113 protein-coding genes (2 of these 113 running past the window's edge) are annotated in these 115343 nt (G+C 46.0%); 1 reads left to right on the forward strand and 112 read right to left on the reverse strand.

What is annotated here, in order from left to right; genetic code table 11:
* The 92 genes from rny to MKX30_RS11715 all read right to left on the reverse strand — a co-directional run.
* Positions 1 to 1366, reverse strand: the 5' portion of a protein-coding gene (gene rny / locus MKX30_RS11260) for a ribonuclease Y (RefSeq protein ID WP_013309958.1). 179 nt of this gene lie to the left of the window's left edge; 1366 of the gene's 1545 nt are visible here — the first part of the coding sequence; it begins with the start codon at positions 1364 to 1366; its stop codon lies beyond the left edge, outside the window.
* Between the two features lie 373 nt (positions 1367 to 1739).
* A complete protein-coding gene (locus tag MKX30_RS11265) occupies positions 1740 to 2489 on the reverse strand; it encodes a regulatory protein RecX (protein ID WP_034095016.1) in 750 nt (249 codons plus the stop codon).
* Positions 2490 to 2685: 196 nt separating this feature from the next.
* Positions 2686 to 3747, reverse strand: a complete 1062-nt coding sequence (recA, locus tag MKX30_RS11270; protein WP_053326557.1) for a recombinase RecA — start codon at positions 3745 to 3747, stop codon at positions 2686 to 2688.
* A gap of 242 nt (positions 3748 to 3989) precedes the next feature.
* Positions 3990 to 5258, reverse strand: a complete 1269-nt coding sequence (locus MKX30_RS11275) for a competence/damage-inducible protein A (RefSeq protein ID WP_339201900.1) — start codon at positions 5256 to 5258, stop codon at positions 3990 to 3992.
* Positions 5259 to 5353: 95 nt separating this feature from the next.
* Positions 5354 to 5941, reverse strand: coding sequence for a CDP-diacylglycerol--glycerol-3-phosphate 3-phosphatidyltransferase (gene pgsA / locus MKX30_RS11280; RefSeq protein ID WP_013309954.1), 588 nt, complete (start codon positions 5939 to 5941; stop codon positions 5354 to 5356).
* Between the two features lie 210 nt (positions 5942 to 6151).
* A complete protein-coding gene (locus MKX30_RS11285; protein WP_053325272.1) occupies positions 6152 to 6643 on the reverse strand; it encodes a YajQ family cyclic di-GMP-binding protein in 492 nt (163 codons plus the stop codon).
* Positions 6644 to 6787: 144 nt separating this feature from the next.
* Positions 6788 to 6952, reverse strand: coding sequence for a hypothetical protein (locus tag MKX30_RS11290; protein ID WP_023988236.1), 165 nt, complete (start codon positions 6950 to 6952; stop codon positions 6788 to 6790).
* Positions 6953 to 7036: 84 nt separating this feature from the next.
* Positions 7037 to 8113 (reverse strand): helix-turn-helix domain-containing protein, encoded by a 1077-nt coding sequence (locus MKX30_RS11295; protein ID WP_028542704.1) that lies wholly within the window; start codon positions 8111 to 8113, stop codon positions 7037 to 7039.
* A 30-nt stretch (positions 8114 to 8143) separates the two neighbouring features.
* A complete protein-coding gene (locus tag MKX30_RS11300) occupies positions 8144 to 8917 on the reverse strand; it encodes a DUF3388 domain-containing protein (protein ID WP_013370747.1) in 774 nt (257 codons plus the stop codon).
* Positions 8918 to 9144: 227 nt separating this feature from the next.
* Positions 9145 to 9399: a DUF3243 domain-containing protein gene (locus MKX30_RS11305; RefSeq protein WP_013309950.1), complete on the reverse strand. Its 255-nt coding sequence runs from the start codon at positions 9397 to 9399 to the stop codon at positions 9145 to 9147.
* 102 nt (positions 9400 to 9501) lie between these two features.
* Complete coding sequence (gene ymfI, locus MKX30_RS11310) at positions 9502 to 10269, reverse strand: elongation factor P 5-aminopentanone reductase (RefSeq protein ID WP_053325271.1); 768 nt, start codon at positions 10267 to 10269, stop codon at positions 9502 to 9504.
* 20 nt (positions 10270 to 10289) lie between these two features.
* Positions 10290 to 11570, reverse strand: coding sequence for an EF-P 5-aminopentanol modification-associated protein YfmH (gene yfmH, locus MKX30_RS11315; protein WP_023988233.1), 1281 nt, complete (start codon positions 11568 to 11570; stop codon positions 10290 to 10292).
* Positions 11571 to 11572: 2 nt separating this feature from the next.
* Positions 11573 to 12853 (reverse strand): EF-P 5-aminopentanol modification-associated protein YfmF, encoded by a 1281-nt coding sequence (gene yfmF, locus MKX30_RS11320; RefSeq protein ID WP_023988232.1) that lies wholly within the window; start codon positions 12851 to 12853, stop codon positions 11573 to 11575.
* Between the two features lie 160 nt (positions 12854 to 13013).
* Positions 13014 to 13865, reverse strand: coding sequence for a spore cortex-lytic enzyme (sleB, locus tag MKX30_RS11325; RefSeq protein WP_023988231.1), 852 nt, complete (start codon positions 13863 to 13865; stop codon positions 13014 to 13016).
* Positions 13866 to 14091: 226 nt separating this feature from the next.
* Entirely contained in the window at positions 14092 to 16758 is a 2667-nt protein-coding gene (locus MKX30_RS11330; RefSeq protein WP_053325270.1) for an FtsK/SpoIIIE family DNA translocase, read from the reverse strand.
* A 103-nt stretch (positions 16759 to 16861) separates the two neighbouring features.
* Positions 16862 to 17074 (reverse strand): YlzJ-like family protein, encoded by a 213-nt coding sequence (locus tag MKX30_RS11335; protein ID WP_023988229.1) that lies wholly within the window; start codon positions 17072 to 17074, stop codon positions 16862 to 16864.
* Positions 17071 to 17919 carry a ClpP family protease gene (locus tag MKX30_RS11340; RefSeq protein WP_341062835.1) on the reverse strand — a complete coding sequence of 283 codons (849 nt, stop codon included), beginning with the start codon at positions 17917 to 17919 and terminating at the stop codon, positions 17071 to 17073. The genes MKX30_RS11335 and MKX30_RS11340 overlap by 4 nt, the downstream gene beginning before the upstream one ends.
* Before the next feature lie 229 nt (positions 17920 to 18148).
* Positions 18149 to 19828 carry a ribonuclease J gene (locus tag MKX30_RS11345; protein WP_013309942.1) on the reverse strand — a complete coding sequence of 560 codons (1680 nt, stop codon included), beginning with the start codon at positions 19826 to 19828 and terminating at the stop codon, positions 18149 to 18151.
* Between the two features lie 350 nt (positions 19829 to 20178).
* Positions 20179 to 21060, reverse strand: a complete 882-nt coding sequence (dapA, locus tag MKX30_RS11350; RefSeq protein WP_028542708.1) for a 4-hydroxy-tetrahydrodipicolinate synthase — start codon at positions 21058 to 21060, stop codon at positions 20179 to 20181.
* Positions 21061 to 21099: 39 nt separating this feature from the next.
* On the reverse strand, positions 21100 to 22317 hold the full coding sequence (dapG, locus tag MKX30_RS11355) for an aspartate kinase (RefSeq protein ID WP_013309940.1): 1218 nt from the start codon (positions 22315 to 22317) through the stop codon (positions 21100 to 21102).
* A 23-nt stretch (positions 22318 to 22340) separates the two neighbouring features.
* Entirely contained in the window at positions 22341 to 23378 is a 1038-nt protein-coding gene (locus MKX30_RS11360) for an aspartate-semialdehyde dehydrogenase (protein WP_013309939.1), read from the reverse strand.
* A gap of 134 nt (positions 23379 to 23512) precedes the next feature.
* Entirely contained in the window at positions 23513 to 24106 is a 594-nt protein-coding gene (locus tag MKX30_RS11365) for a dipicolinate synthase subunit B (RefSeq protein ID WP_023988226.1), read from the reverse strand.
* On the reverse strand, positions 24103 to 25002 hold the full coding sequence (gene dpsA / locus MKX30_RS11370) for a dipicolinate synthase subunit DpsA (protein WP_028542709.1): 900 nt from the start codon (positions 25000 to 25002) through the stop codon (positions 24103 to 24105). Before dpsA ends, MKX30_RS11365 begins: the two co-directional genes overlap by 4 nt.
* Before the next feature lie 185 nt (positions 25003 to 25187).
* Positions 25188 to 25634 (reverse strand): dUTP diphosphatase, encoded by a 447-nt coding sequence (gene dut / locus MKX30_RS11375; protein WP_013309936.1) that lies wholly within the window; start codon positions 25632 to 25634, stop codon positions 25188 to 25190.
* Complete coding sequence (locus tag MKX30_RS11380) at positions 25612 to 26877, reverse strand: M16 family metallopeptidase (RefSeq protein WP_053325269.1); 1266 nt, start codon at positions 26875 to 26877, stop codon at positions 25612 to 25614. Before MKX30_RS11380 ends, dut begins: the two co-directional genes overlap by 23 nt.
* 66 nt (positions 26878 to 26943) lie before the next feature.
* Positions 26944 to 27948, reverse strand: coding sequence for a polysaccharide deacetylase family protein (locus MKX30_RS11385; protein ID WP_176716879.1), 1005 nt, complete (start codon positions 27946 to 27948; stop codon positions 26944 to 26946).
* 230 nt (positions 27949 to 28178) lie between these two features.
* On the reverse strand, positions 28179 to 30281 hold the full coding sequence (pnp, locus tag MKX30_RS11390; RefSeq protein ID WP_023988221.1) for a polyribonucleotide nucleotidyltransferase: 2103 nt from the start codon (positions 30279 to 30281) through the stop codon (positions 28179 to 28181).
* Between the two features lie 214 nt (positions 30282 to 30495).
* Complete coding sequence (rpsO, locus tag MKX30_RS11395) at positions 30496 to 30765, reverse strand: 30S ribosomal protein S15 (protein WP_007430074.1); 270 nt, start codon at positions 30763 to 30765, stop codon at positions 30496 to 30498.
* Between the two features lie 132 nt (positions 30766 to 30897).
* Positions 30898 to 31836: a bifunctional riboflavin kinase/FAD synthetase gene (locus tag MKX30_RS11400; protein ID WP_028542712.1), complete on the reverse strand. Its 939-nt coding sequence runs from the start codon at positions 31834 to 31836 to the stop codon at positions 30898 to 30900.
* 58 nt (positions 31837 to 31894) lie between these two features.
* The gene (gene truB, locus MKX30_RS11405) at positions 31895 to 32830 is read right to left on the reverse strand and encodes a tRNA pseudouridine(55) synthase TruB (protein ID WP_053325268.1); all 936 of its coding nucleotides are present in this window, start codon (positions 32828 to 32830) and stop codon (positions 31895 to 31897) included.
* A complete protein-coding gene (locus MKX30_RS11410; protein ID WP_023988218.1) occupies positions 32827 to 33804 on the reverse strand; it encodes a DHH family phosphoesterase in 978 nt (325 codons plus the stop codon). Before MKX30_RS11410 ends, truB begins: the two co-directional genes overlap by 4 nt.
* A gap of 51 nt (positions 33805 to 33855) precedes the next feature.
* On the reverse strand, positions 33856 to 34206 hold the full coding sequence (gene rbfA / locus MKX30_RS11415; RefSeq protein WP_010346342.1) for a 30S ribosome-binding factor RbfA: 351 nt from the start codon (positions 34204 to 34206) through the stop codon (positions 33856 to 33858).
* A gap of 20 nt (positions 34207 to 34226) precedes the next feature.
* A complete protein-coding gene (gene infB / locus MKX30_RS11420) occupies positions 34227 to 36782 on the reverse strand; it encodes a translation initiation factor IF-2 (RefSeq protein WP_028542714.1) in 2556 nt (851 codons plus the stop codon).
* Complete coding sequence (locus MKX30_RS11425) at positions 36775 to 37098, reverse strand: L7Ae/L30e/S12e/Gadd45 family ribosomal protein (protein ID WP_013309928.1); 324 nt, start codon at positions 37096 to 37098, stop codon at positions 36775 to 36777. Before MKX30_RS11425 ends, infB begins: the two co-directional genes overlap by 8 nt.
* On the reverse strand, positions 37091 to 37399 hold the full coding sequence (rnpM, locus tag MKX30_RS11430; RefSeq protein WP_007430067.1) for an RNase P modulator RnpM: 309 nt from the start codon (positions 37397 to 37399) through the stop codon (positions 37091 to 37093). The genes MKX30_RS11425 and rnpM overlap by 8 nt, the downstream gene beginning before the upstream one ends.
* Positions 37400 to 37422: 23 nt before the next feature.
* Positions 37423 to 38520, reverse strand: a complete 1098-nt coding sequence (gene nusA / locus MKX30_RS11435; RefSeq protein ID WP_013309927.1) for a transcription termination factor NusA — start codon at positions 38518 to 38520, stop codon at positions 37423 to 37425.
* Positions 38521 to 38620: 100 nt separating this feature from the next.
* A complete protein-coding gene (rimP, locus tag MKX30_RS11440; RefSeq protein WP_013309926.1) occupies positions 38621 to 39082 on the reverse strand; it encodes a ribosome maturation factor RimP in 462 nt (153 codons plus the stop codon).
* Positions 39083 to 39394: 312 nt separating this feature from the next.
* The gene (locus tag MKX30_RS11445) at positions 39395 to 43708 is read right to left on the reverse strand and encodes a PolC-type DNA polymerase III (RefSeq protein ID WP_339201895.1); all 4314 of its coding nucleotides are present in this window, start codon (positions 43706 to 43708) and stop codon (positions 39395 to 39397) included.
* Between the two features lie 202 nt (positions 43709 to 43910).
* The gene (gene proS / locus MKX30_RS11450) at positions 43911 to 45359 is read right to left on the reverse strand and encodes a proline--tRNA ligase (RefSeq protein WP_013309924.1); all 1449 of its coding nucleotides are present in this window, start codon (positions 45357 to 45359) and stop codon (positions 43911 to 43913) included.
* Between the two features lie 51 nt (positions 45360 to 45410).
* On the reverse strand, positions 45411 to 46682 hold the full coding sequence (gene rseP, locus MKX30_RS11455) for an RIP metalloprotease RseP (protein WP_023988213.1): 1272 nt from the start codon (positions 46680 to 46682) through the stop codon (positions 45411 to 45413).
* 107 nt (positions 46683 to 46789) lie between these two features.
* The gene (locus tag MKX30_RS11460) at positions 46790 to 47929 is read right to left on the reverse strand and encodes a 1-deoxy-D-xylulose-5-phosphate reductoisomerase (RefSeq protein WP_023988212.1); all 1140 of its coding nucleotides are present in this window, start codon (positions 47927 to 47929) and stop codon (positions 46790 to 46792) included.
* A 145-nt stretch (positions 47930 to 48074) separates the two neighbouring features.
* Positions 48075 to 48866 carry a phosphatidate cytidylyltransferase gene (locus tag MKX30_RS11465; protein ID WP_053325265.1) on the reverse strand — a complete coding sequence of 264 codons (792 nt, stop codon included), beginning with the start codon at positions 48864 to 48866 and terminating at the stop codon, positions 48075 to 48077.
* 17 nt (positions 48867 to 48883) lie between these two features.
* Positions 48884 to 49651: an isoprenyl transferase gene (locus MKX30_RS11470; RefSeq protein WP_023988210.1), complete on the reverse strand. Its 768-nt coding sequence runs from the start codon at positions 49649 to 49651 to the stop codon at positions 48884 to 48886.
* Between the two features lie 84 nt (positions 49652 to 49735).
* Positions 49736 to 50290: a ribosome recycling factor gene (gene frr, locus MKX30_RS11475; RefSeq protein ID WP_023988209.1), complete on the reverse strand. Its 555-nt coding sequence runs from the start codon at positions 50288 to 50290 to the stop codon at positions 49736 to 49738.
* On the reverse strand, positions 50290 to 51018 hold the full coding sequence (pyrH, locus tag MKX30_RS11480) for a UMP kinase (RefSeq protein WP_013309918.1): 729 nt from the start codon (positions 51016 to 51018) through the stop codon (positions 50290 to 50292). Before pyrH ends, frr begins: the two co-directional genes overlap by 1 nt.
* 121 nt (positions 51019 to 51139) lie before the next feature.
* Positions 51140 to 51790, reverse strand: a complete 651-nt coding sequence (gene tsf, locus MKX30_RS11485; RefSeq protein WP_013309917.1) for a translation elongation factor Ts — start codon at positions 51788 to 51790, stop codon at positions 51140 to 51142.
* A 131-nt stretch (positions 51791 to 51921) separates the two neighbouring features.
* Positions 51922 to 52620: a 30S ribosomal protein S2 gene (rpsB, locus tag MKX30_RS11490; RefSeq protein WP_013309916.1), complete on the reverse strand. Its 699-nt coding sequence runs from the start codon at positions 52618 to 52620 to the stop codon at positions 51922 to 51924.
* 253 nt (positions 52621 to 52873) lie between these two features.
* Positions 52874 to 53521, reverse strand: coding sequence for an endolytic transglycosylase MltG (locus tag MKX30_RS11495; RefSeq protein ID WP_053325264.1), 648 nt, complete (start codon positions 53519 to 53521; stop codon positions 52874 to 52876).
* Positions 53518 to 54150 (reverse strand): hypothetical protein, encoded by a 633-nt coding sequence (locus tag MKX30_RS11500; RefSeq protein WP_053325263.1) that lies wholly within the window; start codon positions 54148 to 54150, stop codon positions 53518 to 53520. Before MKX30_RS11500 ends, MKX30_RS11495 begins: the two co-directional genes overlap by 4 nt.
* A 41-nt stretch (positions 54151 to 54191) precedes the next feature.
* Complete coding sequence (locus MKX30_RS11505) at positions 54192 to 54512, reverse strand: hypothetical protein (protein WP_023988206.1); 321 nt, start codon at positions 54510 to 54512, stop codon at positions 54192 to 54194.
* Between the two features lie 81 nt (positions 54513 to 54593).
* Positions 54594 to 56003, reverse strand: a complete 1410-nt coding sequence (locus MKX30_RS11510) for a DUF342 domain-containing protein (protein ID WP_023988205.1) — start codon at positions 56001 to 56003, stop codon at positions 54594 to 54596.
* 44 nt (positions 56004 to 56047) lie between these two features.
* Positions 56048 to 56836, reverse strand: coding sequence for a FliA/WhiG family RNA polymerase sigma factor (locus MKX30_RS11515; protein WP_013309911.1), 789 nt, complete (start codon positions 56834 to 56836; stop codon positions 56048 to 56050).
* A gap of 14 nt (positions 56837 to 56850) precedes the next feature.
* Positions 56851 to 57264 (reverse strand): hypothetical protein, encoded by a 414-nt coding sequence (locus MKX30_RS11520; protein WP_013309910.1) that lies wholly within the window; start codon positions 57262 to 57264, stop codon positions 56851 to 56853.
* A gap of 2 nt (positions 57265 to 57266) precedes the next feature.
* Positions 57267 to 57764, reverse strand: a complete 498-nt coding sequence (locus tag MKX30_RS11525; protein WP_010346358.1) for a chemotaxis protein CheD — start codon at positions 57762 to 57764, stop codon at positions 57267 to 57269.
* Positions 57757 to 58383: a chemotaxis protein CheC gene (locus MKX30_RS11530; RefSeq protein ID WP_023988204.1), complete on the reverse strand. Its 627-nt coding sequence runs from the start codon at positions 58381 to 58383 to the stop codon at positions 57757 to 57759. Before MKX30_RS11530 ends, MKX30_RS11525 begins: the two co-directional genes overlap by 8 nt.
* Positions 58384 to 58386: 3 nt before the next feature.
* Positions 58387 to 58848 (reverse strand): chemotaxis protein CheW, encoded by a 462-nt coding sequence (locus tag MKX30_RS11535; RefSeq protein WP_007430046.1) that lies wholly within the window; start codon positions 58846 to 58848, stop codon positions 58387 to 58389.
* 62 nt (positions 58849 to 58910) lie between these two features.
* Positions 58911 to 61007: a chemotaxis protein CheA gene (locus MKX30_RS11540; protein ID WP_023988203.1), complete on the reverse strand. Its 2097-nt coding sequence runs from the start codon at positions 61005 to 61007 to the stop codon at positions 58911 to 58913.
* A gap of 33 nt (positions 61008 to 61040) precedes the next feature.
* Positions 61041 to 62585, reverse strand: coding sequence for a chemotaxis protein CheB (locus MKX30_RS11545; RefSeq protein WP_264454843.1), 1545 nt, complete (start codon positions 62583 to 62585; stop codon positions 61041 to 61043).
* Positions 62586 to 62615: 30 nt separating this feature from the next.
* Positions 62616 to 63503 (reverse strand): MinD/ParA family protein, encoded by an 888-nt coding sequence (locus MKX30_RS11550; protein ID WP_023988201.1) that lies wholly within the window; start codon positions 63501 to 63503, stop codon positions 62616 to 62618.
* Entirely contained in the window at positions 63500 to 64942 is a 1443-nt protein-coding gene (flhF, locus tag MKX30_RS11555) for a flagellar biosynthesis protein FlhF (RefSeq protein ID WP_341062836.1), read from the reverse strand. Before flhF ends, MKX30_RS11550 begins: the two co-directional genes overlap by 4 nt.
* A complete protein-coding gene (gene flhA / locus MKX30_RS11560) occupies positions 64939 to 66972 on the reverse strand; it encodes a flagellar biosynthesis protein FlhA (RefSeq protein WP_016820963.1) in 2034 nt (677 codons plus the stop codon). Before flhA ends, flhF begins: the two co-directional genes overlap by 4 nt.
* A gap of 23 nt (positions 66973 to 66995) precedes the next feature.
* Entirely contained in the window at positions 66996 to 68108 is a 1113-nt protein-coding gene (gene flhB, locus MKX30_RS11565) for a flagellar biosynthesis protein FlhB (protein ID WP_069080945.1), read from the reverse strand.
* Positions 68108 to 68893, reverse strand: coding sequence for a flagellar biosynthetic protein FliR (gene fliR, locus MKX30_RS11570; RefSeq protein ID WP_023988198.1), 786 nt, complete (start codon positions 68891 to 68893; stop codon positions 68108 to 68110). Before fliR ends, flhB begins: the two co-directional genes overlap by 1 nt.
* A gap of 10 nt (positions 68894 to 68903) precedes the next feature.
* Entirely contained in the window at positions 68904 to 69173 is a 270-nt protein-coding gene (gene fliQ, locus MKX30_RS11575) for a flagellar biosynthesis protein FliQ (protein WP_007430038.1), read from the reverse strand.
* A gap of 37 nt (positions 69174 to 69210) precedes the next feature.
* Entirely contained in the window at positions 69211 to 69966 is a 756-nt protein-coding gene (fliP, locus tag MKX30_RS11580) for a flagellar type III secretion system pore protein FliP (protein WP_013309901.1), read from the reverse strand.
* Positions 69963 to 70496, reverse strand: coding sequence for a flagellar biosynthetic protein FliO (locus MKX30_RS11585; protein WP_023988197.1), 534 nt, complete (start codon positions 70494 to 70496; stop codon positions 69963 to 69965). Before MKX30_RS11585 ends, fliP begins: the two co-directional genes overlap by 4 nt.
* Before the next feature lie 12 nt (positions 70497 to 70508).
* The gene (locus MKX30_RS11590; protein ID WP_010346372.1) at positions 70509 to 70874 is read right to left on the reverse strand and encodes a response regulator; all 366 of its coding nucleotides are present in this window, start codon (positions 70872 to 70874) and stop codon (positions 70509 to 70511) included.
* Between the two features lie 29 nt (positions 70875 to 70903).
* Positions 70904 to 72214 (reverse strand): flagellar motor switch phosphatase FliY, encoded by a 1311-nt coding sequence (fliY, locus tag MKX30_RS11595; RefSeq protein ID WP_023988196.1) that lies wholly within the window; start codon positions 72212 to 72214, stop codon positions 70904 to 70906.
* Entirely contained in the window at positions 72204 to 73202 is a 999-nt protein-coding gene (gene fliM, locus MKX30_RS11600) for a flagellar motor switch protein FliM (RefSeq protein ID WP_023988195.1), read from the reverse strand. The genes fliY and fliM overlap by 11 nt, the downstream gene beginning before the upstream one ends.
* 43 nt (positions 73203 to 73245) lie before the next feature.
* On the reverse strand, positions 73246 to 73719 hold the full coding sequence (locus tag MKX30_RS11605) for a flagellar basal body-associated FliL family protein (RefSeq protein ID WP_023988194.1): 474 nt from the start codon (positions 73717 to 73719) through the stop codon (positions 73246 to 73248).
* Positions 73716 to 73940, reverse strand: a complete 225-nt coding sequence (locus MKX30_RS11610) for a flagellar FlbD family protein (RefSeq protein ID WP_013309896.1) — start codon at positions 73938 to 73940, stop codon at positions 73716 to 73718. The genes MKX30_RS11605 and MKX30_RS11610 overlap by 4 nt, the downstream gene beginning before the upstream one ends.
* Before the next feature lie 60 nt (positions 73941 to 74000).
* Positions 74001 to 74810: a flagellar basal-body rod protein FlgF gene (gene flgF, locus MKX30_RS11615; RefSeq protein WP_023988193.1), complete on the reverse strand. Its 810-nt coding sequence runs from the start codon at positions 74808 to 74810 to the stop codon at positions 74001 to 74003.
* Between the two features lie 104 nt (positions 74811 to 74914).
* On the reverse strand, positions 74915 to 75295 hold the full coding sequence (locus MKX30_RS11620; protein ID WP_023988192.1) for a TIGR02530 family flagellar biosynthesis protein: 381 nt from the start codon (positions 75293 to 75295) through the stop codon (positions 74915 to 74917).
* A complete protein-coding gene (locus MKX30_RS11625) occupies positions 75292 to 75825 on the reverse strand; it encodes a flagellar hook capping FlgD N-terminal domain-containing protein (RefSeq protein ID WP_068940652.1) in 534 nt (177 codons plus the stop codon). The genes MKX30_RS11620 and MKX30_RS11625 overlap by 4 nt, the downstream gene beginning before the upstream one ends.
* Positions 75826 to 75844: 19 nt before the next feature.
* Positions 75845 to 77302: a flagellar hook-length control protein FliK gene (locus MKX30_RS11630; RefSeq protein ID WP_341062837.1), complete on the reverse strand. Its 1458-nt coding sequence runs from the start codon at positions 77300 to 77302 to the stop codon at positions 75845 to 75847.
* Between the two features lie 26 nt (positions 77303 to 77328).
* Entirely contained in the window at positions 77329 to 78312 is a 984-nt protein-coding gene (locus MKX30_RS11635; protein WP_028542724.1) for a magnesium transporter MgtE N-terminal domain-containing protein, read from the reverse strand.
* Positions 78313 to 78359: 47 nt separating this feature from the next.
* Positions 78360 to 78803, reverse strand: a complete 444-nt coding sequence (gene fliJ, locus MKX30_RS11640; RefSeq protein WP_013309890.1) for a flagellar export protein FliJ — start codon at positions 78801 to 78803, stop codon at positions 78360 to 78362.
* Positions 78804 to 78813: 10 nt separating this feature from the next.
* Positions 78814 to 80133, reverse strand: a complete 1320-nt coding sequence (gene fliI, locus MKX30_RS11645) for a flagellar protein export ATPase FliI (protein WP_013309889.1) — start codon at positions 80131 to 80133, stop codon at positions 78814 to 78816.
* Positions 80120 to 80956, reverse strand: a complete 837-nt coding sequence (locus tag MKX30_RS11650; RefSeq protein ID WP_025723732.1) for a FliH/SctL family protein — start codon at positions 80954 to 80956, stop codon at positions 80120 to 80122. Before MKX30_RS11650 ends, fliI begins: the two co-directional genes overlap by 14 nt.
* Entirely contained in the window at positions 80949 to 81965 is a 1017-nt protein-coding gene (fliG, locus tag MKX30_RS11655; RefSeq protein WP_013370674.1) for a flagellar motor switch protein FliG, read from the reverse strand. The genes MKX30_RS11650 and fliG overlap by 8 nt, the downstream gene beginning before the upstream one ends.
* An 11-nt stretch (positions 81966 to 81976) precedes the next feature.
* On the reverse strand, positions 81977 to 83560 hold the full coding sequence (fliF, locus tag MKX30_RS11660; protein ID WP_023988187.1) for a flagellar basal-body MS-ring/collar protein FliF: 1584 nt from the start codon (positions 83558 to 83560) through the stop codon (positions 81977 to 81979).
* Between the two features lie 35 nt (positions 83561 to 83595).
* Entirely contained in the window at positions 83596 to 83910 is a 315-nt protein-coding gene (fliE, locus tag MKX30_RS11665; protein WP_341062838.1) for a flagellar hook-basal body complex protein FliE, read from the reverse strand.
* Positions 83911 to 83949: 39 nt separating this feature from the next.
* A complete protein-coding gene (flgC, locus tag MKX30_RS11670; RefSeq protein ID WP_013309884.1) occupies positions 83950 to 84402 on the reverse strand; it encodes a flagellar basal body rod protein FlgC in 453 nt (150 codons plus the stop codon).
* 6 nt (positions 84403 to 84408) lie between these two features.
* Positions 84409 to 84816 (reverse strand): flagellar basal body rod protein FlgB, encoded by a 408-nt coding sequence (gene flgB, locus MKX30_RS11675; protein WP_013309883.1) that lies wholly within the window; start codon positions 84814 to 84816, stop codon positions 84409 to 84411.
* A gap of 408 nt (positions 84817 to 85224) precedes the next feature.
* A complete protein-coding gene (hslU, locus tag MKX30_RS11680; RefSeq protein WP_075154071.1) occupies positions 85225 to 86625 on the reverse strand; it encodes an ATP-dependent protease ATPase subunit HslU in 1401 nt (466 codons plus the stop codon).
* A 36-nt stretch (positions 86626 to 86661) separates the two neighbouring features.
* Complete coding sequence (gene hslV, locus MKX30_RS11685) at positions 86662 to 87204, reverse strand: ATP-dependent protease subunit HslV (RefSeq protein WP_013309881.1); 543 nt, start codon at positions 87202 to 87204, stop codon at positions 86662 to 86664.
* A 26-nt stretch (positions 87205 to 87230) separates the two neighbouring features.
* Positions 87231 to 88571, reverse strand: a complete 1341-nt coding sequence (trmFO, locus tag MKX30_RS11690) for an FADH(2)-oxidizing methylenetetrahydrofolate--tRNA-(uracil(54)-C(5))-methyltransferase TrmFO (protein WP_023988185.1) — start codon at positions 88569 to 88571, stop codon at positions 87231 to 87233.
* Between the two features lie 27 nt (positions 88572 to 88598).
* Complete coding sequence (gene topA / locus MKX30_RS11695) at positions 88599 to 90701, reverse strand: type I DNA topoisomerase (protein ID WP_341062839.1); 2103 nt, start codon at positions 90699 to 90701, stop codon at positions 88599 to 88601.
* A 286-nt stretch (positions 90702 to 90987) separates the two neighbouring features.
* Complete coding sequence (dprA, locus tag MKX30_RS11700) at positions 90988 to 92106, reverse strand: DNA-processing protein DprA (protein ID WP_341062840.1); 1119 nt, start codon at positions 92104 to 92106, stop codon at positions 90988 to 90990.
* Positions 92107 to 92333: 227 nt separating this feature from the next.
* Positions 92334 to 93263 carry a succinate--CoA ligase subunit alpha gene (gene sucD / locus MKX30_RS11705; RefSeq protein ID WP_028542729.1) on the reverse strand — a complete coding sequence of 310 codons (930 nt, stop codon included), beginning with the start codon at positions 93261 to 93263 and terminating at the stop codon, positions 92334 to 92336.
* A gap of 49 nt (positions 93264 to 93312) precedes the next feature.
* Positions 93313 to 94473: an ADP-forming succinate--CoA ligase subunit beta gene (gene sucC, locus MKX30_RS11710; protein WP_053325253.1), complete on the reverse strand. Its 1161-nt coding sequence runs from the start codon at positions 94471 to 94473 to the stop codon at positions 93313 to 93315.
* A 329-nt stretch (positions 94474 to 94802) separates the two neighbouring features.
* Complete coding sequence (locus MKX30_RS11715; protein ID WP_023988180.1) at positions 94803 to 95273, reverse strand: MarR family winged helix-turn-helix transcriptional regulator; 471 nt, start codon at positions 95271 to 95273, stop codon at positions 94803 to 94805.
* Positions 95274 to 95420: 147 nt separating this feature from the next.
* On the opposite strand from MKX30_RS11715, the gene MKX30_RS11720 reads away from it, so the two are divergent.
* A complete protein-coding gene (locus MKX30_RS11720; protein WP_053325252.1) occupies positions 95421 to 95849 on the forward strand; it encodes an organic hydroperoxide resistance protein in 429 nt (142 codons plus the stop codon).
* Positions 95850 to 96222: 373 nt separating this feature from the next.
* Here the strand turns inward: MKX30_RS11720 and MKX30_RS11725 are convergent, their stop codons facing one another.
* From MKX30_RS11725 to fabF, 20 genes are all read right to left on the reverse strand, one after another.
* Entirely contained in the window at positions 96223 to 97842 is a 1620-nt protein-coding gene (locus MKX30_RS11725; protein WP_341062841.1) for a YifB family Mg chelatase-like AAA ATPase, read from the reverse strand.
* Positions 97843 to 98006: 164 nt separating this feature from the next.
* A complete protein-coding gene (locus tag MKX30_RS11730) occupies positions 98007 to 98558 on the reverse strand; it encodes a nitroreductase family protein (protein ID WP_025723284.1) in 552 nt (183 codons plus the stop codon).
* Positions 98559 to 98713: 155 nt separating this feature from the next.
* On the reverse strand, positions 98714 to 99097 hold the full coding sequence (locus tag MKX30_RS11735; protein ID WP_341062842.1) for a YraN family protein: 384 nt from the start codon (positions 99095 to 99097) through the stop codon (positions 98714 to 98716).
* Entirely contained in the window at positions 99097 to 99396 is a 300-nt protein-coding gene (locus MKX30_RS11740) for an EscU/YscU/HrcU family type III secretion system export apparatus switch protein (protein ID WP_023988176.1), read from the reverse strand. The genes MKX30_RS11735 and MKX30_RS11740 overlap by 1 nt, the downstream gene beginning before the upstream one ends.
* Positions 99393 to 101498 (reverse strand): DNA ligase, encoded by a 2106-nt coding sequence (locus MKX30_RS11745; RefSeq protein WP_341062843.1) that lies wholly within the window; start codon positions 101496 to 101498, stop codon positions 99393 to 99395. Before MKX30_RS11745 ends, MKX30_RS11740 begins: the two co-directional genes overlap by 4 nt.
* A 90-nt stretch (positions 101499 to 101588) precedes the next feature.
* The gene (locus MKX30_RS11750) at positions 101589 to 102236 is read right to left on the reverse strand and encodes a ribonuclease HII (RefSeq protein ID WP_080682994.1); all 648 of its coding nucleotides are present in this window, start codon (positions 102234 to 102236) and stop codon (positions 101589 to 101591) included.
* A gap of 210 nt (positions 102237 to 102446) precedes the next feature.
* Entirely contained in the window at positions 102447 to 103307 is an 861-nt protein-coding gene (ylqF, locus tag MKX30_RS11755) for a ribosome biogenesis GTPase YlqF (RefSeq protein WP_023988173.1), read from the reverse strand.
* Between the two features lie 86 nt (positions 103308 to 103393).
* The gene (gene lepB / locus MKX30_RS11760; RefSeq protein ID WP_023988172.1) at positions 103394 to 104020 is read right to left on the reverse strand and encodes a signal peptidase I; all 627 of its coding nucleotides are present in this window, start codon (positions 104018 to 104020) and stop codon (positions 103394 to 103396) included.
* Between the two features lie 101 nt (positions 104021 to 104121).
* The gene (gene rplS / locus MKX30_RS11765; RefSeq protein WP_010346403.1) at positions 104122 to 104466 is read right to left on the reverse strand and encodes a 50S ribosomal protein L19; all 345 of its coding nucleotides are present in this window, start codon (positions 104464 to 104466) and stop codon (positions 104122 to 104124) included.
* A gap of 224 nt (positions 104467 to 104690) precedes the next feature.
* Positions 104691 to 105509, reverse strand: coding sequence for a tRNA (guanosine(37)-N1)-methyltransferase TrmD (trmD, locus tag MKX30_RS11770; protein WP_023988171.1), 819 nt, complete (start codon positions 105507 to 105509; stop codon positions 104691 to 104693).
* Positions 105509 to 106024 carry a ribosome maturation factor RimM gene (gene rimM, locus MKX30_RS11775; RefSeq protein WP_013309864.1) on the reverse strand — a complete coding sequence of 172 codons (516 nt, stop codon included), beginning with the start codon at positions 106022 to 106024 and terminating at the stop codon, positions 105509 to 105511. The genes trmD and rimM overlap by 1 nt, the downstream gene beginning before the upstream one ends.
* A 97-nt stretch (positions 106025 to 106121) precedes the next feature.
* The gene (locus MKX30_RS11780; RefSeq protein ID WP_013309863.1) at positions 106122 to 106352 is read right to left on the reverse strand and encodes a KH domain-containing protein; all 231 of its coding nucleotides are present in this window, start codon (positions 106350 to 106352) and stop codon (positions 106122 to 106124) included.
* A gap of 23 nt (positions 106353 to 106375) precedes the next feature.
* Complete coding sequence (gene rpsP / locus MKX30_RS11785; RefSeq protein ID WP_013309862.1) at positions 106376 to 106648, reverse strand: 30S ribosomal protein S16; 273 nt, start codon at positions 106646 to 106648, stop codon at positions 106376 to 106378.
* A 67-nt stretch (positions 106649 to 106715) separates the two neighbouring features.
* Positions 106716 to 108092 carry a signal recognition particle protein gene (gene ffh, locus MKX30_RS11790; protein WP_013309861.1) on the reverse strand — a complete coding sequence of 459 codons (1377 nt, stop codon included), beginning with the start codon at positions 108090 to 108092 and terminating at the stop codon, positions 106716 to 106718.
* A 52-nt stretch (positions 108093 to 108144) separates the two neighbouring features.
* Positions 108145 to 108513, reverse strand: coding sequence for a putative DNA-binding protein (locus MKX30_RS11795; protein ID WP_023988169.1), 369 nt, complete (start codon positions 108511 to 108513; stop codon positions 108145 to 108147).
* Between the two features lie 166 nt (positions 108514 to 108679).
* Entirely contained in the window at positions 108680 to 109330 is a 651-nt protein-coding gene (gene trhA / locus MKX30_RS11800) for a PAQR family membrane homeostasis protein TrhA (RefSeq protein WP_023988168.1), read from the reverse strand.
* Positions 109331 to 109492: 162 nt separating this feature from the next.
* On the reverse strand, positions 109493 to 110509 hold the full coding sequence (gene ftsY / locus MKX30_RS11805; protein WP_023988167.1) for a signal recognition particle-docking protein FtsY: 1017 nt from the start codon (positions 110507 to 110509) through the stop codon (positions 109493 to 109495).
* A 38-nt stretch (positions 110510 to 110547) separates the two neighbouring features.
* Positions 110548 to 114117 carry a chromosome segregation protein SMC gene (smc, locus tag MKX30_RS11810; protein ID WP_341062844.1) on the reverse strand — a complete coding sequence of 1190 codons (3570 nt, stop codon included), beginning with the start codon at positions 114115 to 114117 and terminating at the stop codon, positions 110548 to 110550.
* Positions 114118 to 114373: 256 nt separating this feature from the next.
* A complete protein-coding gene (gene rnc / locus MKX30_RS11815) occupies positions 114374 to 115072 on the reverse strand; it encodes a ribonuclease III (protein ID WP_013309856.1) in 699 nt (232 codons plus the stop codon).
* A 12-nt stretch (positions 115073 to 115084) separates the two neighbouring features.
* Positions 115085 to 115343 carry the 3' end of a beta-ketoacyl-ACP synthase II gene (gene fabF / locus MKX30_RS11820; RefSeq protein ID WP_023988165.1) on the reverse strand. Its footprint extends 980 nt past the window's final position, so the window shows 259 of its 1239 coding nt (coding positions 981-1239); the start codon falls outside the window, past its right edge — the gene reads right to left on this strand; the stop codon is at positions 115085 to 115087.

Here is a 115343-nt window from a genome sequence, read left to right on the forward strand (position 1 = left end):
ATGATTTTTCAACGCCTTCAAAAGATTCGGAGATGCGTTCCAGCTTCTCAAGACGACGGATGTACGTCTCTAGCGTTTCACGCCGCGCTCCCGGTCTTGCTGCTGACAGGGCATCTGCCGCCCCAACCAGCATGGCGATCACTGAAGTCGCTTCGCAGTCACCGTGATGTGAGGCAATGCTGTTGATGACGACCGGGTGTTCCTTGTACTTCTTCGCCAGCTCCACGCCAATTTCAACGTGCGATCCTTCCACTTCATGATCCAGCGCCTTCCCGATGTCATGCAGCAATCCTGCCCGTCTTGCCAGTACAACGTCTTCGCCCAGTTCCCCGGCCATCAGACCTGTCAAGTATGCAACTTCCATCGAGTGCTTCAATACGTTCTGTCCGTAACTTGTACGGAACTTGAGACGTCCCAAGATCTTGATCAAATCTGGATGCAAGCTATGCACGCCCACCTCAAAGGTGGCCTGTTCACCATACTCACGGATTCGTTCGTCCACCTCTTTACGGGATTTTTCCACCATCTCTTCAATACGAGCCGGATGTATCCGTCCGTCCGCTACGAGCTTTTCAAGCGCAGTACGCGCAATCTCTCTACGAATCGGATCAAATCCAGACAAAATAACAGCTTCCGGCGTATCATCAATAATGAGGTCAATTCCTGTAAGGGTTTCAAGTGCACGGATATTACGGCCTTCGCGCCCGATGATCCGGCCTTTCATTTCTTCGTTCGGCAATGTGACAACAGAAACCGTCGTTTCTGCTACATGATCTGCCGCACAGCGTTGGATGGCCAGTGTGATGATTTCACGAGACTTTTTGTCCGCTTCTTCTTTGGCCTGCTGTTCAATTTCTTTAATCATCTGAGCTGTTTCATGACGAACTTCCTGCTCTACGTTGGTCAGAATAATACTTCTTGCATCCTCCATCGTCAGATTGGAAATACGTTCCAACTCAGTTACCTGACTCTTGTAAATCAAATCAATTTGCTGCTGGGTTTCATCGATTCGTTTCTCTTTGTTGGCCACTTGTTCTTCTTTGCGTTCCAGCGATTCCAATTTTTTATCCAGCGATTCTTCTTTTTGCAGCAATCTTCGTTCCTGTCGTTGAATTTCATTGCGACGTTCACGAGTTTCTTTTTCAGCTTCGGCACGGATGCGGTGGATTTCATCTTTCGCTTCCAATACCGTTTCCTTCTTCAGCGCTTCTGCCTCTTTTTTCGCGTTCTCCACGATTTGCGCGGCAGCTTCTTCCGCACTGGAGATCTTAGCTTCTGCAATAGATTTGCGAATAAAATAACCAATCCCGAACCCAAAGAATAACGCGGCTACAGCAACGAGAACGAACCAGATCGCAGTCATCATACTGTTCACCTCCCCGTTGGTTCCTCCAAGGCATTCCTTGGGACTTTTTGCAATTGTCACATTTACTTTGATCGTCAAACTAAGACAACGACACAAGGTCGTTTCATTTCATATGCACATGCTTTCACATGTACAATTCCGCCTGGCATAGCGGCATCACTTGTTATTTGGCGATGAGAACTCACCGTGGATTCCGCTTTTTTGGAAGGAAAAAGGGCGTTCCACAAGTATCGTTTCATATATATTTTATTATTTGACAAATGGCATTGTCAAGGGAATGCAAACATTAGTAGACTACCATGCAGCTTTCCATGTAATAACTAGCTCATCCTATCCGTTCATACTAGCCAAAGGTTCAGCAGCAGTTTGGCAACTATTCCTCCCACTGCAACAATTCCTCGTCATCTGAAGCAGCGTCATGCTCGGTCGCAGTGAGATGATTGACTACCCGGCGTGTCATATCCCCCGAATATCCGCGTCTCATGAGAAAAGGGTATGTTTTCCTTTTTTTCTCCATTATATCACCACGTACCTGATTCCATTTCTTACGTCCGACCGTCAAAGCGCTCTCCCACTCCTCATTATCGGTGATCTCACCTAACGCTTCGCCAATAGAGGCTTTAGAGATGCCCTTCTGACGAAGTTCTTGCCTAACCCACATCTTCCCCTTACGTTGGCTTGTTATGCGCTGCCTTGCCCATTGACGGGCGTATAAATCATCATCTACGAGTTGTTCCCTATGGAGTCGGACCATTACTTCGTCAATAACAGACTGATCCAGTTCCTTTTGCGCTAAACGCTGGGCAATTTCCTGACGTGTGCGAGGCTTTCGCCCCAAATAGCGAAGCGCAAGTACATAAGCCTGTTGCTTTTCATCTGCCAGAACGATATCTTCCAGTTCTTTTTTATCAAATGACGTTCCTTTGAACATATTGTACTTGATCATTACATCTTCTAATACAGACAGTGAATAAGGACCAAAATGTATGATATACCTTCCACGTTTGCGTCCCTGTCCCTGCTCTACCCTAGTAATCATCAATTCCTCATGATCCGGAAAAAGAGAAATCCCTTGTTGCTTATTTGCTTCCGAAGTGTATTCATCTTCATCGTCCAACTGCAATATATTTCCCTCACTTTGAAATTCACGAAAGCAGCCTTTGAACACCTGCTACGCAAAAGTTAGATTCCACTGACAAAGCAGACTCTAGTTGATGCAAAAATGCCCTGCACAACTGTGCAGGGCATCAGAATCATGCTATTCAAACGGACGGTGCCATAACCCTGGCCCCAGTTCACAAACCAGGATTCACCGAGCTTTATTCAAGCTCCAACAATTCCTGTTCTTCCTTCGCTTGCTGTGCCAACTCTTCTTCTGTAGGCGGAACAACCGTCGTAATCAGATTGCTGGCCACCCGAATTTTTTGTTCGATCGTACTAGCAATATTCGGATTTTCCTTCAAAAATTGCTTAGCATTCTCACGTCCCTGACCAAGGCGCTCACCTTCGTAGGAATACCAGGCTCCGCTCTTGTCGACAATGTCATGCTCCGTACCGATATCGATCAGGCTACCTTCTTTGGAAATGCCCTCACCGTACATAATATCTACCTCAGCCTGACGGAAAGGAGGGGCAACTTTGTTCTTCACGACTTTAATACGTGTGCGGTTACCCACAATGTCGTTACCCATTTTCAAACTTTCAATACGACGAACATCTAAACGTACCGTAGAGTAAAACTTCAAGGCACGTCCACCTGGTGTTGTTTCAGGGTTACCGAACATAACACCTACTTTTTCACGTAGCTGGTTAATAAAAATAGCAATGGTTTTCGACTTATTAATGGCTCCAGAAAGCTTACGCAATGCCTGAGACATCAAACGTGCTTGAAGACCAACGTGGGAATCTCCCATTTCGCCTTCAATCTCTGCCTTGGGCACAAGTGCCGCTACGGAGTCAACAACTACAATGTCTACTGCTCCACTACGTACAAGAGCTTCGGCAATCTCAAGCGCCTGCTCTCCTGTATCTGGTTGCGATAGTAACAACTCATCAATATTGACACCCAGCTTGCTTGCATACGACGGATCAAGCGCATGCTCGGCGTCGATAAAGGCGGCTTGTCCGCCTGTTTTTTGCACCTCTGCGATAGCGTGAAGAGCTACTGTCGTTTTACCGGATGATTCCGGTCCGTATATTTCAATAACCCGGCCTCTTGGAAAGCCGCCCGTTCCTAACGCAATATCCAAAGCAATCGAACCACTGGGGATCGTTTCCACTTGCATGTGGGTAGACTCACCCAACTTCATAATGGAACCTTTACCAAATTGCTTTTCTATTTGACGGAGCGCCATATCCAGCGCAGCACGACGATCTGACAATAAACTCACATCCTTCATTGTTTGTACTTTAATAATACCTTGTTTTGACACGCTTGCCAAGCATTTTTTCGAACATACATTCGTTTTTTTTGTTCACACAGCTCTCTTCTACAATTACACCTGTCTCTTAAAACAAAAAAAGAACCGCTGGCAAAAGGCTTTGCAACGGTTCTTCCGATAAGATGATTATATCATGAATATCTATCTAAAACAACTCTACGACCCACACTGTACATAGATGTTTAAGAGAGTTTCTCGTTCTCTACCAGCCTGCGCCACAATCTGTACAGGATTGCTTTGACTGATCGCAGTCGGATTGTTTCACGGTTACCACTCAGTCTCAGTTCATGTACTTCCGTTTCCTTGTCGCGTTCAGCAATGCCAATATACACCAAACCGACTGGCTTCCGTTCGGAATACCCAGGCCCGGCAACACCAGTAACTGAAAGTCCAAAATCGCTGTCCATGATCATTCTCGCCTGCTCTGCAAGCACAAGGGCTACTTCCTTACTCACTGCACCTGGCGCTTGATCCCCTTCCAAATAATCATAAGGCACGTTGAGTAATTTCATCTTCATTTCATTGGAATAGCACACGATGCCACCTTGAAACATAACAGCACTGCCAGGTATAGAAGTGATGTGTTCCATCAGCATTCCACCTGTACAGCTTTCTGCCGCACTCACAGTGAGCCCGCGTTTGGCCATTAGATCTACGATAACCTTCTCCAGCGTAACATCTTCACTTGCATACATATATTCCGAAAGACGCTGCTGAATTTCTACTTCCGTAGCCGTCAGCTTAATTAGTGCTTCACTTTCGCTGGCCGCCTTGGTGGATATACGGATCGTGACTTCCCCTTCCTTCGCATAAGGAGCAATCGTGGGGTCTGTCTGGGATTGGATCAGATCTAACAAATGGGTTTCAAGAGCTGACTCACCGATCCCTGCAAATTTTAGCATTTTTGAATAAATTGGCATTTCCTCACCGCTCAATGCCTGCTGAAGCAACCAAGGTTTCGCTTGGTTTGCAAACATGGGTTTGAGTTCCTTAGGCGGTCCAGGCAAAACTACATAAAATTTACCGTCCTGTGCAATTGCGTCGCCCACAGCTAGCCCTGTCTCATTTTCAAGCGGAGTAGCGCCTTCAATAGAAAGCGCCTGCCGGCGGTTATTCTCGGTCATTTCTACCCCACGGTTACGGAAAAACTGATCTAGCTTGTCCATTGCAAGACGATCTATGTGCAATTTTCGCCCCAATACAGACGCTATCGCATCTTTCGTCAAATCATCCTGAGTCGGTCCCAGACCACCGGAAAACAAAATAAAATCCGCACGCTTCTGAGCAATTCTTATCGCTTCCTGAAGCCGATCTATGTTATCGCCAACTACAGTCTGAAAATATACATCGATTCCGATTGTAGCCAACTCTTGTGACAAATATTGAGCATTTGTATTCACTATTTGTCCGAGCAATAACTCTGTACCTACTGCAATTATTTCAGCTTTCATCAATTCTTCCTCCTGTACTGCGAATATTATGGGAATTATGTAAAGAAACAGCAATAAGTTTAGTCCCTATTGCTGTTTCCATAAAATTTATCCTGTTAAACTTTGGAGGAGCTCAGCAAGTGGATATTTTTCACAAAATAATCAATACCCGAATAAATGGTGATCAACACCGCTGCCCATATCGCTATTAAATCAAACGGGATACCAAGAAAAACAAACGGGAAATTATTAATGAGCAACGCTACAATAGCAACGATCTGGATGATCGTCTTCAATTTGCCCCAATTACTTGCAGCAACCACAGAACCATCCAGTAAGGCAATCTGACGCAGACCCGTAACCGCAAACTCACGGCTAACAATCACAACGACAATCCACGAATCGATTTTTCCCATTTCTACCAAGGAAACCAAAATGGCGGTTACCAAAAGCTTATCAGCAAGGGGGTCCAACAGCTTGCCCAAATTGGTGACCATATTATTTTTACGTGCCAAATATCCGTCAAGACCATCCGTGCTGGCTGCTACAAGGAAAATGATAGCCGCAATCAGCTGATTATACGGCAGCTTGAAAGCTCCGATCTCAATCGGCGGCGGATAAAAATCAAAGTCCACCAGCAAAGCCAGCATCATCACCGGAATAAGGCAAATCCGCGTTATTGTAATTCTGTTGGGTAAATTCACAACACACTCTCCCCTGATTATCGTACTTGATTACAAATGGCAGTTTTCGGATTAAATTCAATCCTATGTAAATCGCTATCAACGAGCGCTATACACCTGAATTGTCTGCATTTTCGTTACAAGTATAATATGGCGCAAAACGCATGTCAAAATAACCTGCCGCACATCAAGCAACGTTTTTTCCTACAAAATGTATGAGGGAAAACAGCTTTATTTCATGTTTGTAAATTGAAGCTCCAATGGCAAATCAGCTTTACGCAGCAATTGAATGATCGCCTGTAAATCATCCCTGTTTTTTCCGGTCACTCGGATTTGATCACCTTGAATCTGACTTTTAACTTTTAGCTTGGAGTCCCGAATAAGAATGTTAATTTTCTTGGCATTCTCCTGATCAATTCCCTGCTTAAGCGAAAGACGCTGACGCACTGAACCTAAAGAGGCGGGTTCCAATTTGCCATACTCCACATTTTTAAGGGACAGACCTCGTTTGGCCATTTTAGATTGCAAAATATCAATCACCGCATTCAGCTTGTATTCGTCTTCCGATGCAATCGTAAGAGCTTCTTTCTCAAGCTTAAGGCTACTTTTGCTACCCTTGAAATCAAATCGTGTTTCAATTTCACGCTCCGTCTGATGAACCGCATTTGTTAACTCCTGCATATCCATTTTGGAGACGATATCAAATGAATTTTCTGAAGCCATCGTTTCACTTTCCTTTCCACAACAAAGTTCAATATCTAATTATAGGCTAGTCATTTACAAAAATCCAATAATCCGTTGACTAAAAAGGCGTTCTTGCCAGTTTTCCTGACAAAAACGCCTTTATTTCATTTACGGTCAAAATATCTAATTATGGCTTCGTGTTGGAGTTCGGAACATATCCAAAAGTCCAAGCACAATGTGAGCAAGACCAAAGCCCAGTATGCCATAGCCCCATGCATTCGGTGTCAGATAATAGCCCAGTAAACTGACAATTATACCGAGCCCAGTCACAATCCAGCTGACGGTCATAACGTATACACCTCACTTTGCGGAAAATGAAATGACTGCCTTTCCAGGAATTACAGTCATTAGTATTTCCTCGCACCAAGGCGTTTATTCACCATCAGTAGTTGTAGAATCTGTACTACTTTGTGCTGAATCCGTACTGCTACCTGTCGTAGAATCTGCAGGTGAACCCGTTACCCCTGCACTCGTTCCGGTCGAAGAAGCTTCTCCTTGCTGGATCAGTACACGAGTAGTCGATTTATTATCTGTTATCGGTTGACCTGCTACGGAAATATCTGTGGCAGAAGACCGTCCTGATTTGATATATAAACCTTCTGGACCAATATCGAAAGACATGGCATCTCCACTTTTAGTCATACCATAACTCAGCTTTTCTCCACGGGAATTTTCTCCCTTGTACACTTCAAGCCAGCTTTCGCCCGTCGCTTTAATATCAACCTTGACCGCGGCTCCCGTTGAACTGGAAACTTTAAAAATCGTCGTCTTGCCTTGCTTGCCGTCCTGTGCCACAGTTACACCTTGTTGTGGCGTAGTCGTATCCGGCTGCTGTCCAGTATCTGGAGTAGTAGCACCCGTACTCCCCGTACCACCTGGCTGAGTTTGGCCGGTTTGCCCCGCATCAGGAGTCTGCCCACCAGCACCATTTGGAGCCGTCGTTTGACCATTGTTCGGCTGTGTCGTAGTGGTATCAGGAGTAGACGTGCTTGGTGTGGTGCTTGGTGTTGTACTTGGTGTTGTAATCGGCGTTGTGTTTTCTGCTGTTTTTGGAGTTGAATGGTTGTTGCTCACCCAATAAGCATAAATAACCCCAACAATGAGAACTAGAAAAAGCCACATTAACGCTGTAGGCAACCATTTAAGATTACCAATCGTGGCGGGACGGCTGGAGCGTTTCTGTGTAACAGGCTCCATGACTGCTTCCGGCTCAGGTTCAGGCACATTGCTTTGATGCCCTTCCAGAATCTCATCGGGGTTCAACCCGACCGTTTCAGCGTATGTTTTAATAAAAGCTCTGACATAAAAGCTTCCCGGCAGCACTTTGTAATCGCCCGTCTCAATGGCTTCCAGATAACGTTTGCGTATCTTCGTCATTTCCTGAACATCGTCAAGGCTCAATCCTTTTTGCAGCCGGGCCTCCTTTAATTGCTGACCCAGTTCTGACATGTCATCATCTCCTTGTGTAATTACGCTTATTTAAAGATCTTCTGTATAACTGGCTGTAAAGGTATCATAAATAATTTCCTCAGCCGGATTATTGCGAAGCTCAATAATGATATTGAAATCGTCAAAGCTGTATCCTGATTCACGTACAAATACATCAGGATGCTCAATCACTTTAGTACTTGGCATACTCATGATTTCCTGAAGCAGATGATAATGTCTTTCATTTGACCGAATTGTACTCACAATACCATCAATAATAAACACATTGTTTGGGTTCATTTCTTCTTCAGAGAGCTGACTGCGCACCGTCTGTCGTAGTAACGTTGAAGACACAAAAGTCCAACGCTTCATTGCGCATACACTACTGGCAATAATGGATTCCGTTTTGCCCACCCGCGGCATCCCGCGAAGACCAATCACCTGATTGCCGTCCCTCTTTAATACTTCACCCAAAAAATCGACCAGCAACCCAAGCTCATCGCGTGTAAAGCGAAATGTTTTACGATCATCCGAATCCCGATCGATGTAACGGCCGTGTCTTACTGCCAATATATCAACCAGTCTCGGAGCACGTAAGGCCGTGACTGTAATGTTGCTCGCTTTTTTTAACGTGTCTCCGAGAATGCGTATCTTCTCGTCATCGTCCGTTTCAAGCAACATCCCCCGTCTTTCGCCTTCAACACCGTTGATCGTCAGTATATTAACCCCCAGAATACCAAGCATGGAAGCAATGTCTCCCAGCAGTCCGGGTCGATTTTTATGTATCTTGTACTCCATGTACCACTGTTTCGTTTCTTCCGTCACGTTAGCACCTCATTCACATTCAAACCGTCAACAACTCCAAATCAAAGCATTATTGTATCATAAAATAACATCTTTCGACAAAACCAATTATTGAAATTTGATAGGCTGCATTGTGTTGTAAGCCTCAATCACGTTTATGATATATAAATTACAATGGAATTACAAGAACAGCTCTGTAACCATTACAGAAAAGCCCCCAAAAGGGAGCTTTTCATGTTGGTTCCTACTTATGCGTTGCTCTTGGCCAATTTAACCATTAGCCGGGCGATGGTGTGACGCTCGTCCTCATCGGCAACTCCCCACAGTTCTTTCAGTGCGCGGTTGGAGTGGTTAGCTGGATCGACCTTCTCATCCAGAAAATCACCAATTTCATAAGCAAGCTCAGAAATGGTATCTTGGCTGATTCCCAGCTTCTCCGCTTGCTCTACACGCTGACCGAGGAACTTTTTCCAAACATCAAAATTCTGAACAACTGTTGACATACTTAAATCCTCCTTAGATGATTCAGATTTAAAATCAACAGTTGTAATATGCTCTTCTCAGACGCTTACTATACTGGTGGATTCCTCCAAGCGCTATTTCCCTTAAGTCACCCATCCTCCGTTAGGACTTATGACCTGGCCATTAATATAACCTGACTCAGGAAGCGCAAGAAAATAAACTAGGGACGATATTTCATCAGGTCGAGCCAATCGTCCAGCAGGAATTTCTTCTTCCAAACTGGTAATTTCGCCTTCATCCAAATGATCCAGCATCGACGTATCCACTGCACCTGGAGCTACAGCATTCACTGTCACCCCGGAAGGTGCTACCTCTTGAGCCAGCGCTTTAGTGAAAGCGTTAATGCCTCCCTTGGTGGTGGAATACAACACCTCGCACGAAGCGCCACACATCCCCCACACGGATGAAACATTCACAATGCGGCCATAGCGTTGGGATATCATATGCGGCATAAAAACCTGCGTGCACAGAAAGGTTCCCTTAACATTGACAGCCATCACTTCGTCCCATTCCTCTTCCGAAACATCTGTCAACAGCCCATAATGAGATAATCCGGCGTTGTTCACAAGAATATCCGGCTTCATCCCGTGATTATCCAGCTTTTCACGCATGCGTTCAATCTGCTCCTTGCTCCGCAGATCCGCTGACACGGTCATTACCTTGCCTGAATAAGCCATGCAACGACGGGCAACTTCATTTGCTTTTTCATGGGACTTCATGTAGTGAATGACCACATTCATCCCTACAGCTGCAAAACGCTCAGCAATAGCCGCACCAATTCCGCCACTTGCCCCTGTAATCAGCACGGTTGTATCGCCAATCGCTTTTAGTTCTCCGCCCTCGGTGGTCATCGTTTCCCTCTCCCTGGACATTACGGACTCACCACTAGTGATATTGCGAGTTGATCCCACTGGATATGGTCTTTCAGACGGCGATTTACATCCTCAAGCGTGATACTTTCATAAATCGGAAGCAGTTGGAAAAAATCGCTGCCCCGGAAGCGATGTCTTGTAAATTCATGCGCAATATTTTCTGGTGAATTGAGTGTACGCAGATAACCACCGATTTTCTTTTTGCGTGCCCGTTCAAAATGTTCTGCTGCAAAGCCCTGCTTCTGGATGGACTCCACCTCTTCACGTATTCTCGCCAACAGCCGATCCGGGTCTTTGGTATCCCCACCGATTGCAGAGAATGCATATTGCTGCGTGCTATTGTACTCATGACCAAAACTGTCCGAAATCAGATCCTCATCGTAGAGCTTTTGATACAATTGTGTACTGGAGCCAAACAGGAGATCTAGCATCAGCTTGGTTTCCAGATCATGACGGAGCAATTCTTCACCCGTTAGGCCTACTTCAGCCTCCTTAAATCCAAACAGTAGCTTTGGCAGAGAAACGGCCAGCTTTACCTCACGACGTGGTTCTGCAACTGTAGTGGGTTCATCGTCGAAAATCCGCTCGATCTCTCCCTGCGGCTTATAGTCCTTTTTAGCCTGATTGTTACGTACCAGTTCTATTACTTCAGCTGGATCCACTCCGCCCACTACAAAAAGAATCATATTGCTTGGATGGTAGAAAGCTTCATAGCAACTGTACAGCGTTTCCTTTGTAATCGTACTGATGGATTGAACAGTACCTGCGATATCAATATGCACCGGATGGACCTTGTACAACGCCTCGATCAGACCAAAGTAACTCCGCCAATCGGGATTATCTTCATACATATTGATTTCCTGGCCGATAATGCCTTTTTCCTTCTCTACATTTTCATCTGTAAAGTAAGGATGCTGCACAAAATTGACCAGGGTGGTCAAATTTTCTTGAATACGCTCGGTTGCCGAAAACAGATATACTGTTTGATCAAAGCTCGTAAATGCGTTCGCCGATGCCCCATTAGAGGAAAAGGTAGCAAAAATATCGCCTTCAGGCTCTTCAAACATTTTATGCTCCAAAAAATGGGCTATGCCATCCGGCACCTTTACGGGCTGTTGACCTTCTACGCGGAAATGATTATCAACCGAGCCGTATTTAGTCGCAAATGTAGCGTACGTTTTCTGAAAACCCGGTTTGGGCAACACATAAACGTGTAAACCGTTATCCATTACTTCATAGTACAACGTTTCCTGCAAATGCTCATATGGTATATGCTCCACCGCTATTCCCCCTTCTGGTCTCTCAAGAAATAAATAGTGTCCAGTCGGAACGTCCGGGCGGCATCCTGAACATCCTGCACCTTGACTGCCTCCACCTGACTCAGCAGCTCATCTACCGTCCGCTCTTTACCAGAAAGCTGTCTGTTAAAATCATAGGCGATCATTTCAAAAGCGGAATCCTGCATCTCCTTCAGCAAGTTGCGAATCATCGCCTGCGTTTGGGTCATTTCCAGCTCGGTAATCGCTCCATTTTGCGTATCTTCCAGTTGCTTGCGGATAATAGTAACCGCTTTTTCATAATTAGGAATTTCGATACCAGATTGAATCGTACCAATCCCTTTATGCCCGTCATACCGCGATGAAGCGTAATACGCCAAACTTTCCTTTTCCCTTACATTAACGAACAGCTTTGAATGCGGATACCCGCCCAAAATGCCATTATACATCAGAGCGGAAGCATAGCGATCGTCTCCATACGTAATAGGGGTGCGCAACCCCATGTTGAGCTTGCCCTGGTTCACATCAAGACGCTCTACAACGGTTTGAACCTCACGCTCTACTGACTTGGGCTGTTCTGGAACATACCCTGCTTCCGCTGAACGATTCAATTGAAAATAGCGATCAACAAACTTCTCAACTTCTTCCAGCGTCGTATCTCCCACAACGTATAAATCCATGCTGGCATGATTCAGCCATTCTCCATAAGCCTGATACAAGCTCTGTGCATCTATGCTGTCCAGATCGGATCGTTGACCAAGAGGGTGCAGACGATAAGGCTCATCTTTGCACATTTCCTCCATACAGCGCTCACCAGCATAACGTATTTTATCGTTAACTATAGATTCCAGCTTTTTACGCACATTTTCTCGTTCCTGCTGGACGTATCCCGTTTGAAATGCACCATTTTCCAATGCAGGCTTCGTCAGCACTTCTCCGAGAAAAGCAAACGAACGATCCAGCAAACTATCCGGACTGTTTACAAAGCTGTCATTAATCGTATCCATGCGAAATTGCACGATCTGATAATCTCCACGTTTGTATACATCGAATCCGAAACCCGCGCCATACAATTGTTCTAACTGTTCTCTGAATTGTGTAGTCTGCGGATACGATTCTGTACCCCGTCGCAGAACGAAAGGTACCAGCCCCACTCGGGTTACGGTTTCCTCACGTAGCGGAGTACCTACATACAACGATATGGCAAACGTCTTAAAGCGCTTGGTCGGCAGTACATGAATCCTCAGTTGTCTGCGTGTGCCACGCTCGAAACCTGTTTTGTTCAAGTCCAAAACTCCTTTGTGACGTCAATTTGCGTCTAGCCTTTGATTAGCATTAGCTGCTGTAAATCATCCTCCTGTAAAGAGGTAAAGTGTACCAATCTTTATTCTAACCATGCAAAAGCCAAGAAGCAACCGGAGACAAGCTCCCGGCTGCTTCGGCGTTTTACATGCAGAAAATATGCTCCCCAATGGTTTTCACCTGCGGACGGGACCAAATCCATTTGGAGGTGGCTGTTTTTGGGTTAAAATAATAAAGACATCCTCCGCTTGGATCCCAGCCGTTCAGTGCTTGGCGTACCGCCTTTTGTGCAGTCTCATTCGGTGTGAGCCAGATTTGGCCGTCTGCTACAGCTGTGAAAGCTCCTGGCTGAAAGATCACTCCAGATGGTGAGTTGGGAAAGCTGGGTGACTTAACCCTGTTCAAAATAACAGCCGCGACGGCAACTTGTCCTTCAAATGGCTCGCCGCGGGATTCACCGTAGACCGCGTTGGCCATAATTTTAAGATCATTTTCAGATAGTCCCATGGTGTTGGCCGATCCCATCGTTTCATCATTTTGATCCGCTTTATCGTTATTGTCCGCTGTCTGTCCCTGAGCGGAACCTTGATTGTTACGATGCATAGGAGTTTCCGTTGGCTTCCAGTTAGGAGTAGCATTCACCAGCTTTAATTTCGTCTTTGCTCCGACCACTCCATCGGGACGGATGCCAAATTCCTTTTGAAAACCCTTGACAGCTTTTAGTGTACTGCTGCCAAAATGGCTGTCCACTTTCCCGCCAAAAAAGCCCAGCAACTTCAAACGTGATTGCAACTCATATACATCCTGACCGTAAGATCCAAAATCAACCGCTCCCGAGCTGAATGTCGGCTGGGAAGGTTGCGCTGCTTGTACTTTCTGCTGTGTGCTCAGCGGCTCTGCTTGCTGCTGTGCAGAGTCATTTTTAAAAAGTCCTGTGTACGTAATAGCCGAGGCTGCGAGGATACCCGTGCAAATCCAGACCATTGTCTTTTTCATATGCTGCGCTCTACCTTTCTTTTGTGGGATTAACAGGATGGCTACGTTTATTATGACAAGCTCCGCTTAAAGCTATTCACCCTTTTAATCTTCTTTCAGCAGGTAGTCGCCACACCTCAAAAAAACATCACAAAAAAACGCTGTTTGTTCACTTGGAGTTGCCATAATAGAACAACCACCATGCGAACAAACAGCGTTTTAATGTAGTGCTGGATAGAGATAATGCTTAGGAACTAACTTTATTTTGCTGATATTGCTCCATTGAGATAAGGACCTCACGGGGCTTGCTGCCCTCGTAAGGGCCGATGACTCCGCGAGCTTCCATGGAGTCAATCAGTCGAGCAGCACGTGTATAACCGATCCGCATACGGCGCTGAAGGAGCGAAACGGAAGCTTGTTTAGCCTCTAAAATGATGTTGACAGCCTGATCGTACAGCTCATCCAGCATTTCATCTGCATCAGCCGATACCTCTTCCACCTCCGGCACTAGCGTTTCATCATACTGCGCTTCACCCTGTTCACGTACATAGTTAACAATATTTTCGACTTCTTGATCGCTCATGAACGCTCCCTGAACGCGGACTGGTTTGGAAGCACCCATCGGCATGAATAGCATATCACCACGTCCGAGTAGCTTCTCGGCTCCGCCCATATCCAATATGGTACGGGAGTCTACCTGCGAGGAAACGCCGAAGGCAATACGTGAAGGAATATTGGCTTTAATCACCCCGGTAATTACGTCAACCGAAGGTCTCTGGGTTGCAATGATAAGGTGGATGCCTGCTGCACGCGCCATTTGGGCAAGTCGTGCAATCGCATCCTCCACATCTCCCGCAGCTACCATCATTAAATCTGCCAACTCGTCCACAATAACGACGATGTAAGGCAGAAATGCATCCGGGTTATCTTTCATCAGATTATTATAGCCCTCAATATTACGGGTTCCTGATTTGGAAAATAACTCATATCTTTTTTCCATTTCAACTACAATTTTCTTCAATGCAAGTGAGGCACGCTTTGGATCAGTCACGACCGGAGCCAACAAATGCGGGATTCCGTTGTACACGTTCAACTCCACCATTTTAGGATCGACCATCAAAAATTTGACCTCATCCGGCTTTGCTTTGTACAAAATACTCGTGATGATCCCATTGATACACACTGATTTACCCGAACCTGTTGCCCCAGCTACAAGCAGATGGGGCATCTTGGCCAAATTACCAACAATCGTCTGTCCTGCAATATCACGTCCGAATGCAATGGATAAATTGGAAGTTGACTCCTGGAAAACGGTTGTCTCCATTACCTCACGCATCGTGACAATGGAAACTTCATTATTCGGAACCTCAATTCCGATAGCAGATTTGCCAGGAATCGGAGCCTCCATACGGATATCTTTGGCAGCAAGCGCAAGCGCAATGTCATCCGTCAGACTCACAATGCGGCTGACCTTTACTCCAATGTCCGGCTGAATTTCATAACGCGTTACGGCAGGGCCACGGACAACCTCCAGTACCTTCGCCCGCACACCAAAGCTTTCCAGCGTTGCTTCCAGCTTGCGTGCCGTTTGCATGTAATCCTTTTGTCCCATACCTTTGCCTACGTTTTGTGGTTTAGCAAGCAAACGAAACGATGGGAGCTTGTACGGTTTAGGCGGCGGCGGAGCCGGAATAGCTGTATGGGTACCTTCAGCCTCTTCGCCTGCAACCCCAGTTGCAATCGTCTGAGCTTGTCCCTGAGCACCTTCTAATGTCCCCTGGATCGTTGTCGAATCATTCGCATTGGCATCCACAAAGTCATCATCCAGGGATTCATCAATAATGGAAGTTGTATGCTCTGCCCCTGTAAGGGACTCTCCAAATTCAGCTTCCGGTCTTCTTTCCTCATGCTTTACTTGTTCGAAGAAATCCCTAATAATGGGCGACCTCTTTACCGGAATTGCAGCTTCCTGCTCAGCGTGTTCGACTACGTCAGACAGCTCTTCACTCTGGTTATCGTTTATCCACTGGGCCTGCGCGTCCTCAGCTTCATATGGAAGATCATGATCATCCTCATCCGTATCGACGGAATGCTTCTCCTTGTCCGCTTTATCTGAATTTTTGAGACCAAACAACTGAAAGAAAATCGGTTGTTTGCGTGCAGGAGGCTGCATTTCGTCAAAGTCATCATCCATGTCTTCCTCATAGGCAGGAATCGGCTCAGACTTGATTTTTCTATTTCCACTACCTTTGCTAGATGCCGAAAGCGGAGTAGCTTTACCAGTCCATTTTTTACGCACGCTTCCCCCGACTGTCAGCAGCTTGGTCTTTACAATCCGTACCAAATCCACATAGGACAGTTGGGTCATCAGCATGAAACAAATGACGAACATAACAATCATGATCAGTTTAGCTCCTGTGAGACCAAACAGCCACAACAGAACAGTAAGCTGCAATGCGCCTACGTACCCCCCGCTGATATCCTTGTTCAGCATTGAGGTATGGCCCTGCTGGTCAGGCGACAGCAACTGCTCACGCATATCTATATGTATCTGGGTCATCACTCCGCCCGGCTGAAGCGCGTTGATCGGCCCCAAACGCTGCTCCATAGATGAAATAGAACTCATAAGTGTAAAGGCAAATACCAACAGGAGCAAACCCGTTTTACGCGAGTTCCACTGGTTCGGCCACTTGCGGTGAATCATCACCATCAGACCATAATAAATGCCAATGAGAGGGATAACAAAATAGAATTTCCCCAGTACGAGCCCAAACATCTTGGATAGCGACCGACCAACTGCCGCTTCACCCGACAACGCAATGACCGCTAATGTAATCAGCACAATGCCGTAAATTTCAAATTTTAGAACTCCGCCAAATGCGGCTTTCTTTTTTCTTTTTCTTCTTCTGGACATACAAGGTCACCCCCCAGAAGAATATTATACCACGTCACCCGGTATCCGCACATATGTTCTTTTTCAGCAGTAAATGACCTATTTCTATACTATTCGACACCTTCTACGACCACTCGATAACTTGACCTGGTCCATAACGCGGATTCAGGTAGGCTTCCAGCGGACAGTCCAACAACCGTACAATGATCCCCCGACGACTTTCAAGCGGCTGTACCTGCATAAGTAGACCGTCTACCCGAACCTCTGCAAGCTCCTCAGCCTCTTTCCACATCCCTTGCCATACCATTTCCATTGGCATCACAGTATATAGTGTCATTGAGGTAGCTCCCTGCTTTGCTCCCCTGACAGTGTCTCTGTAGGAGTTCCTGTGGGACTGGGAGAAAAAGGAGCATACGGAGCCTGCTGTTGAATCCCAGCGATCCCGTTTTGCTGACGCCGCGTTTCAATAATGGTGTTCAGCTGTTTTAAAGCCTCTCCGATGCCTCCAACCGCGTCCATCAATCCATACTTCACTGCATCCGCTCCCCCAACCGCTATACCAATATCGCGGTTTAACTCACCGGTTTTAAACATCAGTTCCTTAAACTGCTCTTCTGTAATACGAGAATGAGAAACGACGAAGCGTACAACACGTTCCTGCATTTTTTCCATGTATTCAAAAGTTTGTGGTACTCCAATGACCAGACCGTTCATCCGAATGGGATGAATGGTCATCGTCGCACTCTCCGCAATGTAGGAATAAGTGGAAGACACAGCAATCGGCACACCGATGCTATGCCCCCCACCTATGACAATAGTCACCGTTGGTTTACTCATCGATGCGATCATTTCAGCAATAGCCAGTCCTGCCTCTACATCACCACCAACTGTATTCAGCAAAATCATTAATCCTTCGATACGAGGATTTTGTTCTGCCGCTACCAACTGGGGAATAATGTGCTCATATTTTGTCGTTTTGTTTTGAGGCGGTAAAATGAGATGCCCTTCAATCTGACCGATAATCGTCATGCAAAAAATATTGGACTCGCCTCCAGGCATGGAAGTTTGACCCAGCTGCTGCAAAGCCTCCATAGCAGGTAAAGCGGGTCTTTGCCCAATTTCTGGTTGATCTGGCGCTTCCGTTTCCTCGTTGCCAGATGTTAGATTGCTGTATTGTTCCATATGGGTGATCTTCCTTTCGCTTTACGCATCTATATGACCCGTATTCACCCTATAGTATGGGATGGAAATGGAATATTTTATACCCGACCCCATGCTTTTCCTTGTCCCGCAAAATCAAAAAAGCCTCTCCTCCCGCGGAAACCGTCCAATATTTCCTGCGGGAAGAGAGGCGACTGTGTGCCTGTGACTTAAGTTTTTAATTCAGGTTTTTGAACAAATTTCAATTGAATCACACTTCCATTATAATTGGCAGGATCATCGGTCTGCGACGAGTTTGCTCATACAAGAAGCGACCTAGTGCATCCTTGACATTTGTCTTGAGGGAAGCCCATTCATTTACATTTTCACTCATGAGCTTATGCAGTGTACTTGAGACAATACGATTTGCTTCATCCAGTAGACCTTCCGATTCACGGACATATACGAAACCGCGGGAAATGATATCTGGGCCTGATTTAATCGTTCCGTCTTGCTTGCTCAGCGTGACAACCACCACCAAAATACCGTCCTGTGACAGCAATTTGCGGTCGCGCAATACGATATTTCCTACATCCCCTACGCCTAGTCCATCGATCAGTACGTTGCCTGCTGTAACTTTACCAGCTCTGCGTGCTCCGCCATTCTGAATTTCAATGACTTCACCGATATCCGTGATGAAGATATTTTCAGGCTCTATACCTACGCCTTCAGCAAGAAGAGCGTGACGACGTTGCATTCTGAACTCACCATGAATTGGCAAGAAGAACTTTGGTTTCATCAGATTCAGCATCAGCTTGAGTTCTTCCTGGCTTCCGTGTCCAGAAACGTGGATACCTGGATTAGCTGCGCTGTAATATACATTGGCACCCAGACGGAACAGTTCATCAATTGTGCGTCCAACGTATTTTTCATTACCCGGTACCGGAGTAGCTGCGATGATGACTGAATCCCCTGGAAGAATGTCAACCTTTCGATGTGTGGAACGAGCCATTCTTGTCAAAGCGGACATCGGTTCACCCTGACTGCCTGTGCAGAGAATAACTACACGATCCGCTGACATTTTGCCAACTTCTTCAGGCTCAATCAGCATTCCATCTGGAATTTCCAAATAGCCCAAGTCCGAAGCAATACCTACGACATTAACCATGCTTCGACCAATAACTGTTACTTTACGTCCCGTAGCTTCAGCAGCATTAATTACCTGCTGAATACGATGTACGTTAGAAGCAAAAGTGGCTACGACCACACGCTGTCTCGACTTGCGGAAAATGTCTTCCAGGACAATACCAACGCTCTTTTCCGAAGGTGTAAAGCCCGGTTTCTCGGCATTTGTACTGTCTGACAAAAGAGCCAGTACACCACGTGTGCCAATTTCAGCCATACGCTGCAAATCTGCATATTGTCCGTTCACCGGAGTATGGTCAAATTTGAAGTCACCTGTATGAACAACAGCGCCTTCAGGAGTATCAATACATACACCTACAGAATCCGGAATACTATGGTTGGTTCTGAAGAAAGTTGCTTTTAGTGTGGAACCCAGCTTGATTTCGGAATCAGCATTGATCAAAATACGTTTGGTTTCACCAAGCAGATTCGCTTCCTTCAGCTTGTTTTCCACCAATCCCAGCGTCAATTTGGTACCATATACTGGTACATTCAAATGTTTCAACACGTAAGGCAAACCGCCGATATGGTCCTCGTGACCATGAGTCAGCACAATGCCTCTTACTTTGTCGCGGTTCTCTGTAAGGTAGGAAATATCAGGAATAACGATATCAATGCCCAGCATGTCCTCTTCCGGGAATTTCAGACCGGAATCCACCACGACAATGTCATTGCCGTATTGAACGACATACATATTTTTCCCGATTTCACCGACGCCGCCCAAAGCGAAAATCATCAATTTATCGTTGTTTGTTTTTTTAGACAAATGAATCTAAACCTCCTATGGTAGTTGGACGTCGTACCTTGATTTGTTTATTTAATTTTCAAAAAAATACCGCACCCAGTCACTTGACCCCATTATACATGATTAAAATAAGAAAAAACAAGTCATCCTGTTCGTTACGCTAGGTTTCCCATTGCCGTCTGAAACCATTAGTATCTGTCATTTTATCTACATACATGGTTGAAAGCACAGCAAAAAGGACGTCCTATAAGAACGCCCTTCACGCTGGAGAACCTTGTCAGACAATAAACTCTATCGGTTTTGTACCTACCGACTGCCCTTAACAAGGATACTCCTTAGTATTAATTAACAGCTTACATTCCTATTTCTCTTTAGCGGGTAAATAATTTCTTAATAAATTCCGCTTCATCCTCAGTTGGAGGAATGAGTGGCAACCGAACCGAACCTACCTTAATCCCCCGTAATTCCAATGCATATTTTACTGCCACCGGATTAGGCAGAGGATGAGGACAGCCAAACAAACCCTTGAAAATCGGGAACAACTGCTGATGCAACTTGGCTGCCTCCTGCGAGTGTCCTCCTACAAGTGAATCGATCATCTGCTTCATTTCAGCACCTACCACATGACTCGCTACGCTGATAATACCATAAGCACCTACAGCCATAGCAGGCAACCCAGAAGCATCATCCCCGGAATAAACCAGAAAACCTTCTGGCGCTGACGCTGCAATCTGTGTGACCTGCGCAAGTGATGCACATTCTTTGGTTCCCACAATGTTCGGAATTTGTGCAAGACGTAGCGTTGTTTCAGCTGTTAGACTCGCTCCAGTACGGCTTGGAACATTATACAGTATAGCTGGAAGGGATGTGGAGTTTGCAATACTTTCGAAATGCTGATACATCCCTTCCTGATTCGGTTTATTATAATATGGTACTACCAGTAGAACACCATCTGCTCCTGCCTGCTCCGCGGCACGGGTTAGATGAATAGAGTGACGCGTATTGTTGCTTCCAGTCCCGGCAATAATTTTACATCGTCCAGCTGCTTTTTCTACAACAAATGCAAACAACTTGATTTTTTCATCATCGCTCAGGGTAGGAGACTCCCCTGTTGTTCCAGATACAACAAGTGACTCTGAGTGCTGTTCTTCTATTAAGTAATCAATCAACGAGGACAATGCAGTCCAGTCAATCTCTCCTTGCTGATCAAAAGGTGTCACCATTGCGGTAATCAATCTGCCGAAGTTCACCATGCTGCCTCCTTTTTGCAAGTCCGAGCACGGACAATGCACCTATTGATGGAGTTCAAATTTATTATGCAATGCGCGTACAGCCTGCACCATATCTTCTTTTTTAACAAGTACCCAGATCGTCGTGTTGGAATCTGCGGATTGAAGGATCTGTACGTCTGATTCTGCCAATGCCTCCACAATCGTCGCCATAATGCCCGGTACCCCGTTGATACCACCGCCTATGACAGAAACTTTAGCACACCCGGCCAGTATCTTAGGTTCTAGACCCAAACCGTTCAATACTTCAACCGCTTTGCTTCCATCATGATCGAACACAGTATAAACTGCCCCCGATGGAGTTACGTTAATAAAGTCAACGCTGATTCCATGTTCAGCCATAGATTTGAATACTTGTAATTGCAAGTGCTCCAAACCCGGCTTTAATTCAACATTAATCTGAGTGACATTGCCGACATACGCAATACCGGTCACGAAACGGTCTACGATGTCTGCCTGCACGTCTTTAAAGCCTTCCGGGTGGGTAACTAACGTACCTTCTCCTTCAGAGAAGGTAGAGCGAACACGGACCGGGATATTAGCCTGCATGGCGATTTCAACAGCACGAGGATGGATAACCTTTGCTCCCTGATGAGCCATATTGCAAATCTCCGTATAGCTAACATGTGTAAGTGGCTTTGCATTTTCCACAATGCGCGGATCGGCGGTTAATATACCATTCACATCCGTATAAATATCGACCATATCCGCATGTAGAGCAGCACCCAGAGCAGTAGCTGACGTATCGCTGCCGCCCCGACCCAAGGTGGTCATATCACCGTCTGCTGTTTGTCCCTGAAAACCTGTCACAATGACAACTCTGCCTTGGTTCAACTCTTCAACAACACGGTCTGGCTTTATATCCAAAATACGAGCATTGCCGTATTGATCATCCGTAATAAAGCCCGCCTGTGCCCCAGTTAGCACCGTAGCAGGAATACCTTCCTTCTCCATCAGGCTGCATAATGTAGCAGCAGAAATGATTTCACCACAGCACAGCAGTAAATCCCGCTCGCGCTTCGGAAGACTGTCGCCGTTAGACGCCGCCCAATCCAGCAGCGTGTCGGTGGCATAAGGCTCTCCTTTTCTCCCCATGGCCGACACAACAACAACCAATTGAAGATTTTGCTCCAGCTCCCGCTTCACATGTGCCAGCACAAGTTGACGTGCTTCAGGTGTGGACAGCGAGGTTCCCCCAAATTTTTGCACCAAAATACCCATTATTCTTCCCCCATATCGGAACGTTACTCCGCGTTTGCAGCAATAATTTCCGCGATTTGCACCGCGTTCCATGCCGCTCCTTTGAGCAGATTATCGGATACAACCCACAAATTCAATCCACGGCTATTGCCCAAATCACGGCGTACACGCCCCACAAATACGTCAGGTTTTCCAGCAGCTTCGGATGCCAGTGGATAAAGCTGAGCAGCAGGATCGTCCACTAGCGTTACTCCCGGTGCCGAAGCCAGCAGATTGCGGATTTCTTCTAAATCATAATCTTTTTTAAGTTCTACATATACAGATTCCGAGTGACCGTATACAACAGGAATACGTACACACGTTGCTGTTACGTCCACAGATTCGTCACCCAGTATTTTTTTCGTTTCACGTACCATTTTCATTTCTTCCAGTGTATAACCATTGTCCTGGAATTTATCGATTTGCGGGATAGCATTGAAAGCAATCTGATGCTTTACTGGCAACGAGCCTACTGGCAACAGATCAGGCTGAACTTCATCACCGTTAAGAATCGCTGCGCTTTGACGATTCAATTCATCAATAGCTCGGCTTCCAGCCCCGGAAACGGCCTGGTATGTGGATACTATGATACGAGAAATGCCATACTGATCATATAATGGTTTCAAAGCAGCTACCATCTGAATGGTGGAGCAGTTCGGGTTCGCAATAATTCCTTGATGCTCGGCAATTTTGTCGCTATTCACCTCAGGCACTACAAGAGGAGCTGTCGGATCCATTCGGAATGCATTGGTGTTGTCAATGCAAACCGCCCCATGACGAACAGCATGCGGCGCCAATTCCTTACTTACGTCTCCACCTGCACTAAACAAAGCAATGTCGATTCCTTCAAAGCTGTCGGGGGTAGCAATCTCTACTGGAATTTGCTGACCTTTAAAGCTAATTAACGTGCCGGCAGAACGAGGCGAAGAAAGAAATTTGATTTTGTCCACAGGAAAATCCCGTTTTTCCAGCAGATTTACGATCTGTTCTCCTACAGCGCCTGTTGCTCCAACGACAGCTACATTAAACTTTCTATTGCTCATCTGGTGTATCTCCCCTTCTCGACTAAAAAACCATTTTTTATTCTGAAAGCATCCACCGCCAACAAGAAATTAGACTCGATACAATATCGAATCATCTTCTAGGCGAGGGATGCTCAGCAGTTAACTATAGTACTTCATGGGGTCTTGCGTTCCACAATCATCGGCTGAAGCTGTTTACCTTGCAATGCTTCATAAGCAGCCTCGGGAATCAACTCCATGTTAGCTACAAGCGAGTTCGGCTTTTTAACTGGATTGTCCTGTCCGAACGGCACAAAAAAGATATTTTTGGCTACGAGTAATTTGGCGATATTGGCAGCATTTAGACCCAGTCCATCATTAGTAGATATGGCTAAAAGAAGTGGACGACCGTTGCGCAATTGCGCCTTGGCAGCCATCAAAACCGGACTGTCTGTCATCGCATTCGCTAACTTACTCATTGAATTCCCCGTCAAAGGTGCAATCACCAGCACATCGAGTATTTGGGAGGGACCCAGTGGCTCAGCCTCCACAATTGTAGAAATGATATCATTCCCTGTTATATCTTTCAACTGTTTTTGCCAACTTTGCGAAGTACCAAAGCGAGTATCCGTTGTTAGTACTGTATTGGATATAATAGGAATGACCTTCGCACCCTCATCAACAAAGCGCTGTATAACAGGCATTACCTCTTCAAATGTGCAATGTGAGCCTGTAATTGCATAACCTACTGTTTTCCCTTGCCAACTCATTGTGCATCCCCCCGATCAGGATTATCTTCCATTAACAACTGCACCAGCGTATTCGCTATAATGGCACCAGCAGTTTTGGGAGCAACAATACCGGGAAGACCAGGGGCAAGCATAGCCTTGATTCCACGCTTTTCCGCATAACGGAAATCACATCCGCCCGGGGCGGAAGCAAGATCTATAATCACGGTGCTCAATGGCAATTTAGACAGGATTTGCGCTGTGATAATCATAGAGGGTATCGTATTAAAAATCAAGTCAACTCCCTTTGTCTCTTGCGCTAAATCCCTTGTCATAAAAGGCTTCCAACCCATTTCCACGGCTCTCGCTGCATCCTCTGCCCGCCGTACTCCAACCTTCACTCTGGCTCCCAACCCCTGTAGTGCCCTTGCCATGGTAAATCCAGTCCGTCCCATGCCTAGAACCATACAATCTGCACCGTGAATCGTAAAATCGGTATGCTGAATGGCCATCATCAGTGCGCCTTCGGCCGTAGGTATAGAGTTGTATATGGCCACATCATCTCTCTCCAGCAGCTCTACCAGCTTTAACTCATGTCTGGTACAAATTTCTTTTAAGTACGTCCGCGCCATCCCTGTATATACAACACAATGCGGTGGAAGAGCAGCAGCATGCTCATTCAGAAACTGGAGCTTCTGTGCTCCAAAAAGTGCATTTACGTTGCCTTCCTCATCGCATCCCACCACCGGCAAAATCAGTGCGTCTGACGATTCCAGCAGCTTGACAGACATTGGTTCTAGTGTCACTCCTTTGAGTGGTACTTCAAGCTTGTCAAAACCGACCACACTGACGGTAGCATCCATGTCCACACATTTGCGGATTACCTCAAGCTGCCTCGCATCGCCACCCAAAACAACGACGCGTATTCCTGTTAGCATCCGGATCACTCCTTTCCGAGACACGATATGCTTTTAGTCTATGCGAGTGCCCGGAGAGGGGTGAAAAAACACAAAAAAAAGCCGCCCCTTTATGAGACGACCTTTATTTGCATGCTTACTCTTAAGCAAGTAAATTTGAAGATTTTACAAAATAGACATTCGTACATCGCAAACTAACCATAACCTCAGCGTCCTGTATGGCCAAAGCCTCCAGCACCACGCACTGTTTCAGATAATTGGTCTACTTGTTTCAGCTCTACCTCAGGTACAACCTGAAATACCATTTGTGCAATTCGCTCATTGCGCGTAATCGTGAACGATTCCTCGCCCAAATTAATAAGAAGTACCTTAATCTCCCCACGATAATCCGCATCAATCGTTCCCGGTGTATTGAGACAAGTAATACCATGCTTAAGAGCCAGTCCACTTCGTGGACGGATTTGTGCCTCCAATCCCGCTGGCATAGCTATTGCAAATCCAGTTGGAACGAGGCAACGTTTGCCGGGTTCCAGTACCAGATTTTCCTGTACTGCTGCATACAAGTCAAACCCTGATGCAAGCTCTGACATTTTGCGGGGCAGCTCAATATCTTCATTGCCCGCGAGTCTGTTAATTTCCACGTAAGTTAACAAAACAGTCCCTCCTCATATCCTTTACCGCTGAATCACTCGCTCCCACCATCGACAGGGCAAACGGCTCCGAGAACATCCGATCCAGCACTTTATTCACATCATTTGCCGTCACTTGCTCGATATGCTCGATCATTTGATCCAGCGTATAATGCTGACCAAGCATCAATTCATTTTTTCCAAGCCGATTCATCCGGCTACCTGTACTTTCAAGGCTTAAAATCAAACTTCCTTTTAATTGCTCCTTACCTTTACGAAGCTCATTAGCGTCCAAACCGTTGACAGCCACATCTCGTAAAAGCTCCAGCGTCAAATCCAGCACGTCCTTTGTTTGCTTAGGAGCCGTACCTGCATAGATCGTGAACATACCACTGTCCGCATGGGAGCTATGATAGGAATAGACCGAATAAGCCAGTCCACGCTTTTCCCGAATTTCTTGAAACAAACGTGAACTCATGCCGCCGCCGATCGCGTTATTCAGCAAAACCATAGCATACTGGAGTTCGTCACCCGTTGCAAATCCAGGCAGGGATAAACAAATATGATTTTGCTCCGTTGCTTTCTCATGATACAACAGCTCACCGTTAAACGCAGGTACTGTCAGCGGCGAAACGGTTCCATGATTATCAAAATGTCCAAAATGTCGCTCCAACAATTCTACCAAGCGATCATCAACATTACCAGCCACACTGATAACTGTATTGTCGATTGTATAATGCTCCCTCATATAATGGCTGAGATGTGAGCTATCCATAGCAAGCAGGTGATCTTCGGTTCCGAGAATCGGATAAGCCAGTGGATGTTCACCATAGGCCGCGCGAGATACAAGATCATGAACCATATCATCCGGTGTATCCTCGTACATGGAGATTTCCTCCAAAATCACATTCTTCTCTTTTGCCAATTCTTCCTGATCTAGTTTGGAATTAAAAAACATATCAGACAGCACATCAACTGCGATCGGTAGATGCTCATCCAACACCTTGGCATAATAGCATGTATATTCCTTCGAAGTGAAAGCATTAACATTTCCTCCGATGGCATCGAATTGCTCAGCGATTTCCTTAGCGTTAAAACGCTCTGTTCCTTTGAAAAGCATGTGTTCGATAAAATGAGAAATACCGCTATTGTCCGGCGTTTCATTTCGGGAGCCGGTTTTAACCCAGATACCGAAAGAAACAGAACGCACGGTTGGAATTTTTTCAATGACCACTCTTAGGCCGTTTTTGAGTTGAATTCTTTCCACGATTGGCCCTCCTAAACTGAATTGCATACTTAGCCATAATGTTCAATCCTAACAGAAAAAAGACGTTCACTCAACCGGAGCAGGTAGCTGTCGATCAGGGGAAAGTGTCTGACTGACAGTTCCGAGCACAAGTCCCTTACTACGAATGGCATGGATCATGCCTTTGAGAGCAGCCGCTGAGGAGTCTGTTGGGTGCATCAATATCAGTGTGCCTGATTCAACTTTACTACTGATTTTGTTAATCACCGATTCTGGTGACGGATGTTTCCAATCTACAGTGTCCAATGTCCACAACACTGTTTTGAGCCCACGTTCTGCTGCTATATCCACCGTTTGCTGATTAAAATCGCCCGATGGAGGGGCAAACCAGTTATTTTTGACGCCCAAAGTTTCTTGAAGAAGCTCTTGTGTCTTTTCAATTTCTTGTGTGGCTCTGGCCCGACTCAGACGGCTCATATTCGGATGAGAGTAAGCATGATTCGAAAGCTCATGCCCTCTTTTTTGAATCTCCTTGGCGAGTTCTGGATTTTTTTTCAGCCAACTTCCATCAAGAAAAAATGTAGCCTTGACCTTTTCCTGATCCAGCGTGTTCAGTATCGGCAGGATAAATTCATTCCCCCATGCTACATTGATCATGAAGGATACCATCGGCTTTTCGGGATTCCCCCTGTAAATCGGAACATTACCAAGCTGATTTAAATGTATTTTAGGTGCCAATTGCCGATATACATATTGAATGGGTCGATCCGGAGATGCAATCGCTTTGCGATAGGTAGCATCCAAATCCACCTCCAGTCCGTTATAGCCTGGAATACCCTTCCATACCCTGTCGATCTTGGCATCAACTGGTTCCCGCCGCTGACGGGCTGCTTCTGTTCTTAGTCGCTGCATAAGCGCATTATCGGGTAAAGCCGCCATCGCCATCGTTGTTTCAGCTTTAGGCTCCCCAACTCCTGTAGCGTCTCCATTGCGTAATTGATTAGCGAAGTCACGAACCCCGCTAAACTGTCCGATTACCAGTGTGATGGCTAAACTGGCTACCACCCACACTGCTCTTTTTGCCCTACTCATGATTCCTTCATCCTCCCGCCCGTTTGTCCACATTGTATGCGGGGAGGACAAGAACTATGACGCAGTAGCCTCTAGAAGCCTACTTTGGCGCAGCTTGTGCATATGTATGAAAAAAGAGCCAGAAACGTAGCTCTGCCTCTTTCCAAAAGCTTAAACAATGCTATTCAAATCCCTTGTACTGTTAATACGAAAAGCTACTCCTGCCTTTCTAGTCTGCAACATGCAGGTACCTAGGATTTTGCAGGTGCTTCTGCAGTCAGAACAGCCTTACGGGACAGATTGACACGACCTTGTTGATCAATTTCGGTTACTTTCACCGTAATTGTATCCCCAATAGCAATTACATCTTCAACCTTGGCTACACGTTCAGTAGACAGTTGAGAAATATGAACCAGACCATCTTTGCCCGGTAAAATTTCAACAAATGCACCGAATTTCTCAATCCGTTTTACTGTACCGATGTAAATCTCACCGACCACGACTTCCTTTACGATACCCTCAATAATGGAACGTGCTTTTTCATTCATCTCTTGATTTGTGGAAGCGATGAACACACGACCATCTTGTTCAATATCGATTTTCACGCCGGTTTCTTCGATGATTTTGTTGATGATTTTACCACCAGCTCCAATAACATCACGGATTTTGTCCGGGTTAATGTGCATCGTCATAATTTTTGGAGCATACTGAGACAACTGCTCACGTGGCTTCTGGATCGCTTCCATCATTTTGCTAAGAATGAACAAGCGTCCTTCTTTAGCTTGCTTGAGCGCATCCTGTAAAATCTGGCGGTCAATACCGTTAATTTTAATATCCATTTGAATGGCAGTTACGCCTTCCGCGGTACCAGCAACTTTAAAGTCCATATCGCCCAGGTGGTCTTCCATCCCTTGGATATCAGTCAATACGGAAACATGGTCTCCATCCTTGATCAATCCCATCGCTACACCTGCAACCGGAGCTTTAATCGGTACACCTGCATCCATCATAGCCAGTGTACTTGCACAAATACTAGCTTGTGAAGTCGAACCATTTGATTCCAGTACCTCGGAAACCAAACGGATGGTGTATGGAAATTCAGTTTCGGAAGGAATTACTTTGGAAAGTGCACGTTCACCAAGAGCACCATGTCCGATTTCACGACGGCCTGGCGCACGCAAAGGACGAGCCTCACCTACGCTGAATGGCGGGAAATTGTAATGATGCATGAAGCGTTTTGTTTCTTCCAGATCAATACCGTCCAAAATTTGTACATCACCCAATGCACCAAGTGTACAAATGCTAAGTGCTTGCGTTTGACCGCGTGTAAATAAGCCCGAACCATGAGTACGCGGCAAAATGCTAGTGTCGCTTTCAATCGGACGAATTTCGTCAAGCTTACGACCATCAGGACGCACTTTATCATGCGTGATCAGACGACGTACTTCTTCCTTGACGATATCATAGAGAACTTCGCTCACGTCGCTCAAAAGCTCAGGTGTCTCTATGTATTGTGATTCAAAATGGGCAACTGTCTCTTCGTTGACTGCATCAATCGCCTCTTGACGGGCGTGTTTTTCTGCAATTTTAACAGCTTCCATTAAACGTTCAGCTGCATAAGCACGTACTTCACTGTTCACTTTTTCATCAACAGCATGCAGTTTAACCTGCATTTTTTCTTTACCTGCTACTTGCACCAATTGTTCAATGACTGCCACAATGTTCTTAATCTCATCATGACCGAACATAATAGCTTCCAGCATAACTTCCTCTGGAATCTCATTGCCCTCGGCTTCTACCATCATGATGGCATCTTTCGTTCCGGCTACAACCAGGTACAGATCGCTTGCATTCTGCTGTGCAATATCCGGGTTAATCACAAATTGCCCGTCTACACGTCCTACAGCGACTCCACCGATTGGCCCATTAAAAGGTACATCCGAAATGCTAAGTGCTGCCGAGGTTCCGATCATTGCTGCAATTTCAGGTTCGCAATCCTGATCGACACTCATAACCAGGTTCAACACCTGTACATCATTCCGGAAACCTTCCGGGAACAATGGGCGAATTGGACGGTCTGTCAAACGGCTGGACAAAATTGCTTTTTGACTCGGACGTCCTTCACGTTTAATAAATCCGCCAGGAATTTTCCCTACAGCATACAATCTTTCCTCATAGTTTACGGTCAGGGGAAAAAAGTCCAAATCTTTCGGTTCACGGGAAGCGGTCACGGTACAAAGCACAACTGTTTCTCCGTAGCTCACTTTAACTGCCGCATTGGCTTGTTTCGCAAGACGTCCTGTTTCCAGCACCAGCTTTCTTCCGCCGAGCTGCATTTCTACGCGTTGCTCCATGGTATCCCTCCATTTCATTTCATTGTAAAAGTTCTATACATATCCAGTATTTCCTGCGCAGGGCTTATTCATAAGAAGCTAGCAGACAAATCAGGATATGTAATTCAAAAAAAGATTCCTCATTTCAAAAAAGAACCCGGCTGCTGTCCGCCGTCGCCTTAGCAGGGACAAGCGGTGAACAACCAGGCTTCTTTTCTCATTACATGTCTGAAAATTAACGACGCAGTCCGAGACGCTCGATCAACGCACTGTAACGTTTAACATCAGTCTTCTTCAGGTAAGCCAAAAGTTTACGACGCTGACCGACCATTTTCAACAACCCGCGGCGGGAGTGATGGTCTTTCTTGTGCGAACGAAAGTGACTTTGCAAGTTGACGATGTTTTCAGTAAGGATAGCGATTTGTACCTCTGGTGATCCTGTATCGGATTCATGAGTTTTGTACTCCTCGATCAATTGCTGTTTACGCTCTTGAGTCAATGCCATCCTGTTCACCTCCTTCATTATAATCGCCATTAGCCTCGTAGCCGCCGGTGAAAGCGGACAACCAAGCTAAGGTTCATCGTTGTTTACACAACATAAGTCAGTATAACACAGCGCCTGTCTTATGTAAATAAATTAGCCTAACAGCTTTTTAGCCGTTTGTGCGTCATTGCCAATTTGGCTGATCAGCTCATCCACCGAAGAGAATTTGCGTTCAGGGCGGATGTAATGGTGAAGCTCCACAAGCACAGAATTCCCATAAATTTGCTGATTAAAATCAAATAGGTGTACCTCAAACGACGGATTCAGCACACCTTCATGAAAAGTAGGCTTAACCCCTACATTCATTACACCATTTATCCAACGATCGCCTACAAGCGCCCGTACAGCGTATACACCCTTGATCGGAATCACGTAGGTATCATCCAGTTTGAGATTAGCAGTCGGAAAACCGATCGTACGTCCGCGCTTCTCTCCATCCATTACAGTACCTTGGATACGATAAGGACGTCCCAACCAGCGAGAGGCATGTGCTAGATCCCCGTTCTGTAAAGCACGGCGAATGCCAGAACTGCTCACCTTGTCCCCATCCAGTTCGAACGGTGATACGGTGTGTACAGACATTAGCTCTCCTCCCAGCTTACGGAGGGTATCCTCATGCCCGGCTCCCCGGTGGCCAAACCGAAAATCAAAGCCTACTACCGCTGTTCGAATTTGCAACGGAAGCAGCACATCGCTTATAAACGCCTCAGGGCTGACCTTAGAAAATTCTTCGTTAAAACTCAAAATATAAAGTACGTCCACACCCATATCAGCCAGAATAGTCTGCTTGTCCGCAAGCGGTGTTAAATAACCTTCATAATCGCCTTTTTTCATGACTTCCTTTGGGTGAGGATGAAATGTCATGACAGATACCGGCACTTGCTGTTCACGAGCCAGCGCAACGGCCTTACGTATCACGCTTGCGTGTCCCAGATGAAGACCATCAAACTGACCGATCGCCGTGACCTGTGGACGTCCCCATTGCTGCAAAAGCTCATCACTCAATGGATAAGATAACGATACGGTAATCATTATTAATTCACCTGCATTTCACATCATTTGACTAACTTCGTCAAAATTATAGCACAATTCAAGGTAAAAAAACTTTAATGGGAGCGATCGCGTCTGATTCATCCCGACCATATATGCCTAAAAACGTTTTATCCTCTTTATACAAACGGAAGGGCTGGTTGTCCGTCACAGGTGGTGAAATCATATTCAGCGACAGACGTTGGCCTTGCAGAGCCGCAGTTACCTTGGCTTCAGCCACTATATGCTCAGGCATATAGTCAATCGCCTGATCCGTTGTAATAAGTCGCTCTCCAAGACTACCATCCGCTACGAAACGCTCTATCTCTTCGAAAGTCAGACAACGTTCCGCAGGAATTCCCGCAGACATGGTTCGCTCCAGCTTAACCATCGTTGAAGGATATCCTAATTCACGGCCAATATCAACACATAGTGTACGGATATAAGTACCTTTGGAGCATAAGGCACGAAAAGAAATATCCACATACGCCCCCGTCTCCGCGAATCCCGTCATTTCCAACTCGTAAATGCTCACTTCACGACTTTTGCGTTCCACGGTTTTGCCTTCTCGAGCCAGTTCATATAGACGTTTGCCATCCACTTTTAGCGCGGAGAACATTGGAGGCACTTGGGAAATCGTACCAACAAAACGTTTCAAAACCGCTTTGACTTCCACTTCCGTCACCTCTACTGGACGTTCACTCTCTTCCGTGATTTTCCCAGTTAGGTCTTCGGTATCCGTGGCAATTCCTAATCGCAGTGTAGCCCGATATTCCTTGGGCCGCTCTTGCATGTATTCCACCACACGGGTGGCACGTCCCAGACACAAGGGCAAAACACCGGTTACTTGCGGATCAAGCGTTCCAGTGTGTCCGATTCGCTTCATACCTAATAAACGGCGAGCCTTGGCCACCACATCATGAGAGGTAAATCCAGCAGGTTTATAGACAGGTAGAACGCCTTCCCAAGTTGCCTGTTCCTTCTTTATCGGGTTCATAGCTCAGACTTCACCCGCCCTACAACTGTCTCAATGATATCTCCCAGCTTACCCTCTAGACGGCAGCCAGCTGCACGTACATGTCCACCACCCCCAAATGATTGAGCCAGCGCAGCTACATCAACATTTCCTGCCGACCTCAAGCTGGCCTTGACCGCTTGATCATTAATAACCTTAAAGAAAATGCCTACCTCAACTCCACGAATATTTCTTGGATAATTCACAATGCCTTCCAAGTCCTCATTTACAGCGCCACATTCCGTCATGTCGTCAGGTGATACTACGACCCAAGCAACTTTTCCATCCTCCGACATCGTGAGCGTCTGCAATGCTTTTGTCAGCACCTTCATTTGTGGAAAAGTCATTTCCTCGAGCAATTTCTCGGATAAAGATGGACCATCTACACCGTAAGCAAGTAGCTGTGACACAGTAGACATCACTTTCGGTGAAGTGTTGGAGTAACGGAAACCTCCTGTATCCGTTAGCAACCCTGTATATAAAGCCGTAGCTATTTCGACATCCCAAGTTACTGCGAACTCTTTCAGTAGGTCAAAAAGAATTTCTGCTGTTGCCGCAGCATCCGATTTAATCACATTAACTGTACCATACGCATCATTCGTTGGATGATGATCAATATTCAGGATAATGGCATCTTCCGTAAAAAACTGCTCTGTCAAACCAACACGACGGTAATCCGCACAATCTACACAAATGATCCGGTTGTATTTCCGTTCTGGCGGTTGCTGGCTCATATCCATAATCTCATCGGCATGCCATAAAAAATCCATACGCTTGGGAATAGGTCCCTCATTTAGCATGGTAAATTTCTTCCCCAGACATGAGAGAAGCCAGCCCACCGTTACGGTGGAGCTGACTGCGTCTCCGTCCGGCTGTACATGCGATACGATCAGGTAATCATCATGCTCCAGAATAAATTCCTTCGCTTGTTGAAGCGCCTGTTCATAGGTATGCATTGCCTTCTCCTTTACATTCAGTTCATGGTTCCTTCAGACAAACTAAAAGTTTTATTTTTCATCCTTGTCGATATCACTCAGCAGTTTTTCAATTCGACTACCGTAAGCAATAGATTCGTCAATTTTGAAAATCAACTCAGGAATATGGCGCAGCCGTATCCGTTTGCCGAGTTCAGAACGAAGATAACCGTTCGCTTTGTCCAATGCCTTCAGGGAAGAATTTTTTTGTTCTTCATCCCCGAGCACGCTCAAGTATATTTTCGCTTGGGACAAATCATTTGTAAGATCGACACCCGTTACCGTGATAAAACCGATGCGGGGGTCTTTTAATTCAGTTTGTATGAGTTGGCTTAGCTCCTTCTTGATCTGCTCGCCAACCCGACCTGTACGTATTTTAGCCATGGATGCTCACCTCTCTGCCGTTAGCGCTCCACTGTTTCCATGACGAACGCTTCAATAATGTCGAGTTCCTTAACATCATTATAGCCATCAAGGGTAATACCACATTCGTAACCTTGGGCAACTTCTTTTGCGTCGTCCTTAAAGCGTTTCAGTGAGTCGATTTTACCTTCAAAAATGACGATACCATCACGAATCAGGCGTGCTTCTGCTGAACGGGTAATTTTACCAGATGTAACCATACAACCAGCGATCGTACCGACTTTAGTAACTTTGAATACGTTACGTACTTCAGCATGCCCAATCACATTTTCTTTATATTCAGGATCCAGCATGCCCTTCATGGCTTGCTCTATTTCTTCAATGACATTGTAAATGACACGGTGTAGACGAATATCCACTTTTTCAGCTTCCGCTGTAGATTTCGCCTGGTTATCCGGACGAACATTAAAACCAATGACAATAGCATTGGAAGCTGCTGCCAAAATAATATCGGATTCGGTGATTGCTCCTGCACCACTGTGAAGAATTTTAACGCGCACACCTTCGACTTCAATCTTGTTCAAGGAACCTTTCAACGCTTCGACGGAACCTTGTACGTCACCTTTAATAATGACGTTCAGATCCTTCATTTCGCCATCCTTGATGTGTTGGAACAGGTCATCCAGTGTTACACGGGTATTACTGCCCAGATCAGATTGGCGTTGCGTGATCGCACGTCTGTCAGCAATAGCACGAGCTTTGCGCTCATCCTCAAACACCATGAATGGATCGCCAGCAAGTGGAACTTCTGTCAAACCAGTAATTTCAACTGGAGTGGAAGGACCTGCTTCCTTAAGACGACGACCTTTATCGTTGACCATGGCACGCACACGTCCGAAGCAGTTACCCGCTACGAAAGCATCGCCGACTTTCAGTGTACCGTTCTGAACGAGGATACGGGCTACAGAACCGCGACCTTTATCCAGTTCTGCCTCGATGATGGTACCACGTGCCCGTTTGTTCGGGTTCGCTTTGTACTCATTCACTTCAGCTACGAGCAGAATCATCTCGAGCAGGTCTTCCAGACCCATTCTTTGTTTCGCGGAAACGTTGACGAAAATTGTATCGCCGCCCCACTCTTCAGGTACCAATTCATATTCAGTGAGTTCTTGCTTCACTTTATCCGGGTTGGCATCCGGTTTGTCGATCTTGTTCACAGCTACGATAATGGGCAGACCTGCCGCCTTCGCATGGTTAATAGCTTCGACCGTCTGTGGCATAACACCGTCGTCAGCTGCAACCACGATAATCGTCATATCTGTCACTTGGGCACCACGTGCACGCATAGCAGTAAAGGCTTCGTGACCCGGTGTATCCAGGAAAGTGATTTTTTTGCTGTTAATTTCAACTTGGTATGCACCAATATGCTGTGTAATACCGCCAGCTTCGCCACCGGTTACATTAGTCGAGCGAATGGCATCCAGCAAAGTTGTTTTACCATGATCGACGTGACCCATAATCGTTACAACCGGTGGACGTGTTTTGAGATCCGCAGGATCATCATTTTCTTCCACGGTTTCAAAACGATCTTCTTCGACAGGAATTTTCACTTCTACCTCGACACCAAAGTCTCCGGCAAGCAAGAGGATGGTATCCATATCCAGTTCCTGGTTGATGGTCGCCATTGTTCCGAGCACAATCAGCTTTTTGATGACTTCTGACGCATCCTTATGAAGAAGCTTGGCTGTTTCGCCTACGGTCATCTCACCACGCACAATAATTTTCTTAGGCGTGTTGTCGATTTTCTCGCGACGCTCCTGTTGTTGACCTTTACCACGATTGTTAAATTTCCCGCCACGATTGCTGCCGCCGCGATTATTGCCTCCACGACCACCGTTACCACCGCGTCCGCCGCCTTGACGGTTATCGTCAAAACGTCCTTGACCGGAACGGTTACCACCGTTGCTGGAGTTACTACCTGTACGGTTGCCACCACTACGGTTCGCATTGTTGCTACCTGTGGAGGATGATGTTCTTACAGCCGTACCACCCTGACTACTTCCCTGAGGGCGTGAGTTAGTGCTTTGGTTACCTTGAGGACGCGAACCTGTGTTACCGCCGGGACGCTGTTGTCCTCCCTGTTGTTGACCATTACTGCGGTTCTGTGTACTTTGCTGACCAGTGGGTCTGCTAGTACTTTGTTGACTGCGGTTTTGACCGCCCTGCTGACTGCTTTGCGCTTTTGGAGCGCTACTTCGGTTACTGTTTTGGTTGTTGTTTGTCCTATTCATACTTACCTGCTTTTCCTGTTGATTTTTGGTTTGCTCAGTTGAATGATTACTATTCTGGCTTGAACCGGCCTGATTCGAGCTTACTTGCGCCGTACCTGCCCCGCCTTGCTTGGCCGCAGCATTGGATTTAATATTCTTAAAAAAACTTTCCACTTTACCTACGGCATCATGTTCCATGACGCTCATATGGTTGTTCACGGGAATATCCAGCCGTTTAAGAATGGTGATAATTTCTTTGCTGCTCATGTTCAACGATTTGGCGTATTCGTATACCCGCACTTTGTCTTTGCTTTCTTGTTTACTCAATATACTCCACCTCCGACATTATCCCCGCATGTTTCTTGATCAATTTCGCGAATCCTTGATCCGTCACAGCCAGCACAACCCGTTCAGGTTTGCCGATACTGCTTCCCAAGCTTTCCCGGTCAAATCCTATCAATAAGGGGATTTTGTACGTCCCGCATTTGTCGCGGAATTTCTTTTGAGTATTCATTGAAGCATCTTTCGCAAGAATGACCAGCTTGGCTTCTGAAGACCTGATCGCTTTATAAACGATCTCATCACCTGTTAGCAGCTTGCCAGCTCTCATGGCAAGACCCAATCCAGACAGCGCCTTATTCATCCTGCACGCTGCCTTGTGCCGCCAGGAATTCTTCCTCGACGGCAGCAAAATCACGACTTAGCTGCTCATAAATATCAGGATGAACCGAGTGCTTCAATGCTCGATCCAGTGCCTTGCTCTTTTGAGCCAGCTTGAAGCAGGCGGCTTTGCCGCACAAGTAAGCGCCGCGTCCCGACTTTTTGCCAGTCAAGTCAATCAATACTTCGTCTTCAGGGGTTTTGACGACACGGATCAACTGCTTCTTTGGCATCATTTCATGACAGGCCACACATTTGCGCAAAGGTATCTTTCTCTGTTTCATGCATTAACCCCCCTACACTCCGCTTAATCTACAGAAACGGAATCCTGATGCATTTCATCGGTGGATGTTCTCGGTCTGCCGAGTTCTTCCTCCGCCTGTGTTTCACTCTTAATATCAATTTTCCAGCCCGTAAGCTTAGCAGCAAGGCGAGCATTTTGCCCTTTGATACCAATAGCAAGAGAAAGCTGATAATCAGGCACAATAACACGCGCCATTTTCTCTTCTTCAAACACTTGCACTTCGAGCACCTTGGATGGACTCAGCGCATTAGCCACGTATTCATCAACATTATCGGAATAACGTACAATGTCAATTTTTTCGCCACGCAGCTCATTTACAATGGTCTGTACACGTGTACCTCTAGGACCCACACAAGAGCCGACCGGATCAACCTCGGCGTTACGGGAATGAACCGCGATTTTAGAACGGAAGCCTGCTTCACGCGCTACGGAACGAATCTCTACAACACCATCAAAAATTTCAGGCACTTCGAGTTCGAACAAACGCTTAAGCAGACCCGGATGTGATCGGGACAGCATAATTTGCGGTCCTTTGGTTGTGTTTTCTACCTTGGTGATATAAGCCTTAATTCGATCCAGATGGCTAAATTTCTCGTTAGGCATCAATTCACCTAACGGGAGAACCGCTTCCACCTTACCAAGATCAATATAAATATTACGTGGGTCTTGGCGCTGTACAGTTCCTGTCACAATATCCTCTTCCTTGTCCACAAACTTGTTGTAGATCAGTCCCCGTTCCGCTTCGCGGATACGCTGGGTCACGACCTGCTTCGCAGTTTGTGCAGCAATCCGTCCAAAATCACGTGGTGTGACTTCAATTTCAGCGATATCTTCCAACTGAAAATGCGGGTTAATCTCACGGGCCGCAGGCAACGAAATCTCGGTGCGAGGATCCAATACCTCCTCAACGATCAGCTTGCGGGCATATACCTTAATGACTCCCGAGTTGCGGTTCATATCAACACGCACATTTTGTGCGGTGTTGAAATTCCGTTTGTAACTGGAAATCAAGGCTGCTTCAATGGCCTCAAACAGCACATCCTTGCTGATCCCCTTTTCTCTTTCCAACTCGTTCATTGCTTCAATAAAATCCATACTCATGGATTACTGCTCCCCCTTTCAAATGATGCACCTGCGTACTGGTCGGCACACGAGGCAAAAAACATGTAGTACATGTCAAACAGCAACAGTCAAATCTGAATTAAAATATGATCGCGAGCCTTGCACCAGCTACCTTGTCATAAGGTATAACATGCTTCTTTTGTCCGCTTTGAACGGTGAGTTCCCCATCTTCAAAAGAAAGCAAACGACCTTCGAATTCCTTCAGGCCGTTGATCGGCTCGTATGTAGTAACGAATACGTTTTTGCCTACCGCTTTAGTAACGTCCTCCGCTTTTTTCAGCGGTCTTTCGGCGCCTGGTGAAGACACTTCCAGAAAATATGCTGTAGAAACAGGGTCATTTTCATCCAACTTTTGACCCAGATATTCACTGATCATACTGCAGTCGTCCAGATCAATTCCTCCGTCTTTGTCTACAAAAACGCGAAGAAACCAATTGCTGCCCTCTTTGACATACTCGACATCGACCAGTTCAAAACCATGCTCATCGAGGTAAGGTTGGGCCATTTCTTCTACTACTGATTTGATCTTTGGTGTGCTCAAAGATTATAACCTCCAAAAGTGAACTTTCCTGTGGTGAAAAAAAGACGCCCTATTGCCATGGACAATGCTTCTCCATCACCGGCATTTTCATTTTCATTTGATGTAATGTTCATTTCGGGCTCACTGCAAATAAACCGGCGTACCGGTTTCGTGCCCAAAAATAACCTTTTCACGTTGTAACTGTATATCAAACAGTAAAGAGTGGGTTTCCCCACTCTTTTAGCAACGGTTTTATCTCCATGATTACCAAAAAAATTATAACATAACCATAGTTATGTGACAAGTGCCAGAGCTTGACTACTGTAGTTCGGATTAAAACAGAGACAGCTGATTACTCTCTGGCAGACCTCGAAAGCATCCCAACTGGGATAGCATTTCGACAATGGTTTTACTTGCCTTCGATTTTTGTTGAAAATCCTCGACAGACAAAAATTCACCCTGTTCACGGGAGGCTGCGATGTTACGTGCTGCATTGTCTCCAATTCCCTGAAGAGCTCCGAATGGCGGAATGAGTGAATCTCCATCGACCTTGAAGCGTGTAGCTTCGGAACGGTACAAATCAATGGATTTAAAACTAAACCCGCGAGCCGTCATTTCCAGAGCCATTTCTAGGATCGGAAGCATCCCTTTTTCTTTGGGCGGTGCCTGAAAGCCGAGCTGCTCGATTTCGACAATCTTCCGCGCGATTGCATCATATCCCTGACAGCACAGCTCAATATCAAAATCGGCTGCACGTACTGAAAAGTAAGTCGCATAATATTCAATCGGATGATACAGCTTAAAGTACGCTGTGCGCACTGCTGAAATAACATAGGCTGCAGCATGCGCCTTCGGAAACATGTACTGGATTTTCAGACAGGAATCAATGTACCACTGTGGCACCTTGCATTTTTTCATTTCCTCAATCCATTCGGCACTAAGCCCCTTACCTTTACGTACGCTCTCCGTAATTTTAAAGGCCAGACCTGCGTCCATCCCTGCCTTGTAAATCAGAAACAACATGATATCATCACGGCAACCAATTACAGTCTTGATGTTGCAGGTATTATTCTTAATCAGTTCCTGTGCGTTCCCCAGCCATACGCCCGTGCCGTGAGACAGTCCGGATATTTGCAGTAAATCAGCAAAAGAACTTGGCTGCGACTCTACTAGCATTTGGCGTACAAACTTCGTCCCCATCTCTGGTACACCATAGGTTGCTACAGGCGTGCGGATTTGCTGGGGTGTTACACCGAGCGCCTCCGTGGAGTTGAACATGCTCATCACCTTAGGATCATTCATTGGAATGGTCGTAGGATCGACACCGGTCAAATCCTGAAGCATCCTCATCATGGTCGGATCATCATGACCCAGAATATCGAGTTTGAGTAAATTCGCATCAAAAGCGTGATAATCAAAATGCGTTGTTTTCCATTCTGAGCTTGTATCATCGGCGGGATACTGTACCGGCGTAATATCCTCGACCTCAATATAATCGGGAACAACGACAATTCCGCCTGGATGTTGCCCGGTACTGCGTTTGACCCCTGTACAGCCCGAAGCCAGCCTGTTCAGCTCAGCCCCACGCCATTTTTTATGATGCGCCTCTTCATATTTCTTTGCAAAGCCAAAGGCTGTTTTCTCGGCAACTGTACCTATGGTTCCAGCACGAAATACACTTTTCTCACCAAACAATACTTTCGTATAGTTATGTGCGACAGGCTGATATTCGCCAGAGAAGTTCAAGTCAATATCGGGAACTTTATCTCCCTTAAACCCAAGAAACGTTTCAAACGGAATATCCTGTCCCTCACCCTTCAATTTGCCACCACAGTTCGGACAGTTTTTGTCTGGCAAGTCAAATCCGCTCGGCACACTACCGTCCAAAATCCATTCGCTATGTCTGCATTCAGGATTACCACAAATATAATGTGCAGGCAGTGGATTAACCTCGGAAATTCCGAGAAAGGTAGCGACCACAGAAGATCCAACAGACCCCCGTGAACCTACCAGATATCCATCCTTATTAGACTTTTTAACCAGACGCTCGGAAATGAGATAATTGGCAGAGAAACCGTATTTAATAATCGGCTCGAGTTCTTTTTCAAGGCGGGCTACAACCACCTCGGGCAATTCCTCACCATAGATGGATTTAGCCGTCTCGTAGCAAGTGTTGCGGATTTCCTCGTCCGCCCCATCCAGCAAAGGTGTAAACAGCTTGTCAGGGAACAGCTCCAGCTCCTCAAACCGATCCGCCAGCTCAATGGTATTCTTCACAACGACTTCATAGGCTTTCTCCTCGCCCAAAAACTCGAATTCTGCCAGCATTTCGTCTGTGGTGCGTAAATGCGCATCTGGCTTACGAATATCTTTTAGCGGGCTAAATCCCGTAATGCCGTGTATCGTAATATCACGGTACAGCTTATCGCGAGTTTCCAAATAGTGAACATTACCTGTGGCAATTACGGGCTTATCAAGTCGCCGACCAATTTCGCATACTTTGCGTATCGCCGTTTTCAGAGCATCAGGCCCACTTACCAATTGCTTTTCCACTAGATGCATATACATTGTCAAAGGCTGAATCTCCAACACATCATAAAACTGTGCAATTTCCTCGGCCTCTTCCTCGGACTTGTTCAATACAGCCTCGAAGAACTCTCCTTTTTCGCAGCCAGAAATAATAAGCAATCCGTCTCTCATTTCTGACAATTTTGATTTAGGAATACAAGGCACACGCTTGAAATATTCGGTATGAGACATCGAAACCAGCTTGTACAGATTTTTTTTACCAATCGGGTTGAGGGCATAAATACAGCAGTGAAAAGGACGAACGGTCGATAAATCCTTACCCACATAATCATTCAGACGATCGAGCATTTTTAAACCCTTAATTTGTTCCGCATCATTCAGCAAGCCATTCAGCACTTCAGTCAGTGCGACTGTATCGTCAATGGCCCGGTGATGGCTTTCGAGCGCCACTTTATATTTGGTCGTCAGCGTATTCAGACGGTGGTTTTTCATCGTTGGAAACAGTAAACGAGCCAGTTCGAGCGTATCCAGTACCGGATTGGTCATTTCAGGCAAGCCCATATTTCGAAGGGTGGCCTGGATAAAGCCGACATCAAATCGCGCATTATGGGCAACCAATACAGCATCGCCAGCAAAAGCTACAAACTCCTTCATAACAGGTTCTACATCCGGCGCATCCTTGACCATTTCATCGTTAATGTTGGTCAGTTGTTGGATATTGTAGGGTATACGCTCATGCGGATTGACAAAGGTAGCATAACGATCAACTTCTTTGCCATCATGCATTTTTACAGCCGCAATCTCAATAATTTTATTCTGTGTAACCGATAAACCGGTGGTTTCAATATCAAAAACGACATAAGTCGCTGTTTTCAAATTTAATGGTTGTGCCTGCATTACAACCTCAACGGCATCATTAACCACGTTAGCCTCAATACCGTAGATCATTTTAATTCCGTTTTTCTTTGCTGCTTTTGCTGCATCAGGATAGCATTGCACACCACCGTGATCGGTGACCGCAATCGCTTTGTGCCCCCATTTGGCGGCTGTTTTGACGTATTGATCAATCGAGGCGACAGCATCCATTGCACTCATCTTTGTGTGTAGATGGAACTCAACCCGTTTTTCCTCTGCCTTATCCTTACGTGTGGGTGGAGCCTGTACTTCAACTAGATCGGAAGGAATCATAACCAGCTCGGGAATTTGCATAAAACGATCATATTCAACTCGCCCCCGCACTTTGACCCATTTCCCGTTAGCCAACAAACTGAGGATCTTCAGATCTTCTTTAGTTTTAGCAAACATTTTCATTTGCAGGGAATCACTAAAGTCGGTCAAATAATACGTAAACAACGTACTGCCATTGCGCAATTCTTTACTATCCAAACCGAAGATTGTCCCCTGTAAGGTGACTTTCTTTTCTTCGTCCTGAATATCTTGCATCGGAACAGCCGGTTCTTTGATGTCATAACCAAATTGAAGCCGCACGTCTCCTTCTTCTTCGTCCAAAGGCGGCATTTCGGATTCCATACTTTCCATCATCTGCTGAATAACTTCGCGTTCTTCCTGCATCTTCTTCTCTTGGAATTGCTGTAATGCCTCCTGGTTACTTTCACCCACCTGGACTTTAATGCGCATAGAGAGCCCAAAATATTTATTGTAAAATTTGATGATAGCTTGATCTATCTGCTTTTTACGCGCCAGTTCCAATGACATACTGTCGCTCATCGTTAGCAATAATAGACCGTCTTCCCACTCATGCACAGCCCGATTCAACCAACCGTTAACAGAAGGAATCTCACGATGTACCCACTCTAGAAAAAGTTTCCAGTATTCACTAATGATATCACCCGGCTGAATCTCACTATACTGAAAACGGAACGTAATTTTTGCGATGTGACTCATTTTTTCCTGTACTTGAATACAGAACGTACGATACACCTGAGCGGGGACCAGTGTCTCCTTGGCAATAGTGATATTCCAATCCTTATTGGTACGGCTAATCTCCACTTGATCAATCCAACCGTCCAAAAAATAAGGTTCAACCACTCCCGTCGGCATCACAACCTGCTTCATCAGCAGTTCCAGCCGCTTTCTCTTTTCTTCAGCTCCGCCCATGGCTCTCCCCCCAATTTCAAATCTACCATTCTGAAAACATGAAAAGCTTCTGCGTCAAAAACATCTCCGACCGCAAAAGCTTTTCGTAACCCTCTTTAATCCTCCTCACAACGACATAGATCCTTCGGAACATTGTCCGGTAACAGCTACCCTGTCGGCGAAGAGAATGAAGTGAGTATAGTGGTATTGCCCTACTTCTATATTAGTACGCCCGTGCGAACACTACTGTATGCTTGGCAGGTTTGCCACAGCACAAACATGTGGACTTTTGCTCGGTTGTTTTAAACGGTATATTACGGCTTGTAGCACCTGTCACTTCTTTAACTTTGTCTTCACATTCTTCAGATCCGCACCAACCTGCCAAAGTAAAACCGCGTTTTTCCTCCATGAGAGTCTTCATTTCGTCCAACGTATCGACAGAATAGAAATTTTCTTCCATGAAATTTTTCGCACGATCAAACATCTCCTGCTGTACCTGTGCGAGCATCGCGTGTACTTCCTCAACCAGATTATCCTGCTGCACGATTTTTTTCTCACCGCTGATACGGGATACGAGCACACAGACGCCGTTTTCCATATCACGAGGCCCGATTTCCATACGAACCGGCACACCGCGCATTTCATATTCATTAAATTTCCAGCCTGGGCTTACATCACTGCGGTCGTCCATTTTAACACGCACTCCCGCTTGTTTCAACTCAGCAAATAGTTCATCTGCACGAGCGATAACGGCATCACGCTTCTTAGGTGGTCCAATTGGAACCATAATAACCTGCGTAGGCGCAACTTTAGGAGGCAATGCCAGACCACGGTCATCTCCATGGACCATAATCAGTGCGCCGATCAAACGTGTACTTGTTCCCCATGAAGTCGTATGCGCGAATTCCAGATTGTTTTCACGACTCAAATATTTAATATCAAATGCAACGGCAAAATTAGTCCCCATGTAGTGGGAAGTCCCAGCTTGTACCGCCCGTCCATCCTTCATCATCGCTTCTAGTGAAAATGTATCCTTCGCACCTGCAAACTTTTCAGAAGGTGTTTTCTGTCCAGTAATAACCGGAATAGCTAGAACTTCCTCAATAACCTCACGGTATACTTCCAGCATTTTCATCGTTTCTTCACGTGCTTCTTCTTCTGTTTCATGGGCCGTGTGACCTTCTTGCCACAAAAATTCACTTGTACGCAAGAAAGGCAACGTGCGTTTTTCCCAACGCACTACGTTAGCCCATTGGTTAATAAGCACCGGCAGATCACGATAGGATTGAATCCATTTGGAGTACATATGACCTATCATGGTTTCCGAAGTCGGACGTATTGCAAGACGCTCTTCCAGCTTTTCTCCACCAGCCTCGGTTACCCAAGGTAGTTCAGGATTAAACCCTTCGACATGCTCTTTTTCCTTTTGAAAAAAGCTTTCGGGAATGAACATTGGAAAATAGGCATTACGGTGGCCTGTTTCTCTGAAGCGCACGTCCATGGCTTCCTTGATATGCTCCCAAATTTCAAAACCATCGGGACGGAATACAATACATCCGCGAACAGGGGAATAATCCATCAGTTCTGCTTTTTTAATAACATCAATATACCATCGGGAAAAATCTTCGCTCTGCGGCGTAATTTCCTCGACAAACTGTTTATCATTCGACATAGAAATGCATGTCCTCCCATACAGACCGTTTTTATATAAGTCCGTCTCTAATTAACCATTAATTAAGCGTAAAATATCGTTATACGTGACCGCAATCATAAGCAGGAATAGCATAGCAAAACCAACGAAATGGACCATTCCTTCCCTGCTCGGATCAACGGGACGTCCTCTTACCGCCTCCACACCAAGGAAAACAAGTCTGCTTCCATCCAGCGCCGGAATAGGCAATAAATTAAATATCCCCAGATAAAGACTCATTATAGCAGTCCAATACGTCAACTGCTCAATCCCCTGCTTGGCAATTTGCCCCGTCACTTCAAAAGTACGTACCGGGCCTCCCAGGTCGTTGATAGAAAAACGTTGAATGAGCTGGCTAAATCCTTGGAAAATAATATCGGTCGTTCTGACCATGGATTGTCCGGCAAATTTGAACGTTTCACCCACACCTGCTTGGCGTTTTGGAAGTTCAGGCACAATGCCCACCTTGCCACCCTTTTGTCCTTCCATTGCACGAGGTGTAATAGTAAGATCAAAGGTCTTATTATCACGGCGAACCGTCCACTTCATCGGCTTGTCTTGAGAATCCGCAATCAGTTTGATCATGTTTTCAACATTTGCACCAATGGCTATTCCATTCACCGATTCGATGATATCTCCCTTATGCAAATCAGCTTCAGCAGCGGGCATACCTGCTGTAATTTCACTAATTTGGACATAGGTCGGGTTGTCCACTTGTATGCCGACCATCTGAATATGAAGACCAAACAGAATAAAGGCAAGTATAAAATTCATCAGTGGTCCAGCAAAAATAGCCATCGCACGCTGTCCTACTGTTTTACTCCCATACTGCCGATCCTTTGGTGCAATCTGAATGGATTGTCCTTTGGTTACCATCATCGCTTGCGGGTGTACTGTGTATTGCTGATCTTCGCCATCTACATCCAATTTTAAAGTTAACGACTGTTCCAGATCAATATCCAACACTTCGCCGCGTACCACATTCTTGCGATTATCCAGTTGATCTAGATAGATGGTTTTAACGACGTCATCCGTTACGCGTACAGCAATCGTTTGTCCGGTCTCAATTTCATTGATCTCCGGATCCTCTCCCGCCATGCGGGCAAAGCCACCAAACGGCAACAAACGCAGCGTAAATCGCGTCTCGTTTCTTTTATAAGAAAACAGTTTCGGACCGAAACCGATCGCAAACTCCCGTACCAGAATCCCGGCGCGCTTGGCAAAATAATAATGCCCCCATTCATGCACCGTCACTATGACGAAAAACATGAGCACCGTCATCAACACTATTTGAATCGTTTCCAATCGTTTCCGTTCCCCTTTCAATGAGATCGAGTTTGTCTTCCTAGATTATCATTATTCTCCAATCCCGCACAAGAGAATCACATTTCGTTTCTTAACCCAGCATTAGCCTACAACCCCGCAGCTATGCTACGAGTCTCTCCGTCACAGGCTTCAATCGCAGAAAGATCAGGATTAGCCACATTGACATGCCGCTCCAGCACACGTTCAATAATAGCTTCAATATGCAGAAAAGAAATTTCTCCACGCAGGAAACGGGCAACAGCAATCTCATTAGCTGCATTAAAGGCGGTCGGTGCTGTACCACCCATTTTACCACATTCGAAGGCAAGCCTTAAACAAGGAAAACGATTATAATCCATTTCCTTAAAATGGAGTCTACCCACTTCAGCCAGTGACAACGGCTTCGCCGGGGACTTCATACGCTCAGGGTAAGTCAACGCATATTGAATGGGTACTCTCATGTCCGGATTCCCAAGTTGAGCAACAATGCTTGTATCCTGAAACTCAACATAGGAATGAATAATGCTTTCCGGATGAAGCAACACATGAATCTGCTCATAATCAAGTCCGAATAGCCAATGCGCCTCAATGACTTCCAGCCCCTTGTTTACCATCGTTGCTGAATCAATCGTAATTTTGGCCCCCATTGACCAATTGGGATGCTTGAGTGCATCTTCCACTGTAACTTCAAGTAACTGTTCTCTTGTCAAATCTCGAAAAGAACCCCCTGATGCTGTGAGGGTAATATGTGCCACATCTTTCATACGCTCACCATTCAAGCATTGGAAAATAGCTGAATGCTCACTGTCAATCGGCAGCAACGGCACTCCTTTCGCCCGAGCCCGCGCTGTGACCAGATGACCAGCAGTAACCAGTGTTTCCTTATTGGCCAAACCGATCTGTTTTCCAGCCTCAATCGCGGCCAGCGTGGAGTGCAATCCGACACTGCCCATTACAGCCGTCACAACCATATCCGCCTCTGTGTTCGCAGCAAGCTCAACGAGTCCTTCATTTCCCCAATACAGTTCCATTCCAGAAGGCAGTAAAGGACGAATTTCATCCGCCAACTGCCGAGTACCCACAGACACTTTTTTGGGTTTATAGAGATGCGCCTGCTCAGCAAGTAACTTTATATTAGAACCACCTGCTAAAGCCTCAACAGTAAACTGATCCGGGTGCATGGACACTACATCCAGCGTTTGAGTTCCAATAGATCCGGTTGAACCAAGTACCGTAATTCTTTTCATGATGCACCTTCCTATCCTGAAAATCACTTTTAGCCAGGAGCTCATTGTTTGTTATTCAGGCAGCTATGCTACTGGTTCCATCCTTTTAGTAGCGCAGAGTGACAGCATAGAGATTAAGCCTGAGCATAAACTGTAATCAACAGACTCATGGAAGCAGCATCAGCATATGTACAAATGGAAAAACGACAATCCAGCTGTCGCAGCGGTCTAGTATACCACCGTGCCCTGGCAGCAGATTACCGGAATCTTTAATGCCGTACACTCGTTTGTATGCAGATTGTACCAAATCGCCCAGTTGTCCCACAACTGCACATGACAAACCGATGCCGATGGCTTTGCCCCATGGCAGCAGTCCACCTGACAATCCAGCGAATACTAGAGCTATAACCAACGCTAAAACAATGCCGCCAATGGATCCTTCGACCGTTTTGTTTGGACTAATCGCAGGCCATAGTTTTGTCTTCCCTGCCATTTTGCCTACAAAATATGCCCCTGCATCACTTGCCCAAATACAAGCCAACAATAAAAAAGTCCATAACAGTCCATGTTCCATATGACGTGATTCCGCTATATACGAAAATCCAAACCCTATATAAACGGTACCAAGGAATAGTATAGCTACCGTTTGAATCGGGATTTTATTTTTCGTTCCTACCGTGATGATCATAAAAGCTATCATTACCAGCCAAAGCATACTGGCAATGGGTAAGGGTGAGTGCAAACCAAAAGGTTCATATGGAAATACAAAAGCAAATATGCTTACGTATCCAAGTATTGCTGTACCTCCAAAAGGAGATACCTGCGTCATTCGTGCGAACTCATAAAATCCGATTAGGGCCATCGCCAATATAAGCAAATGGTAGGCCAAGCCGCCCCACAGGACCATCGCCAAAAAGAATATGCCTGCCAGAATACCGGTAATTAATCTCTGTCTCAACGGCTTTCATCCTCCATTTACTTCAGTCCGCCATACCGCCGTGTTCTTTGCTGATATTCGATCACTGCTTCGTATAAGTGTTCTTTCTTAAACTCAGGCCAATAAATATCAGTAAACCACAACTCACTGTAGGCAAGCTGCCAGAGCATAAAATTACTAAGTCTAAGCTCACCGCTTGTTCGAATCAGCAAATCAGGGTCTGGCATACCACTAGAAAGCAACGTATTACCGATCAGCTCAGATGTTATATCTTCTGTTTTAAGCTTCCCATCCGCAATTTGACGGCCCAATGTTTGCATGCATTCTGTGATTTCCAACCGACTTCCATAATTCAATGCAAAATTAAGAACAAGTCCGGTATTATTTTCAGTTCGTCGAGTCGCTTCAGTCAGCGCCTCAACGGTATGGGAAGGTAAATGTTCCTTGTTTCCCATCATACGCACCTGCACATTTTTTTCAATCAGCTCATCCAGCTCAATAGCCAGAAATTCCTGCGGTAAGCGCATTAGAAAATCAACTTCGTCCTTTGGACGCGTCCAATTTTCAGTTGAAAATGCAAACAAAGTCAAATACTTAATACCCAGTTCATCCGCCGCAATTGCTGTGCGTTTCACTGCCTTCATTCCATTTTGGTGCCCTACAATCCGCGGCATTCCAATCCGTTTGGCCCATCTGCCGTTCCCATCCATGATGACAGCAACATGCTGCGGAATATTGTCTTTTGAAATGGCCGGTGTTTGCTGTTTTTGTTCCCCGTTCCACCAAGACCGAACCCGTTTGATCATTCCAGTTCCTCCAGCATTCTCTGAAAATGTGCCTCAGGCTTGAAAAGAGACAAACCCCACCGTAAGGGAGGGGCTGCCAATCTTTTAAACTTCCATAATTTCTTTTTCTTTTGCAGCTAAAACTTTATCCACTTCAGCAATAAATTTATCAGTTGTTTTCTGGATATCTTCCTGATATTTACGAGATTCGTCCTCGGAAATATCACTTTTCTCCATTTTTTTGATGTCATCATTTGCATCACGACGAATGTTACGAATAGCGACCTTCGCTTCTTCACCGTTCTTTTTCGTCAACTTCACCAAGTCAGTTCTGCGCTCCTCCGTCAAAGCAGGAATGCTCAGACGAATGGTGTTGCCATCATTCGAAGGTGTCAAACCTAAATCGGATTTTTGTATAGCGCGCTCGATATCGGCCAAGGAAGATTTGTCCCAAGGCTGAATCATCAAGGTCCGGCTGTCAGGTGTATTGACATTCGCCAGCTGGTTGACTGGAGTCATTGCACCATAATACTCTACCTGCACACGGTCCAGTAAAGCTGGTGTCGCCCGTCCTGCACGCAAAGATGCAAGATCACGTTGCAATGCTTGGATTGCTTTTTGCATGCGCTCCTCAGCACTCTTTTTCACAGATTGTGGCATTAATTTACACTCCCTTTGACGATCGTACCAATTTTCTCACCCAGCACGACACGTTTAATGTTACCTTGCTCTGTAATAGCAAAGACAATCAACGGAATATTGTTATCCATGCACAACGAGGAAGCAGTAGAATCCATGACACCGAGATTTTTGTTGAGCACATCCAAATACGTAAGCTGCTCATATTTCTCAGCTGTGCTATCTTTAAACGGATCAGCAGAATATACGCCATCCACTTTATTTTTAGCCATCAGAATCACTTCCGCTTCAATCTCAGCGGCACGCAGTGCAGCTGTAGTATCAGTCGAGAAGAACGGATTACCTGTACCTGCTGCAAAAATTACAACCCGACCTTTTTCCAAATGACGGATAGCTCTACGGCGGATGTATGGTTCTGCAATCTGTTGCATCGCAATGGATGTTTGTACACGCGTAGGTACTTCAATCTGTTCCAAAGCATCCTGTAAGGCCAGTGAGTTCATCACTGTTGCCAGCATACCCATGTAATCTGCCGTGGCCCGGTCAATTCCGTTGGCACTTCCAGCAATACCACGCCAGATGTTACCGCCACCACACACGATAGCAACTTCTACTCCCAGTTCCACCACATCTTTGACTTGTTCAGCAATGGACGCAATCGTATCCGCATCAATACCGTAACCGTTAGGGCCTGACAGCGATTCACCACTAACTTTCAGGACAACACGCTTAAACACAGGTTTTTCCAAATGATCACCCTCCAATATCATTTATACTTTATGTAACAGGATAGGTGTCCTGTTGCAAGAAAAGGAACACTGATGTGTTCCATTTCCGTTTTTTTCATATGCAATTACCGTTCGTTGGTAATTATTGTTTCACTTGAGACATAACTTCTTCGTAGAAGTTGTCTTCTTTTTTCTCCAGACCTTCACCCAGTTCAAAACGAACAAAGCGACGCAGGGAGATGTTTTCGCCAATTGTACTGATTTTTTCGTTGATAAGCGTGGAGATTGTTTTGTCCGGATCTTTGATGAAAGATTGCTCCAGCAAACAGAACTCTTCATAGAACTTACCAATGCGGCCTTCAACCATTTTCTCAACGATTTTCTCTGGTTTACCTTCGTTCAGAGCTTGTGCTTTCAGGATTTCTTTTTCTTTTTCGATTTCTTCCTGTGGCACTTCTTCACGACGAACATAACGAGGGTTCGATGCAGCGATATGCATTGCAATGTCGCGTACAAAATCTCTGAACTGGTCTGTTTTAGCTACGAAGTCTGTTTCGCAGTTTACTTCTACCAGTACGCCGATACGGCCGCCAGCATGAATGTAGGATTCAACAACACCTTCAGTAGCAATACGACCTGCTTTGTTGGCTGCAGCTGCAAGTCCTTTTTCGCGCAGAACTTCAACCGCTTTTGTCAAATCACCGTTTGCTTCTTCAAGCGCTTTTTTACAATCCAGCATTCCTGCGCCTGTTTTTTCACGAAGCTCTTTTACTGCGCTAGCATTAACTGCCATATTATTTCCCTCCAAATTTGATTTTCAGTGGTATACCGTGCTTTATTCCTTAAAAAAAGGGTAGTGAGAGGTTATACACCTGCCAACCACCCTTTTCATTTAATTCATATAGGTATTTCCTAATGGAAATATTATGCTGTAGTTTCTTCGCCTTGGTTTGCTTCCATAACTGCATCAGCCATTTTACCTGTCAGCAATTTAACAGCGCGGATTGCGTCGTCATTACCTGGGATAACATAGTCGATTTCGTCTGGATCGCAGTTTGTATCAACGATACCAACGATTGGGATACCCAATTTGCGAGCTTCAGCAACCGCGATACGTTCTTTACGTGGATCAATGATGAACAGAGCACTTGGAAGGCCCTTCATGTTTTTGATACCGCCCAAGAATTTTTCAAGACGATCTTTTTCTTTGCGAAGAATGATAACTTCTTTTTTAGGAAGAACTGCGAATGTACCGTCTTCTTCCCAAGCTTCCAGTTGTTTCAAACGGTCAATACGTTTTTGAATCGTTTGGAAGTTAGTCAGCGTACCACCCAACCAACGTTGGTTAATGTAGAATTGACCAGCGCGTGCTGCTTCTTCTTTAACGGAATCTTGTGCTTGTTTCTTCGTGCCTACGAACAGAATTGTACCATTCTCAGCTGCAATGCTTTTTACGAAGTTGTAAGCTTCCTCAACCTTTTTCACTGTCTTTTGCAAGTCAATGATGTAAATACCGTTTCTTTCAGTGAAGATATAACGATCCATTTTCGGGTTCCAGCGACGTGTTTGGTGACCAAAGTGAACCCCAGCTTCCAAAAGCTGTTTCATGGAGATTACTGCCATCTTCACGCACCTCCTAAGTTTGGTTTTTTGTGTGTCCTCCGCCGACATCATTTTTCATAAAGACTTTCCATTAGAAAGCACCCTTTATAAAATTAACCGACGTGCGTTTTTAACACCGTCAATTAATATACCATAACACTTGCATCGTTGCAACCAACTTTTCGACAATAGTTGGAACAACGCAAAATGTGACGTTTTACGCCTCTCATCGAACTTGTCAGCAAGAATAAAAGCCGCCCACTTCCCAGTCTGGTCAGTTGGACGGCTTTTTCGTAATTTTAGTAATGATAGAACTGAAATCCTCACCCTTAGCAAACTGATAGGTACCAGTACGAATTTTGGTATTGATTTTTTGAGCCTTAGCTGCTGCCTCAAATGCACTAGCATCAGATACGACCCCTGCCCGTTGCAATCCTGATGCCACACTTCTCAAATTGCTTCCCGATGCAATGCTATACTGCACTTGTGGGGTGGCAGGCTGCTTGGGGATATTGGGAGTCGGTGTAGTGCCGGATCTTTGAGTTTGCGGCTTATTCGGACTTTGTGGAACCGATGTGCTAGTCGAAGGTTTAGACGCAGTCGAGGATGTGCTGTTTGCAGGTGCCTTTGGTGTTGCCGGCGTTTGAGCTGGTTTAGCCTTTTGGGGTGCAACCGGATTTTTGTTGCCTTCCTTAATCACCTTATTACGCCATTCCTCTTCTGTCATCTTCGGATCAGAACTGTCATTAATCTGAAGATTTAATTCGGCTGCTGCCTTTTCTAACTGCTCTCGCGTCATGTTTTTCGGGTCTATTGAAGATTGCTGCGATTGTCCCTGACCGATCATTGCCAGTTGCAACAGCAATGCCCCCGTTATCAGACCAGTACCCATGCCTAGCATAAATGAACGGTTTTTGATCACGTTACATCCTCCCGCTCCGCGAGTTGCAATATGAGCTGTACTTCACCCCGTTGAATGCCTGATTGCTTGGCTATATAGTCCACTGACTTGCCTTGCTCATGCAGCGCAAACAACTCTTGATAACGATCACGGATGGAATCTGCTTCCTGCTCAGTTTCAGGGTCTTGTAATACCGTCTGCTCCTCCATAGTTATGAGGGGAGCTTCTGAACCAGAGTAGCCTTCCTGCACAGACATTCCAGGTTGCGGACTTTGAAATTGACCATATGCAACCGCTGCCTGATGAGAAGTAGCTGTATGTTGTATTTCCTTAGATACAGGCTCGGTTTGCATAGAGACAGTAGCAAACATAGCCTGGTGCTCAAGCTCCACGATACGGCTCCGAAGCTCAGCTACTTGCTCCTGTAATGCCGCCTGTTTAACTGTATGCTCCTGCTTCATACCCGAAACGAGCTCAATCAACTCGTCATTATCGTTTTCAATATCGGCCATATATTGCTCCAATGTGGCCTCGACCTTTTGGACGACGGCCTCTTCTGTTCCCCGGCTTGGCTGACGCTTAGGCAGAAGCCAGGCGTAGACAACAGCTGCGGCGCCCAGCAGAACAATATAAATCCATGGTTGATCCACTGCCCATCGTCTCCTTTAATAACGCTTCTCCACCTGTCGGATCAGAGCGAAAAATCAATATGGTGTCCCTTGAACGGATGCTCTGCCGGATGCTCCTTAGGTAGCTCAGACTCATCTGAGCGAGAGCGGCTCTGCTGGGAAGAATCTCTGCTCTGCCCTCCCGTTTGCCGCTCACCGACAAATGTTTCCGCAGACTGGTCTACGGCACTGCTTCGCTGACGCATGTTTTCTGTCTCCAACGCGGCCTTTTGTCCAAGCAATGCTTGATCATTCATCGGCCGCTGCTGGGACTCACTTTGGTATTTTCCTGCTTCGCTGGTGCGAGGTACGGCAATTTGCAATTCAACAGCCTTCAAGCTCATTGGACCACACCCTTTCCGATTGGGCATCCGTTCTGTCTTCCAAGGAATACAATGTTGAATGTTGTTTTTCAGTGTGCCGAATTACACGTAGGAGGACATGCTGATGTCTCCTTCGTGATAATAAAACGCCATTCTTTCCACTGAATCTTTAATGAATTTTGTATATCTGCCGATAACTATTTTAGAGCCACCGTAAATTACATTTTTCACTTCTACCCGTGCGCGGCTTGTATCCTCTAATGTTCGTTCAATTTCAAGCATTCTGGACTTGGTTTCCAAAAGCTCCTGTTCATTAGACTTTTTAGTAGATGTCAGCTTGATTCGCATAGCCATTCTTTCAGGTGCAAGCTGTCCGGCGGCGGCAAGCTGATCCAATATGGTAAGAGCCTTATTCGTTTTATCCTGACTGTCTGTCTGCTGCTTCAAACGTGCGCGGAGTTCTGTCAGTTCATCGCGCAGTTCGGGAAGCACACCAACTTCGATAACAGTAGCTGTGGACATTGTATTACCGATGGTACGAGCCACTACCTTTTTACCAGCTTGTACACTGCCACCTACGATAAGCCCTTTGGTCCCCTCACAGAGTACATTTACACTCGCTTTAATCTGGGAATGCATGATGCTCTGGGATACAAGTATATCGCCTCCGGCAATCACGTTACCATCTTGTATGAATGAGCATTTGACATTTTGTGCAGCTTTCACGAACCCCTTATGGTATCCGATAATACCGCCACTGATTTCCACTGAACCTTCCGCCTCAATTTCAGCGCCTTCCACACCACCGATGACACGAATGTCGCCAGCCGCCCGAACACGAAAACCAGTCAAGACATTCCCACGAATGACGACGGTTCCAACAAAATCAATGTTACCGACACTATAATCGACGTCCCCGTTCACTTCATATACAGGGAATACATTAAGTTTGCCCTTTTCAGTCGTAGTCACCAGTCCGTCAATAGCCGCATACATCGCAACACCTTCTGGATGGATCACTACATTTTTTCCGACTTTAAAACGCGCCTCTTTACCTGGAAGAAAAGGAATTTCCTCTCCGGTTACAGCAATCCCCGGTACACCCGGCACAGGATCAACCCGTTCGGCAATCAGTTGACCACGTTTTACATTTCTTAAACGAGTTAATTCTTTATAATCCACCCGTCCATCCACGGTTTCAAGCGGCTTATGTGCATCTTCGCCAGTCACAATATCAGCCAGATTAATTTTTCCGTCTGTGCCATGGATCGGCTGCTTTCCCTGAGCAATCAGTAATTTTCCGAAGAAATGATCTTCCGGACTTGCCGCAAATACACGAATTGCATCGGTCATTAAACCGTAGGATATTTTTTGGTTGCTTAGAAAACGCTCTAATTCTTCCACAGAACAGGCAAAGCCTTCTTCACGTTTGGCAAACTCCAAGTAGGCGGTTTGTTTGTCAGGTGAGACAACCACTTTTAAAAACTGGTCCAAAGCATATTGCTTCTCCACAAGGGTGCTCCTTCCGTCTAACTGTTACTGTAACCTCCCGTACGTTAATCTTTACGCATTAGCAAATCCCGTTGTTTGTCCAATGTCGCTCTCAGACGTAATATTGCTTTGGAATGCAACTGTGAAATTCGCGATGGAGATAGCGACATGACCTCAGCGATTTCACTGAGTGACAAATCCTCGTAATACAATAAAGAAACAACGATACGTTCTTTTTCAGTCAATTTATCAATGCCTTGTGCAAGGGCATCACGAAGTGTAAATTCATTGACCTTATGATCCGGATTTTTCGCCTTCTCGTCCACCAAAAGGGAAAGCCGTGTTTCCGATTCCTCTTCGCGGATCGGGTCCTCCAGTGAGACAATCGACATAACGGCGACCTCCTGGATCATATTTTGAAACTCTTTCTCAGAAACGTCCAAATAATGACTCATCTCTTCGTCGCTTACCGTGCGTAGATATCTTTGTTCCAAATGCTGGTAGGCATCTTCGATTTTTTTCGCTTTTTCCCTAACTGAACGAGGAACCCAATCCCCTTGACGAAGACCATCCAAAATCGCTCCACGAACACGCCAAGAAGCATAGGTCTCAAACTGCAAACCACGCTCATAGTCAAATTTCTCTAAAGCGTCAATCAAACCCATAACGCCATTACTCGCCAGATCATCCTTGGATACATTTTTAGGCAAGCCTACTGCAAGACGGCCTGACACATATTCCACAATATGGAGATACTTTTCAATTAACTGTTTTTTTGCTTCCTTGTCACCGTGTTCTTTCCATTGTTCCCATAGTTCGGAATGGTTTAAATGAGCGGCTTTTCGCTCGTTCATCGGCTTCACCCTCCTTATTTGTCTGTCAGGTGACGAACGGCCTTGGCCAATTCTTCAGGGTCCTTGTTGGAAACCAGCTTAGGTGGGTTTAAAGGTGCGAAACCATTATTCCCCTCGTCCGTCTGCTCTGGTTTCGGTTTCAGCAATTCATTCAGGTCTTCATTTTCGTCTGGTGTCGTCAGGTCCAGGTTACCCCCTACGCCATCTACCTGAGAGCTTGCCCGGCTTTGGGCATTCCCCAGATCTGGCCGCGCCACAACACCTAGTGTCCAGCGCAGCACAAATGCAAGTAGGAACCAAAAAACGAAGGCGATCAAGCCACGAATTAAGCTCGTGGTCAGCAGATTGCTGCCAACGGACAACACAAAAGTCAGAATAAATCCGACTACTCCAGACCAAAGATTAATGCGTAAGCTGCCAAATAACATGTTTATAATTCCTTTACACCTTTTTGTACGCTTCGAATATTCAAAACGCCAGTTTCAGAGTCCAACTCAATCGTTCGTCCATAATTGCCACCTGTGTCCTCCGCAATCAAAGGAATGCCGAGATCTACGAGCATTTCCTTGCATGATTCTACATTACGTGGACCAATCCGCATGGTGTCTCCACTACCAGCAAAGGCGAACATCTGCGCTCCCCCTGCCATTTTGGCAATCAGTCTGCGTCGTTCAGCACCCAATTTCAGCATCCGCTCAAATAACTCGGGCAGCGCCGTATCGGCGTATTTAGCAATATTCAGTTGCCCTTCACGTGCAATATCCGAGGATGGTAGCATCACATGTGCCATACCTGCCAATTTCAAATGAGGATCGTAGAGAGTCAATCCGACGCAGGAGCCAAGTCCTGTCGTGCGAATCGAGTTCGGGTTACTGGTAACATTTAAGTCAGCCATACCGACTTTAATGATGCTTTTATCCTCAATCATCGTTCATCGGGACTCCTAACGACCTAAAGATTTTCCCGAACGATTCTGGATCAGGAATCAGGAAAAATTGACCCTCTATCTGATTCTGCCCTTCCAGAAACGATGTGTCAATCAATAATGCAGCATCCCCCATCTGCCCAAACTGCAGCAGTCCATAGCTGAGAATTGCTCCTGCCATGTCCAACGCCAACGCAGGGACTGTTGGATACATAGATAAACGCGTAAAGTCTGCCAGCGAAGACAGGTATGAGCCCGCTAAAATGTTTCCGATCTCCGACAGGGCTGAGTGCTCCATTTCGTTAAAACTGTCCTCGTCATCTGAAGGAATATTCGCCAAACGGGAAAGTAAGCTTTTTGCCGCCTGAGGCTGCAATATGAAGAATAGATTCCCGGGGGCTTCCCCTTCTACCCTAAAAAATATTGCAACAACAAGTTGCTCATAGCCGCCGACTTTCTCGGCAATTTCCTCAAAGGGCAGCATTTGTACTTTGGGGACACCCATATCGACCGGTTTATTGAGAAGCCGGGAGAGCGCTGTAGCAGCGTTCCCCGAGCCAATGTTGCCGACTTCTTTCAACACATCCAACTTGAAGTCTTCAAGATTTCCGAGATTTTCCATATGTTAATCCTCTAAGCCTTCCAGTTGGTTCATCTCGCTACGATTCAGGACTTCGGACAAGTTCAGCATAATCAACAAGCGCTCTTCACCAATTTTAGCAACTCCGCGAAGGTATTTAGCCTTAACTCCGCCAATCACTTCCGGTGGTGTCTCGATATTGTCAGTATTCAGGTCAATAACGTCATTCGCTGAGTCAACGATAAAGCCGACTTGCATTTCACCCACTGCAACGATAATGATGCGAGTTTGATCGGTATATTCAGCTTCAGGCAATCCAAATCGGCCACGAAGATCAATAACCGGAATGACTACGCCTCTCATGTTGAATACGCCTTTAACAAAATCGTAGGTTCTTGGAACCCGTGTAATCGGCACCATGCGTTCAATAGATTGGACTTTTTCTACTTCAACACCGTATTCCTCTTCACCAAGCTTAAATACGATAACTTTAATTTCTTCTCCCATGTCTAAAAACCCTCCTTATTGATGTCAGCAACTTCACATTTCTTTCATTTCTGATGAAGACATTATTTAATGAAAACATTCGGGTCAATGATCAAAGCAACCTGACCGTCACCCAGAATCGTGGCGCCTGAAATTCCTTGGATGTTTGGAAGGTATTTGCCCAGATTTTTAAGGACAATTTCACTTTGCCCCAAAAAGTCCTGTACGGAAAGAGCTGCCAGACGGTCTCCCTTGCGGATGACCACGACCTCTGTCTCTTCTTCTTCATCTTCATTGAAGTCCGGTACCTCAAACAGCTGACTCAAGGAGATGAGCGGGATATGAGAATCGCGGAAAGCAATCATTTTATTGCCATGTACAGAACGAATTTGTGTCCGTTTGACGATCGCAGTTTCCACAATGGAGGACAATGGAATCGCATATTTTTCAGAACCGATCTGTATCATCATGGCTGCAATAATGGATAGGGTCAGCGGCAATTGCACAGAGAAATTAGTGCCTTGGCCCAGTGTAGAGTGAACCGTAACATTGCCACCCAAAGCGGTGATTTTGGATTTAACAACGTCCAAACCGACACCGCGTCCTGATACGTCTGAAATGACTGCAGCTGTGCTAAAGCCCGGAGCAAACAATACCTGATAGGCTTCCTCGTCGGTCATGACCGCTGCCTGCTCTGCCGTCAAAATCCCTTTGGAAATAGCACTGTTTAGTACCTTATCGCGATTAATACCATTTCCGTCATCTTCAATCTCGATGAATACGTTATTTCCGCTATGGAAAGCACGCAAGTTAACCGTTCCTGTCTCAGGTTTACCAGCTGCTATCCGATCGGCTACCGACTCAATGCCATGATCCACGGAGTTACGAAGCAAATGCACCAGAGGATCGCCAATTTCGTCGATAACAGTGCGGTCCATTTCAGTCTCTGCTCCAGTAATAACCAAATCAAGTTTTTTATCCAGCGATTTGGCCAGATCGCGCACCATACGCGGAAAACGATTGAAAACAGTATCTACTGGTACCATCCGCAATTTAAGAACGACGTTTTGCAAATCGCTGCTCACACGACTCATGTGCTCTACGGTTTCTGTCAGTGCTGGATTGGAAGCTTCACTTGCCAACTGCTCTAACCGCACACGGTCAATAAGCAACTCGCTAAATAAGTTCATAAGTACATCCAGACGTTCAATATCTACACGAATCGTACGGTTATGCGTAGGCGCAGCTGCCTTAGCTGCTGGCGCCTTACCTGCAGCTGGCTTAGCCACAGAGGCCGCAGCTGGAGACTGCGGCTGGGAAGGAGCAGGTGGTTGCACGGCAACAGGAGCTTCCTGTACTGCAGCAGTCTCAGCCAGTCCAGCAGTAACTTCGCTCATTTGTTTAAGCGATTCCTGATCTAGTTGTACCACTGAGACAGTCTCAATTTCAGAGATACCCGCGATTTCCTTTTCCAGCTCCCCAACTTCTTTCTGCGTTATGTAATATAACGAGAAGCTTTGCTCGAATTTCTCCTGCTCAATATCCTGTACCGACGGATAGGCCTTGACGATTTCACCAGAGTTTTCCAGCGTATTGAACACCATAAAAGCACGTGCCGCCTTCAACTGGCTCTCTGAGCTGATTGTTACCTGTATATAGTGAACACGATGTCCTTCAGAAATAGATTGCTCCAGTACAGAATACTGGAACTGATCCAAGACAAGCCCAGCACTATCGTTTTTGTCCACTTTTTTAGATGGAGACTCCTCAGTGGCAGCATTTGCGCCAGACTTTTGGAAATCCCCGCTCACGATGGATTGTAGTGAAGATACAATAGAGGAGACATCCGCTTTTCCGTCGCCTCCCTCTGTAATGTGCTGCACCATGGACTCCAAAGCATCCAATCCTTTAAATAAGGTATCGAATATAAATTCATGCATCGCCAGCTTGTTGTTACGTACCAGATCAAGAACGTTTTCCATTTGGTGAGTGAGCGATGCTAGGTCTTCAAACCCCATCGTAGCAGCCATTCCCTTGAGGGTATGGGCAGAACGGAAAATCACCTGAACGATGCCTAGATCGGTTGGATTGCTTTCCAGTTGAAGCATTTTTTCGTTAAGAGATTGCAGATGATCATTCGACTCATCAATAAACATGTTTAAATATTGGTTCATGTCCATTGTGAGACACCTCCTCCATGAGTTACACTCCGATTATTTCACAACTTGTACAAGCTTGGGGGCGATCTCCTGCATTGGCAGAAGGTGACGCACACATTTTAACTCTACTGCTGAGCGGGGCATTCCGTACACTACACAAGTTTCCTCATTTTCAGCAAATGTGGATTGTACCCCAGCATCATAAAGCTTTTTCATCATTTTGGCCCCGTCGCTCCCCATTCCAGTGAGCAATACTAGATGCCGCTCCAACGAGGTTAACGAGAGCAACGATTCAAACATCGTATCTACGGAAGGACGGTGACCATTGCGAGCTTCCTCCATCTTCAGTGACACAGTGTATTTACCACCGGCTCCTGGCACAATTCTTAGTTGATATCCCCCTGGGGCAATGTAGGCCGTTCCAGTCTCCAGCGTCATTCCCTGCTCAGCCTCCACAACTCGGAGTGGACTTAACGTGTTTAAGCGTTGTGCCAGCGAACGAGTGAAGTTTGGCGGCATATGCTGAACGATAACGATTGGAGCAGGAAAATCACCAGGAATGCGTTCCAACAGCGTCTTGAGCGCCCGCGGACCGCCCGTAGAACATCCCACCGCCACCAGTTTGCGAAAGCTGGACGTGTGCACACCTTTTTTAAGAGAAAATCCCTTAGGTGTGGCAGTAACTGTAGGTGCCGTTACTGGAGGCGTAGCAGCCGCAGGAGTAGGCGTAGCTGATGAAATCACCGTCTTACGGGGCTCCGGCTTAACCAGCCCTGCTTTATCCTTACCATGCAGCGATTTGCCAGCGGCCGCATTAGAACTGTTTAGTTGCCCTGGTGTTCGTCCCATCCCCTTGGACAAGTCTTCCTTCTTCTGAACAGTAGGTGCTTGGACTGACTTGCTTGGCTGAGCAGCTGGCTGTTCTATGCGCCCCGCTGTAACAGATGTTCCAGACTGTTGTCGTTTAGTTTCCTGCTTGGCTGTTGCCGGGGCGGACTTGCCCGCATCACGCTTCGGCTGAGCTGATACAGCAGGTGAAGGAGCAAGCGGAACAACAGGAGGCTTGTCTGTCGAAGCTTGACTGCCTGTTCGTTTCTCAGTCACAGCCTGTCCTGGAGGCTTTTCCTGTGGCGTTTTTTCCGCTTGTTCCAATGCAGCTTTGCGCTCATTAGCTTCCTTGCGTTCCAGGCGGCTCCGCACTGCTTGCATAGCAGTGTGCATCTGTTCCAGCAGCGCCTTGCTCACTTGCTCAATATCTTGCGCATGAGCAATGGAAGGCTTTCTTATAAAATCGAAAGCTCCTGCCTCCAGAGCCATGATGGTCTCCTTCATACCTTGTTCATTAATGCCTGACAGCATAATAACAGGTAGCGGATGGGCTGCCATAATCAATGGTAATGCTTCAAGACCATTCATTTCAGGCATCTCGACATCCATGGTGACCAAATCGGGCTGCAATTCCTTCACTTTCTCTACAGCCTCTTTGCCATTGGCGGCTGTACCTACGATGTTGAACGACTCATCCCTTACAATTAAATCTGTAATAATTTTGCGCATAAAGGCCGAATCATCTACAACCAGCACCTGGTAAGCACACATGTTAAACACCTCTGTTTCCTCTCATCAAAATCAATGTACAGAACGCCGCAACCATTTTTGCATAAACCCTTTAATTCCACTCAATGCACCTGATTGCGGAATCTGTGGCATTGCTGCAAAACGGTGTGCCAGATTCAATACATCTCTTGAAGCCGCACATCCCGGAAAAGCAACCATAAAAGGTACTTGCCTTTTGACTGCTTGCATGACATGAGTATCATCACTGATATGTCCAAGCAACGGGATTTCGATCTCCAAAAAGCGTTTCGCAACCAGTGCGATCTTATCGGCAACTTGACGGGCCTCATTATCGTTATCGGCACGATTGACTATAATTTTGAATACCGTATCCTTTTGTAACCCACTGACGACTTTAATTAGCGCATACGCATCTGTTAAGGACGTCGGTTCCGGTGTGGTTACGACCAGGCATTCGTCAGCTGAAGTGATGAATTTAAGGTTTTCTTTGGATAAACCTGCACCTGTATCAAATAGAATGTAATCCATATCTGCCGCCATTTTCTCTACTTCTTCGGCAAAATAATTCAGATCGTTATCCGATAACGTAAACAATTCGCTCAAGCCCGATCCTCCAGCAATATAAGGCAAACCACCTACACCCGTTTGAATAATTTCATCAATTGATTTCTCACGTTTTAGCAGGTGAAGAAGATTGTATTGTGAATTGGCTCCCATTAATACATCAATATTGGCCATACCTATATCAGCATCAAACACAAGTACCTTTCGACCAAAGGATTGCAGAGCCAGAGCAAAGTTCAGCGTAAAATTGGATTTGCCCACCCCGCCTTTACCACTGGTGATCGTTATAATTTTCGCTTGACGATTACGTGGGGGCAATCGATATTTATCCAAGGAAGAAGCCATTTGTCTAAGTGATTGGGCTTGGTCACTCATATGGAATCTCCGTTAACTCCTGTTGATGCTTTGGGTCCAAGCAGCATGCTTGTCACCATTTCTGCATCGGGATGAAGCAGGTCGTCAGGAACATTTTGTCCATTGGTAATATAAGCCAGCTGCATCGGAAAATGATGCAAAAGGTTAAACATCCCACCACAGCTACCTGTCTCGTCCATCTTAGTAAATACAACCTTACCAAGACCAAACTTACTGAAATGTCCAGTTATATTGAGCATATCTTTACTTTTGGATGTCAGACTGAGTACCAGATACGTCTCACTTTCATCAATAGGCGAAAGCAGACTTTGCAGTTCCGAAACAAGTAATTCATTACGATAATTTCGTCCTGCGGTATCCATGAGGATCAGGTCACAATGTTCCAGACGTTGAATGGCTCTGTGGACGTCACCAGGAGATTGCACAACTTCAAGCGGTACATTCAAAATCGTAGCATATGTACGCAGTTGCTCGACGGCTGAAATCCGGTACGTGTCAGAAGTAATAAATCCAACTTTGCGATGATGCTTAAACAACTGCTCTGCTGCTAACTTGGCAATGGTTGTCGTTTTCCCTACTCCGGTAGGACCTGCCACATACACAATTTTGGTATCTTTAGAGATCCCTTTGTCCAGTCTTGTCTGAATAAAACTGGCCACTTCCTCACGAAAGGCTTGTTCCCAATCAAAAGTTTCAGGCGCAAAAGGGTGCTCACTCCGACGCACATATACCTGTTCGAGCCAATACTCCAGTAAATCACGTTCCACTTCCTGCTCCAGTACACGCTCACAAATCTCTTGCAGCGGCTCCGGCCAAGTACTTTCCAATGAAGAATTTCGGGAAAACCGAGTCATCATGGCTTTCATTTCCCGCAATTCATTAAGCAGAGCCTGATTTTCCTCTACTCCGCTCTTATCTGGAGCACTTACTTCAATGGGCTGTTTAAACAGTTCACTGGATGATTTCATGTTCGAAAGCAATGCTTCATGATCAAGTGCTTGAGATATAGTCTCCAGATTATTTGCAGACCTAGATGACAAATGCTCAGTTGCTGAAGCAGCTTGTTCTTCATTAATCGTTAATTCAGCTTGTTCTTCTTTGGAACCACCCGTCATCTGCGTTACCCGTCGATAAGCTTCTGGAGCAGCTTGTCTGGGAACCACAGGCATAAATGATTTTTCTGGCTGTTCAGGAGCGTTCATTAGAGGTGAAGCCGCCTGGGCAAGTTCTTGTGAAGAGGGCCCAAACCGTCGTGGCTTTTGAGGTTGCTTCTCCTCTACCGCAGCAACCACTTCGATTTTCTTTTTACTGAACATTCCCATGAAACCGCCGACCTTCATTTCTTTTGTACTTAAAATGACGGCGTCTGTTCCTAAGTCACCCCTGATTTGCAGCATAGCTTCTGGCATGGTATCCACTACATATCGTTTCACTCTCATAAGTTCACCACCCCGACACTTTGAATTTCAACGTTCGGCTCCAGCTCACTGTACGACAGCACCGGGACATCCTGCATCGTCCGCTCCATCACTTGCCGCAAATACATACGAATTGTCGGTGACGTTAACACAATAGGCTGCTGTCCAGATTGAATAAGGCGGTTGATTTGCTCCATCATTCTTTGATACACCGTTTGCGTAGACACCGGATCAAGAGCCAAATAGCTACCTTGCTCCGACTGTTGCACGCTTTCAGCAATTTTCTTCTCCAATCCTGGTCCCACTGTAATAACGCGTAACGTCTCCCCTTGTTGGGCAAATTGCTGCGTAATCTGGCGGGACAACGCCTGACGGACATATTCAGTCAGCACGTCGGGATCTTTTGTATAAGTACCATAGTCAGCTAATGTTTCGAAAATAGTCACCATATCGCGAATGGAGATTTTTTCTTTCAACAGCTTGGCCAGCACTTTTTGTACATCCCCAATCGCAAGCACAGAAGGAATAAGGTCGTCCACCAGCACTGGATAATTCTCTTTGAGATTGTCGACCAGCGATCGTGTTTCCTGTCTGCCAAGCAACTCATGAGCATGTTTCTTGATTGTCTCCGTAAGATGAGTAGCTACAACTGAAGGTGGATCAACTACGGTATAACCCGATAGTTCCGCAACATCCTTGGTGTTCTCATCAATCCAGAGCGCAGGCAATCCGAAGGCTGGTTCCGTCGTTTCGATTCCTGTAATAGAATCATCGTCGTATCCTGGACTCATAGCCAGGTAATGATTTAACAGAAGCTCTCCGCCACCCACGGTATTACCTTTAATTTTAATTACATACTCGTTAGGCTTGAGCTGAATGTTGTCCCGAATACGAATGACCGGCACAACCAAACCCAGCTCCAAAGCACATTGACGACGGATCATAATAATCCGATCCAATAAATCCCCGCCCTGCTGTGTATCCGCCAGCGGAATTAACCCGTATCCAAATTCAAATTCAATTGGATCTACTTGAAGCAGATTAATGACACTTTCCGGACTACGGACTTCTTCAATTTGTTGCTCCTCTTCCAGCTGTTCATCGGCTATCTGCTTGCGCTCCATATTGCCCTGCATTCTTCGAGCCGCGAAAAACAGCAGTATCGCCAGTGGAAGAGTTGTAATGATATGAATAGGTGTGAAAAGTCCCAATAATGCAATTGTGGCTGCCACAATGTAGATCAGTTTTGGATAAGAAAAGAGCTGTCCAGTTAAATCCTCCGCCAAGTTGCCATCCGACGTAGCCCGCGTAACAATCAAGCCTGACGCCGTGGATATGAGCAGTGCGGGAATCTGGCTGACCAGTCCGTCACCGATGGTGAGGACAGAATAAGTCGACAGCGCCTCTTGAAATCCTTTTCCCTGAACGGCCATACCGATAATAAAGCCACCGACCAAGTTAATGATCAAAATGATAATACTAGCAATGGCATCACCTTTAACGAATTTACTCGCACCATCCATCGCTCCGTAAAAATCTGCTTCCCGTTCGATTTTACTGCGTCGTTCACGGGCTTGCTGCTCATTGATCAAACCTGCATTCAGATCAGCATCAATACTCATTTGTTTACCCGGCATCGCATCCAACGTAAACCGTGCGCCTACCTCAGCAACCCGCTCAGATCCCTTGGTGATAACAATGAACTGTACGACCACGAGAATGAGAAAGACAACAAAACCGACGGCAATTTGCCCTCCTGCAATCCAACTACCAAACGTAGCAACTACTTCCCCTGCATGGCCCTCACCTAAAATAAGTTTGGTTGTAGAAATATTAAGTGCCAATCGAAACAACGTTGTAATGAGCAACAATGAAGGGAAAATAGAGAACTGTAATGCTTCCTTCGTGTTCATAGAAACGAGTAGAATCATCAAAGCAATAGAAATATTAATGACGAGTAGGATATCCAGCAGCCATGATGGGATCGGGAGAATCATCATAAGAACGATACCGATGACGCCTGCAAGGACAGTTATTTCTTTTATTTTCACGGGTCTCTAGCCCTCCGATCCCTTTATTTCACTTTACCTTTTAATTTATATACATACGCCAGCACTTCGGCAACGGCCTGGAACAGATCAGCTGGTATCGCATCCCCGATTTCGGCTCGTTGAAACAGCGCCCGCGCCAGCGGCTTGTTTTCCATCGTTATTACGCCGTTTTGCTTGGCAATTTCTTTAATTCGGAGTGCAACGTAATCTTGCCCTTTCGCAATAATCTGCGGCGCTTCCATCTCCGAACCGTCATATTTCAAAGCCACAGCAAAGTGCGTAGGGTTGGTGATGATGACATCTGCATTAGGAACCTCCTGCATCATACGCTGCATAGCCATACGGCGCTGACGCTCGCGAATTTTCCCCTTGATCAGCGGGTCACCCTCCATTTTCTTGTATTCATCCTTAATGTCCTGCTTGGACATTTTCAGGTTTTTCTCATGCTCGTAACGTTGATACATATAATCCAACACCGCTAAAACGAACAGCACCACACCAATTTTGAGCCCCAGTTCCATTGTTAATGAAGCTGTAAAGCCCAACATCTGATCGCCGGACATTTCAGCTAGTTTGGGTAGGTCAGCCTTTGTTTTCCAGAGTACGCTGTACACCAGATAACCAATTACGGTCATCTTTAAAACAGATTTCAGGAATTCAACCAATGACCTCATGGAAAAAATATTTTTGAATCCTTTAATCGGATCAATCTTGCTAAACTTGGGCGTAATGCCCTCTCCGGTTAATAAAAAACCGATCTGCATGTAATTCGCTACTATCCCGATGACAATAGCCCCAATAAAAATAGGTGCCAGCATAATCAAGATTTGCACGCCGTACTCGCCCATCATCAGCAGCGTTGTGTTCGGCGTTACCTCCATAGAGAGCCGATTCACAAAAATATCTCGAAATAGTCGAACAGCATGATCCTTAAAATACCCGCCGAAAATCATGAGGCAAAAAAACGTAACCAGCAGGACACCAGCGGCGGGCAACTCCATGCTTTTGGCAACCTGCCCTTTTTGTCTTGCATCCTGTTTCTTTTTGGGTGTAGCTTTTTCCGTTTTTTCCCCTGAGAACAACTGCAGGTTCATAGCATATTTAAATGACAAACTACGTTCCTCCAGACCAGACATTAAGGACGATTACCCATAATATCCAACAAGTTGCGCATGGATTCGAACATCACAGAAAACAATCTTTCGAATATAAAAGCAAAACTTGGCATGAGAAGCAGTAACATGAACAGTCCCACAATAATTTTAAGAGGTACACCAATAACAAAAATGTTGAATTGTGGCGCTGTTTTAGCTAAAAAACCGAGTCCCACATCTGTTAAAAAGGTAGCCACTACAATGGGAGCAGCAATTTGAAAAGCAAGCATAAATGATTCCGCAAAAGAACGTACCAAGAATTCAGTTACACTGCCACCATACAGCTTTACAAAAAAATCATTTGTCAACGGCACCCAATCATAGCTGTATAAGATAGCATTTAGCAGATGATGGTGCCCATTTATACTTAAAAAGAACAATACAGCTATGGCAAACTTGAAATTCCCCGTTAAAGGCGTTGAAGCCCCTGTCATGGGATCAAACACACTCGCCATTCCGAAACCCACCTGTAGGTCTATAAAAGAACCTGCGGTTTGGATCGCTGTCATGAACAGATATGCAGTAAACCCCAATAACAACCCAATCAGCACTTCACGGCCCACTAAGAGCACATACGCTACATCGGTCGGTACCTGTTGATGCGTACCATATGTAAGATACACGACCAAAGCTAGAAATCCTGAAATTCCGACCTTAAAGATATTAGGTACCCCTCGGGTTGAAAAAATAGGCGCTACTACAAAAAATGAGGTAATCCGACAAAAAATCAGCAAAAAAACAGGAAAACTCTGTAACAATATGTTCATAACATTCAGCCTAACCTATATATTTGTACAAATTGTCCAGAATGTTATACGTAAAGTCCACTAATGTGGTCAATATCCAGGGCCCGAACAAAAGCAATGCCAGCAATACGGCGACAATCTTCGGAACAAAGGCCAGTGTTTGCTCCTGAATTTGGGTTGTCGCCTGAAAAATGCTGATAATCAAACCCACGACTAGCCCCAAAATCAGCATCGGAGCGCTCACCTTGAGTACAATGTACACCGCTTGCCCAGCCAGGGAAATAATAAACTCCGAAGTCATTGCCGTCCTCCTTGATTGCTGTCCTTGCATGAAGTATTCATGTGTTAAAACTCAGAAGCAATGATTTGACAACCAAATACCAACCATCTACAAGTACGAAAAGCAGTATTTTAAAAGGAAGTGAAATCATTACTGGTGGTAGCATCATCATCCCCATAGCCATGAGTGTACTCGACACCACAATGTCTATAACTAAAAACGGTATGAAAATCATAAAGCCCATCTGAAATGCCGTCTTCAACTCACTGATTGCATAAGCCGGAACCATCACCGTTAGTGGAATATCCTGATAATTCTTTGGTTTTTCCATCTTGGTGTATTTCATAAAGAGCAGTAGATCCTTCTCACGTGTATGAGAGAACATAAAGGTCTTGATCGGTACCGATGCCTTATCCAGCGCCTGAGACTGTGTTATATCCCCCTTGAGATACGGCTGAAGTGCAGTTTCATTCATAGCTGAGAACGTCGGTGCCATAATGAATAAAGTGAGAAACAAAGCCAGCCCGACAAGCACCTGATTAGGCGGCATCTGCTGGGTTCCCAGCGAAGTTCGCACAAAGCCAAGCACAATCACAATTCGCGTAAAACTTGTCATAAGTACAAGCAACGCCGGCGCTACACTAATGACAGTAATAAGTAAAATAATAGACAGCGAGGTGGCACCGGGCTGTCCTTTGTCCGAATTGCCGACTTGAATATCAATGTTCGGAATCGGTTCCGCAGAGGCCGCCGTCACCGAAATGAAGCTGAACAAGACAAGCAGCAAACATGCAAGTATAATCTTTTTTCTCATGAATCTCCCGACCGATCTGTAGTATTCTCCTCATTGCGCAGCTTTTCAAGTTTATCCTTGCGATTCGGCATTTGCCGAAGCTTGGATTCAAACATCTCGTGAAAAGATGTCTCCTCTTCAGGCTGCTGCTGTGCCGCGTTGTTCCGGCGAAGCTTATCCGCAATTTTAGCGAATAGCGGGGCAATCGGGCCGCGCTGCAGAGAAGCTTCTTGCTCCAGTGCGGCCAAAATTTGCTCCACTTCTTCAGGATCGGATACTTTGTCAACAAGCCGGATATCTTCTCCCACACCAATGAGGTACACACTGCTACCAACTTCAACAAGCTGAAGGGATTTATTGGGACCAAGTCCCACGCCTCCCAGTATGCGAACGGAGCGGTTGCTGAACCAGCTCTGATTTCTTTTACTCAAAAACCGTATCAAGTACACGATCAGTACGATGATAAAGATTAGCACGAAAAGGACCCAGGCAATGTTGCCTATATTGCTGGATGTACTCAATGCGTCAGAGGCACCCTGTTGTGTATCCATACTGGGTGCGCCTTACACACCCAGTGTTTTGTTGATGGCTTCGATAACCCGATCCGATTGGAAAGGCTTAACGATAAAATCTTTTGCGCCAGCTTGAATGGCATCAATAACCATTGCTTGCTGACCCATCGCGGAACACATGATAACCTTTGCGTTCGCGTCAATTTGTTTGATTTCCTTCAGAGCGGCAATGCCGTCCATTTCAGGCATCGTGATATCCATCGTAATCAGGTCCGGACGAAGCTCCTTGAATTTTTCAATGGCCTGTGATCCGTCCTGGGCCTCTCCTACTACTTCAAATCCATTTTTGGACAGGATGTCCCGAATCATCATTCTCATAAATGCAGCATCGTCCACGATCAAAATACGGTTTGCCATCTGAAATAAATCCTCCCTAAATTATGCTTTTATTGTAATTTTTGAATACGGTCCCATTGGCTTACAATATCTGTTACACGCACGCCAAAGTTCTCGTCGATTACGACAACCTCGCCCTTGGCAATCAGTTTGTTGTTAACCAAAATGTCCACCGGCTCCCCGGCAAGCTTGTCCAGTTCAATAATTGAACCTTGTGAGAGCTCCAGAATATCTTTAATTTGCTTTTGGGTCCTTCCTAATTCTACGGTGACTCTAAGGGGAATGTCCATCAATAAATTTAAATTGTTTTCATCCACTTGCGCAAATGCACCGGACTGCAAGTTAGAAAATTGTACAGGTTGTACATTTACATTACGTCCCGGTACTGCGCCGTAGTGATGAGGCGTTCCGTAAGGAGCTTGCGGTGGTACACCAGCTGGCATTCCATAACCCGGTGTTCCATAGCCTGGAGCGCCCTGCTGCCCGTATCCCGGGTCTTGAGGATACATTGGCGGTTGTTGCCCATAGCTTGGGTCTTGCGGCGCCTGCGCGGCTGCAGGCGGCTGCTGATAGGCTGGTGCAGGCGGTTGCTGCGGAACGCTAGCTTGTTGCGGCGCTTCAGGAGTTGCTGTTGCAGCTACCTGCTGTGCGGACGCTTGCGGTTGTTCCTCTTCCTCTCCGCCATTCATTAGGATGCTCACCATTTTTTTGGCGAAATTAACAGGTAACAATTGCATCAGCGTAGAGTCAATAAGATCCCCGATCAATAACCGGAAGGATACTGTAATGAGCGTCTCTTCATCCGGCAGACTGGATACTCCATCACCGTGCATAGGATCCAAAATATCAATCCCCGGTGGAGAGATATTAACAAAACGATTAAACATGGTAGACATAGAGGTCGCCGAAGATCCCATCATCTGATTCATCGCTTCCTGCACGGCACTGATGTGGATTTCATTCAATTCTTCATCTACTGGGTTTCCTTCACCACCAAGCATTAAGTCCGCTATCACTTGTGCATCACGCTTTTTGATTACGAGTGAGTTAATACCCTCGAATCCATCGACATAATTTACATGTACAGCTACGTGTGGCTTTGGAAATGCAGTTTCAAATTCAGAACGGGTAATAATTGAAACTTTAGGTGTCGTAATATCCACCTTTTGACCGAGCAGTGTGGAAAGAGCCGTAGCTGCGCTGCCGAACGTTATATTACCGATTTCCCCGAGAGCATCCTGCTCCAGAGGAGTCAGAAAATCGTCAACGGTCTTGTTGGCGGGAGTAGAATCCGTCCCCGCTTCAGACTGTTTCAGCAAGGCATCGATTTCCTCCTGGGACAAATAGTCTTTACTCGTCAATTTCTTCAACTCCTTCGTTGACAATTTCATCAATTTGTACGGCAACACGATCTCTTACCATGCCGGGACTTCCCATAAACTTCAATTTCTCGCCTACCCGGATGGATAGTCCTTCTTTGACAGGCTTGTTCAATGAAATGACATCCCCTACCGAAAGACCCAGAAACTCGGCTACATTTATCCGGGATTCACCCAACTCCGCAATAATAGGGAGCTCTGCTTTGGTGACCCGTAATCTCAAGGCGTCGATCTCTTCGGGCGCCCTTGATTTCTTTTCGGATGTAAACCACTGGTGCGTGGACAGTCTGGCCATAATGGGTTCCAATACCACGTGCGGGATACAGAGGTTAATCATCCCTGTGGTATCACCAATTTTGGTGCTAAGCGAAATCAGAGCAATCGTTTCATTCGGCGAAACAATCTGCATGAACTGCGGATTTGTTTCCATCGCCTCTAGGCGCGGTTCAATGTCTAGTACCGTTTTCCAAGCCTCTTGCAGGCTATCAAAGGTACGACTGAAAATTCGCTCCATGATCGTCGTCTCGATTTCGGTCAACGCAGCAACCTTTGACGGTGCCGAACCTGTTCCTCCGAGTAGCCTGTCCAACATGGCATAAGCAACGTTCGGGTGAACCTCAAGCACCATACGGCCTTCCAGCGGTTCAGCTTCAAAAATGTTCAGAATGGTCATTTTCGGAATGGAGCGAATGAATTCATCATAAGGAAGCTGCTCCACCTGAACGACATTAATTTGGACAAAAGTACGAAGCTGCGCTGAAAAATATGTGGTCAGATACCGTGCAAAGTTCTCGTGTATCCGCGTCAGACTCCGTATATGATCCTTGGAAAACCTAAGCGCTCTTTTAAAATCATAAGCGCGAACTTTCTTTTGGGTATCTTCCTTTTTAAGTTCTTCCGCATCCATTTCACCGGACGAAAGAGCTGCTAAAAGGGCATCAATTTCCCCTTGTGACAGTACATCCACCAATGTTATTCACCCCCTTACGTGTTCCTGACAAGTTCACCTGGAATCAAATGGCTGCCAGCAAAAAGTCTGTAATTTTGGCGTTCCCCAGGTGACCTTCAGGGAGCGACTTGTTGATGAGATCCGTCAGCTTGTCACTGAACTGGTCCCGGCCTTTAGCCGTTCTGAGCTCATCAGGTTTGGTGTCTGCAAGTAATTGAATAACGATGGGCTTAATACTGATATCTTTGATTTTTTCAAAAGATTCTTTTGCTTTGGCATCGTTCAATTGAAAAGATAGGTTCATCTGGACAATGTAATCTGCGTCTGCCAAATTCGTTTTGATACCGGTAATTTCAGAGCTCACTTCCACCAATTCATCTGCTGACAATCTTGGAAGTTGTTCTGCTTGAGCAGCTTGCGCATTCGGTATGACTTCCGACTTCTTCCCGCTAAGCGCTGGTATAAGTACAAAGGCCGCGCCTGCAATCAAAGTAATCGCGAGTAAAATTGTAATGAGCCATGGCAGCATCTTCTTCATTCGTCTTCCTCCATTTGTTGCACTTTTATCGTGGCGGCATGCATGCCGATTTCACGGCTGTAACCCTTGATCAAGGAGACGACATCTGCCGCTTTTTCCAATACAATCAACCGTTTCCCCGTCACCAAAGTGACGTATGTATCCGGTGTTTCCTCCACAGTCTCAATGAGCAGCGCATTAAGCCACATAGGCGAGCCGTTCAGCCGCGTTAACGGGATCATCGTAACACCAACCTCCTGATAGGTGCGGAGGAGCCTCTACTCCTCCGCGTTTAAATGAGATTATCGTTTCAAGTTTACAACTTCCTGAAGCACTTCATCCGAGGTCGTAATGATACGCGAGTTCGCTTGGAATCCGCGCTGAGCTACGATCATTTCGGTAAATTCGCCTGTCAGATCAACGTTGGACATTTCCAGCTGACCCGCGATGATAGCTCCACGCCCCTCTGAGTTGGCTGCTCCAGGCTCAATTGCATCAATATTTGAGTTGACCGTAGTACGGTACAAGCTCCCACCGATTTTTTCTAAACCTTCTGGATTCGTGACTCTGGCTAATCCAATTTGTGTACCATTATCAACTGTTCCGTCATCCAATTGTTGTACAATTGTACCGTCCTGTGAGATAGAGACTGCCGTAACATTGTCAGCAAGTGTGATTGGATCTCCACCCAAATCTCCCACAAAAAATCCATCGGAAGTAACCAGATTCCGGTTTGCATCTATGTGGAAATCACCCGCACGAGTCAGATAAGGAACTTCCTGTGCATCATTCATTTTGACCAGGAAAAATCCGTCACCGTTAATACGTAAATCCGTTGGGTTGTTCGTAGTCATTGCACTACCTGGAAGATGCAGTGTATCAATTGAGCTGACCGATACCCCCAAACCTACCTGCTTGGCATTCTGCCCGGCGGTTGTTGTTCCGTCTGGTGCACTTGCGCCTGAACTCGTTTGGCTCAAGATATCCTTGAACATTACTCGGCTGGACTTGAAGCCTGTAGTATTTACGTTTGCAATGTTGTTACCGATAACGTCCAGCTTCGTTTGAAAACCCTTCATGCCCGATACACCTGAATACATTGATCTCAACATTGAGTATAAATCCTCCTCTGATTGGTTGCTTAGTTGACCGCATCAGTCGATCCGCGGCTTTTTCATGGCTTTCCTATTCGGGCCAGCCACTTCGTATACATTTTTCATGAAATAATTACAGCACTATCTATCTGCGTAAATACGTTATCCTCCATGGATTTCTTATCCATCGCGGTAACAACTGTTCGATTAGGTACACTTACAATCAAAGCCATATCCTGCATTAAAATCAATGATTCTTTGGCGCCTTTGGCAGCTGCTTTATCCACAGCAGAGTTGATTTTCGCCATTTGGTCACTTCTCAACTCTATTCCCCGCTGCTCCAGACGCTTGGCTGCATGGTTGCTCAGCTTGAGCACCTGATCCTGCAACACCTGACCGAACGGTCTGGCATCCTTGGATACCGAATTCACTCGGTTTTGTGTGATTGCTGCCGGGGGCACGTTGGCGGGAAAAAGGCGTCCGACCGTTATCCTGTCATTCATGAGTTCTCACCGCTTCCAGTAGAGGAAGAAGATGAAGTATCCGATGTACCTGTAGCGGGAGTCGTTGTGTTAGCTTGGCTCACTGATGTTACATCTTTTAATGCCACCTCAGCCGCTCCCATTTTGGCATACTGCACACCGTCGCGAATAACGATGGAATCCACGATTCCACTTTTTACTGTACCCGCGCCTGCTTCACCTGTAATGGAGTCTTTTTTACCTGCCTCAATCCAGCTGACTTCTTTTCCTATCAAACCGGAAGCCGTACCCAAAGACTGTCCTAATGCATTCAACTGCGTAGAAATGTTCATCAGTTGTTCCACCGAGGAAAACTGGGCCATTTGAGCGATAAATTCTTTATCCTCCAAAGGCTGCATCGGATCCTGATTTTGTAGCTGGGTGATCAAAATTTTCAGAAATTGATCTTTACCCATCGTTTTAGTATCCTTGGCACTTGCTGTTTTGACATTATTCACATTGTAATTCGGCCAGACGTTACTGGTGGATACATTGTTGTCTGTAGTCGTCATTGTGTTCTCACCTCCATCATTACGCTTGTGCTGTAAAGGAGCCTGTCCGATTCATATCATCTGCGCGTTGTTCTGCTGTCCAGTTACGAAGCTCTTCTGCCATTTCAGCTACCTTCATAGCATCCTCGCTCTCTTCTCTACCACGAGCTTTGGAACGTTGGTTGGATTGCTGCTGCTGATTAGCTCCAGATCCGCGTCCATCCTGATACATATGGGAGGAAAGCGACTCATTGTGCGTTACTTCTACCTTATCTACCTGGATACCTTGGCTCTGCAGGCTCGAACGCAGCTGCGACATTTGCTGTTCCAGCAAATCCTTCGCTCCGCTATGCTCAGTCATGAACTGGGCAACCAGATGACCATTTTGCATCGTCAGCTTAACCTCCAGCTGGCCCAGATGATCTGGACGAAGCATGATGGTCGCTTCCGTCAAACCAGTGTGTTTTACAATGTCAAGTTTCTGAACTACAAATTCGGTCATCTCCTTGGCAAATTGCCGTACATGTACGACTGGTTGAGCTGGAGCCGAAGGTGTTGTTCCTTGCGTTTGTACCGAAAGCTGTCCCGCAGTCGTGATCACTGGAGTCTGATTGTCAGTTGCTGTCGGATCCGCTTGCTCAGTTGCATCTACGAATGCACTCGCTTCATCCGCTCCAGTCGTCTTAACTGTAGACTGAACGAGAATATTAGTTGATGAACGTTGCCCTTCTGAACCTTGCTGATTAGTTTCGCCCTGACTTGCTTGCTGCTGAGAAACAACAACCTGTTTGTCTGTAGTAGCTGTAGCTACGGTTTGATTACCATTTGCTCGATTTGCAGAAGGCTGAACCGCTTGTGAATCCCCACCATCAGCAAGTTCCACAGCTTTCATTACACCATTCCACTGCTCATCGGAAATAGCTCCCGTCCCTGCCGTTGCGCTTTGGAGCGATTGTAGCAACTGTGCCACCTGGGACTTTTGGTCTCCAGAAGCCTGCTCTGCTACATTGGCAAGTTGTGACAAAGCGTCCTGCAATGCAAATCGAAGAGTAGCAGGGTTGGCTGCCAAGGCTGTTAAGCCTGTCGCCTCTGACGTTTCTCCACCGTTTAACTGTTGATTTGTTCCGTCGCCTTGCAAAAACTGTTGTACTTGCTGAATCCACGCTTGCAGAGAAGCAAGCAGAGCAGGATCGGCAGCTACCTGATCATCCAGCTTTTCGAGATTTTGCAGCAAAGGAGCCAGTGTTTCGACCAGCGGCTCGGTTGGAGCTTCCGTGGATTCTCCGGTTGCAATCAGCGGAAGTACCATAACTAATGGAGAACCGTTCGCATCTGTGCCTGCTGAGCCCGTTTGCCCGCCTGTCATCATTTGCGTAAGTGTTTGATTAAAAGCACCCGTGGTTGCTCCGGCAGCCGTGGCTGTACTCGTTGTTGAGGCTGTCGTACTGCTAGCTGTTTGACTGGAGCTGAGCGATACACTTTGAGAAATAAGGGTCATTTATTTTTCACCTCCCTTCATTTAAATTACTTACTGCCCATCAGTTTGTTCAAAATTTTTGCAGTCTGAGCCGCATCCTTGGCAGACATATTTTGTAGTAAAGAACCACGTGTCGAATCATCTACTGTATTTAATATGTTTAATGCCTTGTCTGGACTGATTTTGTAAGTTTGTAAAATAAGTTCGGCACCGCTCTTCTTGTCCATGGAAGCAAATGTGCTACTGATTTGAGTGCTTTGCAAACTCTTACTCGTCGTGCCAGCTGTGGTACCTTGATCCTTTTTCAGACGAGACTGCAACGCAGCAACTGACAAATCCGTAGATGGCGTTACGTTTTTCAGAGCCATAGTAATATCGGCTGCTTTTTTAGCGTCCATCTTTTGCAAAATCTTTGCACTGTTGGCAGGGTCCATGTAGCTTAGCAGCTGCACAGTCTCTTCCGTAGTCAGATTCTCCATAATCGGTGCCGCTTTACTAGCTGTCATTCCTTCATACATGCTAGCAAGATCTCTGGCCTGTTTTACATAAGGATCTTCATTTGTTGTTCCACCTGTAGTTTGCGTACCAGCCTGTCCCTGCTGACTGGCCTGTGGCTGCTGTTCCTGTTGCGTTTGCAGCGTATTGACCTGATTCTGCAGTTCAGTAACCTTTTTATCTTGTGTCGTCTTAGCAGCGGTAGCCTTTTTAAGCTCCTCCGTCTGCTTGGCTAAATCTGACTTTAACTGCTGAATGGTTGCTTCAGAACTTTCAGACTGTGCCTTCTGATCTGCCTCTTTCGTCTGGGTAGCCTTATCTTTCGGTTCAGGCACCCAATTTTTAACAACTGGTATTTTGTTCCCTAATGAAATCATTTCGCTTCTGAAGTCCATATTGAACAATGTAAGCAGGACCCCGACCAGAACGATTGTGAACACAATCGGAATCAGGAAAAACATAAACCGTTCAAATCCCCCGCCTGATTCTTTTCCTAAATCCATATCCAGTTCATTTTCTGCTAACTTCTGTGCCATCGTCTTCCTCCTCAGGCAGCTGATATGCGTATCCTATGACTTTCCGCTTACCGGGCTTTCATGGCAAATCGCACGGAAGCCATTTCATCCAGCTCGTTCTGCTCGCGCAGGAGCATTTCCTGTTGGAATTTCACGTTGGCCTTCTCTCTTGCTTTCAGCCAAACCTGTTCATCCAGCATTTTATCGGTCAAAACGGTTTGTTTGCTTTGCACATTTTGCTGCGCATATTGAACATCCCTATGCTTGCGTGTAATACATTGGTCCAGATGATTAACATAAGCCTGTAATTCCTGAATGGTAGAGAGTGGCGCGCAATCCTCGGCAGCCTTTTGAATGGCTGATATGACCCGATTCCTTTCGCCTACAAGCTGTGTTAATGTTTGCTCCTCAGCCTGCAATTGTCCGACAGCACTGGAAAGCAACCATTCGGCCTGTGACTTTTCGTTGGTTTTCAAGTCTACAACTTTCTGAAAGGAATACTGAAATCTCATCGTTCAACCTTCATCTCCTCGTAAATTCAGAAATCAAACGCTCCCTTACCTCGTCCAGCTCAGCCTTTTCATCTGTTCTTTGTCTTGTAAAATCCCATATATCCCGTATACGCTCCATGGATTCGTCAATTTCTGCATTTGAACCCTGCTGATAGGCCCCGATATTAATCAGGTCCTCCGAATCTTTGTAAACGGCCATCAAGCGCTTAATGTTCTCGGCAGCGTCTATCTGATCTCGTGGTGCGATATCCTTCATAACCCGGCTAATACTCGCTAACACATCAATTGCGGGAAAATGTCCTTTGTTCGCAATCCCACGATTCAAGACAATGTGTCCATCCAAAATCCCGCGCACCGCATCTGCGATGGGCTCGTTCATATCATCACCATCGACCAGTACCGTATAAAAAGCGGTTATGGAGCCAGTAGGACCTGTCCCTGCACGTTCTAGAAGCTTAGGTAGACTAGCAAACACGGAAGGTGTGTACCCTCTCATTGCTGGCGGCTCCCCTACGGCTAGTCCCACTTCACGTTGGGCCATCGCATACCGGGTAACTGAATCCATCATCAGCATGACATTTAACCCGCGATCCCGAAAATATTCCGCAATCGTCGTTGCAATAAGTGCACCCTTAATACGGATTAACGCAGGCTGGTCGGAAGTTGCCACAATGACCACGGAACGTTCTAGTCCCTCCGGACCTAAATCCCGTTCAATAAAGTCCAGCACCTCGCGTCCACGTTCCCCGATCAAGGCAATTACATTCACATCAGCTTCCGTATTACGAGCAATCATTCCCATCAAGGTACTTTTACCTACACCCGAACCTGCAAAAATACCAACCCGTTGTCCTTTACCGATAGTAAGCAACCCGTCGATAGCGCGCACCCCGATACTGATTGGTTCCTGCACACGCGGACGATTCAGCGGATTGGACGGAATATTGAAGGTTGAATATCTCGCCATTCGAGAGGGAATCAATGAGCCATCCAGAGGCTGACCCAATCCGTCCAGCACTTTGCCTAACAGCTCCGACCCGACCTGCACATTCAACGGTTTCCCTGTTCCTACAACATCACAACCGGGACCAATGGATTGCAGTTCTCCAAGTGGCATCAGAAGCACTTTATTGTCCCTGAAGCCTACGACCTCCGCTTGCAACGGCTTTGCCGTTTTACCCGGATAAATGTAACAAACATCCCCGATACTGGCGTCTGGACCTTCCGATTCAACCATCAAGCCGATAACCTGCGTAACCTTGCCATTTACCCGAACCGGGTCCAGCTGGCGCAAATGATCCATGTAGCGCTGCGCATTAAGCCCCTTCATGTCTTCGCTCCTCATTCTCATGTGCCAGACGCAATAATTCCTTTTTGATCTCAGCTAATTGCGTATCAATCCGCGCATCCACACTTCCAAAGGAAGAACGGATAACACAACCGCGATCTTTCACAGTACCATCAGGAATAATTTGCAGTTCTGCCTGCGAATCGACAGTTAATGACAATTCTTCTCGTGCACCTTGCACAAATGCGAAATGCTGAGGCGACACACACAATGTAATGGTTCCTTTTTCCCGCTTACGAGCCAAATTTTTACGAATTAATTCAATCGTGTATTCAGGCTCAAGGCTAAGCTGTTTCTCAATGACCTTCTCAGCAATAGCACTACTCAGTTCAACCAGGAAAGGCTCAGCTTCCTGAATCAGTTGTTCCTTGATCTCATAGGCCTGACGCAGAATATCCTGTGCTTCTTCCATCATCTGCTCTGATTTCGTCTGGAGCTCGGCCTCAGCCAGCTTCTGACCTTCTTCATATCCTTGCTGAAACCCATCAGCTTTTAACGACTGAGTTAACTGCTCGTCATGCTCGCGTCGTTCCTGCCACCAGGCTTCAATCTGCTGCTGTGCCTCCTGCAGCATCCGTTCCGCTTCTTCAGCTGCCTCGCGAACCTGACGTTCGGCAAAATCCTTAGCATCATTCAGCATTTCATCCCGTAGTCGTTCAGCCTCGTGATCTCGCTGAGGCTCCGGTTCCGTATATTCAGTTGTGATTTCTTCATCCGTCGTTTCTGGCGCATACGTATGTGCCACATCAATTGTTTTCAAAGCCTCTACAGGAACATATTGGAAAGATTTGATCAAGTTAGACAATGATGTCATCTCCTCCGCCGCGTGCGATTATAATCTCACCGGCCTCTTCCAATCTGCGGATTGTCGATACGATACGTGTCTGTGCTTCTTCCACATCACGCAACCGCACCGGTCCCATGTACTCCATTTCCTCTTTGAAGGTTTCTGCCATACGTTTCGACATATTTCGGAAAATCACATCGCGTACTTCTTCACTGGACACTTTAAGCGCCAATTGCAAATCTGCATTGTCGATATCGCGGATAATGCGCTGAATGGAACGGTTGTCCACATTGACGATATCCTCGAACACGAACATTCTTTTCTTGATTTCCTCAGCCAGTTCTGGATCTTGAATTTCAAGCGAGTCTAGAATCGTACGTTCGGTTCCGCGGTCTACGCCATTCAAAATCTGAACAATGGACTCGATACCACCCGCATTTGTATAATCCTGCGTTGCGGTTGCAGATAGCTTTTGCTCTAACACTCGTTCCACCTGGGAAATAACTTCCGGAGATGTACTGTCCATGACAGCGACACGCCGGGCCACATCTGCCTGTTTTTCCTGTGGCAGAGACGACAGAATTGCAGCCGCCTGCTCGAATTGCAAGTACGAAAGCACGAGAGCAATCGTTTGCGGATTCTCATTCTGTATAAAATTCAATATCTGGTTTGGATCAGCCTTGCGGGCAAAATCGAAGGGTCTTACCTGTAACGTCGCTGTTAGACGGTTAATGACCTCAACTGCTTTTTGCGACCCGAGTGCCTTTTCCAATATTTCTTTAGCGTAATTAATACCGCCTTGGGAAATGTACTCCTGAGCCAAACAAATTTGATGAAACTCGGCCATGATGGAGTCCTTCTCAATGGCATCGACCTTCCGCACATTGGCAATTTCCAATGTAAGTTGCTCGATCTCCTCATCACGCAAATGCTTGAATATTTGAGCAGATACCTCTGGTCCCATTGTGATGAGAAGTATAGCCGCCTTCTGTCTTCCCGTTAAACCTTGACTGCTTGCCTTTGCCAATGAACTCACCTCTATTCGTCAGCCAGCCATGTACGAAGCAGATTGACGAATTCGTCGGGTTTCTTTTTCGCCAGACTTTCAAGCTGTTTACGCACTTGACTTTCATTTGTCACACTTTCCATGGTAATAGACGGGAACTCCGTCGGCGTTGGCATGAGTTGCAATTCTTCATCCAACTCTTCTTCCTGATTACGACGACCGCGTACGATGAGGAAGATTACACCCGCCAGCAGTGCCAGAACAGCAGCTCCGATGCCCCATAGCCAAGGGTTGGAAGCTGAGAAGAATGTATTAGTGCTCGCAGGCGCCGGAACAGCTTGTGAGAACACTGAAACCTTCTTAGCCAAATCAGCGTCTGTAATAGTAGTACCAGAATTCGCTAACGACGCTCTTACAATATTAACCAAAATATTTTGAATTGCTGTCTGAGTTGCAGTATCCAACGTTTGCTGACCTGTTGGTGGTTCAACTGCTACATTAATGGTTAAATCTTTTACAGTGTACGGACTTTGGATAATATCCCTTGCAATTCGGTTAACTTCGTAGTTAATCGTACTTGAACTCTTATCTGAGCTGGTATTGCCGGAATTAGCTCCTCCAGGATAGCCTGGAACATCCTGTGTTCCTGTTCCTGCAACTCCTCCGGTTTGTCCACTACTGCCCGTATAGCTTTCCTGAATTTGTTGGGCGCTAATTTCAATACCCTTCATTTTCGTTTGATCAACAGGTGTGACCATTTGTTCCTTTGATGTTACTTTGTCGAAATTTAGCTGGGACATAACCAGCACATTTACCTTGTCGTCTCCAACAATTTTCGACAAAAATTGTTGAACATTATTCCTTACATCGCTCTCAAACTTCTTCTGTAGAGCCATGTTTTCCTGAACACCACTAGTGAGCCCACCTTGGCCGCCCTTGGCCGTTGGAATCAACTCATATTCCTTATTGGTGATCGTAATGTTTTCCACTGGCAGATTCGGTACGGCCGTTTTTACCAGATTAAAATATCCGTCGATCGCTTGCTGATTTGGAGTAAAGCCAGGCTCGAATTCCATTTGAATCGAAGCGGAGGCTTTGTCCTTTTCTTCAAGTCCGGCAAAAATGTTTTCCTTTGGCATATTAATGACAGCTTTGGAGCTTTGGACACCATCCATCCGTTCCAATAGTTGCTGTATTTCGCCGTTCAATGCATTATTGTACTTCACATTGAACTCGTTCTCCGTCATACCAATGGCAGAGGAGGACTGGTCAAAAGCACTCATGCCGATTGAACCCTTCTGAATCAGGCCTTGAGACCCAACATCTACCTTCGCCTTATCCGCATTAGCGGTTGGAACTGAGATTTGTGTCCCACCAGCATTAAGTTGATACGGTATACCCGCAGAATCGAGATATTTAATGACTCCGGCTGCATCGTTAGCATTTAAATCTCGGAAAGCCACTTCATACTCGGTTTTAGTAAACTGCATCGTTAGCACTACAACGGCGATAATGATGAATGCTAATGTCGAAACAAGTAATATCTTCTGTTTTTTGCTGAAATTATTCCAATACCCGGAAATCTTATCCCGATATTGGGCGATTCTCTCGTTCACTCCGTCACCCCATCCGAAACTTTGCTAAACCCTCTTTACATCTGTGTACGCATGATCTCCTGATAGGCTTCGATCGCTTTGTTTCGGACCTGTGTAGTAAGCTGCAGGGAAAGCAGCGCTTGTTGGGAAGTGATCATGACCTGATCTACATCAACTTTGCCTGCCATGAATTGGTCGGACATCTGGTGCGTAGCGGCTTCCTGCTGCCCTACTTCATTGAGAGCATCCTTTAGGAAGGAACCAAAATCCTTCAAGGATTCGGAAGGCGTCGTTTTCGTCAACTCATTGTTAGGCGATTGAATCTGCTGTATTACCGGTGTCTGTACATTAAACATGGCGTTCTGAATCATGTTTTACTCTCCCTATTAAGTAGTTAGTAGTCCTAGAACTTAGCGACCGATTTCAAGCGCTTTGGAAACCATAGCCTTTGATGCATTCAGAGCTGTTACATTGGCTTCGTATGAGCGTGTTGCGGAAATCATGTCGACCATTTCTTTCATAATGTCTACATTAGGCATATATACATAGCCATCTTTATCAGCGTCCGGGTGACCCGGATTGTACACAGGCTTCAAAGGTGACTGATCTTCCTGAATTTGCGAAACCTTAACGCCAGCAGCGCTTGTGCTACTTCCTTCCATTTGAGCCTTTAAAACATCGGCAAAGCCAGATTGGTTCGGCTCCAAAACAACCGTTTTTCTCCGATATGGAACTGCTTGTCCATTCTCTACTTTCGCCCGAGTTGTCTCTGCGTTGGCAATGTTGCTAGATATAACGTCCATCCGCAACCGTTGGGCCGTAAGAGCAGATGCACTAATATCAAAGCCGTTGTTAATCTTCACCTAGTCCTATCTCCCTTCTACCGCTGTTCTCATCATTTTGATGCGCTCATTAATTTCTTGGATGTAGGTATTATATCTTAGTTGATTTTCAGCCATAAGACTCATTTCTCTGTCGATATCTACGTTGTTCATATTGTTATTCATGACTGAGTACCCATCTTTGGTGACCGTGGCATCTGGAATGGAGTTCACAGGTCCTATTTGAAAATGTCTTGAATTGGTTACTTTTCCACGTAGTGGTGTGACATCACCGTCCATTTGCTGCTGAAGCAGTTCTTCAAATGAAACCTCCGAACGCTTAAAATACGGGGTATCCGCATTGGATATATTGTCCGCCATCACACGTTGTCTCGTATTTGCCGCCTGTACACCTGCCTGAAGCTTTTGAAAGCTCATATCACCCAGCAGATTCATTTAGCTCCTCCCTCCCAGCGTCTACTCCAAAGTAAGATTCAATAAAACAAGATTTTTCACTTTTTTTCGACAATAAAATTTCATAATTATACATTTCTTTTAGGTCTTAAGTAGAAAATAATAACTTTCTGTCATATATTCTAAGTTTCGTAGAGTTGGGACCTAATTACAATAAGAAAAAAGCCCTATCTTTTTTAAAAAAGAGGGCTTTAGATGCATAAAATGTTAAATTTTTCAGGTTTATTTCAAGAAAATGAATGTTTTCTTAGCACTTTACACCTGTAAAAGATTATACGTCCTACTTTTGGAATAGACAGAAAAATCATCAACTTGACCATTATCTAGGTCTAAACGACGGTGCAAGATAGTGTTATTCTGGACCACACACCCTATTTTTAGAAACCCTATTCATAAAATATACTGACTAAGGTCCCTGTTTTGGGCAATATCTCCCAGCTTCTCACGTACATATTCCGGGGTAATGATCATACGATCCAATGTAAGCTCTGGTGCTTCAAACGACAGATCCTCCAACAGCTTTTCTAGAATGGTATGCAAACGACGTGCGCCAATATTTTCGGTGTTGCGATTTACAGACTCAGCAATGCTGGCAATCTCACGGATCGCTTCCTCAGAAAATTCGACTTCAATCTCCTCAGTACGGAGTAAATCAGTGTATTGCTTGGTCAGCGCATTTTTAGGCTCCGTCAATATCGACACAAACTCATCCAAGGTCAGGCTACTTAATTCCACACGGATTGGGAAACGGCCCTGAAGCTCAGGGATCAGGTCAGATGGTTTTGCAACATGAAAAGCACCTGCAGCAATAAACAGAATGTAATCTGTTCTTACCGGACCGTATTTGGTCATGATGGTAGATCCCTCGACAATAGGTAAAATATCGCGCTGGACGCCTTCTCTTGACACATCGGGGCCACTACCCTTACCCTGGCTGGCAATCTTATCTATTTCATCAATAAAAATAATACCGGATTGCTCAGCACGCTTCACAGACTCCTGAATCACATCATCCATATCGATCAATTTGGCGGCTTCATCTTGAATCAACACCTTGCGAGCTTCCTTGACTGGTAGCTTGCGCTTCTTCGTCCGCTTGGGCAGAAAACTTCCGAACATCTCCTGCATATTCATACCCATTTGTTCATTCCCTTGCCCAGCAAACATATCGAGCATATTGGGTGCAGTATCCTCCACATCAATCTCTATGACATCATCCTCAAGCTTACCGGATAACAGATCGAATTTAACCTTACGGCGCTTTTCCGCCAAAGATCCATCCTGTTGTGGTGGTTCTTCTTCTACCGAAGTTCCCGTGTTATTGCCAAACAGCATTTCAAAGGGATTACGTTGCGATTTGTTTGACTTTTCTGCAGGTACAAGGATGCTGACAATCCGTTCATTTGCCATGTCCTCCGCTTTGTCCTTCACATTCTCTGTTCGTTCCGTCTTAACGATGCGAATGGAGGTTTCCATCAGATCACGCACCATGGATTCCACATCACGACCGACGTAACCCACTTCTGTAAATTTGGTCGCCTCTACCTTGACAAAAGGAGCCCCCACGAGCCGTGCAAGTCTACGTGCAATTTCAGTTTTACCCACACCTGTCGGTCCGATCATCAAAATATTTTTAGGCACAATTTCATCCCGGATATCATCCGGCAGCTTACTACGCCGATAACGGTTACGCAAGGCAACAGCAACAGATTTTTTAGCTTCCTTTTGTCCGACAATATACTTATCCAGCTCGGATACCACTTGTCTGGGCGTCAACGATTGATTATTCATTTTGCACTCCTCCACCCTTGAATACTCAGAGCCGATTTACAGTTCTTCCACGATAATCTGATTGTTCGTATACACACATATTTCCGAAGCAACCTCTAGCGCCTCCCGTGCCATGTCCTTTGCTTCCATGCCAGAACCATGACGTTTGAAAGCACGGGCAGCCGCCAATGCAAAATTACCACCTGAGCCAATCGCAAGCACATCATCATCCGGCTCTATAATTTCGCCGCCTCCAGAAATGAGCAGCATTCCGGATGAGTCCATCACAATCATGAGCGCTTCCAGCTTGCGCAGGATACGATCCTGACGCCAGTCCTTGGCCAGTTCCACGGCTGCTCTTTGAAGATTTCCGTGGTGTTCCTCCAGCTTATTTTCGAACTTTTCAAATAACGTGATAGCATCTGCCACCGAACCCGCAAATCCCGCAACGACCTGACCACGATACAATCTGCGCACTTTTTTTGCCGTCTGCTTCATTACAACACTGTTGCCGAACGTTACCTGTCCATCACCCGCAATAGCTCCTTTGCCATTGTGGCGTACAGCGCAGATGGTGGTAGCATGAAAGGACATATCCATAACGCGCTCCTCCTTTTCCTTCATCCTTATGCCTGTACTTCAGCTGACATAACTCCCGTTTCGTTGATATAACCATGCAAACTTTCCAGCGCGCGATTAGCGAGAGCTTCATTTTTTTCCTTTTTGTTACGAATCCGTTTCTCCAACTTTGGAAGCAAACCAAAATTTGCATTCATCGGTTGAAAATGCTTAAAATCAGCGGTCGTAATATACCGCGCCATGCTGCCTAATGTCGTTTCTGCAGGAAATACAAACATTTCCTGTCCACGCGCTGCTCGTGCCGCATTCATCCCGGCCAGCAGACCAGAAGCCGCCGACTCCACATATCCCTCTACACCGGTCATTTGTCCGGCGAAGAATAGATTACTTCTTCCCTTGAACTGATAGGTTGGATGAAGTTGCTGCGGAGAATTAATAAAGGTATTGCGATGCATCACACCGTAACGTACAAACTCTGCCTCTTCAAGACCCGGAATCATTGAAAATACACGCTTTTGCTCCCCCCATTTGAGGTGAGTCTGGAAACCAACCAGATTATACAGCGTTCCTGCGGCGTTATCCTGCCGAAGCTGAACAACTGCGTGGGGCAGTTCACCTGTATGTGGATTTACGAGACCCACAGGTTTCATCGGTCCGAACAATGCCGTTTGTTTCCCACGTTGCATCATCACTTCGATGGGCATACAGCCTTCGAAATAAATTTCTTTCTCGAATTCCTTGACTTGCGCTACCTCAGCCGTAATCAGAGCCTCATAAAAAGCATCAAATTCCGCTTCGTTCATCGGACAATTCAAGTACGCTGCTTCTCCCTTATCATAACGGGAAGCCAGATAAACCTTGCTCATGTCGATAGAGTCCTTTTCTACAATCGGGGCTGCCGCATCGTAAAAATAAAAATACTCCTCTCCCATCAGCGATTTAATCTGTTCCGACAAAGCTGGAGAAGTTAAAGGCCCCGTCGCAATGACCACAATACCGTCCTGTGGGATTTCCTGAAGCTCTTCATTAACAACCTCGATCAAAGGGTGTTGATGAAGCGTATCAGTAATATGACCGGAAAATCCGTCACGATCCACTGCCAATGCACCGCCAGCCGGAACAGCATGACGATCTGCTGCACTCAGAATCAAGGAGTTCAGTATTCTCATCTCTTCCTTCAGTACGCCTACTGCATTCGTTAGGCCGTTTGCCCGCAAGGAATTACTGCATACCAGTTCGGCAAATTTATCTGTATGATGTGCTGGTGTTTTTACAACCGGCCTCATTTCATATAACTTAACTGGCACTCCACGGCTTGCAATTTGCCAGGCAGCTTCGCTGCCCGCCAAACCTGCTCCGATGACCGTTACCTTTTGTAGTTCACTCACGTTTAAATCCCCCTGCTATTGTTGTTCTTAAGAAGTCTCTACGCTCTCATCGCTCTCTTCCAGCATTTCGCTGTGATCGCAGACAGTACAGTTGAGCTTCGTTCCTTGTTTTGTACGTTTTTCGACCATTAGGCTACTGCAACTTGGGCAAGGCTTAATGGACGGTTTATCCCAGGAAACAAAATCACATTCCGGGTAGCGGTCACATCCATAGAAGACACGTCCCTTTTTACTCCGTCGTTCGACGACATGACCCTCACCGCATGTAGGACAATTAATCCCGATATCCTTAACAATTGGCTTTGTGTTACGGCAATCTGGAAAAGCAGAACAGGCCAGGAATTTACCAAATCGGCCAAGCTTATACACCATTTGGCTGCCACACTTATCACAAATGACATCGGATACTTCATCTTTTATTTCAATTTCTTTCATTTCTTCTTCAGCCACTTCAAGTCGCTTCTCGAATGACTCGTAAAAGTCACTCAACACCTTGACCCAATTACCTTCGCCTTCTTCGACGTGGTCAAGATCACCTTCCATATTAGCTGTAAACTCCACATTCAGAATCTCTGGGAAGAACTCCTCCATCTGTTCGATGACCAATTCGCCCAGCTCTGTAGGGAAAAACTTCTTCTCTTCAATAGCAACGTACCCACGTTTCTGAATGGTTTCCAGCGTTGGTGCATACGTACTTGGACGTCCTATACCCAGTTCTTCCAGCGTCTTCACCAGTCGCGCTTCCGTATAACGGGGAGGCGGTTGTGTAAAATGCTGCTTCGGCTCAACCGCTTCTTTTTTTAATTTATCGCATGGATGAAGTGGTGGCAGCAGTTTATCTTCTTCGGTTTTACCGTCGTCATTTCCCTCTACATACACTTTCATGAAACCTGGAAAACGAACCTTAGAACCTGCTGCCCGGAATATCGTCTCACCCGCTTCAATATCTACGGACAAAGTATCCATAATAGCAGAAGCCATCTGGCTGGCCATGAAACGTTCCCATACCAATTTGTACAAACGGAACTGATCCCGACTCATAAACGGCTTAACTGTTTCCGGATCGCGTAACGCAGAGGTTGGACGAATCGCTTCATGCGCATCCTGGGCGTTGGCCGCTTTTTTTGAATATTGACGAGGAGTTTCAGGTACAAAAGCTTCGCCATATTTTTGAATAATTAATTCTTTCGCTTCCTCTTGAGCTGAAGCGGCGATCCGTGTGGAATCCGTACGCATATACGTAATCAGACCCACGGTCCCTTCTTTACCTAAATCCACACCCTCATATAGCTGCTGAGCTACAGACATCGTTTTAGATGCACGGAAGTTGAGCTTCCGAGCCGCCTCCTGCTGCAAGGAACTTGTTGTGAATGGAGGAGAAGGATTGCGTAAACGCTCTTTCTCTTTAACATCGCGTACCTTGTAGGACGATTTTCCGATAGCTTCTAACACTTCTTGTACATCCGCTTCGCTAGAGAGTTCTTTCTTTTCACCGCGTAGCTTATGAAATTTCGCTTCAAAGGTACTGTCTTTAATAGCTAGTTTAGCTGTAATCGTCCAGTATTCTTCCGGTACAAACTCACTGATCTCGTTTTCCCGGTCCAAAATAATTTTCACCGCAACCGACTGCACACGCCCAGCGGATAGGCCCTTTTTTACCTTTTTCCAGAGCAACGGGCTGATTTTGTAGCCAACAAGTCGATCCAGTATCCGTCGTGCCTGCTGAGCATTGACCAAATCCATATTGATTTTACGGGGTGTTTTAAAAGCATCTTTGACAGCCTGCTTCGTAATTTCATTAAATACAACACGGCAATCTGCTGTATCGTCCAGTTCCAGCGCATGCGCCAGATGCCAGGCAATAGCTTCACCTTCGCGATCCGGGTCAGCCGCCAGATATACTTTTTTTACTTTTTTTCGGGCATCCTTTAATTCTTTTAGAATTGAGCCTTTACCTCGAATGGTAATGTATTTGGGATTAAAATCATTTTCGACCTCTACGCCGATCTGACTCTTCGGTAAATCCCTGATATGACCCATGGAAGCCTTGACGATATATTTGCTGCCTAAGTATTTGCCGATCGTCTTCGCCTTGGAAGGCGATTCCACGATGACGAGTGAATCCGCCATAGGCTCTTCCTCCTCTCAATTACACACATGAATATGATAGACTTCCTGAAATGTGGTGAGTTATGACGCGATAGAGAGCTTCACAGATTGGTCATTCTTCCGGATCGCTGAGATTCTTCAGAAAAATTCCATCTGCTCCGCTGCTGCGAGTCATAATGTCAACACATTTCAGGAAGTGGGGAAGGAGTAGGAATCCGCGACGCGGATGAATGCCATACTGCCCTCCACCTGATGTTTAAAATTGAATTTGTGCATTTACTAACTAAGGACTTTGCAAAAACAACTACTAAATAAGCTTGTATTTTGTGCCCGCTAGCTGGGCGATCCTTTTTTTTATGATTAACGATAACAGAACTGCGTGTAAAAGTCCAAAATCCCATGCCGTAGCATCAAGCAGTTCATCCAGTGTCATGGTTCCCTGTTCAAGCAACAGTATGACACGGTTTTCCTCAGAAGTCTCACTTTCTGGCACTTTGGAGACCTCCTTCAGATTAAGACTCTGCTCTCTATTGTATGAAGAAACCTCCCTTGTACGCAAATCTGCTTCATACTCCTCAATAATATCCGAAGCTTCAGTGACCGTTTTTGCCCCTTGCTTAATCAAGCTCAGCGTACCTCTACTCTTCGGTGACGTAATGGGTCCGGGAACAGCAAACACATCTCGATTTGCCTCCAGTGCAGCATCAGCGGTAATCAAGGAGCCGCTTCTTGCATCTGCTTCGACAACAAGCGTTCCCTTCGTTAGACCGGCTATAATCCGATTACGTTGTGGAAACATTCCTGGATGCGACCTTATGCCTGGAGGATACTCTGATAAGATCAAGCCATTGCTAGCCATCTCTGCAAATAAAGACGCATTTTGGGGAGGATAAATTTGATCAATCGCTGTTCCCAGTACACCAATCGTGTTTCCTCCCCGACGCAGGGCTGTTTCGTGACAAATACTGTCAATCCCTCTCGCCAATCCGCTAACGATTGTAATCCCTGCATTACATAATCCCTCTGTTAGTATCTCCGCTGCTCTACGTCCATAAGCGGTGGGAACGCGGGTTCCTACCATGGCTATTGAACATGTATGCAAAAGTGATTTATCCCCTTTTGTATACATTACCCAAGGTGGGTCAACTGTTTCCTTCATTAATAGGGGATAATCCTCGTCCACATAAGTTACCGTTCCAATATCACCGGATTGAACTCGCTGATATCGTTCATGCACCCATTCTTCATCATAACACTGAGCCGCAATGCGTGCCTGAGCAGGGCTTAACCCTATCTCGATCCACTTCTGTTCGCTAAAATGCAGTAGCTCATGCAATTGATAGTCACTCGACCAAATACGCTGAATTGTTTTTCTTCCGATTCCCTCTAACTCATGTAAGCCTAACAAAAGCCATCTTTCTTCCAAACTATGGTTCCCCCATTCACGGAAGAGTGAACCCTCCCTTATTTTGTGGCACAATGAATCATTTTGCAAGCGTTTCCCTGACAAGCCTGTCTTAACGCAAAAAAAGCAACCTTTTCATCCCCTGTTTCAGAAGATAAAAAGGTTGCTTACCTTTCTTTCATTATACACTAGCCTGCGGCAAATTTCGATGCAGTTTTATGGCCTGTATATTAATGAAGAAACACGATTTAATGTGTCGTACACAAATTCAAAATACCACGTGCTTCCAGCACACTTACCAGTGTCGAGCCCATTTCGGAAGGAGTCGGTGCCACCTTGATCCCACAGGCTTCAAGCGTGGCAATTTTCTCTTTGGCCGTTCCTTTTCCACCAGAAATAATGGCACCTGCATGCCCCATCCGTTTGCCTGGAGGCGCAGTCACACCGCCGATAAAACCAACCACTGGCTTCGTCATATTGTCCCTGATCCACTCGGCAGCCTCTTCCTCGGCTGTACCACCAATTTCTCCGATCATAATGACAGCATGAGTGTTGGGGTCCTCATTGAAGCGTTGCAAAATATCAATGAATTCTGAACCTTTAACGGGGTCACCGCCAATACCAACCGCAGAAGATTGTCCTATACCTCGGGTCGTTAACTGATGCACTGCTTCATAGGTCAAAGTACCACTACGTGACACAACGCCTACATGACCTGGTAGATGAATGTAACCTGGCATAATACCGATTTTACATTCTCCTGGCGTAATAACGCCCGGGCAGTTAGGGCCAATCAGAACGGTCTTTTTACCTTCCATAAAACGTTTGACCCTGATCATATCAAGCACCGGAATGCCCTCCGTGATACAAATCACGAGATCTAATTCCGCATCTACAGCCTCCAAAATGGAATCTGCGGCAAAAGCTGGTGGCACGTAAATCACGCTCGCTGTTGCGCTAGTAGCTTCCTTGGCTTCGCTCACTGTATTAAACACCGGCAATTTGACCTGTTGTCCGTTCTCCAGTGTAATTTCTACCTCGGTGCCTCCCTTACCTGGAGAGGTGCCACCTACCATTTGTGTACCGTAATCAAGTGCACCCTTGGCATGAAACAACGCCGTTTTTCCCGTAATCCCCTGTGTAATCACCTTTGTATGCTTATCGACCAAAATACTCACGATCTTCACATCCCCTATCGTTTATTCGGCATATCGGAATGCAAACAGGCTATTGAACAAGTTCGACGATTTTTTGGGCGCCATCCGCCATGGAATCGGCTGCCACGATATTCAAACCGGATTCCGCTAAAATCTGTTTGCCGAGCTCAACATTCGTACCTTCAAGACGGACAACAAGCGGACGAGTCAGCCCCAACTGTTTGGCAGCCTCCACGACGCCGTTCGCAATGATGTCACACTGCATAATTCCGCCGAAAATGTTCACGAAAATACCTTCTACCTTCGGATCGGACAAAATGATTTTGAACGCTTCGGTTACCTTTTCCGTCGTCGCACCGCCCCCTACGTCTAGGAAGTTGGCCGGATCGCCACCGTAATATTTAATAATATCCATGGTTGCCATCGCCAAACCCGCACCATTGACCATACAGCCAATATTTCCGTCCAGAGCGATATAGCTTAGATCGTATTTAGATGCCTCAATTTCCTTCTCATCCTCTTCATCCAAATCACGCAATTCCAAAATATCCTTATGACGGAACAACGCATTAGAATCAAAATTCAGTTTGGCATCCAACGCCAGTACATTCCCATCACCCGTAACGACTAAGGGATTGATTTCTGCAATCGAACAATCCTTGTCCACAAAAGCTTCGTATAGCGCCAGCATAAACTTGACCGCTTTGTTTACCAGTTCATTAGGAATATTAATGTCATATGCCAACTTACGCGCCTGATACACCTGAAGCCCAATCGCTGGATCAACAACCGCTTTAAAAATTTTCTCCGGAGTGGCTGCAGCCACCTCTTCGATTTCCGTACCGCCTTCTTCTGAGGCCATCATTACGATACGTCCAGTCGCACGATCTACGACAACGCCGACGTAATATTCTTTACGAATATCGCAGCCTTCCTCAACCAAAAGGCGTTTGACCTCTTTACCTTCAGGTCCGGTCTGATGCGTCACCAACACCTTACCCAAAATTTCAGAAGCAAAAGTGCGCACCTCATCCAAACCTTTGGCAACTTTCACGCCACCCGCTTTACCGCGTCCACCAGCATGAATTTGTGCTTTTACCACCGTAACAGCGCTTCCAAGCGATTCTGCCGCAGCAACGGCTTCCTCCACCGTATAGGCAACCTTACCGTTCGGTACAGCCACTCCGTACTGCTTTAATACTTCTTTACCCTGATATTCATGGATATTCATTCTGGAATCCTCCTATCAACATGACTGCAACAAGGGCGGTTCACAAGGAAATCTATACTAAACCTACATCATTGTAACATGTTTTTAAAACGCTTTCCTTATAATTTAACCTCATGAATTACAGTATTTTGATATCATTATCATTCCCAAAATCGAATGCTTGGATATTATTGGATATTACGATTAATACAAATTCACACAAATAAAAGCACCTCTACAACATGGGATTACCTAATCCGCATTAAGAGGCACTTTATTTCTTCAAGCATTATTACTTTCAGCTGAGAACAACTCATGCCATAAGATTCGCAAGAGCAACTGAAAATATCTTATGATTTTTCAATTTGTACATTCGCTTGATGAACACGATCAAGCAGATCATTGAACTGGAGCAGAAGCGACCCAAATTGATCATGAGTCATACTTGTTTTTTCCTGGATGCAACCTGGTACAGATAGAGCTTTTTCCCGCAATGCGCTTCCCTCTGTCGTCAAAGAAATCAGCACCTTACGCTCATCCTGAGTGGAACGCTTTCGATCGATCAGCCCGGCGTTCTGCAATCTCTTCAATAGCGGAGTTAGTGTGCCGGAGTCCAAATATAGTGCCTCACCCAATTCCTTCACTGTACACTCTTCACGCTCCCAGAGCACGATAAGTACCAAATATTGCGAGTACGTCACACCGAGCTTTTCCAGATAAGGCTGGTATAGCTTCGTTATCTCTCTGGAGCATGCATATATGGCAAAGCATAACTGATTATCAAGTTTTAACGCTGTACCTTCATTGGGATTGTTTTCCATGCTGTCTGATCACCTACTTTCGTCATTATTTTAGCACATTATATAATAAAATACATGCTAATTGCACAAAATACTTTACAAAAAATAATTATTTTGATAAATTAAATTGTGTAAAATATAAATTGAGCGAGAGGCAGTGATTGGATTATGATGACCATTCAACAAAAAATGTATGAAACAACAGTAAAAGCGGTTGGTGGACGTAACGGTTATATCGAGTCTTCCTCCCCTGAACTTCGTTTAAATATTGATACCCCAAAAGAAATGGGCGGCGCAGGCGGTGCAGGTACGAATCCAGAGCAATTGTTCGCAGCAGGCTATTCCGCTTGCTTTGATAGTGCTTTAAATATGGTTGCTCGCATGCAACGTGTTAAGCATGAAGGTACTGAAGTAACAGCTACGGTCCATTTCGGCAAAGTGGAAGACGGCGGCTTCGGAATTGGAGTAAACCTCGATGTATTGGTAAAAGGCGTCGATCATGAAACTGCATTAAAACTGGTGGAAGGCGCACACGAACAATGTCCATACTCCCGCGCTACCCGCGGTAATATTGAAGTGAAACTGAACGTCTTGTAACTCAGATTTTCTTTAGCATATGTAGGGGGATATCTCCATCTCTCTTCATGGATTCAATAGTTTCGTTAGAATGAATTTCACAACAAGCCCCTCAACCGTTTTTTGTCGAGGGGCTTATTATCCTTTCAGCTATCCCTTCGTTAAAGACTGTTTATTTTTTTCCATCAAGTAACATGGGAGATGATGCATAATCGTATATACGAAATTGATATACTCATAGTATAATCACTATTGTCATAATCTTTTTTTCTTCTCCAGATCTTTATTGTCTGGAGCTTTTTTTGTCCTTTTTTCCATTTTCTATTGTACATACCCTTTGGAAAAACTCTTTCATAAAAATGATCGTGTTATAACTACTAGTTTTATTGCCTTTTTAACTTTCGGGAAAACTGGCATTTGCTCTATCCATATGGCGGTATTGAATAGCTTCAGCCACATGTGAAGTCAAAATTTTCTCTGAGTCCTGTAAGTCTGCAATGGTACGCGAAAGCTTGAGAATTCGATCATACGCACGCATGCTTAAACCGAGTGCGTCCATTGTCTGATCAAGCAAGTCCGCTGCATTTTTTTCTAATACGGCATATTTACGAAGCATCTGACCGGACAGCTCACTATTCCATGAAAAGGGAAGGTTGCTATATCTGTGGATTTGTATCGCTTGAGCAGCCAGCACCTGCCTTCGCATTTCAGCGGATGACAATGATTCTTTTTCCTCCCGCCAATCCTTCGGCTGCGATACTTCAAGCTGAAGATCAATCCGATCCAGCAGTGGACCGGAAATACGTGAACGGTAGCGAGCTACTGCTGCAGGTGAACAGGTACAGCGCTGATGTTCCGTATCATTTCCGAAAAAGCCACAGTGACACGGATTTAAAGAGGCAGCAAGTAAAAAATGCGCCGGATACTTAAAAACAGCACGTGAACGACTGATCGTAACATTGTGGTCTTCCAATGGTTGGCGCAGCACTTCTAGTACATGACGGCTAAACTCAGGCAACTCATCCAGAAATAAGATCCCCCGGTGTGCAAGACTGATTTCTCCTGGTTTGGGTATACCTCCCCCACCCACCAAACCAGCAGCAGAGATCGTATGATGAGGTGAACGGAAGGGACGAATATTCATCAGATGAGGCGATGACTCCTTCCACTTCCCGGCAGCGCTGTATACTTTGGTGACTTCAAGCGCCTCCTTTTCAGTCAAAGGCGGGAGGATAGATGGCAACCTGCGGATGAGCATTGTTTTCCCAGCCCCTGGCGGTCCCATAAGCAAAATATTATGCATCCCGGCTGCAGCGATGACTAACGCACGCTTGGCGTGCAGCTGACCCAGCACATCGCTGTAATCCTCCATGTTGCTAGTTATCTCTTCTTTCTCACACAACGGTATTTGCTCTGCCTGAGGTAAATGGTCATAGGAACAGATCATGACTTGTTTACTGGCAGTACAACTCTGAGTTGTCGCTTGCCTATCAACAGTCCCTTGTGCACGATCTTCAATCGCGATAAGATCTGCTAGATGACGTATAGCGTAAATACGTATACCCGTAATCAGACGAGCCTCGCTTGCGTTTTCCTGGGGAAGCAGTACAGAGTTGAATCCTTCTCGCTTGGCCAGATCAACCATAGACAGCACCCCATTTACAGGTCGAATACTGCCATCCAGCGCCAGCTCGCCAATAAACAGCGTCCGTTCTCCCACGGGTAAAACGACCTGTTCACTGGTTGTCAGCAACCCTAAAGCGATAGCAAGGTCAAAAGCTGAACCTTCCTTACGCAAATCAGCAGGAGCTAAATTAATCGTGACACGCTGGGACGGATATTTAAAGCCACAGTTTTTAATTGCTGCTCTGACACGCTCCACTGCCTCTCGAATCGCCGAATCGGGCAATCCTATAATCGCTGTCTGAGGCAAGCCATTGGACAAATCAGTCTCAACTTCAATCAGAACGCCATCTATTCCATACAGACAAGCTCCGTGTAATTTTCCATACATATCAAAAAGCACCTCTCCTCATATTGGAATGCTCCCTCTCGGGAATCATTGCATATTATGAAAAAAGGTGCTTCCAAATTTTCATTCTTTGCAAATGTAATGTTCGAAATTTTAGCTTCGAACTATGCTTTCAAAATTCTTGACTAAGTTTATCTGACGACAGATTATTTGTCAAACAAGGTCAGCTTATCGGCTGCGGGAGTACGTGGTCTTGATTCCGGGATAACGTCAGGATAGCCTGCATATATCATTCCTATTACCTTCTCACCTGGTTGAATTCCCAAGTGCTCACGGAACTTAGGCGAATACAAAAATGGCTTTGTCACCCAAAACGTTCCGATTCCTTTGCTCCATGCGGCAAGCATAAAGTTTTGTACAAGCGCGCTGACCGCTGCAAAATCCTCATCCCAAACCGCTTGACGCGGGTCTTCTTCCAGCACTACTAAAAGCTGGATCGGGTTGTGCAAAATGCCGCTCTCAAACTTGTTGTCCTTACCGATGTCGGCTGCAATTGCTTTTGCAAGCTTTTTCCGTCCTTCACCAGCAAACAACAGAAAACGCCACGGTTCACGCATTTTATGATTAGGAGCCCACACAGCGACGTCCAGCAATTCTTTGATCGTATCTACCGGAATAGAGTCGGATTTAAATCGTTTAATCGTCCGGCGTTCCTGAATTACATCTATGACATGTTCACTAAAGGTATGTTTTGTCACGTAAATCCTCCTTCACAGGTACAACTTCTCGATATTCATTTTCAGATGAAAATGATAACTATTCTCAATAAAATATACCTGTAGCTTTCCTTCATGTCAACCTGCACATATGAATTCAGTCACGCACTCTTACCTTCGAAAAAGCTCTTACTCTTTTAAAATGCGCCTATTAAATGGTTTGTAACAACTGCCTTTTCGTCAATTAATTGTACAGAAATCATGTCAAAGCGGATTGGAGCATCTCCAATCCCGTTCATATGCAAATATACAGCGGCTGTTTGGCGAACTTGGGCTATTTTACGCGCAGTAACTGATTCTGCTGGCGTTCCATATTTGGAGCTACTTCGACTACGTACCTCAATAAACACGAGTGTATGCTCCTGCTTGGCAATCAGATCTATTTCACCACTGCGGCACCGCCAATTACGCTCTATGATTCGGTAACCCAAGTTTTCTAAAAACAAAGCCGCTGCCTCTTCGCCCATCGCTCCTTTGGCTTTCCGTTGATCCTTGCTTCCAGCCTTCATCTCATTACGCATCACCAGTCATCCCTTGATGCAAGCCGATCCATTTGATATATATAAGTAAGCACCTCTGCCACCAACTGATAGAGCTCAGCAGGGATTTGTTCGTCCAAATCAAGTTTGGACAGTACTTCTACCAGCGCAGCATCCTCCTGTACTGGAACACCATGTTCTTTAGCTTTTTCTAAAATGCTATCCGCAATACGGCCGCTCCCTTTGGCAACGACAATCGGTGCTTCGCTCTCGCCAGGCGTATATTTAAGGGCGACCGCCTTCTTTATGGAAGGAGAAGGAGGTTCCAACGGCTCTTTCATATTTTAAGATCGACTCCTTTATACGGCTGAGGCACATAGCTTTGTACTTCAGAAGAGGCGAGGCTGTTCTGTTCAGTCCTTATGGGCATGGGCTCGGTACGAAGCGATAGAAGCTGGTATCCTAGTGACTCCAACGCTGTGTGAATGGACTCACGCCCACTGGTTAACAACGAAGCCGCCCATTCATGATCATTATGGAGCTTGACACTTACAATCCGATCTACAACCTGGACATCTACCAGGGTCGGCCCAAGTCCCTTCATGTCCAAATCAAACCAAAGACGACAGTTGGAGGCGTCCAGCTCTCCCCGTTTGCCGCGGCGGGACTGAATCTGGATCGTAGCTGTTTCACGACCGTCCGGTCCAACGAACGGTATAAACATGTGTACTTGTGCAAAAGGCGCCGTTCGGTCTGTATTGAGCAGCAACTGCTGACCTGTCAGGTGCTGTACAACCTGCTGAGCCGCCTCTTTCAAAGCGGGCGGCAGGTCGTCACTGCTCATCAGCTGGAGCAGTGCCCCTTTTACGGTGTCTGCGTCTGCTGACACCGTGTCGCCTGACGCAGCCGCTAATCCCGGCAACGTCTGGGGCATTCCCTCTGGCGGCTCCATACGTGCCGCCGCCCCTTGCGCGACCTGTGTAGTCGCGCGGTGCACTTGCTGCTCGTGCTCTGCACCGAGCAGCTTCAGTACGCGGCCTACCCACGGGTCTTCCGTGGGGGTGAGCTGCGGGCTGGACGCCACAGGCTGCGATGCAGTGGCGTCTGCAGCCCGCAAAGCGCCGGCCATTGGCTGCGCCACTTCCGTTGCGGGCTGCTCTGGCACGGCCTTGCTCAGCGCGGGTGGCACCGCCGCGCGTAGCTCTTGCAGCAACGTGCGCAGCCGCTGGAGCGGCACCTCTGGCGCAGCAGTGTTGCCTGCTGTGGATTGCGGCACAGGGGCACCAGCCTGCTGTGCGGAGAGACGGTCAGCCGTGGCTGCGGTTAAGGCGGGCTTTGCCCCCGCAGGCTCTGCCGTGGCAGCCGCTGGAGCGCCATCCGTATCCTTAAGCTGTGTGCTTGCCGCAGTAGCTTGCTGTGACTGTGACTGCTCCACTCTGGTGCGGGGACCATTTAATGCATCAGCACTCGATTCTGGCGCATTTACGCCAGCTTCCGATGCCACTGTCGCTCCGCGTCCATTGGCTGCCTCCGATTCTCCTGGAGCAGTCCCTTCGGCTGCAGATGTAGCCCCCGTCGCAGTATCTGAATCTGTTGCCAAAGCACTCGCTGCTGCAGCAAGGTTGGCTGCTTGAGTCCCTTTTAACAATTCCTTGCCGCCTGTGGTTTGTCCAGCTTCTGCCTGCTTTGCAGCGGCAGAAGCATCCTTGGACAATGTAGGAGCTTGGCCTTCCTGTCCATCTACCACCACAGAAGAAGCACCTGTTGGACTAGCAGACATTCGGTCAGCGTTCTTTATAGCTGTCGATTCCCCCACTGAACGATCAGTGGATATTCCCTGTGCTTGCTGTTTTAATACCGTTTCAAGCTCTTGCTCCAGCGAAGACAACAGATCATTTAAAGGAGGCCCAAACATCGCTTGACGCAATCCGTTTATGCTTTCTGCCGTCAATGGAAGTCCCCGCTGAAAGGCAACTGCCGCCGCCTGCACAAACGTTCCCAATTGTACATTGCCGCTTTGCTTCGCCATAGCTTCTCGCAAAGAAGCCGCATTTTCCGACGTCAACGGCACACCATTCTTTTGCATTGCCTGTATAAGCTCCCTGTTCTGAGCTGTATCCGGCAGTCCCACCGATTCCAATACATCTGTCAGCGCTACGGTTTGCTGTGGTGTATTGGCCACATCGTTCAGAGGCTTAAGCACCGTCATTCCGCTGGGGGAAGCCGGTTGAACCTGAAACGTTGTAGTCTGTCCAGGTTGAAGAGGGGTCTCCAGCTTTGCCCTGACCTGAGAACCTTGTATTTGCAACACAGCCTCACCGCCGTCCTCAGACACCTTTAGCACGATTCCTCGTACGACCTGACCTGGCTGCATATCAAGTTTTTTAGCCTCTCCAGCCTTCACATCTCCAAGTAATCCACGAAATACAGATCCGATGTTCATATCGCCCCTCCTCTCACTCTCCCCCATTCAAAGGGGCTTATGGTATTAGTTATACTTTATATCGGCATTGTCCCGATTCATAATAAGTAACTACAGATCAAACAGTGTCGGTTGCTCCGTCAACAAATTGCCCAGAAAGCTGCGTCTATGCATCTTTGTAGGTCCTAGCGCCAAAATTTGTTCCCTGTGCAACTTGGTAGCGTAACCTTTATGTATACCGATCCCATATTCCGGATACTTCGCATCCCATTCACCTTTACACAGCCGATCACGGGTTACCTTAGCGATGATAGAGGCCGCCGCAATGGACTGACTGTTCGCATCTCCTTTAATAATAGAGAGCTGAGGAATAGGCACATCTACCTTTTCTGCATCCACCAGTAAATAATCAGGAGATACATGTAAAGCCTCAATAGCCTGCTTCATAGCCAAACGAGCTGCCTGCTTAATATTGATATCATCAATCGTCTGCGCGTCTACATAGCCAACTCCTACAGCAATAGCCTTCTCCATAATCAGCTCGTAGTAAGCTTCTCTCTTCTTGTCCGTCAATTTTTTGGAATCATCCACACCTTCCAGTAACTCACCCACTGGTAAAATGACTGCTGCGGCCACAACATCACCAAACAGGCATCCACGACCTACCTCGTCAATACCTGCAATCCGCTCACAAGACTGCTCCCAGCATTTTTTTTCATAATGTAGCATGTCCTTCACTACAATCTCTTTATTTTCCATATTCAATACCTGCCCATCTATATGTAGTTTAACGCGTCATTCATGCCGTAGCTCTAGCGATTGAATTCAGCTTACCACAGACCTTCACCGTCCAAAACCCTTTTCTAACTGCCTTCAAATACCAAAAAAAACCTTCCTCCTCTCCGGAGAGATGGGGAAGGTTCTTCCTTGCCACAAAATGCTATGTTCTGCATCGGTGTACCAGTAAAATCAGTAAGGAGCTTCCAAACTGAATCGTCCCAGCTTCCCTGCACGCAGCTCACGCAAAATGATTTTTGACGCCTTTTCGAGATCTACACGTCCGCCGCTAACAATACAGCCACGTTTACGTCCGATCGCTTCCATAACGTTGACAATTTCATCAGGATTTTCTGTATCTTCAGGACGTTCGGTGAGCTCAAAGCGCTCTGCCAGTGCATCCCAATAGTACTGAACCAAATATTTAGTCGCAAAAAAGGCAATATCCTCGACATTCAGAATTTCTTCCTTGATCGCACCTGTAACTGCCAGACGATAGCCTACATTCTGATCCTCAAATTTAGGCCATAGAATACCTGGTGTATCCAGCAATTCAATTTCTCCGATCTTGATCCACTGCTGTGCCTTCGTTACCCCTGGACGGTCACCCGTAGCTGCAATATTACGTCCCGCCATTCGGTTGATCAGTGTCGATTTACCAACATTCGGAATACCAACAATCAACCCACGCATAGGACGCGGGTTCATTCCCTTCCTAATCTGCCGATCTATCTTTTCCTTAAGCAGCAGCTTAGCCTGAATCGGAATTTCTTTTAGTCCCGTCCCAGTTGTGGCATCCACCGGAAGGGCCACATGCCCCTGCTCCTTAAAATAAGCAATCCATTGCTGTGATACTACCGGGTCCGCCAAATCTGCTTTATTCAAAATAATCATCCGCGGCTTGCCTTGCAAAATATCATCAATCATTGGATTTCGGCTGGAGAGCGGCAATCGAGCATCAATCAGCTCAATGACCAAATCAATTAACTTTAATTTTGCTTCAATTTGGCGGCGCGCTCTGGTCATATGACCAGGAAACCATTGAATCGTCACCGTCATCACCCCATTGATCGTAACTCCTACTTTTACCCTTAGGCTCTTAGTTAGGATTACGGCAGCTATGCTGCTTATTAGTTATTCTAGTGGTTAATCCACTGCATATCTTTCGCCGGCCAGAAAATAACGTCAGCCCGACCTACGACTTCCTTCAAATCAATATATCCAATCATCCGACTGTCTGTACTATTGGAACGGTTATCTCCCATTACAAAAATATGCCCTGCCGGAACTTTTCCATCCTTAAACTTCTCATTTGGAAAATTTGTAAACTTGTTGTAAAGCTCGCCATTCTGATGGGCTTCTTCTAAAGGAGCTTTCAAATAAGCTTCCTGAATCGGCTTACCATTTACTGTAATCGTGTCACCTTCTACCTTGACCGTATCTCCTTCAACGGCAATGACGCGTTTGATAAAGTCTCTTCCTTCCTCCGGCACATGAAACACGATCACTTCGCCTGGTTTAGGGGCGCGGAAATCATACAAAATCTCATTTACAATGACGCGTTCTCCGGTATGAAAGTTAGGCTGCATCGACGGGCCATCCACAATAAACGGCTTAAAGAGAAGCCAGCGGATTAAAAAGACAAGCACTAACGCAATAATGATGGCCTTGAGCCACTCAAAAATCTCATTTTTTTGTTTACGCTTGGGCGTACCATCCTGATCAGTTGGCTGCTGTACAGCTCCTTGTCCTACTTCTTGCTCCATAGCTCACTGTCCTCTCTTTACGGTCAATAATCCACAGTTCCCTATGTACGTAGAAAAAACGAAAGGAGCTTGTAACCAAGCCCCTTTCGTTATTCGTTGTATTAACGACGAATTTCTTTAATTCTCGCTGCTTTACCGCGCAGTTCACGAAGATAATAAAGCTTCGCACGACGCACTTTACCACGGCGAGCCACGTCGATTTTATCGATTTTCGGGGAATGAAGCGGGAAAGTTCTTTCCACACCTACACCGTAAGAAATTTTACGAACTGTAAAAGTCTCACTGATTCCACCACCACGGCGTTTAATTACAACACCTTCAAACAACTGGATACGCTCACGAGTTCCCTCAATAACTTTCACGTGCACTTTCAAAGTGTCACCAGGACGAAAGTTAGGCAAATCTTTACGCAGTTGTTCTTCAGTGATCGCTTGGACGATATTCATCTATGACTCCCTCCTTCCGTACAGGTGTTCATGCTTCTTCTGGAAACACAACCGTTTCCTTCATCATCCACAGAGGACCACCGTATTACACACAACAGATGTATTGTATCATGGAGGATACCGCATTGCAACAACAAAAAGGGATTTGACCAAACATTATTTAATTGACTCCATTATAAAACAGGTCACCGCCTGCTTTCAAATCCACTCATGTCTAAGGCGCTTTATTGCTTATCCCCCAAACAGTCAGATTTGCGCTGCTCCTCAATCCACATGCGCTCCTTGCCTGTCAGTTCAGCCTGTTCCAACAAGTCTGGTCGGCGTTCCATCGTGCGACGTAACGCCTCTTGGCGTCTCCAAGAATCAATATTGACGTGATGCCCTGACAGGAGTACATCAGGTACTTTCCAGCCCCGAAACTCCGCAGGCCGGGTATAATGGGGGTACTCCAGCAGCCCCGTACTAAACGAGTCCGTTACCGCACTCGTTTCGTTCCCCAGCACTCCTGGTAGCAACCGTGTCACACTGTCAATGACGGTCATGGCTGGAAGCTCACCACCAGTCAATACATAATCTCCGATAGAAAGCTCATCCGTCACCAAATACTCTCGAATACGCTCATCATAACCCTCATAATGCCCACATATAAAAATAAGATGGTCCTCTTTGGCCAGCTCTTCCGCTTTCTTTTGCGTAAAAGTCTCGCCTTGTGGACACATCAAAATGATACGCGGAGATTTTATGTCTGTGTTACGTTCTACCCCTTCATGTTGGATAACTTCATCGGCTGTCTCTAATGTTGGTTGCTCTGATTTATCCAACAGCGCTTCCACCGCAGCAAAAATAGGGTCAGGCTTCAAAACCATGCCGCCCCCACCGCCATAGGGCGTATCATCCACTTGTCCATGCTTGTTGCCAGCATACTGACGAAAATTAACCGCTTGCAGTGATACAATTCCCTTATCCCTTGCTTTTCCCAGAATGCTTGCATTAAATACTCCATCAAACATCTCTGGAAACAGGGTTAGCACATCCACCCTCATTACAGCAGACCTTCCATTAACCGTACCGTAACCCGTTTTTCACGCACGTTTACATCCAAAATAACATCCTCTATATACGGCAATAGCAGTTCCTTGCCTTTAGGCATTTTGACTACCCATACATCATTGGCTCCCGGAGTCAAAATTTCTTTGACCACGCCGAGCTCATTTCCGTCTTCGGTCACCACTTCCATGCCGACTACTTCATGAAAATAGAATTCATTTTCTTCCAATTCGCCTAACCGCTCAGCAGATACCTTCAACAATGTACCTTTATATTTTTCGACTTCATTAATATTGTGATATTCCTTAAATTTAGCGACAACCATATTTTTTTGAAAACGCGCTGTTTCAACAGTTACGGGGATCGGTGCTTTACCTTCCGCCGGAACAATCAAAAGCTCACTACCTTTAGCAAAACGATCTTCTGGGAAATCTGTCGTCGTTAATATTTTAAGCTCCCCACGGATTCCATGGGTGTTCACAATTTTTCCGACATTAAACAATTGTTGCATCGTGTTCCTCCTGCTTGTAATCGGTCCCGCTCCATATCATCTTCATCATGTACGAAAAAGGGTTAGGACATACATCCTAACCCACTTTCGTATATCTTTAAGATATGATGTCTACGGTAACCCGTTTATCCATCTTAACGGCTGCTGATGCAACCACAGTGCGAAGCGCCTTGGCGATACGACCCTGCTTACCAATGATTTTGCCTACATCCTCAGGATGCACACTAAGCTCATATACAACAAGCCGATCCTTCTCCAAGGTCTTCACGGTTACATCTTCCGGATGATCGACTAAAGCCTTAGCAATGATTATCACTAATTCTTCCATGGTTGACCCTCCGTATCAGCACCTTATTTCTGTAGTTTAGATTCATGAAACTTTTTCATTACGCCCGCTTTGCTAAGCAAGTTACGGACTGTGTCGGATGCTTGTGCACCATCTTGCAACCATTTCAGCGCTTTATCTTCATCAATTTTTACAACCGCTGGTACTGTGATTGGGTTGTAGTAACCGATTTCTTCGATAAAACGACCGTCACGCGGGGAACGAGAATCAGATACCACGACGCGATAGAAAGGAGCTTTATGTGCACCCATACGTTTCAGACGAATACGAACTGCCACGAAAATTCACCTCCTTCAAAAAGTAGACTGTATATTGTTATCCCATAATTCCAAGGGCCTAACGGCCTTAGCGGAAAGGAAACTTCATACCTTTACCCATACTCTTCAGCTGCTTCATAGCCTTGTTTTTGCCACCCTTAGGTCCCATCATATCTGAGAACTGCTTCATCATGCGACGCATTTCGTCAAATTGCTTTATCAGACGATTTACCTCAGCCAGTGATGTTCCACTGCCTACAGAAATACGTTTGCGTCGGCTATGATTAATCATGTCTGGGTTTTGCTTTTCCTGTGTGGTCATAGAATGAACGATAGCCTCAATCCGGCCCATCTGTTTGTCATCCACTTTGATATCTTTCATTTGCTTCATGTTGCCCATACCGGGAATCATATCAAGAATCTGGTCGATTGGACCAAGCTTCTTAACTTGATCCATTTGCTCCAGAAAATCTTCAAAAGTAAACTCGGCATTACGCATTTTCCGTTCCATTTCCTTCGCCTTATCGGCGTCGATATTGGACTGCGCTTTTTCAATCAGGGACAACATGTCACCCATGCCTAAAATCCGTGAAGCCATCCGTTCAGGATGAAACGGCTCCATCGCATCCAGTTTTTCACCCAATGTAGCAAACTTGATCGGACATCCCGTCACAGCCTTAACTGATAAAGCTGCACCACCACGAGTGTCACCATCCAGCTTCGTCAGTACAACTCCCGTCAACTCCAAGCTACTATTAAAGTGCTCTGCAACGTTAACCGCGTCCTGCCCCGTCATGCTATCTACAACCAGTAGAACTTCATCCGGCTTGACGTTGGTATGAATCTGGCGCAACTCTTCCATGAGCTCTTCATCAACATGAAGACGACCCGCAGTATCTATAATAACGTAGTCATTACCATTATCCTTAGCATGCTGCAAACCCTGTTTTGCAATTTCTACCGGGCTTGTCTGATCTCCCAGAGTAAATACAGGAGTATTAATCTGCTCCCCAAGGACCTGAAGCTGCTTGATCGCGGCTGGTCTATAAATATCACCAGCTACAAGCAATGGACGATGATTTTGCTTTTGCAACAATTTCGCCAGTTTACCAGACGTCGTCGTCTTACCTGCGCCCTGGAGACCCACCATCATAATGACCGTAGGCGGTTTGTTTGCTTTGGCAAGCTTGGCCTGACTGCCACCCATCAACTCGGTCAGTTCCTTGTTCACGATGTCGATGATGACCATGCCTGGCGTAAAGCTGTCCATCACTTCCTTACCAACGGATTTCTCCTTTACCTTGGCAATAAAGTCCTTTACAACCTTGAAGTTAACGTCCGCCTCAAGCAAAGCTAATCGTACTTCACGCATCGCCTGAGCTACATCATCCTCAGACACTTTTCCTTTGCCGCGCAGTTTACTGAATACATTTTGCAAGCGAGTCGATAATCCTTCAAATGCCATACTTTCGCACCTCCTTGTCTACCAGGGTTGTTTGTTCTTATATCTATATGTCCTACAATTCCTGCAGGCGATTTACAATTTGATGGACATGTTGCAGAGTGCCTTCATCGGACTCACCGATTTTACCGAATGCCTCATACAACGTCTTATTTAATTCTTCGAGATCTTGGATTCTACGCTCATACTTACTTAGCAAACCAAGCTTTTCCTCGTACATTTCCAATACCTGTTCAGCACGTTTAATATGTTCATACACTGCCTGACGGCTAATTTGAAATTCCGATGCAATTTCCCCTAAAGAAAAATCATCATGGAAGTAATATTTTAAAAACATCTGTTGCTTCTCTGTAAGCAGAGGTTCATAGAAGTCAAACAGTCGGTTAATCCGGTTTGTCTTTTCCAGCCGATTCTCCTGACTCATCTTGTATACCTCCATCGTCAAGGAAAAACACTTTACAGTTCTTTTCAACGTTCCTTATGATACATAAAAGAAAAGAAGATGTCAAGCGTTATCCCTTGTCATACAAAAAAAAGCCGATCCACTGCCCTTAAACGGAAGTACGGATCGGCTTTTTGCCCACTGTTACTTAAACCCTTACTGGAGTAAGATACAGCAGAACAGCCAGAAAATGAAGTATGCTGCCTGCCAAAACAAACAGATGCCAGATCGCATGGTGATATGGAAATGCCCGCCACACATAGAAAATCGTGCCCAACGTATACATAAGACCACCTACGAACAATAACGTCATCCCTCCGGCGGGAACAGTCGCAACCAGAGGATTCCAGGCAATTGTGATGAGCCAGCCCATCACAATGTAAAACACGGTAGACATAAACAGGAAGCGCTTGGTGAAAAACGCCTTGAACAACACACCAAACAGTGCAATCCCCCAAATCACCCCAAACAGTGTCCATCCCATAGTACCTCGCAGTGCAACGAGCATAAACGGGGTGTAGCTGCCTGCAATGAACAGGTAAATGCAAGAATGATCGAATATTTCGAACAAATCCTTCATTTTCCCTTCACGCAGGCTATGAAGCAACGTTGAATTGGTGTACAACAGCAACATCGTAATCCCGTAAATCGTAAAGCTGACGACATGCCAAGTGGTTCCTTTCATGCTAGCAAAAACAATGAGCAACACAAGCGCTGCTACGCTTAAAACGGCTCCAATTCCATGTGTAATGGCGTTGGCTACTTCTTCCCGTCGGGAGTAGGTATAGGTGTTTGCCATCGGTTTTTCACCCGGCTTCCTGATTTATATTTTACATACAAGATACATTACATATACGGCATCGACAGACTTCTTGCTTTCATTATACATCTGGGCGAACTTGAGCAGCAACAGGATGGCTACTTAGTCCCAAACGTAGCATGAAAGCCTACTTTAAACGTATCAGTTCTGTTCTTCCTCACCTGTAGCAGTTGCTTCGACCGTCTCTTCCTGAATCAACCCCGCAAACAACGCATGAACGAATTGCTCGGAATCAAACGGTTGAAGATCATTCACTTTTTCACCTAAGCCCACCAGCTTAACAGGCAAATTCAGCTCCTGACGGATGGCCACAACAATTCCACCCTTCGCTGTACCATCCAACTTCGTTAGTACCAGCCCGGTTACACCGCTTTTCTCACCAAACAGCTTGGCTTGGTTAAGTGCATTTTGTCCAGTCGTCGCATCAAGTACCAACAACACTTCATGTGGAGCATCTGGAATTTCGCGTTGAATCACACGGAAAATTTTGTTCAGTTCCTCCATTAGATTGCTTTTATTCTGAAGACGTCCTGCGGTATCACACAACAAAACATCCACTTTACGCTGCTTGGCAGCCTGTACGGCATCAAACATAACCGCAGCCGGATCGGAACCGGATTGCTGCTTAATAACCTCTACACCTGCCCGTTCGCCCCATACCTCCAACTGTTCAATCGCACCCGCGCGGAACGTATCCCCAGCAGCCAACAATACTTTTTTGCCCTCTTGTTTAAAACGGTGAGCTAACTTGCCAATGGTTGTTGTTTTGCCGACGCCATTGACTCCCACGAATAAAATGACTGTAATCCCGTCAGGACTCATTTTGAGCTGACTATTGTCATTACCCCGCAGCAACTCGGACAGCTTTTCCGACAATACAGGCTGTAACTCGGATGCGTCCTCGATTTTGCGCTTTTTCACTTCTTCTCGCAGGTCTTCAATGAGGTTCATAACCGTGTTGACGCCTACGTCTGCTCCGATCAGAATTTCTTCCAGTTCCTCATAAAATTCCTCATCAATCTTTTTACGGCGAATCATCAAGTCCGTTACTTTTTCAACAAAACCTTTACGTGTTTTTTCCAAACCATCTTTGAACTGTTTTGTGACAGATTCAGTTTTGTTTGCAATGCTTTCCTTCAATTTCCTAAAGAAACTCATGGATTCCCTCCGTTGGTCTGAAAGTATGTTATTTAATGTCAGGCAATCTCAGCTTCATCGTTGTCCAGCTTGACAGATACGAGTTTGGAAACCCCGCCTTCCTCCATCGTAACCCCGTACAGCACATCAGATTCCTCCATTGTGCCCTTTCGGTGTGTGACTACAATAAACTGTGTCTGCTCCGAGAATTCTCGTAAATACTGGGCAAAACGCACCACGTTTGCTTCGTCCAATGCAGCCTCTACTTCATCGAGTACACAGAATGGAACAGGTTTAACGTGTAAAATGGCAAATAGTAACGCCATCGCTGTTAACGCACGCTCACCGCCTGACAGTAGCTGCAAGTTTTGCAGTTTTTTGCCCGGTGGTTGAGCTACGATGTCGATTCCCGTCTCCAGCAAGCGTTCCGGGTCAAGCAGCACGAGATCAGCACGTCCGCCTCCGAACAGCTTGGAGAATACCGTTCCAAATTCGCGCCGAATAGCATCGAATGTAGTCTTAAAGCGTTTGGACATTTCTTCATCCATTTCACGAATAACCTGATAAAGCGTTGTCTTGGCCTCCACCAAATCAGACTTTTGCTCATCAAGAAACGTATAACGCTCATGCACACGCTGGTATTCCTCAATGGCACCTAGATTCACCTCACCTAACGCGGAAATACCACGTTTGAGCCTTTCTACCTCACTCTGCGTACCTTCAATATCTTCAGGTATAGGGTAACGCTGCTTGGCTAACTCATAGCTGAGTTCATAATCATCACTTAATTTTTTCAGAACATTTTCCAGTTCCACATCAAGTCGATTTACTCCAATTTCCGTTTGACGAAGCAACTCCTCCACTGACTTGAGCTGAATTCGCTGTTCTTTCGTGTCGTTCTCAGCCACTTCCAGCTTTTTGGACAAGCTACTGCGTGCAGCCCGCTTGAATTCCAGTTGCTGTGCGGCTTCTTCCTTTTTCAAACGGTATTGATTGAGATTTTCAATCTGTTTCACGGTCTCCTGCTCATTGGTCAGCAAATCTGCTTCGATGGAAGCAAGCAAGGTCTTGTTTTGTCTCGAATCCTTACCAAGAGTATCATAATCCCCACGCAATCTGCGCAGCTGCTCTTCCAATGAAAAGCGCTCCTGGTCCAGCTTTCCTTCTCTTACCTTGAGATTCGTGAGCTCTCCCTGCAGCTGCTCTTTGGCAGATTCGTTGGCTTTACGGGCGAATTCGGCAGCGTGAATGGCCTGATGCGTTTTCTTCTCTTCTTCCTCTAGCGCAGCCAACTTTACCAACGCTTCTTCACGGGAAGTTTCCAGCTCCTTGATTTCCTGATCAAAGCCCTTTTTCTCCTGACCAGACGCAGCGACCTGCTCCAGAACATGACGAAGTTCATGCTCTAGTTGCTTGAGTTCCATTGCCATCTGCTGCTCTTCACCGCGCTTCACATCGCCGCCCTGGCGCAACTCATCCAGACGGGTCTGTGTCTCCTCCAACTGGCGTTTGGTATCTATTGCACTCTGGCGCAACCTTGCAATTTGCTGCTCCGTATCTACAATATCTTGATCCAACTGATCTAGCTGACGCTTACGTCCAAGCAGATTAGCATTTTTCTTGAACTGGCTTCCCCCAGTCATGGAACCCCCTGCATTGACAACATCGCCTTCCAAAGTGACCACGCGGTATCTATATTGGCAACGGGCCGCAATACGGTTTGCATCTTCCAACGTACGGGCAATGACCACATTCCCCAAGAGACTGCCTACAATTCCGGCATATCGATCATCATACTGAACAAGATCTGCACCGATCCCGACAAAGCCTTCAGCGCCTTCTGCAATTTGGCGTTCCCCCGCACCGATTTGACGCGGGCGGATAACATCCATAGGCAAAAATGTCGCTCTGCCCAGTTGACGTTGCTTTAGAAAACTGATCGCCTGTCTGGATACGGATTCATTTTCCATCACGATATGCTGAACTGAAGCACCCAAAGCGGTCTCCATCGCCTGCTCTAAATGCTCAGGCACTCGAATCAGCTCCGCTACCGCTCCATGTACACCGTGCAAGGTTTCTTTTCGTGCAGCCTTCAATACCTCTTTAACTCCAAGCATGAAGCCGTCAAAGTCATCCTGCATTTCCTTCATCGTATCTCGCCGTGAAATTAGAGCCTCTCGTTTTTGTTCCCATTTACGAACCGTACCCTGGTTTTCTTCCAGAAGTTTTTGCAGGGCTTGGTACTTTTCACTTCCCTGAATATAGCCACTACGCAAACTACTTATTTCCTGCCCTAGCTTCTGAACAGCAGCTTCCAATCCCTTTTTGCGCTGTTCAAGCTGTACTTTCTGGGCTTCCCATTTGCCGGATTCGTCACTTACGCGAGTCACACGCCGTTCCAATGCTTCCTTCTGTTGGTCTGTATAACGAATTTCGTTACGGGCCTGTGCCATTTGATTCATCAGCTCCAGCAGACCACCCTTTAGGCTTTCTTCCTGCTCCTGGCTGATTCCGCCTGTAACACCAATCAGTTTGGCTTCTTCGTCAGACAGCCGCCCACGCAACTCGTCAAGCTCTACATTCAGTGCAGACAGCTTTTCGTTCAGTTGATCCAGTTCACTCCTGCGCTCGGAATGCCGTGATTCGCTTGTGGTAAGTGATAAGATCAATTGTTCCCGATTAGCCTCCAGATTGCGTGTGCGCTCTTTGAGCAATTCGCCGTAGCCTTCACTTTTCTCCGTCGCTTCACTGTATTGCAGCAGATCCCTTTGCAACCGCTCTACTTGCTCCTCCAGCTGGCGTAATTCGTTGCGGTCGCTTTCCAGCATCGCATCGTGGCGGGACACCACCGTAGACAACTGAAGTTGCTCCTGCTGCAGCAAAGCTAGTTTGGAAGTCGCATCGCTCCACGAAGTATGAATTTGTTCAATTTGATGGACGTACATTGAAATTTCTTTGGATTTCAATTCACCGCGCAGCTCTTTAAAATGAATCGCCTTTTCAGACTGCTCCTTAAGCGGTCCAATCTGATCCTCCAGTTCACTAACCAAATCGTGAATACGCAGTAAATTTTGCTCCGTTTCATCCAGCTTGCGAACCGCATCTTTTTTACGCGATTTATATTTTACGATACCCGAAGCTTCCTCAAAAATACCTCGGCGATCCTCAGATCGGGTACTCAGAATTTCTTCAATGCGTCCCTGTCCAATAATTGAATAAGCTTCTTTACCAATCCCTGTATCCATAAACAGCTCTGTAATATCTCGGAGTCTGCATGATTGCCGATTAATGAAATATTCACTATCTCCACTTCGATGTACACGTCGCGTTACCGTGACTTCACCAAAATCCAGAGGCAATGCCTGATCTTCATTATCCAGCGTAAGCGATACTTCACCGTAATTAACAGCCTTACGAGCATCACTACCCGCAAAAATAATGTCCTCCATTTTGCCGCCACGCAGTGATTTGGCACTCTGTTCGCCCAGCACCCAACGAATCCCGTCGGAAATATTACTTTTTCCGCTTCCGTTGGGTCCGACGACTGCCGTAATGCCGCGGACAAATTCCATTTCCGTTTTATCTGCAAACGATTTGAAGCCCGCCAGCTCAATGCGCTTTAAAAACATGCTCAATCTCACCTCTAACATTTCAAATATGCTTGTACAACACCGTATACCTGATTGATATGAATTATCCCTATTGTAGCATAAACTAGCTTGTATAAAGCACAGTACCGACACTCACATTACACCAGCAAAGCCACGAAAAAAGAGCAAAACGCAGTCCATTCGCCATTACGGGCCGGGACTCCCCGCGGACTGCCCTTTGCTCTTACTTTGTGTCCCCTGCTTGTGTAACCCGTCCGGGCTGCTCAGGTACCGATTACGATTCTGCCAGCTTCAAACGGTTTAAAGCTACTGCCGCCGCTTGCTGCTCAGCTTCTTTTTTGGAGCGTCCCGTACCTGCCCCTAGCCGTTCGCTGTCCATATATACCTCAGCTACAAACTCGCGCTCATGGGCTGGTCCGCGCTCCTCTACAATCTTGTATTCAAGCATCCCCATGTTATGATGCTGCGTCAGTTCCTGAAGCTCTGTTTTGAAATCACTCATCTGAAGCTTACCGTTTAATACAATTTGAGGAAAAATATAACGTTCCAGAAACGACCGGACGGCCTCCAGACCCTGATCCAAATAAAGCGCACCTACGAACGCTTCGAATACATCAGCCAACAGAGCCGGACGAGTACGTCCACCTGTCAACTCTTCACCTTTTCCAAGCAGTACATATTGCCCAAACTCAAGCCCGACAGCAAACTTCACCAGAGAAGGCTCACAGACAATAGCTGCACGCAGCTTGGTGAGTTCGCCTTCGGGTCGGTTAGGGTACTGATTGTACAATTGCTCGGACACCGTCAGTTCCAGAACAGCGTCACCTAAAAATTCAAGACGCTCATTGTCTGCATGCTGACTGAACCGATGTTCGTTTACGTAGGAAGCGTGCGTAAAGGCCTGCTTCAGAAGCTGCCGATTGTTGAATTGAATATGAAGTTTCTGCTGTAATTGCTTCAAGTCTCCACTCAACGAACTGACCCCTTATGCTTCATATTTTTTTAGAATAACCGTAGCATTGTGACCGCCAAAACCAAAGGAATTGGACATAACCACATTCAGTTCCGCTTTTCTCGGCTTATTAGGTACATAATCAAGATCGCATGCCGGGTCTTGATTATCCAAATTAATCGTTGGCGGAATCGTCTGATGCTGAAGGGCGAGACCACAGATCACGGCTTCAACGCCGCCCGCTGCACCCAATAAATGCCCTGTCATCGACTTAGTTGAGCTGATCGCTACC

It is taken from the genome of Paenibacillus sp. FSL P2-0173 (assembly GCF_038008045.1).
GTDB lineage: Bacteria > Bacillota > Bacilli > Paenibacillales > Paenibacillaceae > Paenibacillus > Paenibacillus polymyxa_B.

Bases quoted from the DNA above. Each gene is read 5' to 3' on its own strand.
- MKX30_RS11725 (WP_341062841.1), bottom strand. From the start codon at position 97,842: ATGTATGGAAAATTACACGGAGCTTGTCTGTATGGAATAGATGGCGTT.
- MKX30_RS11365 (WP_023988226.1), bottom strand. From the start codon at position 24,106: ATGAGTTGGCAAGGGAAAACAGTAGGTTATGCAATTACAGGCTCACAT.
- hslU (WP_075154071.1), bottom strand. From the start codon at position 86,625: ATGAATAATCAATCGTTGACGCCCAGACAAGTGGTATCCGAGCTGGAT.
- topA (WP_341062839.1), bottom strand. From the start codon at position 90,701: ATGGCGGATTCACTCGTCATCGTGGAATCGCCTTCCAAGGCGAAGACG.
- rpsO (WP_007430074.1), bottom strand. From the start codon at position 30,765: ATGGCATTGACTCAAGAGCGTAAACAGCAATTGATCGAGGAGTACAAA.
- MKX30_RS11745 (WP_341062843.1), bottom strand. From the start codon at position 101,498: ATGAACATCGGATCTGTATTTCGTGGATTACTTGGAGATGTGAAGGCT.
- MKX30_RS11525 (WP_010346358.1), bottom strand. From the start codon at position 57,764: ATGATTGAGGATAAAAGCATCATTAAAGTCGGTATGGCTGACTTAAAT.
- lepB (WP_023988172.1), bottom strand. From the start codon at position 104,020: ATGGAGCAAGAAGTAGGACAAGGAGCTGTACAGCAGCCAACTGATCAG.
- MKX30_RS11630 (WP_341062837.1), bottom strand. From the start codon at position 77,302: ATGACCCTTATTTCTCAAAGTGTATCGCTCAGCTCCAGTCAAACAGCT.
- frr (WP_023988209.1), bottom strand. From the start codon at position 50,290: ATGCCACAATCTGTGAAAAAGAGTGCTGAGGAGCGCATGCAAAAAGCA.
- ymfI (WP_053325271.1), bottom strand. From the start codon at position 10,269: ATGACCACCGAGGGCGGAGAACTAAAAGCGATTGGCGATACAACCGTG.
- MKX30_RS11400 (WP_028542712.1), bottom strand. From the start codon at position 31,836: ATGATTACCGTATCGTTATCTTATCCATTGAGTGATGAGCTTTTGCAG.
- truB (WP_053325268.1), bottom strand. From the start codon at position 32,830: ATGAACCCGATAAAGAAGGAACAGGCAACTTGGGAAGGCGTTCTACCT.
- MKX30_RS11460 (WP_023988212.1), bottom strand. From the start codon at position 47,929: ATGAAAAGAATTACGGTACTTGGTTCAACCGGATCTATTGGAACTCAA.
- proS (WP_013309924.1), bottom strand. From the start codon at position 45,359: ATGTCGAATGATAAACAGTTTGTCGAGGAAATTACGCCGCAGAGCGAA.
- pnp (WP_023988221.1), bottom strand. From the start codon at position 30,281: ATGGAGCAACGCGTAGAAATGCAGCTCGGCGGAAGAAAGCTGGTGCTG.
- MKX30_RS11585 (WP_023988197.1), bottom strand. From the start codon at position 70,496: ATGGATACACAACAGGGTGCCTCTGACGCATTGAGTACATCCAGCAAT.
- MKX30_RS11625 (WP_068940652.1), bottom strand. From the start codon at position 75,825: ATGACGACTACAGACAACAATGTATCCACCAGTAACGTCTGGCCGAAT.
- trmD (WP_023988171.1), bottom strand. From the start codon at position 105,509: ATGAGGGTGGATGTGCTAACCCTGTTTCCAGAGATGTTTGATGGAGTA.
- MKX30_RS11715 (WP_023988180.1), bottom strand. From the start codon at position 95,273: ATGGAAAACAATCCCAATGAAGGTACAGCGTTAAAACTTGATAATCAG.
- flhB (WP_069080945.1), bottom strand. From the start codon at position 68,108: ATGTCTGGTCTGGAGGAACGTAGTTTGTCATTTAAATATGCTATGAAC.
- MKX30_RS11445 (WP_339201895.1), bottom strand. From the start codon at position 43,708: ATGGGCGGAGCTGAAGAAAAGAGAAAGCGGCTGGAACTGCTGATGAAG.
- sucC (WP_053325253.1), bottom strand. From the start codon at position 94,473: ATGAATATCCATGAATATCAGGGTAAAGAAGTATTAAAGCAGTACGGA.
- MKX30_RS11610 (WP_013309896.1), bottom strand. From the start codon at position 73,940: ATGATCCCGTTAACGCGGCTGAACGGCTCGCCTATGTGGCTTAATGCG.
- MKX30_RS11295 (WP_028542704.1), bottom strand. From the start codon at position 8,113: ATGTCAGAACTGGGTCAGCAATTAAAGGAGGCCCGGCTGCAAAAAGGA.
- MKX30_RS11410 (WP_023988218.1), bottom strand. From the start codon at position 33,804: ATGCATACCTATGAACAGGCGCTTCAACAAGCGAAGGAATTTATTCTG.
- MKX30_RS11795 (WP_023988169.1), bottom strand. From the start codon at position 108,513: ATGAGTCAGGAGAATCGGCTGGAAAAGACAAACCGGATTAACCGACTG.
- MKX30_RS11360 (WP_013309939.1), bottom strand. From the start codon at position 23,378: ATGAGCAATAGAAAGTTTAATGTAGCTGTCGTTGGAGCAACAGGCGCT.
- fliQ (WP_007430038.1), bottom strand. From the start codon at position 69,173: ATGACTTCGGAGTTTATTATTTCCCTGGCTGGGCAAGCGGTGTACATT.
- fliR (WP_023988198.1), bottom strand. From the start codon at position 68,893: ATGAACATATTGTTACAGAGTTTTCCTGTTTTTTTGCTGATTTTTTGT.
- MKX30_RS11335 (WP_023988229.1), bottom strand. From the start codon at position 17,074: ATGACACTATATACTGTGATGCCAATGGAAATGGTATGGCAAGGGATG.
- fliE (WP_341062838.1), bottom strand. From the start codon at position 83,910: ATGATTCAGAACGCCATGTTTAATGTACAGACACCGGTAATACAGCAG.
- MKX30_RS11750 (WP_080682994.1), bottom strand. From the start codon at position 102,236: ATGGAAAATAAAGAGATTGTAGTGAAGGACATGCTACATTATGAAAAA.
- dpsA (WP_028542709.1), bottom strand. From the start codon at position 25,002: ATGCTAACAGGAATACGCGTCGTTGTTTTGGGTGGCGATGCGAGGCAG.
- MKX30_RS11540 (WP_023988203.1), bottom strand. From the start codon at position 61,007: ATGGACATGAACCAATATTTAAACATGTTTATTGATGAGTCGAATGAT.
- smc (WP_341062844.1), bottom strand. From the start codon at position 114,117: ATGTTTTTAAAGCGCATTGAGCTGGCGGGCTTCAAATCGTTTGCAGAT.
- flhF (WP_341062836.1), bottom strand. From the start codon at position 64,942: ATGAGAGTGAAACGATATGTAGTGGATACCATGCCAGAAGCTATGCTG.
- hslV (WP_013309881.1), bottom strand. From the start codon at position 87,204: ATGGATATGTCCTTTCATGCTACCACCATCTGCGCTGTACGCCACAAT.
- MKX30_RS11305 (WP_013309950.1), bottom strand. From the start codon at position 9,399: ATGTCAACAGTTGTTCAGAATTTTGATGTTTGGAAAAAGTTCCTCGGT.
- MKX30_RS11505 (WP_023988206.1), bottom strand. From the start codon at position 54,512: ATGAGCTTGAAGGCTGTTGAATTGCAAATTGCCGTACCTCGCACCAGC.
- ftsY (WP_023988167.1), bottom strand. From the start codon at position 110,509: ATGAGTTTCTTTAGGAAATTGAAGGAAAGCATTGCAAACAAAACTGAA.
- rpsB (WP_013309916.1), bottom strand. From the start codon at position 52,620: ATGGCAGTAATCTCCATGAAACAGCTTTTGGAAGCTGGGGTTCACTTT.
- MKX30_RS11620 (WP_023988192.1), bottom strand. From the start codon at position 75,295: ATGAATGACAGGATAACGGTCGGACGCCTTTTTCCCGCCAACGTGCCC.
- fliP (WP_013309901.1), bottom strand. From the start codon at position 69,966: ATGAGAAAAAAGATTATACTTGCATGTTTGCTGCTTGTCTTGTTCAGC.
- rbfA (WP_010346342.1), bottom strand. From the start codon at position 34,206: ATGGCTAAAATACGTACAGGTCGGGTTGGCGAGCAGATCAAGAAGGAG.
- MKX30_RS11520 (WP_013309910.1), bottom strand. From the start codon at position 57,264: ATGTTATTTGGCAGCTTACGCATTAATCTTTGGTCTGGAGTAGTCGGA.
- MKX30_RS11550 (WP_023988201.1), bottom strand. From the start codon at position 63,503: ATGAGTGACCAAGCCCAATCACTTAGACAAATGGCTTCTTCCTTGGAT.
- MKX30_RS11290 (WP_023988236.1), bottom strand. From the start codon at position 6,952: ATGACCGTCAGCTGGATTGTGACTGGGCTCGGTATAATTGTCAGTTTA.
- fliI (WP_013309889.1), bottom strand. From the start codon at position 80,133: ATGAAGGGGCTTAATGCGCAGCGCTACATGGATCATTTGCGCCAGCTG.
- MKX30_RS11545 (WP_264454843.1), bottom strand. From the start codon at position 62,585: ATGTGTGCTTACCAGGTGCTGGTTGTAGATGATTCGGCCTTTATGCGC.
- MKX30_RS11340 (WP_341062835.1), bottom strand. From the start codon at position 17,919: ATGGAACAATACAGCAATCTAACATCTGGCAACGAGGAAACGGAAGCG.
- rimM (WP_013309864.1), bottom strand. From the start codon at position 106,024: ATGCAACAATTGTTTAATGTCGGAAAAATTGTGAACACCCATGGAATC.
- flgB (WP_013309883.1), bottom strand. From the start codon at position 84,816: ATGAATCTGCTGGGTGATATGAGCTTTCAAAAGCTTCAGGCAGGTGTA.
- MKX30_RS11635 (WP_028542724.1), bottom strand. From the start codon at position 78,312: ATGGCACAGAAGTTAGCAGAAAATGAACTGGATATGGATTTAGGAAAA.
- sleB (WP_023988231.1), bottom strand. From the start codon at position 13,865: ATGAAAAAGACAATGGTCTGGATTTGCACGGGTATCCTCGCAGCCTCG.
- dapG (WP_013309940.1), bottom strand. From the start codon at position 22,317: ATGGGTATTTTGGTGCAAAAATTTGGGGGAACCTCGCTGTCCACACCT.
- MKX30_RS11780 (WP_013309863.1), bottom strand. From the start codon at position 106,352: ATGGAAGAATTAGTGATAATCATTGCTAAGGCTTTAGTCGATCATCCG.
- nusA (WP_013309927.1), bottom strand. From the start codon at position 38,520: ATGAGTATGGATTTTATTGAAGCAATGAACGAGTTGGAAAGAGAAAAG.
- MKX30_RS11605 (WP_023988194.1), bottom strand. From the start codon at position 73,719: ATGAAGAAGATGCTGCCATGGCTCATTACAATTTTACTCGCGATTACT.
- MKX30_RS11735 (WP_341062842.1), bottom strand. From the start codon at position 99,097: ATGCGTAATGAGATGAAGGCTGGAAGCAAGGATCAACGGAAAGCCAAA.
- MKX30_RS11275 (WP_339201900.1), bottom strand. From the start codon at position 5,258: ATGAAAGCTGAAATAATTGCAGTAGGTACAGAGTTATTGCTCGGACAA.
- MKX30_RS11470 (WP_023988210.1), bottom strand. From the start codon at position 49,651: ATGATCAAACGGGTTCGGTCTTGGTGGAACGGGGAACAAAAACAGCAA.
- tsf (WP_013309917.1), bottom strand. From the start codon at position 51,790: ATGGCAGTTAATGCTAGCGCAGTAAAAGAGCTTCGTGAAAAAACAGGC.
- MKX30_RS11330 (WP_053325270.1), bottom strand. From the start codon at position 16,758: ATGTCCAGAAGAAGAAAAAGAAAAAAGAAAGCCGCATTTGGCGGAGTT.
- MKX30_RS11720 (WP_053325252.1), top strand. From the start codon at position 95,421: ATGATGACCATTCAACAAAAAATGTATGAAACAACAGTAAAAGCGGTT.
- MKX30_RS11385 (WP_176716879.1), bottom strand. From the start codon at position 27,948: ATGAGTAGGGCAAAAAGAGCAGTGTGGGTGGTAGCCAGTTTAGCCATC.
- MKX30_RS11285 (WP_053325272.1), bottom strand. From the start codon at position 6,643: ATGGCTTCAGAAAATTCATTTGATATCGTCTCCAAAATGGATATGCAG.
- MKX30_RS11535 (WP_007430046.1), bottom strand. From the start codon at position 58,848: ATGGGAGAAGAAATTAAAGTTATCGTATTTAAGCTTGGTGAAGAGGAA.
- MKX30_RS11590 (WP_010346372.1), bottom strand. From the start codon at position 70,874: ATGGCAAACCGTATTTTGATCGTGGACGATGCTGCATTTATGAGAATG.
- MKX30_RS11740 (WP_023988176.1), bottom strand. From the start codon at position 99,396: ATGAAAGAGCCGTTGGAACCTCCTTCTCCTTCCATAAAGAAGGCGGTC.
- MKX30_RS11515 (WP_013309911.1), bottom strand. From the start codon at position 56,836: ATGAACGAGCGAAAAGCCGCTCATTTAAACCATTCCGAACTATGGGAA.
- fliJ (WP_013309890.1), bottom strand. From the start codon at position 78,803: ATGAGATTTCAGTATTCCTTTCAGAAAGTTGTAGACTTGAAAACCAAC.
- dapA (WP_028542708.1), bottom strand. From the start codon at position 21,060: ATGGTGAACTTCGGCAGATTGATTACCGCAATGGTGACACCTTTTGAT.
- trhA (WP_023988168.1), bottom strand. From the start codon at position 109,330: ATGGCAAACACCTATACCTACTCCCGACGGGAAGAAGTAGCCAACGCC.
- rnpM (WP_007430067.1), bottom strand. From the start codon at position 37,399: ATGAAACAGAGAAAGATACCTTTGCGCAAATGTGTGGCCTGTCATGAA.
- rplS (WP_010346403.1), bottom strand. From the start codon at position 104,466: ATGAATATCGTCCAAGCGATCACTGAAGAACAACTGCGTAAAGATTTG.
- MKX30_RS11425 (WP_013309928.1), bottom strand. From the start codon at position 37,098: ATGAATAAGGCGCTGTCTGGATTGGGTCTTGCCATGAGAGCTGGCAAG.
- MKX30_RS11530 (WP_023988204.1), bottom strand. From the start codon at position 58,383: ATGGAAAATCTCGGAAATCTTGAAGACTTCAAGTTGGATGTGTTGAAA.
- flgF (WP_023988193.1), bottom strand. From the start codon at position 74,810: ATGTTGAGATCAATGTATTCAGGTGTATCGGGCATGAAGGGTTTTCAA.
- ffh (WP_013309861.1), bottom strand. From the start codon at position 108,092: ATGGCATTTGAAGGATTATCGACTCGCTTGCAAAATGTATTCAGTAAA.